Genomic DNA, 115,343 nt, shown 5'->3' with positions numbered 1-115,343 from the left:
GCTCAGCAGGATACGGCCGGCCGAACTCCTGCAGCGCAGCGACATCATGGCCTCGGTGGGCCTGATCGGCATCCTCATGCTGATGATCATCCCCCTGCCGCCGATGATCCTCGACCTCTGCCTGTCGCTGAACATCACGGTCGCCATCCTCATCCTGATCATCAGCCTGTACACCGAAAAGGCGGTGGAGTTTTCGATCTTTCCCGCCATCCTGCTGATGACCACCCTGTTCCGGCTGTCGCTCAACGTCGCCTCCACCCGGCTCATCCTGCTGCACGGCAGCGAGGGCATGGACGCGGCCGGCGCGGTCATCGAGGCCTTCGGCCAGTTCGTGGTCGGCGGCTCCTATGTGGTCGGCATGGTGATCTTCGTCATTCTGGTGATCATCAACTTCATCGTCATCACCAAGGGCGCGGGCCGCATCGCCGAGGTGGCGGCCCGGTTCACCCTGGATGCCATGCCCGGCAAGCAGATGGCCATCGACGCCGACCTCAACGCCGGCCTGATCGACGAGGCCACGGCCCGCAAACGGCGCGAGGAAATCGCCAACGAGGCCACCTTCCACGGCGCCATGGACGGCGCCTCGAAATTTGTCCGCGGCGACGCCATCGCCGGCATCATCATCACCCTGATCAATATCGGCGCCGGCTTCATCATCGGCGTGCTGCAAAAGGGCATGCCGCTGGCCGAAGCGGCCAAGAACTACACCATCCTCACCGTGGGCGACGGCCTGGTTTCCCAGGTTCCGGCCCTGATCATCTCCACCGCCGCCGGCATGCTGGTGACCCGCTCGGCCGGCCGCAACGATTTCGGTTCCGAAATCAAGGCCCAGTTCACCCGCTATTCCAAGGCCCTGTGGGTGGTGGCGGCGATCCTCCTGGGTTTTGCCCTGATTCCCGGCCTGCCCTTCCTGCCCTTTCTCGTCATCGCCGCGCTCCTGGCCGCCGCCGCCTATCATCTCGACAAGGTGGAAGCCGCCCGGCAGCTCGAGGAGGCCGTGGCCGAACGGCCGCTGCCGGCGGTCAAGCCGGACCAGGACTACGAAAAAATGCTCAACGTCGACCTGATCGAATTCGAGGTCGGCTACGGCCTGATCCCCTTTGTCGATGCCGCCCAGGACGGCGAACTGCTCACCCGCATCCAGTCGATCCGCAAGCAGTTCGCCCAGACCAGCGGCTTCATCGTGCCGCCGGTGCACATCAAGGACAACCTCCAGCTCAATCCGAACCAGTACACCATCAACCTGAAAGGGGTGAACATCGCCACCGCCGAGATGATGCCTGGCTATTACATGGCCATGGACCCGGGCCTGGTCACCGAGACCGTCAAGGGCTTGCCCACCAGGGAGCCGGCCTTCGACCTGCCGGCCATCTGGATCACCGAGGACAAGCGGGAACGCGCCCAGATCGCCGGCTACACCGTGGTCGACTGCATCACGGTCATGGCCACCCACATCAGCGAGATGATCAAGAAGCACGCCCATGAGTTGCTCGGCCGCCAGGAAACCCAGACCCTGATCGACAACCTGGCCAGGACCTATCCCAAGCTGGTCGAGGAACTGGTGCCGCATGTGCTCAGCCTGGGCACCGTCATGCGGGTGCTCCAGAACCTGCTCCGCGAGGGCGTCTCCATCCGCGACCTGCGCTCCATCCTGGAGACCCTGGCCGACTATGCCGCCATGACCCAGGATACGGATATTCTCACGGAATACGTCCGCCATGCCCTGTCGCGGTCGATCTCCGCCGCCCATGTCCAGTCCGACGGCACCATGCCGGTGATCACCCTGGACCGCACCGTGGAGGAATCCATCCAGACCGCCATCCAGCACCGCGAGCGGGGCAGCTACCTCGCCCTGGACCCCAAGACGGCCCAGAAGATCCTCGAAAACCTCAACAACCTGATCACGTCCCTGGCCGGCGGCCAGTTGCCGGCGTTGCTGGTGCTGCCCCAGATCCGGCCCCATGTCCGCCGGCTGATCGAGCGGTACTTCCCCAACCTGGCGGTACTGTCCCACAACGAGATCACCTCGCAGGTCCGCATTCAATCCATCGGAACGGTGACCATCGATGCAAGTTAAGGTCTTTGAAGCAAAAGACATGGCCACCGGCCTGAAAATGGTCAAGGAGGCGCTGGGTCCCGACGCCCTCATCCTCTCCACCCGCACCATCCGCAACGGCTCCTTCGGCATGCTCGGCAAGCCGATGATGGAAATCACCGCCGCCGTGGACACCAACTGGCAGGAGCCGGAACCGGCACCCGAACCGCCGGCGCGCCCGGCGGCGCGAACCCGGTTGGTTCCGTCCCGGGATCGGGGTGCCGCCCGGCCCGACCTCACTTACGAGGACCTGTGGCGCGAAAGCGAGAGCGACCGGCACCCCTCTGCCGCCGCGGGCCGGGATCTACCGGCGGCCGGACGGGACATCCAATCGGAGTTGGCCGAGCTGCGCACCCTGGTCAAGGGGCTGGCCAGCCGCATGTCCACTCTGGACGCCCCCCCCGGCCTGCGCAGTCCCTACGTGGAGCCCGAATTCGCCGCCCCGGCCGGACACAACGCCGCCATGGACCCGGTGACCGGATTTCTCACCGGCTACGGCATCAACCAGGAAACCGCCCAGGTGGTGGCCCGCTTCACCCGCGAAACCATCGACAAGGCGCGCCATCTCGACAGCGCCGGCCTGATCGCCATTCTCAGGACGGCCATCGCCCGGCTGTTCAGCACGGTGCGCGTGCTCGACGACCGGCCCGACCGGCAGCGGCGTCTCAGCCTGATCGGCCCGACCGGCGTGGGCAAGACCACCACCCTGGCCAAGATCGCGGCCCATTACCTCGGCCGCCACGGCGGCCGCATCGGGCTGATCACCATCGACACCTACCGGATCGCGGCGGTGGAGCAGTTGAAGGTCTACGGCGAGATCATGCGCCTGCCGGTCGAGGTGGTGCTCGCGCCCCAGGAGTTGGAAGCGGCCCTGGACAAATTCAGCGACGTCGACCTGATCCTGATCGATACCGCCGGCCGCAGCCCGAAAAGCGGCCTCGACATCGAGGAACTGGCGGCCTTTCTCCGGCCGGAACTGGGGATCGACAACCATCTGCTCCTGTCGGCGACCACCCGCGAGCGCGAACTCGAGGAAACGGTCCGGCGCTTCTCGGTCCTGCCGATCAGCAATTTCATCTTCAGCAAGATCGACGAGTGCGACCAATTGGGCGTGCTCCTCAACATCCATTACAAGAATGACACCCCGATTTCGTTTCTCACCAATGGCCAGAGGGTGCCGGAGGACCTGCTCATGCCCACCCCGGCGGACATCGCCGCCCTCATCCTGAACGACCATGGGAGCCCGAAGCATGGCTGACCACGCATCACGAGCCACAGACCAGGCCGGCACCCTGCGGGCCATGAACAGTCCGGAACGGGCCGAGACCGGGTCCGGCCGGCCCGCGACCCGGGTCTTTGCCATCACCAGCGGCAAGGGCGGGGTCGGCAAGACGGCCGTGGTGGCCAATCTGGCCGTCCTGCTCGCCCGCATGGGCAAGCGGGTGCTGATCCTGGATGCCGATCTCGGCCTGGCCAACATCGACGTGGTCTTCGGCCTGGCGCCGAGCCACAACCTCAACCACTTCTTCACCGGCGAACAGGGACTGGAGTCGATCCTCGTCGGCGGCCCGGAAGGCATCAAGATCCTGCCGGCAGGCTCCGGGGTGCAACGGTTCACCCGGCTCGACTCCCAGCAGAAGATGCGGCTGTTGGAAGCGCTCGACTCGATGAACAACGATTTCGATTTCGTCCTCATCGACACCGAGGCCGGGATTTCGGAGAACGTCACCTATTTCAACACCGCAGCCCAGGAAATCCTGGTGGTGACCACGCCGGAGCCCACGGCCATCACCGACGCCTACGCCCTGATGAAGCTGCTCTCCAACCAGTACCACGAGAAGCACTTCAACCTGATCGTCAACTTCATCAAGAACGAGGACGAGGCCCTGGACGTCTACCGCAAGCTGACCATGGTGGCCAACCGCTACCTGGACATCTCCATCGACTACATCGGCTCGATCCCCCGGGACAAGTTGATGGTGGACGCCATCCGCAAACAGCAGACCCTGGTGCAGCTCTTCCCCGACAGTCGGACCAGCCACGCCTTCGAGGCGCTGGCCCGCACCGTGGTGCAGGAACCCCAGACCATCGGCCCCAAGGGTTCGATCCAGTTCTTCTGGAAGCGTCTGCTCGAGTTCGGCGCCAAATGATGCCGCAGTCCATGCATTGACTTCTGCCCCCGAGAATCGCCATGTTTCCGCCGGTACCGCCGCTCGATGACCGTTCCCAGTTGATCCGGGAGCACATGCCCCTGGTTGAACTGGTGGTGCAGCGCATGATCCCCCAGGTGCCGAGTTTCATGACCAAGGAGGACATGACCAGCGCCGCCATGGTCGGTCTGATCGACGCCGCCAACAAATTCGACGCCGCCAAGGGCGTCAAATTCAAGACCTTCGCCGAATACCGCGTGCGCGGCGCCATTTTGGACGAGATGCGCAAGCTCGACTGGTTTTCCCGGTCGATGCGCGACAAGCAGAACCAGCTGACCCAGACCATGCTCCGTCTGGAACGGCAGTTGGGCCGCTCGCCGGAGGAACAGGAGATGGCCGCCGAAATGGCCATGTCCCTGGACGAATACCGCGTCCTGCTCGCCGAGGTCAGTCATCTGGGCTGCGTCAGCCTCCACGAAACCCTCGATCACACCGAGGAGGGCCGGAGCTTTCTCGACAGCCTGGAGGACATCGGCGGTGCCACCCCCTCCGATCTGATCGAGAAGGAGGAAATGACCCGGTTGATGGCCGAGATCCTGGAAGAACTCTCGGAAAAGGAACGGCTGGTCATCGCCCTGTACTATTACGAGGAACTCACCCAGAAGGAGATCGCCGAGGTGCTGAACGTTTCCGAGGGCAGGGTTTCCCAGTTGCACAGCCAGGCCCTGCTGAAGCTGCGGGTCAAACTGATCAACTCAGATTTATACGAACCCTGAACCCACTTCCGAGGCCGTCATGTCGCAACTCATCCCCGCACTCATGGGCGGCACCCTGGCCGCCGCCGCCCTCTGCCTGTCGTTCTTCCTGCTGCTGACCAGACGCCGGCGCTTTGCGTGCCAGCAACAGACCGAGAGAATCCTGGCCCTCCAGCGCAAGATCGACGCCGCCCTGCGGGACGACGGCGGCGCACCGTCGCGGGAGCCGTTCGGCGCCAGCCTGGAGGCGGCGAGCCTGACCACGAGCCTGCAGCGGCCGCGGTTGGACACCATGGCCAAGATCGGCAGGCAGCCGCCGGAGAAATACCGCATTCTCGCCAAACTGGCGGCCCAGGGCATGGACAGCGACCAGGTGGCCTCCATTCTCGGGATTTCCGGCGTCGAGGCCGCCCAGTTGCTCAGCCTCTGCCACGTGGCCAAAATCGGCCGCTGACCGGACGGACGGTCTTTTCCCGTAAAGAAGCGCCGGCCGGTTTCCGAAAAGAAGACAAACCCCCTCGATCGACAGGACATCACGACAGAGCCCCCATGGTTTCGGGAAAATACAGCGCACTCAGCGGAGCATTGACCAGGGAACAGGCGATGAGCAACATCGCCTCCAACCTGGCCAACGTCAACACCACCAGCTTCAAGAAGGACCGCATCGGTTTCGCCGCCCTTTTGCAGGGTGCCAAGCAGACGCGCACGACCAGGGGCATCAACTATGCCCGCACCCGCACCATCGCCACCGATTTCAGCCAGGGCGGCATGCAGACCACCGACCGCTCCCTGGACGTGGCCATCGACGGTCCCGGATTCTTCAAGGTGCGCCGGGGGGGCGAGGTCCTGTACACCCGCGCCGGCCGGCTGCATCTCGACAACAACGGCACCATCATGACCGAGGAAGGCTTCACCGTGCTGGGCGCCGGCGACGAACCCATGCAGGTCGACACCACCCAGGGGAAGAGCATCGTCATCGCCGAATCGGGGGAAATCTCCGTCAACGGCGAACAGACCGGCGGCACCCTGCAGGTCTTCGGCATCGCGGATCAAAACAAGCTGACCAAGGTCGGCCATTCCCTCTACCGACTGACCGAGGGCGGCGACCAGCCCCTGGCCGAATTCCGGGTGGTGCAGGGCAACCTTGAGACCGCCAATGTCAACATGGTGGAGGAAATGACCGCCATGATCGCCAGCCAGCGATCGTTCGAGGCGCATACCAAAGTCATCGAGAGCTACTCGAAGCTCGGCGAGAAACAGGACGAGCTCGGCTCGGTCGGCTAACATCGGAACTTTTTGACGGCGGTACCGCCGCACACGCGAGGCTCATATTCCATGCGCTCACTCTGGACATCAACCACCGGCATGTCGGCCCAAAGTCTCAACATGGACGTCATCGCCAACAACCTGGCCAACGTTTCGACCTCCGGCTTCAAGAAAAGCCGGGCCGACTTCCAGGACCTGCTCTACCAGATCATGAAGGTTCCCGGCTCACCGACCTCCGCGGACACCACGTCGCCCACCGGCATCCAGGTGGGCCTGGGCGTCAAGCCGGGGGCGGTCACCAAGATTTTCACCGAGGGCGATATCGTCCAGACCGGCAATACCTTCGATGTGGCCATCGAGGGCGCCGGATTTTTCCAGGTCGGCCTGCCCGACGGCAATACCGCCTACACCAGGGCGGGCAGCCTCAAGCTGGACGGCACCGGCCGGATCACCACCTCGGACGGGTATCCCATCCAGCCGGAAATCACCATCCCCGAAGATGCGCAGAACGTCACCATCAGCGAGACCGGCGTGGTCAGCGCCATCATCGGTGACAGCACCCTTGCGACGGAACTGGGCAATATCGACCTGGCCGATTTCGTCAACGAGGCCGGCCTGATCTCCATCGGCAAAAACCTGTTCCGGGAAACCGAGGCCTCGGGCGTGGCCCTGATCGGCGTCCCCGGAACCAACGGCATCGGCACCCTGCTCCAGGGATATGTGGAGAATTCCAACGTCAATCTGGTCGAGGAACTGACCCAGATGATCACGGCGCAGCGTGCCTTCGAGATCAACTCCAAGGTGATCACCACCTCGGACGAGATGATGCAGACCGTCACCAACATGACGTGATCAAGTGAACCAGCTTGCCCTTGCCATAGCCGCCTGCTGGCTGCTCCTCGGTCCGGCGCTGGCGGCCGCCCAGGTGTCGGTCCATTTCAGGGCCAACGCCGTGGTGACCGGTCCGAGAATCGTCCTGGCCGATATCGCCGTCATCCACCCCACGGGCGACGCAACCGAGGCCCTGGGGCAACTGCCGGTCGCCTCGGCGCCGGCGCCGGGAAAATCGAAGGAGCTGTCCGTCGTCACCGTGATCAACAGCCTGCGCAACCGGCCCGAGACGGCCGATGTCGACTGGCAGGGCAGCCAGACCATCGTCGTGGAACGCGGGGGCTTGACCTTGACCCCGGAACGGATGCAGGAGATGATCGTCGCCTATCTCAGGGAAAACAGCGCCATGCTGCCCAAGGCGGAAATCAGGCTCACGTCGGTCCGGACCCCCGAGGCGATGACGCTGCCGCCGGGCGCGCTCTCCTGGAAGATCACGCCATCCCGACCAGGCATCGTGGGCAGCACCAGCTTCACCATCGCCCTGTTCGTCGATGGCCGCCCCGCCGGCACCTGCACGGTCCGGGGACGGCTGGAAATGGTCGCCGAGGTGCTGACGGCCGCCACCACCCTGCACAAGGGCGATCTGGTGACCGAGGAGAATGTCGTGCCGCAGCGCCAGGACATCGGGGGCGTCGACGGCCCGCTGCTTGTCCGGGAGGAGATCCTGGGCAAGCAGGTCGCCCGCACGGTCCCGCCGGGCACGATCCTCAGGTCGGAACATATCGTCCTGCCGCCGGTGATCAAGGGAGGGGAGCTGGTCAAAATTTTTGCCCGCAAGGGGCCCCTGGAGCTGTCCACCAGCGGTCTGGCCAAGACCGACGGCCGGATGGGCGAGACCATCCCGGTCAAGAACATCGGCTCGAACAAAATGATTCATTGCCGCGTCAACGGTCCCGGCGTGGTTTCCGTGGAGTTCTGACATCATGCGACGATTGGCATGCCCGCGCCATGCGCCGGATCGACCGGTGGCCGACTGGAGGCACCTGCTGTGGTTCCTGCCGCTCCTCGCCGCCCTGGTGGCCGGTTGCGCCCCGCGGACCCAGGAGGTGACCGCCGCCCACGAGCCCCTGGAGGAGCCGGTGACGGCCAATCCCAGGCCCCAATCGCCCGGCACCCTGTGGAACGGCGACGAGGGCAGTTGGCTGTCGGACGTCAAGGCCCGGCGGGTGGGCGATATCGTCACGGTGATCATCAAGGAGCAGGCCCAGGCCTCCAAGGAGGCCACCACCGACACCTCGCGCGACTCCAGCATCTCCGCCGGAATCTCGAGCTTCTTCGGCCTGGAACAAACCGTGGAGGACAAGACCAAGATCACGCCCTCGTCCATGATCGAGGCCAGTTCCGGCAACGAGTTCAGCGGCACGGGCAGAACCACCCGCTCGGAAAACCTGGTCGCCACCCTCACCACCCAGGTGGTGGAGGTGTATCCCAACGGCAATCTGAAGATACGGGGCGGAAAATCGGTGGCCGTCAACAATGAAAATCAGATCATCTACCTGACCGGTATTGTCCGGCCTTACGATGTCACGCCCGACAACACCATCGATTCCGGCAACATCCTCAACGCGCAGATCACCTATACCGGCAAGGGAGCCCTTTCCGACAAACAGAAGCCCGGCTGGCTGATGCGGATTTTCGACAACACCTGGCCGTTCTGACGGCCTTCGGGGGCTTCGGGAGAGACTGTTCATGCATTATCATCGACTCGTCAGCGCGCTTGTTCTGATCGGTGCGGCCTGGTTGACGGCGATTCCCGCCCAGGCCACCCGTATCAAGGATCTCGCCTCCATCGAGGGAGTGCGTGAAAACCAACTGATGGGCTACGGGCTGGTGATCGGCCTGACCGGCACGGGCGACGACATCACCAAGTCCGTGTTCACCAAGCAGGCCCTCATCAACATGACCAAACGCATGGGGCTGGGACTCACCAGCGATGTGTACCGGCAGATGAAAACCAAGAACATCGCCGCGGTGATGGTCACGGCGCAACTGCCGCCCTTTGTCCGGCCGGGCTCGGCCATCGACATCCAGGTCTCCTCCCTCGGCGACGCCTCCAGCCTTTCCGGCGGCACCCTGCTGATGACCCCGTTGAAGGGACCGGACGGCAACACCTATGCCGTCGCCCAGGGGCCGCTGGCGGTGGGCGGCATCTCCTTCGGCGGCAAGGCGGCCAAGGCGCAAAAGAATTTCACCACGTCGGGCCGGGTGACCGGCGGCGCGATCGTCGAGCGGGCGGTGGATTACGCGCTGCCCCCCTCGGGCGACATCATCTATCAGCTCCACGAAACCGATTTCACCACCGCGGCGCGCATGGCCGACGCCATCAACCATCGCTTCGGCGCGGGAACGGCCAAATCCGTCGATCCCGGCACGGTGAGGGTGATGAAGCCGGCGCGTTTCCGTGGCGACACGGTCACCTTTATCTCCGATCTGGAAGGCATCGACGTGGCCCCTGACGGTCCGGCCAAGATCGTGGTCAACGAGCGCACCGGCACCATCGTCATGGGCCAGGACGTGCGAATCGCCACCGTGGCGGTCTCGCACGGCAATCTCAACCTCGTCATCACGGAATCGGCCGAGGTCAGCCAGCCCAATCCGCTGGCGCCGGGCACGACCACCGTGGTGCCCACGACCACCATCAGGGCGACCGAGGATGCCGGCAATCTGGTGGTCATGCCCATGGGGGTCAATCTCGGCGAGATCGCCCGGGCGTTGAATGCCATCGGCGCCACCCCGCGCGACCTGATCGCCATTTTTCAGGCAATTAAGGCGGCCGGCGCGCTTCAGGGTGAACTGGTCATCCTGTAACCGACCGTTTCCCGCGCCGAATGTTTTTCCTTCACCCGGTCATGATATGAAAACGAACATCGACGACGCCAACCTGCTGCTGCATGCGGCCGCCCGGCCCCCCGAGACGCGACAGGCCGCCAGGAACAAGACCGCCCTGGAAAAATCCTGCCAGGATTTCGAGGCGCTCTTCGTGCAATCCCTGTTCAAGGCCATGCGCAAGACCGTGCCGGAAGGCGGGCTTTTCGCCAAGAGCAACGCCACCGAAATTTTCGAGGAGATGTTCGACCAGAGCATCGCCACCGGCATCGCCCGGGATCAATCCCTCGGCCTGGCCGAGCAGATCTACCGGCAGATGGAAAAAAAACTGCCGGCGGACACATGATTTTTCCGCTCTTTTTTGAAGAACTGTTTTTTTGGGTAAAGTTTTTTGCTGCCGCCACCGATAGAGTGTCAACAGGAAGGATCGTTTCCTGTCGGAATGGACCAGGATGGTCCGAACATACTGCAGGGAGGCAGAACAATGGTAGCAAACATCAATCAGAATCAGATCTCCGGCACGCTGCTCGCGTACAGGAACAGCCGCCTGGATGTGTCCGTCTCGTCCCTTTCCGGCACGAACGATGGGCAGACGGCCGCAGTTGACACCGTCAGCCTGCGCAGCGAATCCACCCTGGCCGTCACCTATTCCGGCACCATGCAGCTTGCCGCCGGCGACGAGGCCAGATTCGACATGCTGCGGTCCCTGGTGCTCAACCTGTTGCAGGAACAGGGCATCAACACCAAGATAGCGGTCGGCGACAGCACGATCGACCTCGCCGCCATCACCCCCGAAAAAGCGCAGGAGCTGGTGAGCGATGACGGCTATTTTGGCGTGGAGCAGACATCCGAGCGGATCTTTCAATTCGCCGTGGGTGTCGCCGGTGGCGATCCCGCCCGCATCGAGGAGATCAAGGCAGGGATCGACAAGGGCTTTGCCGAAGCCAAAAAGGCCTTCGGCGGCTGGTTGCCCGATATTTCGTACGACACCTATGACGCCGTGATGGACAAGCTCGACAAATGGGTGGCGGAAAACACGGCAGCGGCTTGATATCTTACCTCAGGTGAACACGATGACTGTGGAATTCTTTGGAGTGCGAGGCATGGGACAAATCGGCGGTCTCAACAAGGTGGGCCAGGCCGGTGACGCACAGAAGACGGGAAAGGGCGAAAGCAAGGACGGCGTTTCCTTTGCATCGGCCCTGCATGGAGCAGCCATGGCCCAGGAAACCGGCAAGACCGACGATGCCGCCCGCGCCGCCCGCGTGCAGGAGCTCAAGGCACAGGTCGCCAGCGGTCAGTATGAGCCGGACCTGAACAAGGTTGCCTCCAGTCTGCTGCGCTTCCTGGTCGAGGGTTGATCATGGACCGGACCACGGTACACGATCTACTGATGCAGCTTCGCGAAACCATCCGCGACGAGCGCGAGCACGCCAAGGCGCTCGACCTCGCCGCCATGATGGCGGACGTGAAGCGCAAGGAAGCCCTGATCCGGGCGCTCAGCGGCGTGACCACGCTGCATCCCGACGACCAGCAGGTCGCCCGGGAAATCCGCCAGGAAAACAGGAAGAACGCCTACCTGTTCCGGGCGACCCTGAACTGGATCCAGGAGACCATGGAATTCTTCGGCCGCAAGACCGTGCCGGTCACCTACGGCCAGAACGGGCTTTCGCAGAACACCCTCATCAACGGCCGCCTGCTTTCCGGCCGGATCTGATTTCCCCCTTTTTCCCTTTCCCGCCCATTCCACCCGCCATCGCGGCCGTGCCCGACCCCCATGGGCCGGGCCGTGCCGACCGCGGCCGACGACGTGCAAGTTTCTTGCCGTCGAGGCTAAACTCGCCCCCCGCTTCTGCCGATAGTAACATAACGTAACACGCAACAGTGTGTCGGCTGCGGCCCTTCCACACCGTTCACCGCCCGTCGCGGCGCCAACAGATCTCCGGACAACAGGGAGAAGAAACGCCTCCATGAGCTTGCTCAATGCCCTCAATGCCGGCAAGACCAGCCTGCTGACCAACCAGAAATCGATCGAGATCGTCGGCAACAACATCGCCAACGTCAACACGCCGGGCTATTCCCGCCAGCGCGCCGAACTGACGCCGATTCCGTCGATCAACTTCGGCGACTTCTTCATCGGCCAGGGTGTCACCGTCTCCGATGTCAGTCGCGATTACAGCCTGTTCATCAACCGCCAGCTCCAGAGCAAGACCGTCGAGTACGGCGAAGAGGCGGGAAAATCGAACACCCTGACGGAACTGGAACGCATCTTCAATGTATCCGAGGACAATCTCGCCTCGCAGATCAACGATTTCTTCGATGCGTGGCAGGAACTGACCGCCAACCCCAGCGGCCAGGTGGAGCGGGACGTGGTCATCCAGCGCGGACAACTCCTGGGCGAGGCCTTCGGCAGCATCACCAACGAGCTGGACACGGTGACGCAGAACATGAATACCGAAATCATCGCCGGAGTCGCTTCCCTGAACGAACAGCTCGCGGAAATCGCCCGGCTCAACGACCGCATCAGTCTCGTCGAGATTTCGGGGCAGACCGCCAACTCGGCCCGCGACCAGCGCGACCTGATCGTCCAGAACCTCTCGCAGACATTGGGCGTGCAGACCTACACCGACAACCGGGGCATGCTCTGCGTCCATCTGCCGGGGGGCACGCCGCTGGTCCTGGGCAGCACGGCGGCGACCATCAGCACCACCACCGTCGGCACCAACGTCAATCTCCAGGTGAACATCTCCGGCTCCACCCTCGACGTCGGCCTGGACAGCCTGGGCGGGAAATTCAAGGGCATGCTCGAGATGCGCGACGTCTTCATCGAGGGACTCCGCACCAGTCTCAACACCCTGGCCGTCGACCTGACCAGCGCGGTGAACGATGCGCATGTGGCGGGTTACGGCTCCGACGGGGTGACGGGGCGCCTCTTTTTCGAAGACATCACCGCCCTGCCTCCGGGCCAGGTGCCCAGCCTCAACGTCAGGATCGCCCTCACCGACGCCTCCCAGGTGGCCGCCGCCGGCAATCCCACCGCCGCGCCCGGCGACAACGAGAACGCTCTGCTCATCGCCCAGTTGGAAACGAGCCACAAAATGGCGGCCACCAACGACACCTTCGACAGTTTCTTCAGCCAGATGGTGGCCAAGGTCGGCATCGAGGCGGCCCGCAACCAGCTGGCCCTGGCGGGCGCCCAAGACGCAACCACGCAACTGCAGAACCTGCGGGACGGATATTCCGGGGTTTCCCTGGAAGAGGAGATGATCGATCTCATCCAGTACCAGCGCGGGTTCCAATCCTCGGCAAAGTTTCTCTCCACCGTGGACGAGATGATGACCTCCCTCCTTCAACTCAAGAACTAGCCCATGAAAGCGACGCAAGGAACCACCTACCGGATGCTGGGGTCCCGGCTGAACGATCTGACCACCGAGCTGGAAAAACTACGCACGATCGGCGCCACCGGCAAAAAACTCAATTCCCCCTCGGACGACCCGGCCTCGATCCGTCCGGTGCTCAACACCCGCAAGCAGATCTCCAATGTCGACCGGTATCTGGAGACCATGGGCAAGTCGCTCGACACCATGCAGGCGACCGACGGCCATCTCGAGCACGTGGAAAACATCATGCAGCGCGCCAAGGAAATCATGACCAACGCCGTCAACGGCTCGCTCAACAACGAAGACCGGACCGTGCTCGCCGACGAGTTGGCCAACCTCCGCAAGGAACTGCTCGATGCCGCCAACGGCATGGTGGACGGCAAATACCTGTTTGCGGGGTACCAGGAGGATACCGTTCCCTTCGTGGAAAATCCCGCCTACGACCCGCTCCTCTACGATGCCAACGATTCCTCGACCTGGCCCTACCTGTACCAGGGCGACGAAAACGCCACCTCTCTGGAGATCACCCCCGGCGAGTTGGTGGAAGTGAACCTGACGGGCAACAATCTCTTCTTCGGCACCACGACCTGGGACCCGGCCGACCCGACGAACAACAGCACGGCATCGGGCCGGTACGATCTCTTCCTGGAGCTCACCCAGGCGGAAGCGGCCATCCGCACCAACGACCAGGCCGCCATGCAGGACAGCCTGGGCGACCTGGAAGGCGCCGCCGAGCAGAACCGGCGGCTCCGCTCGCAGCTCGGCAACCGGGCCAGCCGGGTGGAAACCGCGATGGATTACCAGGAAGGGGTCCGCGTGGATCTCAAGCAGATCCTCTCCCGCTACGAAGACGCGGACGCCATCGAGGCGTTCAACGCCATCATCCAGCAGGAGACCGCCTTCCAGGCCGCCCTGAGCGTGACCTCCAGGGTCTCGCAGCTCTCCATCCTCGATTATCTCTAGGCGCGTCCAACCAAGTAAAACCGCTTGCCTTTCCCCATCTTTTGCTGAATACTGCCCGACACAGGAAAAATGTTTCCCGGGGGAGCCGTCCTTTCTCCCCTGGGAATCGGCCTGCCTTCTTTTCCCTTTCCTTCGGATGTCCTGATCCGAGTTTTTTACAGGTGCGACTATGCTGGTGCTGACCAGAAAACCCGGTGAAGGTATTATCATCGGCGACAATATCACGATCAAAATCATCGAACTGAAGAGCGGCGGCATCCGGATCGGCATCGACGCCCCCCGGGACACCAAGATCTACCGCCAGGAGGTCTATGATCGTATTCGTCAGGAAAATATCGATGCGGCGGCCGGTTGGGATATGACCGACCTGGATATCCTCAGTGACAAGCTTGCAGACAGGACGTTGAAAAAATGAAAACCATACAGACCCGTTTTGGCGAGGTGACCTACGATCCGTCCCATCTCCTTCATTTTCCGGAGGGCCTGGTCGGGCTCGACCAGTTGAAGAATTTTCTCGTGATGCCGAATAAAAAACAGGGACCGCTCTTCTGGATTCAATGCGTCGACGATCCGGCATTCGCCTTCGTCGTCACCGATCCCACCAATTTTTTCCTCGATTACCTCGTTCTTCCCGACGACAACGAACGCCGGAAACTGGGCATCGACGGCCAGGGCGCCTGCTTCGCGCTGGCCATCGTCTCCATCTCGGAGGAAAAGGAAATCACCCTCAATCTCTCCGGCCCCATTCTGTACGCCCCGGCAACCAACAGGGCCCTGCAGGTCGTTCTCGAAGACCCCCGCTACGACACCAGGACACCGCTGCCGAAGATAGAGCAGTAATTGTTCCATCCCCCTGCCTTCCCTGCCCAAGACCGCTGAATTGCGCCATTCAGCGGTCTTTTCCTTTTTCTGAAAATACTTCTTAAGTCCCGCGCCCAAACCTCCGAAAAGTGTGGCGAGAGACAAGCAGTACCGAGAGAACAGCTACGTTTGTATCGTTGGCCGAAGAGTCCGTCATTGGATGACCGAGGCTAAAAATTCATGGAGGAAACCATGGCTTTAACGATCAATACAAACGTCGCATCCCTGAATGCCCAAAGAAATCTAGGCCGTTCCCAAGGCGATCTCGCCACCTCGATGGAGCGGCTCTCCTCAGGTCTTCGCATCAACTCCGCCAAGGACGATGCCGCCGGTCTCGCCATCTCCGACCGGATGACCTCCCAGATCCGTGGCCTCAACCAGGCCGCACGCAACGCCAACGACGGCATCTCGCTCGCCCAGACCGCGGAAGGCGCGATGCAGGAATCGACCAACATCCTGCAACGCATCCGTGAATTGGCGGTCCAGGCGGCCAATGCCACCAACTCCGCCGCCGACCGGGCCGCCTTGCAGGCCGAGGTCAACCAGTTGAAGGCCGAGATGAACCGCATCGCGCAGTCCACCACCTTCAACGGCCTGAAGATCCTCGACGGCACCTTTGTGTCGCAGCAGTTCCAGGTCGGACCGAATCCCAACGAAGTCATCGGTTTTTCGATCAAGTCGATGGCCGCCGACGACCTGGGCCGCTATTACCACAAGGGCGTCAACACCACGGCCAACCAGGGGACCGGTTCCTCCGCGGCAGCGAACGCCGCCCCCGTGACGACGAACACGATCGCCGGCCAGACTCTGACCATCAACGGCTCGAAAGGTGTCGGCACCGTGACCTTTGCCGCGGGCTCAACGGCCTGGGATATCGCCAATCTGGTCACCAACTCGGCATCCATGACCGGGGTGACCGCCACGGCCCGCACCGAGGCGACGCTCAGCGGCCTGTCCGCCAATGGCATCGTCACCCTCACCCTTGGATCCGGCGGCAACACGGCGACGATCAACGCCGCAGTGAGCACCACCGACCTGAGTGAACTGGCCTCGGTCATCAACGACCAGAGCGGCACGACCGGAGTGACCGCCGTTGCCGAAGGCGATAAGATCACCCTGGTCCAGGCCGAGGGCAAAGATATTGAGATCAGCAACTTCACCCATTCGACCGGTGGCGCCACCATCGATGTCACCGGCGCCGATGGCAACGCGGAAGAATTGACCAGCGGCAGTACCGATTCGACCCGGGTGGCCGGCATCGTGGAATTCTCCTCCCAGGATTCCTATACCATCTCCTCCAGCGTGGCCGCCGGAGCCGGTTCGATCCTGAGTGAAGCGGCGAACACCAATATCATCGCCAGCTTCGAGGCGATCACCGCCATCGATATCAGCAATATCCAGGGAGCGAACGACGCCCTCAAGATCGTCGACTCCGCCCTGGGGAAAATCGATGCCCAGCGGGGCGATCTCGGCGCGATCCAGAACCGGTTCGAATCGACCATTTCCAACCTGCAGAATGTCGCCGAAAACCTGACCGCCGCCCGATCGCGAATCATGGATGCCGACATCGCCCAGGAAACCTCGGAGATGACGAAAAACAACATCCTCCAGCAGGCGGGCGTGGCCATCCTCACCCAGGCCAACCAAACCCCGCAGCTTGCCCTGCAGTTGCTCCAGGGGTAAGCGTTCTTCCATCCGCCAACGCCCTGGGAGCGCCAGCGCTCCCAGGGCATTTTTCCGTCGATCGAGGCATTCCATGAAAATCGTGACCTTTCAGTATAACAGGGCAAAAGCAGCCATTGCCCTGAATGATGGCCTGGCAACCGCCCATCCGGCACAGGCCCGTAGCGAGGTGACCAACACCTTCCTGGCCGGCGGCTACGCCGACCGGTTGCTGTGGGAGGAGGCGGCCGCTCTCAAGCCCGCCACACCCCAGGAATATTGCATCGTGGGCAACTGGCAATAGCCCACTCTTCGTTCGGCAGGACAATCTTCCTTGCCATCCCCCTTTCCATCCTGTAAAAATTCAACATCTTATCAAATAAAATTATCCTTGCGGCAAGCCGTTCACCGTATCGGCGAGCCGTCCCATGCCGACATGACCATCGCCACGTCTGTCTACCGCAACTATTCGCCTGCAGGCCAAGGCATCGGCGTGATGCCGCTGGTCGAGAACGCCAGGGTCCTTGAAATAGGATTCGGTTCGGGCGATTTGTTGCGGGCATTGCTGGCCCGCAACAACGAAGTCTACGGCACGGATGTCAGTGAACGCATCGTCGAGACCGCCCGGGAAAACGGTCTGGGCAATGTCTTTCTCGTCGATGTCAGCGAAACCCCGCTGCCGTTTGCCGACGATCTTTTCGATGCCGTCTATTGTTACGAGGTCTTCGAACACCTGACCAACCCGTACCGGTTGTTTGTTGAAATCCGTCGCGTTTTGCGAGCCGGCTGTCCCCTTTTCTTTTCCGTACCGTCCCAGGAATACAGCATGGGGTACGGTCCCGGCCGGCACACCTTTGTCTATCCGGGTTTGCTGGAACGCCATAATCTCGAACGGTTCTTCACGCAGATGTATTTCAAGATCGAAGCGTACCGCGAGAACGCCGACGGCATCATCCATCATCGGAACTATCGGCTGACCAACATGAAACATCTGGGGCTGCCCGATGTCATGGAGGTCATCATCGGAGACTACCCGGTGCCCACCCTGTATGGAGAAATACTGGACGCGCAATCGTTGGAGCAGGAAATAGACCGGGAGACACAGCCATATTTCGATGTGCTCGAAGGCGTTGTCCAAGCCGAGGATTGGCACTCCTTTGACAGCATCGCCGGGATTATCCTGCGCTATTATCCGGAACACTACATGCTGCACCTCAAAATGGCCGAAATTGCGCTCCGGGCGGAGAATAGGGAAAAAGCACGACATCTTCTGGGAAATATCCTGACCATGGCCGGCCTGCCCGAGTCCGTTGCAGCGGAAATCAGGATAACCCTTACGCATATATAATTGAATGGATACCATCAGCAGAAGTTTTGTCATCCCCATACTGCACCTGGACAGCGACAAGAAGTATAACATCTTTTCGTTGCTCGACGATCTGCGGGATATTCCGGGCGAGGTCATCTGCATCTTCAACAGCGATGCATCCTATCAGGCACTGTCCTCCCACGAACGAATCGATAAGTATATCCACAACAGTGTGAATATTGGCGTCAGCCGTTCCTGGAATGCCGGAATCAATATGAGCGAGGGCGAGGTGGTGTTCATTCTCAACGCTGATCTGCATGTCCGGCAAGAGGCGGTGGACCAGCTCGAACGTCATCTCCTCCATCTCCCCGATGCCGTCCTGGTCGGTCCGGAGGGTACGATCAACGATTATGCGAACCTGGAAATATTGCAGTATTTCAGGAAAGGCAATTTTGACCAACCCTTCCGCACCCATGATATTTCCGGGTTCTTTTTCGCCCTGCACAAACTCCGTTTTCTCGAGCACAAATTGCAGTTCGACGTTCGTTACAGCCCCTGTTTCATGGAAGAATGGGACATGGGCATGCAGATCCTCACCGCCGGTCTGGCCTGTTATGTCGTGCCGGTCCAAGAGTACGATCATGAATGGGGCATCTCCGGCGCCGTGGAGAATGTCCCGATCAATTACATGGGCCGGGTGGTCTACCGGCACGAGGTTCTGCAGGGCAACCAACGAAAATTTCTAGAAAAGTGGTTTCCACACACCAAGTAAAACGGCATCGCCGTCGGAGAACGGTCCCATGGACAGCCTCACCATCTTCCAGCAAGCCGCGACGCTGCATCAATCCGGCCGGATCGACGAAGCGATAGATCGTTACCGGCACGTCCTGGCAATCGACCCGGATTTCCCGGAAGCGCTGCACCTGCTCGGTGTGGGGCTGTATCAACAGGAAAAAACCCAAGAGGCGCTTCAGTTGATCGAGCGGGCCATCCTGCTCGCTCCTGATCAACCCGATTTTTACAACAACCTCGGGGAAATCCACAAAAGTATGGGCGCGCCGGGCCTCGCCTTTTTTGCCTATCGGCAGGCCCTCTTGCTCGACCGGTTCCACCCCCAGGCGCTGGCAGGGATCGAGGATCTGCGGCGCGAGCATCCGGATTTGCCCGTGTTCCGCAACCACAACCAACTGAACCAGGGAATCGCCCGGCACACCTTTCCCACCCTTGCCCTCAGCCAGGACGACGAACAATATCGACCCGACGCCGAATTGATTCAGCTCGTGCTCAAAGCGGCAAAATATGCGCTGCAAACGGACCTCGCAACGATTGCCGGACGATATGACCGCGAAACAGCGACCTATATTGAACTCTGGCCCGGCGAGCATTACAAGCTGCTGGCTGCCCTCGTCAGGCTTCGCAAGCCGCGACTGATCGTTGAGATCGGCACCGCATCGGGTGCCAGCGCCCTTGCCCTGAAAAAATTCCTCCCCAACAACGGCAAGATAATCACCTACGATATCGTCCCCTGGCACGAATATCCCGGTTCGGGACTGCGCGAGAACGATTTCGATCGGCAACTCGAACAGCGGGTGCTCGATCTGAGCAATCCGGTTCTGGCGCAAACCCAGCAAAACGATCTGGCCCAGGCGGACATGGTATTTGTCGACGCCGCCAAGGACGGCCAGATGGAGTATTTCTTCTGCGAATTCTTCGAGCGAATGGCGTTCGTTTCCCGCAATCCGCTGTTCGTTTTCGACGATATCCGCATGCCGGAGATGCTTGCGTTGTGGCGAGCGATCAAACACCCCAAGCTCGACGTCACCTCCTTCGGCCACTGGTCGGGAACAGGACTCGTCCTATGGAAATGACGAGTGCAAGCGGCATCCCGCCCCATCCGCACCCTGCCGGGCGTACAGGGTCACACACCCCGCTTCTGTCATGAACATTCTGTTTCTCACCGATGCCTATCCCAACTATGTGCCGGACCTGCTGCTCCATGGCCTCAGGAAGCTGCTCGGGCCGGCGGTGGTCGATTATCCCAGGAAGGAATGTCTTTATGCGGGGGTCATCGGGCTCGGCATCTGTCCGGAAGATCAGTTGGCCCGGGGCTGGTTTCCACCCGACGACGGCATGGTCGACCGCGAGGACATCGCGGACAAAATCCGGCGCGATTTCTTTGACCTCATCGTTGCCGATGTCCGTTGCCTCAACCGGTTCGGCGATATGGGATTCACCTCCCGTTCCCGGCTGGCCCTCATCGACGGCGAAGATGTTCCGGTGTCGATCCGTCCGGGCAATTACCTGGTTTTTCGCCGGGAAACCGACGGCAGCGACTACAGCATTCCCCTGCCGATGGCCCTGCCCGAGGAAATCAATACCCTGATCACCGGCTTCGACCAGGAGGAAAAACGGTACAGCATCGGCTTCCTGGGCAGCACCCAGGCGGACAACAGAAAGGCTTTCATCGAAAAAATAAGCAGTTGGTATCAGGACACCCTGTTTGCGACCACCAGCATCCCCACCGCGGATGACCAGAAACCGCAGGGCAGGGTCGGCCGCCTGGACTACTATCGCCTGCTCCAATCCTGCTATTTCGTTCTCAGTCTGCCCGGAGCGGGATACGACACCTTCCGGTTCTGGGAAAACGCCGCCATGAACTGCGTGCACGTCGCCCAGGCCATGCCGCTGTATATTCCCCATCCCTTTCGCGATACCGAAGACCTTCTTCTGTTCGACTCCGCCGAAACCCTGCGGAGAAAAATCGATGCACTGCTCGCCAGCGACAGCCATTACTTCGCCGTCCGGCGCAATGGACGCGAACATCTGCACCACCATCATCTGACCGATGCCAGGGCCCGCTACTTTCTCGAGAGATGCCGAGCGGCCTTCGGCAATTGACCATTCCCCCTGGACAGGAGAACACCGGCATGCATGAACCACTGAATCTGGCCCTGGCAAAAGGAAAAAATTTCGGCTGGGCCGTGTGCAGCCACTACATCGAGCAGGAACTGCGCAAGCTCGGCCTGCCCATCCGGATGGTCGACGAAACATCGCCCGCCGAACTGCCGGGAACGGTCTTCCATGCACTTGCCGACCGTGACCTGAATCCGCTGCACAACGTGCGGGGTTCCCGCAACATCGGCTATACCTTCTTCGAAAACGAACTCACCGGACAATCGCGGGACAATGCCGCCCGTTACGACCTGGTCCTCGCCGGCTCCACCTGGTGTTGCCGGAAACTCCTCGACCACGGCATCGCCAACAGCGGCACCCTGATCCAGGGGATTGATCCCACCCGTTTCTCCCCCCTGCCCCCCAAGGAGGACGACAAGCTGTTCATCGTCTTTTCCGGCGGCAAGTTCGAACTCAGGAAAGGGCAGGACATCGTTCTGAGCGCCTTCAGGAAAATACAGAAAAAGTACAACGATATCATACTGATGAATATGTGGTACAATTTCTGGCCGGAAAGCATGGCCATGTTCCAGCACTCGCGCCACATCATGTTCAGTTCGCAGGGCGACGACTGGAATGCGTTCATGCAGCACATCTACCGCATCAACGGGCTCGATCCCAAACGGATCATCACCCTGGGCGCCATCGACAACGAACGGTTGGCGGCCGTGTATGCGAAAACCGATCTGGGTGTTTTCCCCAACCGATGCGAGGGGGGGACCAATCTGGTCCTGATGGAATACATGGCATGCGGCAAACCGGTCATCGCCTCCCAGACCAGCGGCCACAAGGACATCCTTTCCCCGGACAACAGCCTGCTCCTGGACCGCCTGACGCCCTATCCCATTTACGACGGCAACAAAACCCTCTGGGCCGATTGGGAGGAACCCTCGGTCGACCAGCTTGTCGAGCACATTGAATATGCCTATCACCACCGACGTGAGATGGAGTCGCTCGGCGAACAGGCGGGCAAGGACATGCTCCGTTTCACCTGGGCCGATACGGCCGCATCCCTGCTGCACTCCATCGCGGGGGTATCGGCATCTCCCGTCGATCCGTCCGGTTCCGGGGAAGCAACGAAAAAGGAGGCACGATGAGAAGTTCTCTGCGAAAACGTATCCTGGTGACCGGTGGCGCGGGTTTTCTCGGCTCGCACCTGTGCGGGCGACTGCTCGCGCTGGGCCACGATGTCCTCTGCGTCGACAACTTCTTCACCGGCAGCAAGGATAACGTCATGCCGCTTCTCGGCAATCCGCACTTTGAACTGATGCGGCACGACATCACCTTTCCGCTGTATGTCGAGGTCGACGAAATTTACAACCTCGCCTGTCCGGCCTCGCCCATCCACTACCAGCACGACCCGGTGCAAACCACCAAAACCAGCGTGCATGGCGCCATCAACATGCTGGGGCTGGCCAAGCGGGTCAAGGCCAAAATTTTTCAGGCGTCCACCAGCGAGGTCTACGGCGATCCCGAAATACACCCTCAAACAGAGGAGTATTGGGGCCATGTCAATCCCATCGGGCGACGTTCGTGCTACGACGAGGGGAAACGCTGCGCGGAGACGCTCTTTTTCGATTACCACCGTCAGCACAACCTTCGCATCAAGGTCGCGAGAATTTTCAACACCTACGGGCCGAACATGCATCCCGACGACGGCCGGGTGGTCTCGAACTTCATCGTGCAGGCGTTGAAAGGCGAACCCATCACCCTGTATGGCGACGGCCTGCAAACCCGTTCTTTCTGTTATGTCGCCGACCTGATCGAGGGATTCATCAGGCTGATGGACAGTCCCGACGAGTTCACCGGCCCCGTGAATCTGGGGAATCCCGGAGAATTCACCATCCGTCAGCTTGCCGAAAAAATCATCGGCCTCACCAATTCCTCCTCACCGCTCGTCCATCAGCCCCTGCCGGTCGACGATCCCCGCCAGCGGCAACCGGATATCGGACTCGCCCGGCGGGCACTGCACTGGGAACCGGTCGTGCCCCTCGAGGAAGGGCTGCGCGCCACCATTGTCTACTTCGAGGACCTGCTGCGACGGGGCTTGGCCTGAACGCAGTTCGAGGTCAGGTACGGGAACGGAGGAAAAAACTCCAGTAGAGGTCCGGTCCGGCGGGCACGGTGAAGTTGATATCCAGCTCTTCCTCGAGCGCGAACCCCGCCCGTTCGAACAGACTGCACCACATGGATTTGCCCAATACGCTGTAGTGGTTGGGATTGCGTTCATGGTGACAACTGGTTTCCGGCGCAGGCACTTCTACATACAGCATGCCCTCTGGCCGGAGGACTCGTTTGAATCCGGCAAGGGTGAAATAGGGAAAAATCGAATGCTCGAGGGCATGGCGGCACCAAACGATATCGAATGAACCGTCCTCGAAGTCGAGAAACGACTGGTCCATGGCCCGCACGTCCAACCCTTCCTGCCCGCAGATACGCACATCTTCCCCTAAGGCGATCCCCACCGGCCGCAGGCCCGCCGCCAAAAACCTGCGCAAGGCCAATCCCTGGCCGCATCCGACATCGAGCACGCGCTGGCCCGCGGTTACCCCCGGTTTTGCCAGCAGGCGTTCAATCATCTGGGCCGTGATGGTGAGATGCGGCTCGGACGGCAACTCCGGGTAGACGTCCGACCGCAACTGTTCGATAAACTGTTCCAATCCACTCAGATGGTGCATAATGTCCTCTCCTTGAAATGGTTGGGGGCGCACATCCCCGGCAGCCGTCGACACGTCACTCGCGGCCCGACCGGTTCGTTGCCTGCCGTTGCCCGATATATCGTATCAGTTCTTCCACGACCGGTTGCCACTGACGTGGTGCGGATTGACGGATCAGGTGGACGGACGGATACCATGGCGAATCCTGCCGATCGAGGAACCAGCGCCAGTCGGCGGCCGAATGAAGCAAAACCACGGCCGGCCGGGCAAGGGCACCGGCCAGATGAATGGTCGAGGTACAGACGCTGACGATCAGGTCCATGTGGGTCATGAAGGCCGCGGTATCATCGAAACTGGCGATATGGGGCGAAAGATCGATGAGCCCCAGCGGGGGGCCGTACTGCCCGATCTGTTCGGTGGCATAGCCCATCTGCAGGGAATAGAACTGCACCGCATCCCGCAACGCCGTCAGGGGGGCCAATTGGCGCAGGTGCAGGGAACGGTTGTGGTCTTCGGCCTGTGCGGGATTGCCAGCCCAGATAATGCCCACCTTGTATTTCCCGGTTGGCGGCAGCAGCCGGCCCAACCGGACGACCGATTCCGGGTCGGCATGCAAATAGGGGCATGCCGCCGGGATGGTTGCCATGGTGGTCCCGAACACTCCCATCAGGCTCAGCAGGGACACCTGGGCATCCGCCCGTACAATCGCATAATCGACTTCATTCGCAGGATAGAGCCTGTCGATTCCGGGTAGCCGCCGCATCAGCGAAACCAGGGAAGGCTGGCAGGAAAAGAGGACTTTGGCATCGGCTTGATGGAGCAGCGGCAGGTACCGGCAGAATTGAATGGTATCGCCCACGCCCTGTTCATGGTGGACAAACAGGGTTTTCCCTTCCGGATTGGTGCCGTCCCACACCGGCCAGGGACCCGTCAGCCAGGACTGCATGACATCGAAGCGGGATTCGTAGCAGGCCAGTCCTTCCACCAGTTCCCCCTCGGCCAGAATGAGTTCGGCATATCCGAACCGGGCAGTGGAATCGCCGGGATCGATGGCAAGCGCCTTCTTGAAAACAGCCCTGGCTTCCGCCCGCCTGTTGTATCGCCGCAAAAGATAACCATGACAGTACAGGAAATTGATGTTGTTCGGCTGAAGGGCACAGGCCCGCCGGGCATGTGCAACTGCCTTGTCATAGTCGTGCAGGTCGGAATAGAGCCAGGCCAGGGAATTGTGGAGTTCCGGATGATCCGGGGAGCGCGACAGTGCGCGCTGAAAGTATCTCTCCGCCTCCTCGTATCTCCGCATCTGTCGCAGGCAGACTCCCATGTTGATGAGGAATTCAATGGAATCCGGCTCGATGCTCAGTCCGTGCTGAAAGGCGGACAGGGCCTCCTCGAACTGATTTGTCTTGATATAGGCGGTGCCAAGAAAACGAAACACCAGGGGATTGTCCGGCCGCAGCCGTGCCAGACGGACAAGAAACGGAATCGCGTATGACCATTGATTCACCTTGACCAGGAGATCCGTCAGGTTTGCCAAGGCCTCGACATGTTCCGGCTCTCGCTCCAAGACGGCCTCATAACAATCCACCGCGAATTGGGTGTTGCCGGCTTTGGCCTGCACCAGACCGCCAGCCGCCAGCAGGTCCGGGTGATCGGGAAGAGCGGCAAGGGCCCAGGCCACCAGGCTCGCGCCTTTCTCCACCTGATCGTGTTCGGCACAGAGGCGGGCCAGGCGGGCGATATAACCGGCCGTTTGGACCGAAACCGGTATCCGTGCCAGGGTTTCCGCCATCTGCTCCTGGGAAAGCGAGAGAATGACGCCTTCCAGGTGCCGCAGCTCCGCCACTTGGCCATTTTTCCCGACCGAAGGCACTCCCGGCGGGCCGGCCGGGAGGTGTCGAAGGGGCCGGTTCGCTGTTTTTTTCTCCTTGTTTCCTTTCCCTTTTGCTCTGGCCATAAACCCTCTGTCACGAATATACTGACAATTCAAACTGTTACATAAATACGATCCTAACAGAAAAAAAGAATCGATCAAGATTTTTTCCCTAAAGTCGGCAGGGCCCCCGGCCGATAAGCAAAGTAAACGAGGCAACCGTCTTTATCGGACGTTCGCAATACCCTCAAGCCAAGGAGGCCGAACAACACACACAACGAGCAGGAAAACGCAGTAAACGTTTCACTCAGTACCAGGCAAGGATGCCACTTAAGACAAGCCAATTCAATATTCATGGAGGAATATCATGGCACTTTCAATCAACACAAACGTAGCTTCTCTCAACGCTCAACGTAACCTCGGGGCAACCCAGAACAATCTGGCGAAGTCCATGCAGCGTCTCTCAAGTGGTCTTCGGATCAACTCTGCCAAGGACGACGCCGCCGGTCTGGCCATTTCCGACCGGATGACCTCACAAATCCGCGGTCTCACCCAGGCCGCCCGAAACGCCAATGACGGTATCTCGTTGGCGCAAACCGCAGAAGGTGCGATGCAGGAATCGACCACCATTCTGCAGCGCATGCGCGAGTTGGCCGTTCAATCAGCCAACGACTCCAACACCGCCACGGACCGGGCCTCTCTCCAGAAAGAGGTTGCCCAGTTGCAGCAGGAACTGGATCGGATCGCCACCACCACCTCGTTCAACAACAAAAAGGTGTTGGACGGTTCCTTTACCGCCCAAGCCTTCCAGGTCGGCGCCAACGCCGGAGAAACCATCTCCTTCTCCGTTGGCGGTACTTCCTCGACCCAGATCGGCGCCCATCAGTACAAGGCGGGTGGGCTCATTAACAACGCAAATGCCGCTGCCAGCAACACGGTTGTCGCCCAGACCCTGACCGTTTCCGGTTCCTTGGGCACGGATACCGTCAGTGTCGGCGCTGGCGACTCGGCTAAGGCCATTGCCGACAAAATCAACAATGCCAGCAACGGCACCGGAGTCAGCGCATCGGCCGTCACCTATGCCAAACTCACCGTTGGCGCCACCGGAGGGCAAAACTTCAAGCTCTATGGCAAGAACTCCACCGGCGAGGACATTTCCGCCAACATCACCGATACCTCAGATCTCACCGAACTTGCGGACGCCATCAACGCCAAGGCCGCCCAGACCGGCGTTTCGGCCGAGTTGTCCGCGGACAAGGGTTCCATCACCCTGAAGAGTGCCGAAGGCCATGACATTCAGGTTGATTGGGGGGCTGGCAATCTTGTTCTGCAGGGACTTGAGAGCGATGGTACAACAACGGCTGGTTCAACGTCGAGTCTTACCGCCGCTGGCTCCGTCTCTGTCGGTGGAAACATCACCTTCACGTCGGAAAAATCCTTCAGTGTAGGATCAACCTCAGCCACCACTATTCTCGACGCCGCAACCGCAGGCAGCGAGTTGAGTTCGGTGGGTGGGATCGACATCAGCAGCCGCTCCGGGGCCACCGACGCACTCGCGGTCATCGACAGCGCCATTGCCTACGTTGACGGCGCCCGTGCGGATCTCGGTGCCATCCAGAACCGGTTCGAGTCCACCATCGCCAACCTGCAGAACATCGCCGAGAACGTGACGGCAGCCCGGTCACGGATCCTGGATGCGGACATTGCCCAGGAGACCTCGAACATGACCAAGCAGAACATTCTGCAGCAGGCCGGCGTCGCCATCCTGGCCCAGGCCAACCAGAGCCCGCAGTTGGCCCTGAGCCTGCTCCAGTAACATCCTTCTTCCCCGGGGAGACCGGTTCCGGTCTCCCCGGGGCCCTGATATTTTTCTTTGTACATGGAGGTAACAGATGAATATCGACACCATGGGCGCAACCAACCTGAGCCCGCCCAGAATCAACGAACCGGCGCAACAGGTGGAACGCAAGCGGCAGGAGAGCCAGGTGCAACCGCAGGTCACTCCCGAGGAAACCAAGGCGCAGCCTGAAGAACTGCTCAGCCAGATCAAGGCCATCACCGAGGACGGCCTGTACAGCGTCCGCTTCGAGCAGGAGAGCGCTACCGCGGACCTGATCGTCAAGATCGTCGACCAGGATACCGAGAAAGTGATCCGGCAGATTCCCCCGGAAGAACTCGTCAACCTCAGTAAACACCTCAAGGAATTACGCGGCAACCTGATCAATACCGTCAGCTGACCGGCAATACGGAGATTTGAGCCATGACTATTCAATTCGGCGGCCTGGCCTCAGGGCTGGACACCAGCAGCATCATCGACCAACTGATGAGCCTCGAACGGCAGCCGGTTACCCGGCTCCAGACCGACAAGACCTGGCTCAACAACCGGTTGGCCGCATTCACCGAGCTGGATACCAGGCTCAAGACCTTTGCCGATTCGATCAAGAATCTCGGCGACACCGATTCGCTTCTGAAACGGTCCATCAAGCAGAGCACCAACGACTTCCTCACCGCCTCCGTCTCCAGCGAAGCGCTGGCCGGAACCAGTTATCAGGTGGAGGTCCTCTCTCTGGCGCAGGTGCAGAAATCGGTCACCGCCACCGGCTTCGCCTCCAAATCGGAGGCCGCCTTCGGCACGGGCACCCTGCAGGTCACGGTTGGCGACACCAGCCATTCCATTGAGATAACGTCTGAAAACAACTCGCTCGAAGGGATCATGCAGGCCATCAACAAGGCCAATGTCGGCGTGAGGGCAGCGATCATCAACGACGGCAGCGCCACCCCCTACCGCTTGTCCCTGACCGGCGAGGATGTCGGCACAACCTTCTCCTTCGACAGCAGCGGCCTGACCGGCGGGAGCAGCAGTCTCGGGGGAATCAATCTGGACGACGGCGCCGGCGGGGTTATCAACCCGCCCGTGCAGGCGGCAACCCGCGCCCATGTCCGGATCGACACCGTCGACATCTACAGCGACTCGAACACGTTGACCGAGGCCATTCCGGGTGTCACCCTGGACCTGGTTCAGGCAAAGGAAGGTTCCACCACGACGCTCAACATCAACCTCGACCGGAGCAGCATCAAATCGACCGTCCAGTCCTTTGCCAAGGGATATAACGAGGTGGTCAGCTTCATCATGGGGCAATCGGTCATCAACGAGGAAGGCGGCGGCGTTCTGGGCGGAGATTCCGGCATCAACTCCATCAAGCGGCACCTGCAACGCATGCTGACCACTCCTTTCGCCAATGACGGCGTCTTTGTCACCTTGTCCCAGCTGGGTTTCGAAACGCAGAAGGACGGCACCCTGACGGTAAACGACAAGACCCTTTCCGATGCCGTGGAAAACAACCTGGACAGCGTCGTCAGTCTGTTGGCCGGGGACGGCGACGGCAAGGGGATGGCCCAACAGTTCCAGGATTATTTGGGTTCCATGACCAACTCGTCCTCCGGCATGCTGAAGGGAAGAAAGGACAGCATCACCAGCAGCATCAAGCGGGTCGACAAACAGATCGAATCGCTGGAAAGCCGGCTCGAACACCGGCAGAAAACACTGGAAGCCCAGTTCACCGCCATGGAAACCCTGGTCAGCACCCTCAACTCGCAATCCACCTACCTGTCCCAACAGATGGACGCGCTCAGCAACATCATGAATTACAGGAGCAAGTGATGAACGGATACACCAACCAATACCTGGCTACGACGGTCAACTCGGCATCGCCGGAACAGTTGATGCTCATGCTGTACGATGGTGCCATCCGTTTCATCTCCCTGGGCGCGCAGGCCATCGAAAACGGCCTGGTCGACAAACGGGCCTACTATATCAACAAGGCATCGGCCATTGTCTCCGAATTCGCCGCCACCCTGGACCGCAACCAGAACGCCCAACTGGCGGACGATCTCGACGCCCTGTACGGCTACATGCTGCGCCGCATGCTGGACGCCAATCTGAAAAACGACACCGCCCCGTTGCTCGAGGTCAGGCAATTGCTCTCGGATCTCCGGGCGACCTGGGCGCAGGCCATCGACCTCAACAAGAAAGAGATGCGGGAAGCCACTGGAACCGAGGCCCCGGACAAGACCATGGCCACCTACCGGCCGCTGGTGGTGGCGATGTGATTATGGAGACACATGCATTGATCGAACAGGCGGCGGCACAGTACCGGCAGCTTGACCAGGTGGGTGTGGAGGTCGAGCAAGCCGTCCAGAACAACGAACTCGCCGCCCTGCCGGAATTGTGCGCGCGCCTCAATGCCCTCCAGGAACAGGCCAGGGCCCTCGACGCCGACCTGCTCGAATTGGTGCGGCGACAACCGGAGTTGCGGGAACTGGCCGTGACCGGGGAATGGCTGCGACTCATGCACGGTATCGGGGAACGCAACCGGCGGTTGATGCCGCGCCTGAAAAGCATCGTGGCGGTACAGCGCAATGAACTGCACACCTTGCGGAAGGGGAATTCCATGCTGCAAGGATATAAACCCGGGATTGCCCAGACGGGAAGACGCATTTCCTCGTCCGGTTGAACCCCGGCCTCTCCCCGCGCCCACCACGCGGCCGTTTTATTTCGTGTGGTGGGCACCGTTTCCATTCTTTTCCGCCTTCCCAAAAAATTCTTCCTTTTCCTGCGCGCTTATGGCAATCTAAATTAGATATCGTTTTCCAACCTCCAAGAGGGGTAACACCTTGCCATCATTGACGAGTTTCTTCCATTCCATCAAAGAGGGCATGGCGGTGCGCGCCGCTGTTCCCCTGCTCGGCCTGAAAGAAAAGGAGCGATTGCACTGTTTCTACGGGAAAGGAGAACCACCCGCATTCACCCTCACCTTTCCGGACGGCGTCCTCGCGCTCGAACAGGTGGATACCGCCAGGCCGTGCAGGGTGATGTTCGATTGCATCAACCAGACTATTGCTGTGGCCGCCTCCATTCAAGCGATCAGGGATCCATCCACCCTGGAACTCGTTGCCCGGGAAACCGTAACCCACACCCATGCCCGCAACTATTTCCGCGTCGATGCCTCCACCAAGGTTGCCGCTTCGCCGGTTGTGCCGGAAGAAACGCCGCGGGAAACGGGACACTGGCGCCTGCTCGGCGACACCATCGATCTGAGCGGCAGCGGGCTGTTGTGCAGTTTCGGCGAATCTCTGGAAAAAGAACTCAGGGTGAAGATCGAGCTGACGCTACCGACCCGGGACATGGAGGTCATCGTGGCGCTGGGCCATGTGGTTCGCTGCCGGAAAATAGAGGCGCATCTCTATCACATCGCCCTGCACTTTGACGAGATCGACTCCGAAAGCCAGGACAAGATCATGGCCTGCTGTTTCGAATTGCAGCGAAGGTATCTGCGCATGCGGGTTCGGCTGGAAAGCATCGATGCCGCGTGAACGGGGAGCAGGGTTGTCGTTTTTTCAACATGACAATATGGTCGCACCGTGTCAGGAATTCATGATATTCTAGCAAAGCTGAACGACAAGGCCCCCACCATTGTCGATCTTCCCGGCATCCGCGAGGAAACGATCCGCTGCAAGGCCCTGTTCGTCAAAAAAGAGCTTCCCTGCCTGGAATTGGTGTTCCCTCCCCGTTCCTGGGAGGCGGCTGATCTGAAGATCGGCGCCGACTGCAACCTGGCCGTGGAACACAATGGCCTGACCATCAACCTGATCGCCCGGCTCGACGGGGTTGTCCGGGACCGCCGTTTACGCTTCACGGCGCGGGAGCCTGTCGCGCCGGAATCCTTGCGCGATTATTTTCGGGTGTCGATCAACACCCCCATCGAAGCCAGCTATATTGCGGGGCCCAAGGAAATCAAGAACACCACCTGGAAACTGACCGGCACCACGCTCGATTTGAGCGGCAGCGGCGTGTTGGCGCTTTTTACCGAAAAACCGCCCAGCCACCAGCGCATCCAACTGGTGATCACCGTGCCGGAGGAAGACACGCCCATCGTCTGCCTGGCCAGCGTGGTCCGGGCATACAGAATCCGCAAAAACCGGTTTCAGGTCGCCTTCCACTTTGAAAACCTCACCCCCAAAACCAGGGATATGCTCATTGCCTGCTGCATGCAGGAACAACGTCGTCAACTGAGGGAAAACGTCCATATTCTCTGATACGGGCATGTGAACGGGCAGCAACGACGCCCTCACGCGGTTTTGTCCTCGCCGTGTTCCTGTTCGAGACATCGGTGAACGGTGGAATGCCGGCTCTCCTTGCCCTTGGGATGTTTGTTGACCGCGCGTTGCTGACGACGCCAGCAGAGGGGAATTCCCGTGGAACCTGTCACCCTGATCACCGAAGTCAAGCCCCCTTTTTCCACCCGGCTCGCCGGCGAACAGCACCAGCGCCCTCCCTTTACGCAGGGGCAGATGCTCCAGGGCACGGTGAGCGCCAAGGGCGAGGCAAACCTGTTCACCCTCGACATCAACGGCCAGCCGGTGACGGCCGAATCGTCGGCGCCCCTGCGGGTCGGGCAGCAGCTCGACCTCCGGGTCGTTGCGCTGACACCGCGCATGGAATTGCAGGTTGTCGCCCCCAATCCGGCCAATCGCTGGCTGGGCAACGTCCTGCCGCTGTTGGGGAAGGAATCGTTTCTCCTGCCCCAATTGACGGCCCTGGCCGACGATACCCGGCTGATGGCGCAGCTCGGGCCGGAAACCCGGGGAACCGTGCTCTTCTACGCCGGGCGGGGAGAGGCGGTCGGGACGCCCCCCACCCCTCTTCCTGTTCCTACGGTCATCGGCCAGCTTGCCGACTTGCTCGTCGGGAAAACTGCGGCTGCATCCGTTGGCCTGCAGATTCCCTTTCAGGAAATCGCCGAACAGCTCCAGCGCGCCAGTCGCACCGCTTCGCTCAATCCGAAGACAGCGGCGGAAGCCGTTCGACTCGCCGGCCTTTTTTCCCCCCAGGACGAGGGGCCGGACCATGCTGCGCTGGCTCAAGCCGCAGCATCCCATCGTACGGCGGCCGAACCGAAAGAGGCCGGGGCGCTCCTGGAGTTCATGACAACCCTGGCAGGGTTCAAGGCGACGGAGACGACGCTTCTGGCGCAACTGCTCTCGCTCCATCAGGCATACGGCTCCCTGCCGTCCGAACATCCCCTGCGGCAGTTGCTCGCTTTTCTGATCCAGACGACCAGCGAGCACGCCCTGCCCTCCCTCGTGCAGGGAGCGGGCGAACAGGTGCGCGCGCGTCTCGGCAGATTGGGACTGAACATGGAGCACCTGCTCGCGGGAGACAAGGCAGACGAGGCGATGCGCACCCTGAAATTCGCCTTGCTCGAATTGGCGCAGCAGGACGTACTGTCGGCCGACAAAGGCGGTGCTCCCGATCAGTTGGGACAGCTTCTCGAACTCTATCAGTTGGTCCGGCTCCGACTGGCGAACGAATCGCTCGTTTTTCTTCCCCTCCCGTTTTCTTTCCTGCACCAGGGATATGCACTGGTCGGGGACGACCGTTCCGACAGGGAGTTCGAGGCAACGGACGAACAGGACGGACGGACGAATCAAACCGTGGCCCTGCATCTGCAACTCGAAGGACTCGGCAACCTCCAGATCGACATCCGCCGGCAGGAGGGCCGAGTCGCCTTGCGATTCCTGGCGGAAAGCGCGGAAAAGGCAAAATTCATCGCCGGATTCCGCCAGGAACTGGAGCAATGGCTCACCAGCGGCGACCTGGAGTCGGTGCAGTTTCTTGTTGGCGCGCGGGAACCGATCAAGGTATTGCTGGAAAAAATCATGCCCGGCGGGGCCGGCATGATCGACACCAGGGCCTGAAGCGATTACGACCAAGGTGCGATATGGCTGAAGAGCGCGGTAAGGGAAAACGGGCGGTCGCCCTGCTCTATGACCCCAAGAAGGGGGATGCCCCGAAGGTGGTGGCGAGCGGGGCCAACCTGATCGCCGAAAAGATCATCGCGACGGCGGCGGCGGCCGGCGTGCATATCAAGGAGGACCCAGACCTGGTTGAAGTGCTGGCCAAAATCCCGGTCGGCGAAGAGATCCCGGCCGAACTGTATCAGACCATCGCCGAGGTGCTGGCCTTTGTCTACACGGTGAACAACCGGTACAAAACGGCAAAGGGTACGGAGGCGCCGACGGTGCGGTAAAAGCCCTCTTGCAGTGCCAACCTCTTGGTATCAAAACGGATTGAAAAAAAAAACGGTGGGGAAAAAACCCCTTCATATAAGCAATTTTCTGACGTATACTTTTGACAATTGAAAAGAACCAGCAAAGATCCCATTGAAAAAATTCATTTTTTTCATCATGAGCTTTTTCGGTGGTCCTCCTCTTTGCGGGAACACGATTTTTCCCAATCGACTCGACGAATGAGTTCTCCCTGAACAATCTATCAGAACGTGTACGAGGTTACCCCTATGAACTATGGAGTTGTTAGCCAGGAACAACTAGAGAAAATCGACGAAATCCTGACTGAAAAGCTCATTAAGATCGGAGTCGATTGCGTGATCATCATCGACATGGCCGGCAACATCATCACCGCCAAGGACAACGGGACGTCGAAATACGACGTCTATTCGTTTGCCGCCCTGGCAGCCGGCAACTTCGCCACGGTGGACGCCATGGCCAAACTCGTCGGCGAGCAGGAATTTTCGTTGTTGTTCCACAAGGGCTCGGAATGCAACATCCATTTTTCAAAAATCGACGATGAACTCCTGCTGATCACCATGTTCGGCAAAAGCATTTCCCTGGGTTTTCTCCGGCTCAACGTGGTGGAGGCCATCGACCGTATCAAGAAAATATGGGCCCGCGGCTAGCCGATGCCCTTGTTCGACAGTTGTCAATCAAACCTCCGTGTGAAATGATGTGAGATCAGTTTTAGGCCTCGCGGGAGAGAATTGTGAGCTTTATCAACCTCAGGGAAAAAATTGTTCAGGTGAAGATTGTCTATTACGGTCCCGGCCGTGGCGGCAAGACCACCAACCTCGAATACATCAACAGGAAGTTTTCCAAGCAGATCCAATCCGAGATGGTCAGTTTGAAGACCCATGGGGACCGGACGCTGTTTTTCGACTTTCTGCCGTTCAATATGGGACAGATCAAGGGATACGATTTAAAAATTCAATTGTACACCGTTCCCGGACAGGTCAAATACAACGCCACCAGAAAGCTGGTGCTCAAGGGGGTGGACGGCATTGTCTTCGTCGCCGATGCCCAGGAGCAGATGCGGGAGAAAAATATCCGCTCGCTCAATCAACTGCACGAAAACCTCGTGAGCTACAAGGAATCCATCTTCAAGATTCCCTTGGTGCTGCAATACAACAAAGTTGATCTGCGCAATCAGGGCATCCCTATCCTGCCGACCTCAGTGCTCGAGAAAGATCTCAACAGCAAACTCAAGGTCCCCGCCTTTGAGGCAAGCGCTCTCACAGGATATAACGTCCCGGAGACGTTAAAAAAGATTATTTCATCCACGGTTATTTCCATCCAGAAGAAGCTCATGTGATGGCCGCCGATCGTGGAGGTTAACAGCAGAGTCGGTTTATGAAAACATCGCAGCGTACCCACATTTCTTCAATGGATGACTTTGAAGATCTGACACTTTTCGCCAATGAGTCCTTTGATACTGGAAATGTCGATCTTTTTGAATTCACCAGCGAAGAATCATCCCCGTTGACGCGGCTCAAGTCCATCATCCTTTCCCTTGACTGGGAAATCAGCGACGACATCCTTCAGGAACTGGAAGAAGAACTGGACAATCTGCAAACCATGTGGCAGGGCGACAAGGTCGCCGAGGTCTACCTGCAGGGATTGAGCAAGATCGGTCGGTATATTCGCACCAAAGGAGCCTATGCCCACCCCAACTCCATCAAGCTGCTGCTCACCTTTTTCTATAACTTTGAAAAAATCATCTCGTCGGCCCAGATCACTGGCGAACAGATCACCCAACTGCTGAAAGGAGATGTCCGCAAATTCAAGATTCTGCAATACCAGATCAACCAAAGCGAATCAACACCGGCCGAACCAGCCGGGATTTCCGTCGATCCTGAAGAAAGCGCCATCCCGCCGGACCAGGCCGGTGCCGTGACCGAACAGGATGCCTTCAAGCAGTTGAGAGCGGCCATTCTCAGTCTTGACTGGGAGGTCACCGACGACAGCTTGCGGCAATTCAATGAAAAGATCGATGGAGTGCACACCAGGATAGCGGGCAACAAACCGGCGCTCGTCCTCGTTCAGGGGTTGCAGGTCCTGGGTGATTACATTGCCGACGAACGGGCCGAGTCCCATCCGGAATCGTTCATCCTCCTCCATTCGTTCAACGAGGCCCTGGAAGAGGTGACGAAAACCGGCGATCAGCAGTTAGAACAGGAGCACATCCAGGACCTCCTCGTTGACCGGATCAACCGCCTCAACAATCTCAAGATGTTGATTGCCTCGCCAACCGCCGCCGGGATCGACGATCAGAAGCTCGACCAGGTCTTCGAGGAACTGAGCGCCCCTGTCGCGGGAGAAGCGTCCGGCGACGTCCCATCATTGTCGGTTGTTCCGGGCCTTGCGGCAGATGTGCCGGAAGCGGTTCCGCCGCCGGATACTCTCGCCGCCTCGACCGAGGATCTGGCAGCGGAACTCGACACCCTTTTCGCCACAGAGGCGATACCGGCCATGGAATCCGCCGATGTGCACTATCCCGATGAAGTGCTGCCTCCGGAGGCCATTCATCCGGTTGACGATGAATTGGCCGACGATTTCATCGAATCCTCCTTGAGCAGCAAACGCGGGTTGACGCCGGCGTTGGCCGATGCCAACGAAACCTCGGGATTCGATGCAAGTGCCGAACCCCTTGATCTGCCCACGCAGAGCGACCTTGCCGAGCAACTGGATTTCCTCTTCGCCGACACCGGCACCGAAGAGGAATCGCTGGCCGATTTGGCGGGAAATGAGATTGGGGCCGACCCGGTCATTGCCGCCCTCAGCGACGCCGAAATCCCCGGCGAGGACAATGCGTTTGTCCTGGAGCTCCAGGAAACCGAAGAGATCGATGCGGGCTCACTCGACATCCAGAGCAAGCTGGACAGCTTCTTCGCCGGCGACGACGATGAACCGGAAGAATCCGGGGACGCCCTGACGGAGGATGCAACCGGGGACGACCCGGTCATCGCCGCCCTCAGCGACGCCGAAATCCCCGGCGAGGACAATGCGTTTGTCCTGGAGCTCCAGGAGACCGAAGAGATCGATGCGGGCTCACTCGACATCCAGAGCAAGCTGGACAGCTTCTTCGCCGAGGACGGCAATGAACCGCTGAAACCGGGCACCGCCTCTGAAACCAAAGTGAACGAAATCGAGCAGACCCTTTTCTTCAACGAAACGGAAAGTCTCCAGGCCGCCCTTGCCGACAGCGACGAGGAACAGGGGTTTTCCGAGGAAGCCGAAATCGCGGCGTTGAGTTTCACCCCCATGGATGAAATCGAAGAGAAGCTCGGTCTCTTCTTCGGCACCGATGAGGAAATCGAGGAGGAGACGCTCCCCGCCGAATCCGGGCAGGCGACGCCGGCGGAATCCTTGGGACCCGACCCGACCGCAACCGGCGATGTCGAGTTCGAGACCGCTCCGACCACGACGGAACCCGATGCATGGCAACCCGGCGGGGAAACAACCCTCTCCGGAAACCGGGCTGGGAGGGAGCCGGAGCATGTCGAAGCGTTCGACCTCGGTCTGACCGGTACCGAGGAGGAAGAACAAGCCGCACCCGCTCCTCCCGAGGTGGATGCACTGACCATGGCCCTGGAAGCCACCATCGCCGACCAGCCGCCCGCACCACCGGCGACGGTCGAATCGGCGGAGATCCAACTGGCGGCGCTGGGAGCGCTGCTGCCGCTGGTGGTCCGCACGCCGTCCCGCGACAATGTCGCCGAATCGACCGGCATGGTCGCGACTCTCAAACAGGGCGACTTGTCACCGGTGCAGCAATCGCTGGTGCAACTGCTCGAATCGACCCTGACCCTGCTGGTCCGGCTGCCCACCAAGGAACATGCGGCCACGGAACGACTGGTCAATTATCTGTACGAACAACTGATTGCCGAACATGGCCGGGCCGATGTCCTGCCCGAGGCCATCGGCCGTTTTACCGTCTGGCTGCACGAGGCCGGCAGGATCATGCCGATCGTGCCGGCGGCCAGCGGGCAGGAACACGAACCGCACTATGCCTACACGGCCAAGGAACTGTACTTCGAACTTTCCGATCTCCGCGCCTCCATGCGCGAGGAATTCGCCAAGTTACGGCACGAGATGGAACATCACCGCTAGCAGCGGCGCGCCATATCTTTTCCAGGCAAGGGGTCGGGCAGTTCCGGCCCCTTTTTTATTTCCGGGGATCGAACGCCTCCCGGAGGGCCTCGCCGATGAAGATGAGCAGGACCAGGGTGCCGACCAGGACCACGAAGGTGGAAAGCGACAGCCACCAGGCCTCGATGTTGGCCTTGCCCTGGGCCAGCAGTTCGCCGAGGCTCGGGGTCGAGGGCGGCACCCCCAGCCCGAGGAAATCGAGACTGGTCAGGGCCAGGATGGCACCGGACATGCGGAAGGGGAGAAAGGTGATCACCGGGGTCATGCTGTTGGGCAGCAGGTGCCGGTACATGATGGTCAGGTTGCCGACCCCCAAGGCCTTGGCGGCCTTGACATACTCCATGTTCCGCCCCTTGAGGAACTCGGCCCGCACGTAGTCGGACAGGCCCATCCAGCCGAACATCGACAGCAGGATCAGGAGCAGCAGCATGCTCGGCTTGAAGATGGAGGCGAAGATGATCAGGAGGTACAATTCGGGCATGGAGCCCCACAGCTCAATGAACCGTTGGAAGAACAGATCGGTCCGGCCGCCGAAATATCCCTGCACCGCACCGGCGACGATGCCCAGCAGCGTGCCCACCGCGGTCAGGGCCGCGCCGAAGAGGACGCTCAATCGGAACCCGTAGAGCAGCCGGGCCAGGACATCGCGGCCGCGGTCGTCGGTGCCGAGGTAGTTGTCCCGGCTGGGCGGCGCCGGCGTCGGCCGGTCCAGGCCCAGGTTGATCGAATTGAAGCTGTGCGGGTTGAGCGGAAAAAGAACAAAATTATCGCCACTGGCCAGACGCTCGCGGATATAGGGGTCCCGGTAATCGGTCTCGGTCTCGAAATCGCCGCCGAACACCGTTTCCGGATACATCCGCCACAGCGGGAAATAGTAGTGGCCTTCGTACCGGATGAGCAGGGGCTTGTCGTTGCTCAACCCTTCGGCAAACAGGCTCAGCCCGAACAACACCGTGAAAATGACCAGCGAATAGAAACCGCGCCGGTTCCTCCTGAACCGGATCCAGCGCTTGCGGCCAAGACCGGTTGCTCGCTCCGTCGTCGATTCCATGGTCATTGCCTGCCCTCGAAACTGATGCGCGGGTCGACCATCACATAGGAAAGGTCGGACAGCAGCCGGGAGACGAGCCCGATGATGGTGAAAAAATACAGTGTGCCCAGGACCACCGGATAATCGCGGTTCATCACCGACTGATAGGCCAAAAGCCCCATGCCGTCGAGGGAGAAGATGGTTTCGATCAGCAGGCTGCCGGTGAAGAAGGCGGTGATGAAGCTGCCCGGAAAGCCGGTGATGATCGGGATGATGGCGTTGCGGAAGACGTGCTTGTACAGGATCTGCCCCTCCTCCAGCCCCTTGGCCCGCGCCGTGACCACGTACTGCTTGCGGATCTCCTCTAAGAACGAATTCTTGGTGAGCAGGGTCATCACCGCCAGACTGCCGACCGTGGAGGCGGTCACCGGCAGCACCATGTGCCAAAGATAGTCCATGACCTTGCCCAGGCCGCTCAGCTCGTTCCAGTTGTCCGAAACCAGGCCGCGGAGCGGGAAGATGCTCCAGAAACTGCCACCGCCGAAGAGCACGATCAGGGCGATGCCGAGGACGAACCCGGGGATGGCGTAGCCGATCAGGATCACGGCGCTGGTCAGTACGTCGAAGGTGGAGCCGTCGCGCACCGCCTTGGCGATGCCCAGCGGAATGCAGACCGTGTAGACGATGAAAAAACTCCACAAACCGAGCGACATCGATACCGGCAATTTGGAGATCACCAGCTGGGCCACGCTCATGTGGTGGTAGTAGGACTGGCCGAAATCAAACACCAGGTACTGCCGCATCATGGTCGCGAACCGGGCCAGAGGTGGCTGATCGAATCCGTAGAGCTTCTTCAGCTGTTCCAACCGCTCCTGATCCAAGCCCTTGTTGCCCTGATACAAGCCGCCGGTGCCCATGGTCTCTCCGCCGGCGCCATACCCGCTCAACTGGGCCATCAGGCGCTCCACCGGGCCGCCGGGCACGAACTGGGTCACGGCAAAGGTGAGCAGCATGATGCCGAACAGGGTCGGAATCATCAGCAGGAACCGTTTGAGGATATACCGTGCCATCAGTGCCTCGCTGGACCGGTCCGGGCGCGTTCACGATGTCCGTGGCCGGGGCGTATCGGGCGGTATGCGTCCATGGGCATCAGGAGATTCTGATGCCGCCGATGAAATCCGACTCGTCGTTCTGCGCCCCGGTTTTCCGCGGCCGTTCGGCGACGCGAATCGGTTCCCGTTCCGGTTCCGGCTCAAATGCGGGTTCCGGTTGGGGAAACGGCTCCCGGATCGGATCGGGGTCGGGAAGCCTCGGGGCGGTCGCCGCATGGCGCGACCTGATCACCGGCGCCACCGGGGTCGGCACCGGTGACGCGGCAGGGACAGGCACCGGCACCTCGATTTCCCGCTCCTGTCGGACCGGCTTCTTCAGAAAGGCCAGCACGCCGTCCTGGAGAAGCGTCACGTTGATCAGCTCCCAGCCCTGCCCGCCCATCTGATTGAGGGTCTTTTCCATCTCCTCGTCATCGACATACTTGTCGCCCAGCAGGCCATCCTTGGTGAATTCAAAAAGAATGGTGCGGTACTGCCACTGCATTGCGTTCTCCTTTTCTCCGCCGCCAGCCGCCGCCTCCCCCACCGGAGTGGCCGGCTTTCGGCGTTGTTGTGACGTTCGTTTCAACTCGTACCGGGCATTGCGGGCAGCCAGCCCCTTCCCCCGGAATAATCAACCTATGCTCCGAAGTTCCTCGGCAATGATTTCGATACCCCGGCGGACCTCGTCTTCGTCCTGGGCATAAGTGATCCGCACGCACTCGTCGACATGGCGCCAGCCCGGCGGCAGCCCCGGAAAAAAGGAATCGCCGGGCACCACCACCACGCCCCGCCGTTTCAACCGCTCATACAACCCGCGGCCGGTAATCGGCAGACCGGGAAACCACAGCCACAGGAAAAACGCGCCCTCCGGGACATGTACCCTGTAGGCGAGCCCATCAAAACAGTCCCGGATACAGGCCAGGGCCCGTTCCATCCTGCGCCGGTAGAAGGGCTGGACGACCTCCCGGCTCAAGCGGATAATCTCGCCGGAACGGACGATATCGTTGGCCAGCATGGCCCCGAAACTGCCGGGCGCCAGGTTGACCACCGCGTTTGCCCCCGACAGCAGGCGGATCAGGCCCGGATCGGCGACAACGATGCCGGTGCGGACGGCGGGTAGGCCGAACTTGGACAGCGACAGGCACAGCACCATCCCCTCCTGCCAGACCGGGGTGGCGTCGGTATAAACCATCCCCGGAAAGGGCAGGCCGTAGGCGCTGTCGATGATCAGGGGGATGCCGTTTTCCCGGGCCAGGCGGCTCAAGCCGGCGATCTCGTCGTTGGTGAGCACATTGCCGGTGGGGTTGGTCGGCCGGGACACGCAGATGGCCCCGATTTCGTCGGTGATGGCGATCTGCCCGAAGTCGACCCGGTACTTGAACAGGTCGGCAGCCATCGTCTCGATCCGGGGCCGCACCGAGACAAAAAAATCGTCCACCAGGCCGAGGTCGGCATAGCCGATGTATTCCGGCGCCATGGGCAGGAGAATCCTGCGCCGGCCGCCGTCGGCCATGACTCCGGCCAGGATGTTGAACAGCAGGAAAAACGCGCCCTGGCTGCCGTTGGTCAGGCAGATGTTCTCCTCGGTCAGCTCCCAGCCGTATTCCCGGCGCAGCAGGGCCGCCAGGTTCCGCAGAAAGTCGCGTTCTCCCCGGGGCGGATCGTAGATGCCGATCAGGCGCCGCAGCAGGTTCCCATCCTCGCTGAGCGCACGCAGACGAGCGGCCATCACCGCCTGGATCTCGGGGATGTGGCCGGGGTTGCCGCCGCCCATCATAATCTTCCCGCCTTCCGCCAGGGCATTGCCGAGATCGTCCATCAGAGAGAGAATCCCGGCGCCTGCCGAAAATTTTTCACCGAATACCGACAGTTTCACGTGGCGACAACTCCTTATGTGCGCGAGACGGTTTCCTTTGCCCATATGCCGGCGTTCCGCCGCTGCCGGAAAGAACCGGGGATGTGACCGTGACCGGGAATCGGAAATTGTACCAGCTTCGAAAGAAAAAACCAGCAGAGATGTTGATGGGCAACGGCTCCGGGCCATGCCGTCCGTCAGGACGCCGCCCGAGGTGCAAAGAGACGGCAGGGCACGCCGGAAGTCGTCAGGACCACCCGCGACGGCACGTCCCGGCTCTTGAAGCCGTAGGCCCGGCATCCATGGGGCTGCCGGGGCTCATAGGTAATGAAATAATGACGGCAGGCCACGCAATTCGGCATCCTTCCCGTGCCTGGCGACTTCATCTCGCCCCCGTGCCCGGCATGCCGGTTCCGTTCCGTCCGCCCAAACCTTCACTCCTGTTTCTTGGGATAATCGAAGAACAGGAGCGTACCGGCGCCCACCGCCAAGTCTGTCCACGAACGTCCGGAGAACGCCAGGGCCACGATGCCGCCGGTCGGGATGTTGTCGATCCGCAAGCCGCCCAGTTCGTTGGCCAGGTCAGTGCTTTCCGGATTGTGGCCGACCAGCATGAGGGTGGGCACGCCGGGACCGACCGTGCGCACCAACCGAATCAATTCCGGCACCGAAGCCGCATATTGCGCCGGATTGCGCTGCACCTGCTCCGGCGGTATCCCGAGTTGACGGGCGTAATGGAGGGCGGTGGCCAGGGCGCGCGCCGCCGGGCTGGTCATGATCAGGTCTGGCCGGATACCTTGGTGCGCCAGGCGGCGGCCCATTTCCGGGGCATCGCGCTCGCCGCGTTTGTTCAGGGGGCGGTCGAAATCGCTCAGGCTGGCGTCCTGCCAACTCGATTTGGCGTGCCGGCAGATCAGCAACCGGATCGCGTCAGATTGCAAGAAGATCCCTGATTTCATGCCACAAACTCTCATAGGCGGCGGCCGCGGCCGATGCGGGAAGGGCCGCCGCCACCGGCTGCCGGTAGACGCCCATCCGTTCGATGTCCGCCGAGTACGGAATGACGGTCTGCAACACCCGGTTCCGCTCCCGCAGGGACCGCATCATCTCGGCATGCATCTTCTTGCGTTTTTCCACCATGGAAAAAAAGAGCACCACCTTGTCGGGATCCTGGCCGATCTCGTCGAGAAAGGCGAACAGTTGCTCCAGCGACAGCAGGGACAACGTGGTGGGAATCACCGGCGCCAGGATGCAATCGGCGGCGTAGAAAATATTCTCCGACAGCAGGGTCAGGTTCGGCGGACAATCGAGAATGATCCGGTCGTACTCCTCCTGCAGGGGGGCCAGTACCTTGCTCAACCGCTTGTGCGATTTCCTGCACTCGTCCAGGGCCAGGTCGATGTTGCGGTAGGAGAAGTCGGCGGGCAGCATGTCGAGTCCCGGATAATCGGTGCCCTTGATATTCTCCTCGATGTGGCGGCCGCCCTTGAGCAGCTTTTTCGCTCCGAACTTTTTCGGCGGACGGATCCGGAAATAAAAGGAGGCCGACCCCTGCGGGTCCATATCCAGCAGCAGGGTCTTGCCGTGGTGCTGCGCCGAAAAATAGGCCAGATTGACCGAGGTGGCCGTCTTGCCCACTCCGCCCTTGATATTGTAGACCGCGATGACGCTCATGCAGACTCCTGTCGTTTCCCGAAGAGTTCGTGGAACAGTGCCGTGGTCTCCTCGTCGCCGAATTGGGCGAACGCCTCGGTGAAATGGGCGCGCAACTCCTGCTGTTCCTGAAACAGGCTCTGCAGCAGGCCGCCGAGCGCCGCCGCCTGGTCGAGAGTACGCCGCGACCCGGCGGGGAGGGTTTTCAGGGTCAGACGAAGCATCTCCTGCTGCACCGAAAGATCGTTGAAGTTGCCGAGGATGTCCTGCAACTGCTTCAAATGCCGGACCAGGGTCTGCAACTCATGCCTGGGGTAGAGGGAGCCGAAGAATTCCATGGCGTAGCGCAGTTTCTTGCACTGGATGCGCAGGCGGTGCACCTCGGCATCGGGCGTGGCTGCGTCCAGGGCATGACCGTCACGCACAACCCGCTTGAACCGTTTCAGGACGATCCGGCCGGCCAGATCCCGCACCGGCATGCCGGCCAGGGGCGCCGGTTGCCGGTCGCGGCGCTTGAGGGTCTGCTGCCAGGCGTTGAGGGCGGCCCTGGTCTTTTTGGCCCGGAGGGCGCGCACCAGTTTCTTCTGCTCGATCTGCCGCCTGCGGGCCATCCCGGCGAAAAACTCCTGCAACCCCGGCCGCAGGGAAGGAGGCAGGCGTCCAAGACAGGATTCCTGTGCCAGCAGATAGACATCGAGATCGCGGGTGGGGCCGGTGAAGGCGCCCAAACGGCTGAATACCCGGCTGAACCGGTCCGAAACCGGACCGGGCAGGACCTGTTTCACCAGACTCAGGCCGGAGCGGGTGCGGCGGACCGCGACCCGGAGGTCGTGGAGAAATTCGGGATCATAATCGGCGAGCACGCCGGGTATGTTGCGGTTGATCGTGTCCAGCAGGGTCAGGTAGATGCGGGCCATGGCCTCGCGGGCGGTTTCGCCGCCGTCGAGTTCGAGCGCGAATTTCGGGCTGTAATCCAGGGGACTGCGCCCCATGGCCCGGCATCCTTCCGTGAAGCCGATCAGGGGCGAGGCGACCTCGGCCACACCGGCCTCGGCGAGAATACGGCGGACGTTCTCCTGGTCCCGGCCATAGCCGCGAACACCGAACAACCGGACCAGACGATGGGGCCGCTCACTGCCCGCGGGCTGCTGGGATTCGACCACGATCCGGGCCACGGTCTTGTCGTCCTTGTTGAGCAGGCGCACCTGCCGGCCACTCAAGTGGACTGTGGCCAACGGCAGCAGGCAGCGGATGCCCAGCACCGGCTCCAGCAACTCCCGCAATCCCCCCGGCGGAAAATCGCGGGCACGGCAGGAGGCCTGCAACTCCGGTCCCCCCTGTTGCACGGTCACCTCGCCGCTGTCGCCATGGTACAGGGTCCAGCAGGTGCCATGGCTGTGGAGCAGGCACCCCTGCTGATAGAGCCGCCAGTCGAAGGAGTCGGCATAGACCACCGTGGCCCCGTACTCCGGTGCAGACTCCAGCCCGAACTCGGCGGCCAGGGCGGCAAGCAGCCCCTCGACCGACAGGGAATCGGGCAACAGCCAGGTGTCTGCGCCGGGGTGGACCGTCATTGCGCCCCCTTAACTCCGGTAATCGGCGTTGATCTTGACGTAGTCGTAGGAGAAATCGCAGGTGTACACTTCGGCCTCGGCAAGGCCCTCGCCCAACTGCACCGTGACCGTGAACCGGGGCTGCCTGAGGACCTCGGTGGCCGCCGCCTCCTGATCCGCACCCAGGACCATGCCGTTTTCCACCAGGGCAACCGCGTCGAAACTGATGCCGACCCGCTGGGGATCGAAGGTGCATTCCGACCGGCCCAGGGCGGCGATGATCCGGCCCCAGTTGGCGTCCTCGCCGAAAAAGGCGGTCTTGACCAGGGCCGAATTGGCGATGGTCTGGGCCGCGCTCAAGGCTTCGCTCTCGTCGCGGGCACCGGCTACCCTGACGGTGACCAGCTTGGTGGCGCCCTCGCCGTCGGCCACGATCTCAAGGGCCAACTGCTTGAACACGCCCTGGAGGGCCGCGCCGAACAGGGCGGCCGCCTGCGGATTCTCCTCGTCGATCCAGGGATTGCCGGCGGCACCGTTGGCCATGACCAGCACCGTGTCGTTGGTGGAGGTGTCGCCATCCACGGTGATCCGGTTGAAGGTCTGCTCGACGCCGGACTTGACCAGCCGGTTGAGCACCGGGAAAACGATCTGGGCATCGGTGACCACGAAGCAGAGCATGGTGGCCATGTCCGGCATGATCATCCCCGAGCCCTTGGCCACCCCGAGGATCGACACCTCGACCCCGCCGATGTCGACCGTGGCCGTGGCCATCTTGGGGACCAGGTCGGTGGTCATGATCGCCCGGGCGAGCTGGTCGAAGCCGTCGGGCGAGAGGCCGGCCACCAAGCCCGGCATGGCCTGGGCGAACGGATCGAGCCGCAACTGCTGCCCGATCACCCCGGTCGAGGCCACCTGCACCAGCGCCGGATCAATCCCCAGTTCGCCGGCGGCCAGGGCACCGGTGGCCAGGGCCAGGTCCATGCCTTCCCTGCCGGTGCAGGCGTTGGCGTTGCCGCTGTTCACCAGCACCGCCTGGGCCAGGCCCGAGCGCAGGCGCTCCATGTCGAGTTGTACCGGCGCCGCCTTGACCTTGTTGGTGGTGAAGGCCCCGGCGGTCACCGCCGGAGTCTGCGAGAAAATCAATCCCAGATCAAGCCGCCCGGCATACCGGATGCCGGCCTGCACCGCTGCCGCCGAAAAACCTTTCACCTGCATGAAACATCCTGTTTTCAAATGAAGTTATCCGAAAAATCGTTCAAATCACTCTACCAGATAGCCCGGAAAAGGAAAACGTGAACATGGCGGGGCCGCGGTAATTTTCCTTGACCGTTATCGGGATTGATGCCACTTTACCCCCATTCGGGGACCGAATTCCGGTATCCCGCTGTTCCTGGACGTGAGTAGACCGTTGCACTTTCCCCTTCCTTTCCCTGCAGCCGGCCCCTGGCTCTTCAGGCCGGCAGCTGCTGACCGCCCGCGCCCCGTGTCGTCACGATGGAATCCCTGACCTGGGGGCTGACCAGCGTGCTGCTGCACGCCGACCTGGCCATTCGCATCGGTTTCTCCCTGCGGGTGATCATGCGCAAGCGGGCGCCCAGCGTTTCCTTTGCCTGGCTGGCGGTCATCCTCATGATCCCGTTCGGCGGGGCCCTGATCTATCTGCTCCTCGGCGAATACCGCCTGGGCGAGCGGAGGGCCGGCCGGCTGGCCAAGGACCGGCCGGTCCTCAGGGAATGGTCCGGCGCCCTGCGGGACATCCCGGCCATCGACTGGCAGGGGATCAATCCCGCGTGCCAGCCGCTGGATCTGCAGATCCTGACCACCACCGGCATGCCGACCATGCCCGGCAACCGGCTCGAGCTGATCGACACTGCCGACCGCTTCTTCTCCCTCCTGCTCGACGATATCCACCGGGCCCGCTCCAGTTGCTTTCTCGAATTCTACATTCTCGACGAGGACGGCCGCATGGACGAGCTGATCAAGGCCCTGCTGGCGGCGCGGCAGCGGGGGGTCGCCTGCCGGGTCCTGCTCGACGCCATCGGCGCCAAGCGGTTTCTGCGCAGCCACGCGGCCAAACGGTTGCGCAAGGGCGGCGTCGAGGTGGTGGCGGCCCTGCCGGCGGGCCTCATCCGGGCGCTGTTCGTGCGGATCGACCTGCGCAACCACCGCAAAATCGCGGTGATTGACGGCGAAATCGCCTATACCGGCAGCCAGAACCTGGTGGACCCGCGCTTTTTCAAACAGGAGGACGGCCTGGGTGAATGGGTGGATGCCATGGTGCGGATCACCGGCCCGGTGGTGGAGTTGTTGGCGGCGACCTTTCTCTTCGACTGGCTGCTGGAGCACGGGCAAAGCCCGACCAAGTACCGGGGCATCACCGGCATCCGCCCGGTGGCGCCGGCCGGCGAGGCCCTGGTGCAACTGGCTCCCTCCGGCCCCGGCTACGGCGAGGACACCATCCACAACCTTCTGCTCACCGCCATTTACGCCGCCCGGCTGGAACTGATCCTCACCACGCCCTATTTCGTGCCGGACAACGCCATTTTGGCGGCGCTGCGGTCCGCGGCCCAGCGGGGGGTCGCTGTCACCATCATCATCCCGGAGAAAAACGATTCCCGTCTGGTCCACTACGCCAGCCGGGCCCGGTTCGACGCCCTGAGCCAGGCCGGGGTGCGGATCATGGCCTTCCACGGCGGCCTGCTGCATACCAAAAGCATCACCGTGGACAACAATTTCTGCCTGCTGGGATCGGTCAACCTCGACATGCGCAGCTTCTGGCTCAATTTCGAGATGACCCTGGTGATCTACGACCACGACTTCACCGACCGGGTCAGGGGCCTGCAACACCGCTACCTCGCACAGGCCCGCGAGCACGATGCCGCCGCCTTCGCGGCCCGTCCCTACCGGCAAAGATTCCTGGAAAACGTCGCCCTGCTCCTGGGGCCGCTGCTGTAGCCCGCAGCGGGGAAATTCGGAGCCATGGCCCCATGCGCCCCGGCCAGCCACACCATGCGTGACCATCGACCATGAACATCCTCGTCATCAGCGACATCCACGGCAACTATCCGGCGCTTGCCGCCGTCAGCCAGGCGGCGGCCCCGTTCGACTGCGCCCACATCCTCAACTGCGGCGACTCCCTGGTCTACGCGCCCTTTCCCAACGAGACCCTCGACTGGCTGCGCCGCCACCAGGCCTTTTCCATCCGGGGCAACACCGACGACCGGGTGATCAAGCTGCTCAAGGGCAAATCGTTCAAAAAGCCGTCCAAGCCGGAAAAACGCATCATGTACACCAGGACCGCGGCGGCGCTCACGGCTGAGAACCAAAGCTATCTTCTGGAATTGAAAAAAAAGAAAATCCTGCGTCTCGGCCAGGCCTTCATCGGCCTGTTCCACGGCAGTCCGGCCGACCACGAGGAGTTTCTGTCCGCCGACACGCCGGACAAGCGCTTCAAGGAACTGGCCAGGGAGACCTCCTGCGAGGTGGTGCTCACCGGCCACTCCCATTCGCCCTACCACCGGCGGGCGGGCGGCGTCCACTTCATCAATCCCGGCTCGGTGGGGCGGATGATGGACGGCCGGCCCGATGCCTCCTTCGCCATCCTCCGCCTGGACAACGGCCGGATCGAGGTCGACCTGCACCGCTGTCCCTACGACGTCGAGGCCGTGGTCAGGGCGATCTGCGACCATCAACTGCCGCCCATCTACGGCGAGATGTTCCGGACCGGCAGCAAGCGCGTCGAATGAGGTACCGCCCCGGTTACCTGCCGCCGGCCGCGCGGCAGGCCTCCTCCAGTCGCAGCATGACGTAGGCCAGGGCCTCCTCGGTGCAGGCGTCGAGATCGAAGCACACGGCGTCCTCGCCCTGCAAGCCACCGGGGACGAACGCTCCCCGTTCCTCGGGATCGGTGATCATGTCGGCAAAGAAACAGACCGACAGCCAGCGCGGCTGGTCCTCGATCACGTCGACCATGACGAAAAGCGACCGACCGTGTCCCGGCACCGCGGCGCGGAGCGAAGAGGTCACCCCCGGCCGGGGATGAAAGCTGAGAACCACCGCATCTCCCATGCCGGCGAGCACCCCGTGCAGCCGGAGGAACCCCTGTTTGTTGCCGTCCGGGCTCTCCGCCCAGGTATCGACGAACGCCTCGATCGCTGCTGTCACTTCGTTCATTGTTTGTTCTCCCGCTTTGATGTCTGCCGGCCGCGGGCACCGGCAGGGCTTGTATTGTCCGCGGACCGTTCCGGTCAGCCTTGGAGCCCGCTGTTGTTCGATAGTACCGCACCGCTTGGCCGAGGCAACGGCAAAAAAAAAACGACCAGGCCGCCCGCCGCTGTGGGGCCGTGCCGGCGCGAAATGCAAAAGGCCGTCAACCCAACGCGGGGCTGACGGCCGGAAGACCAGGGCAGCAGCGACGCCTCAGACGTTCGCGCCGCAGCATTTCTTGTATTTTTTCCCGGAGCCGCAAGGACAGGGCGCGTTGCGGCCGATCTTGTCCTCGACCCGCTGGATGGGGTGGTGTTTGGCCTCGGCGGCATCCTCGGCACTGGAGCGCTTGGCCTCGGCCAGTTCCCGCTCGCGTTGCTGCCGTCGCTCTTCCTCCAGCCGGGCCAACTCGTCCTCCTGGACCAGCTGGATGCGCATCAGGTTGGCGATGGTGTGCAGCTTGATCGCGCCGATCAGATTGCGGAACAAATTGAAACTCTCCCGCTTGTACTCGTTGAGCGGATTCTTCTGGCCGTAGCCCCGCAGGCCGATGCCCTCCTTGAGATGATCCATGTGGAGGAGATGCTCCTTCCACAGGGTATCGACCATCTGCAGCAGCACCATCCGTTCGAGCTGGCGCATCTGCTCCACGCCGTTGCGGGCTTCCTGGAGGGCATAGGCCTCGTCCACGGCCTGCCGCAGCTTCTCGGCAAAGGCGGCGGAGTCGAGTTCGTTCCGTTCCTCCTCCGGCCAATCGAGCTGCAGGTCGAAGGCCTGGCCCACCCGTTCCCCGATGGCGGACCAATCCCACTCCTCGGCCGACATTTTCGCCGGGGCGCAATCCGCCACCACCTGGTCGACCAGCTCGGCGATCATGTCGGTGATGATCGGCTGGATGTCGTCGCCTTCGAGCACCTCGCGCCGCTGGCTGTAGATGACCTCGCGCTGCTTGTTCATGACGTCGTCGTACTCGAGCAGGTGCTTGCGGATGTCGAAGTTGTGCCCTTCCACCTTGCGCTGGGCGTTCTCGATGGCCCGGCTCACCATCGAGTGCTCGATGGGCTCGTCCTCCTCCATGCCCAGCTTGTCCATGATCGACCGCAGCCGGTCGGAGCCGAAAATGCGCAGGAGGTCGTCCTCGAGCGAAAGATAGAAGCGGGACGTGCCCGGATCGCCCTGGCGGCCGGAACGGCCGCGCAACTGGTTGTCGATGCGGCGGCTCTCGTGGCGGCCGGTGCCGAGGATGTGCAGCCCGCCCAGCTCGCGCACGCCTTCGCCGAGCTTGATGTCGGTACCGCGGCCGGCCATGTTGGTGGCGATGGTCACCCGGCCCTTCTGCCCGGCCTCGGCGACGATCTCGGCCTCGCGCTCGTGCTGCTTGGCGTTGAGGACCTCGTGCGGGATGTTCTCCTTGGCAAGCATCTTGGCGATCTTCTCGGAGACGTCGATGGAGATCGTGCCCACCAGGATCGGCTGGCCCTTCTCGTGCAGTTCCTTGATTTCCCTAACGATGTTGCGGTATTTCGCGGCCTGGTTCTTGTAGATGACGTCGGCGTAATCCTTGCGGATCATCTTCTGGTGGGTGGGAATGACCACCACGTCGAGGTTGTAGATCTTCTTGAATTCGGGTGCCTCGGTGTCGGCGGTGCCGGTCATGCCCGCCAGCTTCTTGTACATGCGGAAATAGTTCTGGAAGGTGATCGAGGCCAGCGTCTGGTTCTCCCGCTCGACCTTCACGCCTTCCTTGGCCTCCAGGGCCTGGTGGAGCCCGTCGGAGTAGCGGCGGCCCTCCATGGTGCGGCCGGTGAACTCGTCGACGATGATCACGGCGCCGTTCTTGACGATGTAGTCGACATCGCGCTTGAACATGAAGTGCGCCTTGAGCGACTGGTTGACATGGTGCAGGTAGTTGATGTTGCGCGGATCGTAGAGGTTGTCGACTTCCAGGAGCTGCTCGGCCAGCACCACGCCCTCGTCGGTGAGCATGATCTGCCGGGATTTTTCCTCCTTGGTGTAGTGCTCGTCGGCCTTGAAATGGCGCATGATCCGGTCGACCTTGAGATAGAGGTCGGTCGACATGTCCGCCGGGCCGGAAATGATCAGCGGGGTCCGGGCCTCGTCGATGAGGATGGAGTCGACCTCGTCGACAATGGCGTAGGCAAAGCCGCGCTGGCAGAAATCCTTCAGCGAGAACTTCATGTTGTCGCGGAGATAATCGAAGCCGAACTCGTTGTTGGTGCCGTAGGTGATGTCGGCTCCATAGGCCTCGCGCCGCTGCTCGTCGTTCAACTCGTGGAGGATGCAGCCGGTGGTCAGGCCGAGGAAGCGGTAGACCTCGCCCATCCACTGGACGTCGCGGCGGGCCAGGTAATCGTTGACCGTGACCACGTGCACGCCCTGGCCGGCCAGGGCGTTGAGGTAGACCGGCGCGGTCGAGGTCAGGGTCTTGCCCTCGCCGGTCTTCATCTCGGCGATCTTGCCTTCATGCAAAACGATGCCGCCGAGCAGCTGGACATCGTAATGGCGCTCGCCGAGCACCCGTTTGGCCGCCTCGCGGACCACGGCAAAGGCTTCGGGCAGCAACTGGTCCAGGGTCTCGCCCTGGGCGATCCGCTCCTTGAACTCGACCGTCTTGGCGGCCAGCTCGGCGTCTGAAAGCGGCTCGACCGAGGGTTCCAGCTCGTTGATCTTCTTGACGATCTTGCGGTATTGCTTGATCATCCTGTCGTTCTTGCTGCCGAATATCTTGGCAAGTACCTGTCCAACCATTACGGTTCCCCCAATAAGGGTTTGATTGTTGAAAAATGACCGGCGGCCGGGCCCCGGTCACGACCGGCCGGCCAGGCCGGTGCGGATCAGGGCATCCTCGTCGCAGTCGGGAAATTTGGCGCAATGGATGCAGTCGCTCCAGATCTTGTGCGGCAGGTCCTGCTTGTCCCGGTCGACAAAGCCGAACTTGCGGAAAAAAGGGGCCTGGTAGGTGAGCACGAACACCCGGTCGATCGAAAGGCTCCTGGCCTCGTCCAGGCAGGATTCGACCAGCAGGGCGCCGATGCCGCGTTTCTGCCGTTCCTCGGCCACCGCCAGCGAGCGGATCTCCGCCAGATCGTCCCAGCAGATGTGCAGGGCGCAGATCCCGTACACGGTCCCGTCTTCCTCGTAGACGATGAAATCGCGCAGATGGTCGTAGAGGGAGCTGATCGAACGGGGCAGCATCAGGCCCTTGTTGGCAAAGGTGGTGAGCAGGGCATGGATGGCCCGGACATCGCCCATGCGGGCGGGACGGATCCTGCCCGCTTTCGTGTCACGCCGCTGTACAGACGCCATACGTCCTCCCTCTTCTCGGGTATGCCGGACGACCGGTTACAGGCCGGCTCGAGGCGGTTGAGCCGTTTGTGGGGGTGCGACCGTCAGGGCGCGGTACAGCCACCAGTTGCCCAGACCGGTCGCCATGCCGATGAGCAGCAGGAAGAACACCCGGAGCGTCGAGCCGGGTGCGAGCAGCAGCAGCAGGACCAGGGCAACGGCCGCGCCGTAGGCGGCGCCGGATACCACGGTCAGCCCGGCCGGCGGCCATTCGGGATACCTCCGCGTCAGCAGCCCGGTCACCGGCCGGGCCACGGCAAAAAAACAGCCGTAGGAGCAGAGCAGCAGGGGCAGGAATCCGTACACCCCCCAGGTCACCAGGGTTTTATGCAGTCCCAGGCCCTGCGGCAGCACCCCGGACCTGATCAAAACCAGGGTCGCCACGGTGATGCCATGGGCCAGCAGCACAAAAATCAACGGCGCCGCAGCCGGTACATAGATCACCAGATGCTTTCTGAGATGCCGACCGATGGCCCCGCGCAGCGCCGACACCGGAGAAATCCGCGCCCGTCGCGGGCTGCGGCGGTTTCTTCTGTTGTTCATTGCTGACGACGACATGACGGCATGGGGCGGCTAGGGCGCCGGGGTTCGTTGCTGCCGTTTCCGGAAACCGTCCTCTTCCACGGGTCCGGACGGCAGCGGTTGGGGCGATTCGGCCCCCGGCACCGCTTGCACGGGCCGGGGTGGCAGGAGAATGGTTTGTCCCGCCCAGACACCGAGCAGGAACATCCACAAAAAAAGACAAAAACAGACCACCACCAGGCCGAACATGCCGCGCCAGCCGAGCTCGATGCGAAAGGGCTTGGGCCTGGCCTCGGCCGGCGGCCGGACGTTTTGCCTAAACAGTCCCACGGCTTCCCGGGATGGACCCGGCGAACTCGGACCGTGCTCCGCTGCCGACCGCCACGCACGGGCGCACGGGGTAATGTGTAAGGAATTCGCCGGGAAAAGCAAGTGCGGCACGCAAAAAAAACATGCCCGCAGCCATCATGGTCACATGCTCTCCGGCGCCGTCAACCCGACCAGATGCAGACCGTTGCGGAAGACCCGCCGCAGGCCGCCGCACAGGGCCAAGCGGGCCGCCGTCAGTTCGCGGTCGCCGGTCAGCACCTTGTGCTTGTTGTAGAATCCGTGGAAATGCGCGGCCAGGTCCATCAGGTAAAAAATCACCCGATGGGGGGCCAGATCGGCCGCGGCCCCGGCCACCATGGCCGGATAATCGGCCAGGGCCTTGAGCAGGGCATGCTCCTCGGGTTCGACCAGGCGCGCCAGCGTCTGCGCCGCCAGATCGGCCGCGCCGCCCTGTTCCGCCGCCATTTTCTCGATGCTGCACAGGCGGGCGTGGGCATACTGGACGTAATAGACCGGGTTTTCCTGGCTCTGCTTTTTGGCGAGATCGAGGTCGAACTCGATCAAGCTGTCCGGCTTGCGCATGAGGAAGAAAAAGCGCAGGGCGTCGGGCCCGACCTCGTCCACCAGTTCGTCCACGGTGACAAAGGTGGCCTTGCGGGTCGACATCTTCACCTGCCTGCCGTCGCGCAGCAGGGTGACGAACTGGTAGAGCACCACGGTGATGCGGGAATCGTCGTAACCGAGCGCCCGGACTCCGGCGAGCACGTCGGGCACGGTGGCGATGTGGTCGGAGCCGAACACGTTGACCATCCAGTCGTAGCCGCGCTTGAACTTGTCGCAGTGGTAGGCGATGTCCGGCAGTCGGTAGGTGGGTTCGCCGCTGCTCTTGATGATCACCCGGTCCTGCTCCTGCCCCATCTCGGTGGTCTTGAACCAGGTGGCGCCTTCCTTTTCGTACACCAGCCCCTTGGCGCGCAGGGCATCGACCACTTCATAGATCCGGCCGTCCTCGTAGAGGGTGTGCTCGTTGAAATAGGTGTCGAAGCCGATGCCGATCCGCTTGAGGGTGGCATCGATGTCGGCGAAGATGGCCTTCTGGGCGCGATCCTTGAACACCGCCACCTCGGCCTCTTTGAAGCCGTCGCCGGCATCGGCGATCATCGACCGGGCGATGTCGTAGATGTAGTCGCCCTGGTAGCCGTCCTCGGGAAAGGTGTTGGGCAGGCCGAGCAGCTCCAGGTAGCGGGCCCTGGTCGACTCGCCGAGCACGCGCATCTGCCGGCCGGCGTCGTTGAAGTAGTATTCCCGCTGGACCGCGTAGCCGCCCGCTTCCAGCACCCGGGCAATGGCGTCGCCGAGCACGGCGTTGCGGCCGTGGCCGACGCTCAGCGGGCCGGTGGGATTGGCGCTGACGAACTCCACCAGCACCCGGCGGCCGGCGCCGGCATCGGAGCGGCCGAATTGTTCGTCCCCGGCGTAGATCGGCGCCAGCACCGTGGCCCAGATCGCCTTGTCGAGCAAGAGGTTGATGAAGCCGGGTCCGGCGATCTCCACCTGGGCGATCATCGGCTCGCGGCCGAGCAGTTCCGCCATGGGCGCGGCCAGATCGCGGGGTTTGCGCTTGTCGATGCCGGCGGCCACCATGGCGAAGTTGGTGGAAAAATCCCCCTGTCCCTCGCGCTTGGGCACCTCGATGCTGTACCGGCCCTCGGCGGCGCCGCTCCACAGGCCCTGCCGCACGCCTTCGGCGAAGCAGCGCTCGACCATGGCTTTTATCTGTGACTTGATCATGACTGTTGTCTCTTCTCCCAGAGGCGGTTGCCGCCCTAATCGACCATGACCCGCGGGTTCAGTTGCCCGAACAGGCACAGCACCTCGTAGCTGATGGTGTCCATCCAGCCGGCGATCTCGTCGGCGCCGATCTCCTCCTGCCCCTGCCGGCCCAGGAGCACGACCTCATCGCCCACCTTGGGTTCGGGCAGATCGGTGACGTCGACCAAGGTCAGGTTCATCGAAATCCGGCCGACCACCGGCGCGCGGCGGCCGCCGACCAGCACCTCGGCCCTGTTGGTGAGGGTGCGCAGATAGCCGTTGGCATAGCCCACCGGCAGCACGGCAATCGTCGAGGGCCGGACGGTGGTGAACAGATGCGCATAGCCCAGGCCGCTGCCCGCCGGCACATGCCGCACCTGGATAATATGGGTGAGGTAGCGCATGGCCGGCCGCAGGCGCGGGGACGACGCGGCGGCGGCACCGGCAGCGCCGTCCGGATAGTAGCCGTACAGGGCGATGCCCGGCCGCACCATGTCGAGCCGGGCGCCGGCAACATAAAATAATCCGCCGGAGTTGGCAAGATGGAGGCAGCATGTGCCGTGGCCGCAATCGGCCAGCGCGGCGGTCGTCTTCAGAAAGGTGCGCAGCACTTCATCAGAATTGGCCGATTGGCGGTCATCGGCCAGGGGCAGGTGCGCCATGACCCCGTCGAGGCGCAGATGGGCCGACCCGTGCACCGCCTGCACCAGATCGACAAAACCGGCCGGCAGGACGCCCTGGCGGCCCATGCCCGCATCCAGCTTGAGATGCACGCCGATCTCGATGCCCTTTGCGCCCGCCAGGCGGGACAGTTCGGGCAGGATCGAGGCATCGGTCACCACCGGCGTCAGGCGGGCGGCAACGATGTCCGGCAGGGTCTGCGGCACCACCCCGACCAGGACCAGCACCGGCTGGGTGATGCCGGCCTCGCGCAGGCGCACGCCCTCGACGGCCTCGGCCACGCCGAAGGCCGCCGCCCCCTGCTCGGCAAAGATGCGGGCGCATTCGATCATGCCATGCCCGTAGCCGTCGGCCTTGACCAGCGGCATGAGGACCGCCCCGTCGGCCCGCTGCCGACAGATCTCAAAATTATGGATCAGCGCGGAACGGCTGATCTCGACTCGATTAAGCGATTTCATGGTGATGTACCCGATGGTACCATTCGCGCCAGCCCAACCGGCTGGACAGACACAAGGACCAACCGACGGCGCCGTAGAGGATGCCGATGCACGGCCCCGGTTGCGTGACGCTGCGCAGGACGATGCCAGCCAGCATCATCAAGAACACCAGCAACCAGGTCCGCCACGAATAGACGGCCCCCAGGCAGGTGTTATCCTGAAAACGGACGATGCGCTCCAGGGAACGCCGGGCGATCCGGTCAAGAACGAACAGCGATTTCAGGGTACCGAGCAGACCGGCGGCAAGAAACAGCAACCGGCCCCGCCCCGGATCGAGCCAACTCCAGCCGCGCGCCATGAGCAGGCCGCCGACAGCGGTCCATAACAAGGGCGCGGTAAACAGGTGAACCGCGCGCGAGACGCCGGGTTTCGCCAGGGGTGCCATTGCTCCTCTCCAGAATTGCCCTGCCCCAGAAACAAGATAAGCCCATCCCCGGCAAGGGATGGGCTTGTTGATCGGCCCAATGGACCGGTACGATCAGATCTCGGTGACGGTGATGGCGCTTTCCGGGCACACCTCAACGCAGGTCTCGCATCCGAGGCACTCGTCGGAGTGCACGGGCTCGGCCTTGCCACCCTGCATCTCGAAAACCTGAGCGGGGCAAGCGTTTACGCACTCTTCATCACCGGAACATTTGTCTTTATCTACAACGATTTCCCACATGGCACAACCTCCACAAAAAAGAATTAAGGGCCTGGTAACGATGCTAATTGCGACCTCGACTCCAAGGAAATACAAGACGCAAAATCAATTTTCTTTAAAAGACGGGCTATGGTTTGTCAAGCGAAAAGACATTGGCGAACCGGAGCATTCCCCCCACTTCCGGGCAGCGGCCACCCGGTCGCCAGCCGAAGGCGCGACGGCGATGAACGGTATCGCCGCCGGTCCGTTTTTTTTGGTTTGCAGGAGCGGGAAACAAAGGTACAAAGAATGCGGTCCATCCCATTCAACCCGAGGTTTCCTTGTCATGGCCCAGAAACAGCACACACGCCGGAGCAGCGCCGCCCCATCCTCCGAGAGGGGGGAACAGGCGATGATCGAAGGCATTCTTGAAGGCAGCCCGGACGCCGTGGGGGTGGCGGTGGTCCGCCTCGACTGCGGCTGCCGGAAAATGGCGGCCATCAGCCCGTCCGGCGACCCGGCCAGCAAGATCATCATGTACCGGGACAACGCCCAGTCCATCTGCGACCAATGCAAGGACGACCACGGCGATTTCCGGCGGGTGGTCAAGCAGTTCATCAGCTGGAAGAAGCCGGAACCGGATCAGGCCACCATGGCGTTGATCAGCGCCAAAGTTCTGGGGTGCTGACCCGTTCGGCAAGCAGGCCACGCACACGCTGTTTCGGCCGCCTACGGCCGCCGCGCCGAACCGTTTTGACCGTACGCGCCACCCGCCCCCTTTTCGTTGCCCAGTGTCCCGTCAGCCATGCTTCCTGATTATCCCCGCTCCTCCCCCCTGACCTTAGAGCTCCGCCCCCTGCTGCATCCCCTGTTCCGGGAGCTGCGCGAGGGCATTTCCGAATTCACCTTCGCCGATCTGTACCTGTTCCGCGCCGCCCATCAGTATACGGTGACCAGGCTGGACGACGGCACCATCGCCTTCCTCGGCCGGGATGGCGCCACCCCCTTCTTCATGCTCCCCTTCACCCTGCCGGCTACGTCCCTGCTCGACACCCTTCTCCGGGACCACGGCATGCTCAAGTGCGCCTCCGCGCCCCAGGCGCGGCTCCTTGCCGAGCAAGGCTACCGGGTCGAGGAAGACCGCAACAATTTCGACTACCTGTACCGCCGCCGCGACCTGGCCCTCCTGGGCGGCCGCAACTATCACAAAAAACGTAATCTCATCAAGGCCTTCACCCGCTCGCACAGCTTTGCCGCCAAGCCGTTGCGCACGGAGCTGCGGGACGATGCCCTGCGCGTACTCGAAGACTGGCGGCTGGGTACGGATGCCCCCGGCGACTACGAAGCGGCGCGGGAAGCCATCGAACTGATGGAGCCGCTGCAACTCTGCGGCGGCATCTACTATGTCGAATCGCGGCCGGTGGCCTTCGTCCTCGGCGAGGAACTGGCCGGGGGCACCAGTTACGCCATCCATTTCGAAAAAGCGGTTCCCGGCTACAAGGGACTGTATCAATTCATCAATCAATCCTTTGCCGCTGTTCTCCCCGAAGAATACGTCACCATCAACCGGGAGCAGGACCTGGGCGATCCGGGACTGCGCCAGGCCAAAATGAGCTACATGCCTGCCGGTTTTGTCGAGAAGTTCAGGGTGCAGGCCAACGGCTCCTTGTCTCGCTGATCGCGAACCGCAACCAGCCTGCCGTAGCCGCCACCGAACGCTGCCGGCAGGACCGGCTGTCGGAACCGGGCGCACCCGAACCATGCACGGAAAAAAACTCGGAAAAAACAGGTGATCGTTGTCTGACCACAGACACCGACCGAGAGGAGGGAGGCCTCCTTCCCGTAAAGACGGCCGTGCGGCCTTCTTCGCGGGAAGGAGGGATGCTTCAGGTAAGGCAGTGCACCCTGCCGGAGGGTATCAGTACACGCCCAGCAGATTCAGGGCCAACAGCACCAAGCCCACGCAGGCAACCCGCTTGACCACCAGGGGGCTGACCCGCTTGGCGATCTGCGGCGCGATATAGCCGCCGAGAATGGCCGCCGGGAACATGGCCAGGAAGAAATAGAGGTCGAAGTTGCCGAACTGATAATGGCGCATGGTGCTGATCGATGTATTGAAGAAGATGGCCAACAGTGAGCTGCCGACCACCAGATACATGGGCAGACGCAGGGCCACGGTCATCAGCGGCACCATGAACGGACCGCCGCCGAAGCCGAACATCGACGACATGACGGCGATCAGAAAACCACCGATGCAGCCGATCACCATGTTTACCTTAAATTCCTGTCCCCAGAATTCTATTTTCATGATCGATTCTCCTCGAAAGATCCTTAATTTTTGCCCTTGGCCGCTTCTTCAGCCCGCTTCTTGAACTCCTTGAGAATGGCCTGTTCCTTCTTGTTCTTCGCCAGGTAGGCGGGCATTGTCTGCCAGAGCATCAGCGCGGCCAGGACAAGCAGAATCCAGCCGAAGGCGAATTTGAACTGGTCCAGGGTGATCATCTCGGTCAGTTTCGGGCCAATGAACCCGCCCAGGAGCATGGCAACGCCGATGCTGCATCCCAGCTTCCAGTTGATGAATTTGATCTTCGAGTAATTGAAAATGCCGCTGCCCTGCGAGAAGAGCACCGTCGGGGTGACCGTACCGGCGACGATGGTGTGGGGCAAGGCCGGGAACAGGGTCAGCAGCAGCGGGTTCATGATGAAGCCGCCGCCCGCGCCCATGAGCACGCCGAATATGGCCACAACCAGGGTCAGCAGAAAGGGATAGAAGATGTTGAGGCTGGTGCCGGCGTTATCCAGGTACACCAGGGGAAAGGCGATCTTGTTTTCAAAGGTCGCGGCCTCGCTCTTGGTCGCCTTGTCCACTGCGGCGACGATCTTGTACTTGCCGGGGGACAGACCCTCGCGGATCTTGATGTCGGCGGTGTAGGAACCGTCGGGCTTGACGTCGACATCGGCGGCAAACACCTTGTCAACGCTCCGGAAACGGGCCTTGACCAGTTGCATGGAGCGTTTGCGGTTCTCCTTGTCGTCCATGGCCGGCAGCAGGTCGCCGCGGCTGCCGACGATGCTGGCCATCAGGGTGGACTGGAAGTGATCGATCTTGGTCTTGGCCGGAACGGTGTAGGCACCTTCCGCGCCCAGATCCTTCAGCACTGCGGAATAGCTCCATTTCCTTCCCTGCTTCTTGGCCGCGTCGATCTTGGCCTGCATATCCTTCGGCGCGAAGATCTTGTAGTAGGCCGGCATCTCTTCGGTGATGTAGAAGATATAGGGGCGCTTGCCGGTCTCCTTGTCGACCTCGCTGTCAAACCGGTTGGCACGCACGCTGTGGTCCGCCGCCCAGACTTCGAGAAAAACCGGCTTTCCGGCCGGGGCCTGGCCGCTGACCTTGATCGTGCCGCCGTTGTTGAGTTCGGTTTTGTCGATGGTGATCGTCACGCCCGCCGGGGCGGGAGCCTGCTGGACCGCCGGTTGGCCCTCCCCTTCCACAGCGGCCACATTGCTTCCCACCAGCATCACCATTGCCGCAAATAGCCATGGGACGACGCCTTTTCTCATGTTCATACTCAATCTCCCTTGTTTGTTGTTCATGCGATCCGTCCGAACGCCTCGACCGGCGCCGGCGGTTTATACTCCCATACAACCCACTGTCCGTCCTCCCGGCCGCAGCGCCGCCGCCCCCTCCGGCAACGGCATGATCACCACCGGGGCGGTAGCGCGGCCCGAGGGCATCAGTCCCCCGATCCCGCCGCCAGCACCTTTTCCACCTTCTCTTCCAGTTCGATCCGATCGATCGGCTTGACGCAGTATTCGTCCGCTCCCAGGCTGATGGCCTCGCGGGCGGTTTCCACGGTCGGATACCCGGTGAGGATGATGGTCCTCATTGTAGGATGCTCCTCTTTCAAAATGGCCAACACCTCGATACCGCTCATTTTTTTCAACTTGATATCAAGAATGGCCAAATCGATGGGATGGTGGCGGGCAAACGCGATCGCCTCGTCCTCTTCGGTGAAGGTATGGACCACATGTCCTTTTTTCTTAAGGATCTTGCCCACGAGCACGGTGGCATCGAGGACATCGTCCAGGGCGAGAATTTCTGCCATGTTGTTCTCCTTGCACCACATTGCGGCTTGATCGATCTCACCGCCCCTCGTCCGTGCCCTCCCGTGGCCGCGGCGGGCGCAGAGGTCACGGGGCGGCGGTCCGTCGTGCCCCGGCATCCGTGCACCTGCGGTTTCGGTTGCCGAAGAAGGACGGCGATGGCGTACGCACTCCGTATCAGCTTCTAGCACATCGGATGCCAGCAGGAGGCCGATACCGGCACAATTCACAATAATTTAAAATTAATATATATTTTTTCGAACAGAACCTGAATGAACCGGAAATATATTCGTTCCCGGTCGCGCAGAGACGCAACATATATGTTGCAGGGGAACAAAAAAGATGCACCCGAGGGGACGCAAAACACGGCTGACAGCCGTTCGTGTAAAGGAAGAAACGCAGGCTCAGCGGTGGTCGTCGCTTTTCCCGGCGAGGCTGCGTTCGACCCGCGGCTGGATGAGTTCCAGCAGGCCGGGGTTTTCCAGGTAGGGGCAGGGTTTGTCGTAGGGGAATTCGCGGCACTGTCGGGGCCGGGCCTCGTGCACGGTGCAGCGCTTGCACATGCGGTCCGTGGCCAGGAGGGGGCAGGAGCCGTCCGCCCTGGTCCGGAACGTGTTCTTGTTTTCCAGATAGCGGCGGCGGAAGGTGCCGTCGCTGATGCCGAAGTGGCGGGCGAGGCGGTTGATGTCCAGCGCGTCGAGGTACAGGGTGGCGCCGGGCAGCCGGTAGCAGCAGTAGCCGGGGCAGAAGTTGCAGTAGGATTTGTTGCGCGCCAGGGTGTAGGGAGCCGGTTGCGGTTCCATCAGCGGAAGGTCCTCGAGTCGATGTCGTGCCGGCGAAGCAGACGCTGGAAGGCCTGCCGCTCCATGCCGCAGGCGCGGGCCGCCGCCGTGACGTTGCCGCCGGACGATCGGAGGGCCTGGGCGAGGTAGGCGGCGTTGAACCGGTGCAGCAACGCGTTTTTCGCCTGCTGATAGGGAAGCTGATCGAAGGAGGCGGCATCCATGGTTTCCAGGAGACGCGTGCCATCCGGCGGTTGCGGACATTGTTCCGCCTCGTCCCAGAGATCGGCCGCCTCGATCACCGTGCAGCCGCACAGGAGCACGGCCCGGTTGATGGTGTTCTGCAGCTCGCGGACGTTGCCGGGCCAGGGATGCTGCATCAGCGCCTGGAGCGCCTCGGCAGAGAATTCCAGTTGCTCGCGGCCGTGCTCGCGGCTGTAGCGGTCGAGGAAATGCTGGGCCAGGAGGGGGATGTCGCCGGCCATGTCCGCCAGGCCGGGCATGGTCACGGTCATCACCTTGAGGCGGTAGAAGAGATCCTCCCGGAACTCGCCCCGCCGGATCTTGGCCTCCAGGTCCTGGTTGGTGGAGGCGATCACCCGGACATCGACGCTGAAGGTCCGGTTCTGCCCCAGGGGCTGCACCTCCTTCTCCTGCAAAACCCGCAGCAGCTTGGTCTGCACGCTCACCGGGATGTCGGCGATCTCGTCGAGCAGGATGGTGGAGCCGTCGGCCTCGACGAACAGCCCTGTTTTATCGCGATCCGCGCCGGTGAAGGCCCCCTTGCGGTAGCCGAACAGCTCGCTCTCCAGGATGTGCTCGGGCAGGGCCGGACAGTTGACGGTGATCATCGGCCGGCCGACCCGGGGCGAGAGGGCGTGCAGCGCCCTGGCCGCCAGTTCCTTGCCGGTACCCGATTCGCCGCGGATGAGCACGGTGACGTTGCTCCGGGCCACCCGGCGCAGCAATTCAAGGGTCTGCTGCAATCGCCGCGAACGACCGACAAAGCCGTGGTCGTGCTCCTGACCGGCGAGCCGGTCCTGCAACTGGGCATTCTCCCGCATCAGCCGGGTCCGCTCCACGGCCCGGCCGACGGTGCGGAGGATACGGTCGTTGTCGAAGGGCTTTTCGACAAAGTCATAGGCCCCGTCCTTGAGCGCCTGCACCGCCATCTCGATGGTGCCGTGACCGGTCATGAGCACGGTGGTCACCGCCGGATCGAGCGTGCGGATCCGCTGAAGAAAGGCCAGGCCGCCCATGCCCGGCATCCTGATGTCGGTGAGGACGGCTGCAGGCGGTTCGGCCTCCATCTTCTCCAGGGCTTCCTCGGCGGAAAGGGCCGGAACCACCTCGTAGCCGCCTTTCCTGGTCAGCATCTTGGTCAGAAACGTGAGCATGTCGCGCTCGTCGTCGACAACCAGGATGCGGGGATGCTCGTTCGTGCTCATTGGTGCACTCTACTCGGTTTTGCCGCTCGCCGCCTGAAAATAAAGCTGAACGAATTTGCCGGAAATGGTGTCGGCCGATGAGAAGGTCAGTTCCATGGCGGGCGGCGTCCGGCCGGTCAGCGTTTGATAGGCCTGGCGCGACAGCTCGGCCATTACCGCGGCAATGGCGGCGGCCTGATCGTCGTCCGCACCGTGGCCGTAGCGGCACCGCGGCGGCCGGTCAGCGAACACCAGGCATTGACCGTCCGCCAGCAGCGGACAGGCAAGGGGCGCTTGCGGAAAATGCGCGGCCAGGGCGTCCGTGGTCAGGCCGGGTTGCTGATGATGCAGTTCCTTCATGGTGCGGGCCAGGGCCAGGGCCCGCTCGATCACCTCCTGGCGCTGCCCCTGGGTCAGACCCCGGTTGATGGCCTGGCTGAGGTGCATGCTTTCGATGAGACGAAGATCGAAGGGGCTGTGGCAGCAGGGATGGTCGTTGAGGCCGCAGCCGGCGTGCCGCTCGCCGATGCGGGCATCGGCCCAGGCGATGGCCTGGGCGTAGGCGGCCAGCAGCGGCGCGACGTCCGGCCGGGGTCGGTTGTCGATCCGGGGCGGCACGGTCCTGAGCGGGCCGGCCTGTCGGCCGTACTCTTTCAGGAAACGGCGCTGGGCAAAGGTGGCCGGGTTGGCGTGTTTGCCCTTCATGGTCTGCTCCGCCTCCCTGAAAGCAAAGCCCCGACGCAGCAGGTAGGCGGCGATGAAGGTGCCGGTGCGGCCATGGCCCATCCGGCAGTGCACCAGCACTTTCTTGTCGAGGTAGATGCTTTCGTCCAGCCAGTCGAGGGCCTTTTCCATGGCCGCCAGATCCGGGGCGCATTCGTCCGCCACCGGTAGGTAATAGACCTCGAAGCCGCTGCTCTCCTCGATCTGATGGAGGTCGCAGAACTCGCCGCAGAGGTTGACGATGGCGCGGATGCCCTGGGCGCGGATGGCGGCCAGGTCCTCGTAGGACATGGGGGCATGCCCGGTGGCCAGGTGGTCGGTGATCCAGTGCAGTTGATACATGGCCTAGCGTGCTCCGATTCCCCGGAAAAAATCCTCGACCTTCTGTTCGATCTCGTCGTCCCGCAACACCAGGTCGAGGAGCTTGACCTGGCCGAGCAGGCGGCCGAGGTGGACCAGCAGGGCCTGCAGTTCCCCGGCCGGGTACCCGATCAGCCGGGCGTCGAGCAGCGTGGCCCTTGCTTCGACCTCGAAACCCAGCCGCGCGAGAATCCGCCTGAGCAGTTCGATCCGCGCCAGGCGGCCCCGCTCTTCGCCGCCGCCGCCGGCAAAGCGCAGCCGGCAGTAGTTCATCCGGCTGTCGCCGCCGCAGAGGCAGTCGACCTGGGTGAAATGGAAACCAAAGCGCATGTTGAGATTGACATAGTCGGCCCCGACCACGGCATAGGAAGCAAAATGTTTGGCCGTTCCCGTCGCGATACCGCCGGCCAGCGCCATGTCGCCGAAATCCTTCCAGTCGAAATGCGGCTGGCCGCGCCAATCGACCTCCGGATGGCTGAGCCCCTGCCAGAGGGCGAGGAAAGGGACGGAACGCAACGCCGCAAGGTCGATTTCCTTGCCGCCGGCATCGGCAAAGGCGCCGCCGACATCGAGCAGGAAAACGTCGAGCGGCACCTCGCTCGCCAGCTTGCGGCAGCGGCCTGAGACGCCGCTGGCCATGTCGCCCAGGCCGAACATGGTCTGCACGGCCGTCTCGTGGGCAAAACGGATGATGTCGTGCAGCGAGCGGCAGGCCTGCGGCCGGAATTCGGCATCGGTGGGGTCGAGCAGGTGCAGGGGGGTGATGGAGTCGAGCAGGGTGCGCAGCTTGCGCTGGAAGGCGGAAACCGCAGCCGGCCGCCGCTGTTTCCCCAGGGCGAGCAGGCCGTCGACCCGGCCGGGATACACGACGCCATCCCAGCCGTCGACGGTCACCTCCGCGCCCTCGGGCAAAACGGCAAGGGCGCCGGTGGCCTCCACCAGCAGCGCCACGCCGAATTCCCGGCAGACTGTGGCGAAATGGCCGGTGATTGCGCCCTGTTCGCAGACCACGGCGGCCAGTCTGGGCAGGTGCCGGGTCAGGGCGGGCGGGATGTGCCGGGTGACCAGCACCGCTCCCGCTGCCGGGAGTTCGCTGTTTTCCGGGCCGAAATGGCACACGGTGCCGTGGGCGATACCGCCGGCGGCCCGCCGGGCGCCGGTCAGCAGGGGTTTGAGATTCTCGGGTGGCCGGCAGGATACGCGCCGGAGGGGAAAACCACTTTCCAGCCACAGGGGCCGGGATTGCAGGATGAACAGCCGCCCGGCCGCGGTCAGGGCCCATTCGATATCCTGCGGGCCGCCAAACACTCGTTCCAGGTTCCGGGCCAGGCGGACGAGTTCGGCGGCCTGCTTTCGGCCCAGCGGCGGGGACGCGGCTTGGTCAGCAGTCAGCGACTCCTCGCAAAGCTGCCCGTCCCGCACAACCAGTTGCCGCCGCTGCCGGCCGGCGGAACGCTCGACCGGGACGTCGCTGCCGGGCGAAAAGACAGAGACGAACGGCACCGTCTCCCCTCCCACCAGAGGCAGGCCCAGGCCGTGGACGGCGTGCACCAGCAGGGCATCATCGCCGACGGCCGGATCGCGGGTGTAGACCACGCCGCCGGCCGTCCCGTCAACCATCGTCGTCACCAGCACGGCCATCGCCGCCTCCTCGTCGCCGATTCCGGCGCGGATGCGGTACAGCAGGGCCTCGGGCGTGTATTTCGAGGCGACCACCTCCCGGTAGGCGGCAAGCAGGCCGTCTCGGCGCACGCCGAGCACCGAGCGATACTGGCCGGCAAAGCTGCGGTCGCCGTCTTCCAGCAGGGCCGAGGAACGCACCGCCACCAGCGGCGCCCTGCCGGGCGTCAGGGCCGCCAGCCGGTCGTACTCGCCGAGGATCTCTTCCTCGATCCGATCCGGAATCTCGCTGTGCCGCACCAGGGTCATCAGGGCCTGGGAGACCGCCTCCAGACTGGCGACATCGTCGGGATCGATCCCGGCCAGGAGGAGGTCGATGGCCGGACGCAACTGGTTGTGGGCCACCACCAGGGCAAAGGTGGTGGCGGTGATGGTGAAGCCCTCGGGAACCGGCGCCTTCGCCTCCTGTTTGATCCGGACCAGGTGCGCGCTCTTGTTGCCCGCCAGCCGGGGTTCGACAGGGGCGTCATGGCCAAGAACAAAGGGAGGGATGAGGAATGCCTCGGGCGGGGCGAGGAGCAGGCGGGCATAAAAATCGTATTTGTTGCAATAGGCGCGCAGCGGGCCCGCCTGGCCGGGATGCATCCGCTCCAGGGCGGTCACCATCCCGGCCACCGCCTCGCTGAACCGGCGGTAGCGGCTGCGGGTGCGGGCCAGGTCCTCGAACCGCCCCTCGTGGTAGACGGCCTCGAACTCGGCCATCAGTTCGTGGCAGCGGCCATCGAAGCCGAGCAGGTCTTTGAAGGCCTCATAGGTGTGCTGCGCCACCCGGTCCGGGGCCCACAGCCGCAGCGACCAGTGTCTGAACAGGGCGCCGACCGGCATCCTACTCCCCTGCCCTGTCGCGGAAATGGTCGTACCCCTGATAGGCGATGCCGACCTCCTCGCCTGTGCCGTCGGGCCGCTCTTTGACCAGCACCACGCCCTCGCCTGCGACGATGGTACCGATCGGCGTAAGCGGCAGCCCGCAGGCACGGCCGAGGGCGAGCAGCCGGTCGCGGGCGTCGGCAGCGGCGGTGAACAGCAGTTCGTAGTCCTCGCCGCCGCCGATGGCCCATCGCTCCGGGTCGGCGCCGGCGAGACGGGCCGCCTCGGCGAGAGCGGCCGGGCCGGGCAGATCCCGGGCCGCAATCCGCGCCCCCACCCCGGACTGCGTGCAAAGGTGGGCCAGATCGGTAGCCAGACCGTCGGAGAGATCCATCATCGCGTGCGCCAGACCGCTTTCGCCCAGCCGCTGTCCCAGATCGACCCTGGCCGTGGGGTTGAGGTGCTGCTCCACAAGCGGGGCAAAGGCAGCGGAGGCGGCGCCGAGTCCCTGCCGCAGCAGTTCCAGCCCGGCGGCGGCACATCCCAGCAGGCCGCTGACCCAGACGGTATCACCCGGCCGGGCGCCACTGCGGTAGACGACCCGGTCCGCCTCCGCCTCGCCAATGGCGGTCAGGGAACAATTGAAACCCTGGGGGCTGGCAACCGTGTCGCCGCCGATGAGCAGGCAGCCGTAGTCCCGGCACCCCTCGGCCAACCCTTTGGCAAAGGCCCGGAACCAGGAGGGCTCGAAGGACGGGGGCATGCCGATGGAGAGAAGCACGAAGACCGGCCGGCCGCCCATGGCCCCGATATCGCTGACATTGACCGACACCGCCTTGCGGCCCAGTTTTTCCGGGGGATGGAAGGCCGTGTCGAAGTGGATGCCCTCGATCAGGGTATCCATGGTGAGCAGCCAGACCAGGCGGCCGTCCTTGGCCACCACGGCGCAGTCGTCGCCGATGCCTTTGATCAGCCGTTTGTCCGGACGGCCGGCCAGGGCGGCGATGTGGTCGATAATCTGGCGCTCGTTCATCCCTGATAAAACTCCCTGGGATAGAGATGGGGCAATTCCCTGGCGAGCAGATCGCGGACCTGCTCGCTGTCGCCGCATTGCAACGTCTGCTGGGCGATCCGCCGCAACTCCTCGCTGCGACAGTGGCGAAGCAGCCGCTTGACCCGGGGCACCACCGCCGGCCGCATCGACAATTCGTCTAGCCCCATGCCCATCAGCACCGGGGCGCACAGGGGATCGCCGGCCATTTCGCCGCAGAGGGAAACCGGAATGTTGCGGGCATGGCCGGCCTCCACGGTCTGCTGGATCATGCGCAGCACCGCTGGGTGAAACGGCTCGTACAGATGGGCGACGTACTGGTTGCCCCGGTCGATGGCCAGCGAATACTGGATCAGATCGTTGGTGCCGATGGCGAAGAAATCGACCTCCGCGGCAAAGACATCGGCCATGACCACGGCGCTGGGCACCTCCACCATCATGCCGATTTCGACATCCTCGGCCACGGGCAGCCCTTCTCCGGCCAGTTCCGCCAGCACCTCGGCGACGATCGCCTTGACCTGGCGCAATTCCACCGGCGCCGAAATGAGCGGGAGGAGAATCCGCAGCCGGCCATGGACCGAAGCCCGCAACAGGGCCCGCAACTGGCTGCGGAACAGGTCCCGCTCATACAAGGAGAAGCGGATGGAGCGGAGGCCGAGGGCGGGGTTGCGTTCCCGGTCCAGCCAGGCCTTGTTGCCCGGAAAGCGGTTGAGGAACTTGTCGCCGCCCACGTCGAGGGTGCGCACGGTCACCGGATAAGGCGCCATGGTGGCCAGCAGTTGCTGGTAGGTGGACAGCAGTTGTTCTTCGCTGGGCGGCCGGCGACCGTTGAAATAGTCGAACTCGCTGCGGAACAGGCCAATGCCCTCGGAACCGAAACGGAGCACGGCGGGCAGCTCGCCCAGCGTTTCGATGTTGGCGCTCAGACGGACCGTGAACCCGTCCATGGTTTCCGACGCCAGATGGACGTAGTGGTCCAGTTCCTCGGCCAGGAGACGGTCCTGCCGGTTGCCCTCCTGCACCCGCTGGAGTTCCGCGGGCTCGGGATGGAGAGTGATCCGGCCGCTGCCGCCGTCGAGGATGATGAGGTCGCCCGTGGTCAGCAGCGAGGTGGCGTGTTCGATGCCGACCACCGCCGGCAGGCCGAGGGAACGGGCGACGATGGCGGTATGGGAGGTGATGCCGCCCTTCTCGGTCAGAAAGCCATGGACGCTGCTGGCCTGCATGCGCAGCGTGTCTTCGGGGGAAAAATCGTTGGCCACCAGAATGACCGGCTGGTCCTCGCCCGAAAGCGGCCCGTGTTCCCGCCCGGAGAGCAGGTCGAAAACCCGGTCGGCGACATGCTTGATGTCGGCGAACCGCTCCCTGATGTAGGGGTCGTCGATCCGATCGAACCGTTCCTTGATCTCGCTCAGGGCCTGCGCCAGCGCCCATTCGGCATTGACGTTGTTGTTCCGGATGAGGGCCATGGTCCGCTCGACCATCATCCGGTCCTTGAGCATCAACAGGTGGGAATCGATGATCGACAGGGCGTCGGCTAGGTCGTCGGCCAGCTTCTCGCGCAGATGCAGCAGTTCGTCGCCGGCGGCCTTGATCGCGCCGGCAAAGCGGTCCACCTCCTTTTCAATGTGGTCGGCCGGCAGATGGTACCACCCGGTCCGCAAGGTCTGCCGCTTGAGGACCACCACGGTGGCGGCCACGATGCCGGGGGAAACGCCGATTCCCTGCAGGCTGCGCCCTGAAGGTATCTGGTTGTCTTCCTTATCCGGGTGGGTCATGGTCCGAATCATCCTGGGCATTGATAATCTCGATGGCGGCGGCCAGCGCGCTTTCGGCCTGCGCCCCCTCGGCCACCAGGCCGACGGCGGTGCCCCGCGCCAGGGCCAGGGCCAGGACATCGAGGATCGAGCTGCATTCCACCGTCTCCTCGCCGTGGCGGAGGAAAAGATGCACGCCATGGCTCGCCGCCATCCCGGCGAGCCGGGTCGCGACCCGGCCATGTATCCCCCGTTCGTTGCCGATGACGACGACCTGTTCAGCCCGCATCACTTGACAATCCGCAATCCCGGCCGCTGATCGCGCTTATTTCCCTGTCCTTGGTCAACCGGGCCGGGCGGCCTACCCTCGAGCCGAACCGCCTGGACGAACCGGCCCTCGCCGCCCATGGTGAAGATTTCCCGGCCGGTGAACTGGGGGGTGCGCAGCGTCCAGACCACCGTCTGCATCGGGATGGAGAGCAGATGCAGGGTCACGTGCCACCACTCGGCCTTGCGGGTCTCGTCGCGGACGATTTCGCCCACCACCGCGTAGAGCAGCATCTGTGGCTGTTTGGCGGCGATCAACACGATGTCGCCCGGCGCGGTCGTTTCCTTGAACGGCAGCATTTTCTTCAGTTCGGCAACCAATTGTTCCATAACGGCTCGTTCCTGCACGGAGCCACGCCACAAGAACGGGCGGCTCAATCCCGTTGCGGCGTATACTCCAGTTCCATAAAGAGGGTATCGTCGGCGACGTACCCCTGGAGCCGGCCCGTGGACACGGTTCGGAGCGCCGTCAGCAGCGGCAGGCCGATCTCCCGGACAAACCGCCGGCCTTCGTGCGACAACACCCGGTTCCGCTCACCCGTCTCCTTGGCCAGCAGGGTCAACAGCGGCGCCAGGCGTTCGGCCATCTCTCCCACCCGGACGAAAACCGCCACATTGCCCTGCCCGCCTTCGTCACCCCGCCGCCCGGACCGGCCGCCGCCAGGACCGTCGTGCAGCAGCTGCCGCCGGGCCAGCTCGACCAGTTCCACGCTGTCGGCCAGGATGAGGTGATGGTCCAGCAGGGCATAGGCCGGTTGCAGCAGGCCGCCGGCCAGCATCACCGAAGCGATCTCCAGGTTGCCGGACTCGACCGTGATCACCTGCAGACCTGCCACCAGTCGTTCGATCATCGCCGCCACGGCGGGCCGGTCCCGCACGGCGACGAGCAGGCAGCCCAGGGATCGGGGTGATTGATGTTCGATCGGTTGCTCGATCATCATTACCCCGAACTCACCGCCAAAGACATCAAAAAAATCGTCCAGCGAGGTGCCTGCGGCCTCGGACAGCTGCTGACCGACCGCAGCCATCAGGGACGCCACCTCATCGCCGGCCTGTTGCCGGACGAAATCCCACAGGTATTTCGGTTTGAACCAGTTGGTCCACAGGGCGAGTTCGGTCTCCCGCACCATCGGCCCCGGAAGCGGTTGCCGGACCGGCGGCGCCAGTTGATGCCGGGCGGCAAAGGCCCTGGTCGACTCCCTGCCGACCAGGGCGCCGATTCCCCACTGGCTTGCACCCGCGACGGCACGGTGGCAGAACGCGAGTTGCCGGGGCAGCCGGCCGCCGCTGGCGGATTCGATTGCCCGTACCAGCGGCAGCCGCTGGCGAAGCCGCTCGAGGTCGATGTAGCAAAAGATATCTGCCCGGCTCTTGTTCAACCGGCGCAAACGCTGATACGCTGTGTTCAGGAACAGTCCGGTGCGCGTCCGGACCATGCGCCGGAGATTCTGGTCGATGCATCGCCGAATCAGCGACTGCTCGCCGGCCAGCAGGACGACATTCCGGTGCTGCCAGCAGAACACCTCCTGGCCGTCATCGGCAACGAGGTGCAGGAGGCGTTCCCCCTGGTAGCCGATGGTCCGGCGTGACCGGATCCGGCCGAACCATTCCTCGAATCGGTGCTCGGACGCGTCGGCATCGACCCGCACAGCCACAACCCACTGCCGGGACGGAAAAAAATCGGCCTGCCCGGCGGGTTCCGGCAGCAGGGCGAATGCCGCGCTGCTGCCCAGCAGGGAGGCCACGGCGGGGTGGTTGACGCATGTCTCCCAGGCAAGGACCGCCCGGCGCGCCTCGCCGATCAGGGCATCGCTTCCTCCCGCCTGCTCCAGGAATTGGAACCATGTCGACGGCGGCACCGTTTTCCCGACCTGATCGAGTCGCCAACGCTCCCCCAGTCCGGCCGCCTGCTCCCACTCTATGAAAACAAGCGTATCTTCGGGGAAATAGTCCACCAGTTCGACGTCGTCGGTGGGACGGACGGCCAGCAGAGAGGCACTTATCCCCACCGCCAGGCACAGCAGCAGCAGGGCCAACAGGCGGGTCATGACGCCTTGTCCTCGCGGGCGACGGACTGCTGGATACCGGCGGTGGGCAGGAATTGCCGCAACAACCGCAGGACCAGCGTACCGTCGATCGGTTTGGCAATGTATTCGTCCATGCCCGCCAACAGGCATTTGTGCCGGTCGCCGCTCATGGCGTAGGCGGTCATGGCGATGATCGGAACATGCTCGCCGGTCACCACCTCCGCCTCCCGGATACGGGCCACCGCTTCATAACCGTCCATTTCCGGCATCTGGATGTCCATGAGAATGCAGTCGAACACCCCGCCACGCCAAGCCTCCACCGCTTCCCGCCCGCTCCGCACCGTGGTCACACGATAGCCGGCCTGTGTGAGCAAAGCGCCGATCAGGACCGTGTTGATGTATTCGTCCTCAGCCACCAGAATGCGCCCTCCCTGCCCCTGCGGCAGGTCCTGCCAATAGCAGGTCGCGGCCGTATCCTGCTGCAGCGGCAGGTTCTCCGCAGACACGGCCAGGGGCAACGTGAAGAAAAAACAGGTTCCCTTGCCGGGTTCGCTCTCAAACCAGATCCGCCCGCCCATGAGTTCGACCAGTCCCTTGGAAATGGAAAGCCCCAGGCCGGTTCCCCCGAATTTGCGGCTGTGGGAAGAATCGGCCTGGGAAAACGATTCAAAAACCTTGTCCCAATAGGCTGGAAGAATGCCGATGCCGGAATCGGCCACCCTGAACAGCAGCAGCGGCGACTGGTCCCGGTTTCCCATCTCCCGCCGGACCTCGAGGTGCACGAATCCTTTTCTGGTGAATTTCAAGCTGTTGTCGACGAGATTCGTCAGGATTTGCATGACCTTGGTCTGGTCCCCCAGAACTTGCCCGGGAACGGCCGACTCCACGTCCATCTTCAATTGCAGGCCTTTCCGCCGCGCCGTGGGCGCCATCGGTTCCATGACCTCCCGCAGCATTCCCCGCACGTCAAAGGGCCGCTGTTCCAGCTCGAACCGTCCCGCCTCCAGCTTGGAAAAATCAAGGATGTCGTTGATGATGGTCATCAACCGGATGGCGGAACGCCGGATCAGTTCCAGATGGCCCTTCCGGATCTTTTCCGGCATGCCGGTGTGGAGCAGGAGGTTGGCCAGGCCGATGATGCCGTTCATGGGCGTGCGGATCTCGTGGCTCATATTGGCGAGAAACTGCCCCTTGGCGACACTGGCGGCCTCGGCCGCGCTCCTGGCCTGTTCGAGTTCCCGCTCGGCCGCCTTCCTGCGGGATATATCCTCGACGACCCATACCGTGCCGCGGGCCAGATTGGCGCGATCGATCGCCTTGCCGCTGAGAGTGCACGGGATAAGTGTGCCGTCCTTTTTTCTGAGGTCGTATTCGACCTGCTCGATGTTACTGTCCATCAGTTGATGCAAATGGCGGCGGACGAATCGCCTGAAGGCGCGCCGGCCGGAAAAGAGCTGGCGGACCTCGGTGTCGATCAATTCGTCCCGGTCATAACCGAACATCTCGCCCATGCGTTTGTTGGTGTTGGCAATTTGGCCGTCGCGGACCAGGACGATGCCGACGAGGCTGGTGCTGAAAATGGTCTCCAGTTCCAGAACCGAGTCCCTGTGGGCGGCGTGCGCCCGGTTGCTCGCATCCTGGCCGGCTCGCACCTGTCCGGTCAATTGCTGTTCGCGGTGGGCATTGAGGACGATGACGGTGACCAACGACCCGAGGGCAAGAATCACCCCCCAGAGAAAGACCACCGCCAGCCAGGGAAACGGCAGGGGCGTCAAGGTGGCGATCCGCCAGCCGCCGATCTCGAGCGACCGCACGGCAACGGTTGCGCGTATGCCGTTGTACGAAACGGTCGACCGCAACAAAGAAAAAGGTAATCGGGCAAGGGATTGCCCGCTGAACTGTCTGCTGCCTTTGATCTCGTCCAGTCTGTCCGGTGCGATCGGCAGGGCGGCCCGAAAAAGCCAGTGTTGTTTTGTGGAAGAAAAAACGATGCCGTCGGGTGACAGCAACAGGGCTTCCATCCCACCCGGCAGCGTGGCGAAATATTCGTCAAAAACCGTGGCCTTGGTCTTGATTACCGCCGTGCCGATGGGTTTGTTCTTGTCGAGGCCATAAACCGGTGCGCTGAAATAGACGCCCTTGACATGGGTGGTCACCCCGATTGCGGGGAAAATCCAGGGAGTACCCGCCATGGCACGCGTAAAATAGGGCCGAAAGTCGTACGTGTTTCCGGTGAGACTCACTTCTCCCGGTGCCGTGGAACAGCCCACCACGGTTCCGCCTGCGTCCATGACATACACCAGCGCCACATCGAGCACCCCCCGGGCCGTATTGAGGACCCGCAACAGCTCCGGGTTGTCCCGGGGAGCGGCGCCGGCACAGACAATGGCCGTTTCCTCCCTGGTCGCCAGGTTTCTGACCGAATCGGTGTAGTACCGCACAATAAAGGTGTTCAGTTCGCGGGCGAAATTCTCCGTCAAGGGTTGCTGCTGCCGCCGCTGGAACAGCAAAGCGACGTAATCGCAGGTAAAATAAACGAACAGTGCGGCCAGCACCGTGGCGGTGGCGATGGCAAACAGGCGGGAGCGCAGGAGCTTGCGGTCCGGCAGGGAATGAATGGTTCCTTGAGTGGTCTCAACTGTCCCGGGTTGCATACGCGAACCGACCGATGAAACCCCGCACCGGACGTTCAGGAGAGAGGACAGGAATCACGGTGCAAGGGCGCGCAACAGGCTTGGCTTTTCATACACGTTCAATGAAAAGAAAAAAAGGGAAGAAGAGGCGGGCAGCCTCTTCTTCCCCGGACAGACGAGAAGAAATGAACTCAATGCACCGTCAGACCGCGATCGGATACAGGCTGATGGCAAACACGCAGAGGACAAGGATGAAGGTGCAGACCGGCGCCAGGGAAGAGGGGGCCGGTTCGTCGAACTGCTCGCTTGCCTCATGAAAGTACATGGCAATGATCAGCCGCAGGTAATACCACATGGAAATGATACTGCTGACGATACCGAGGACCGCCAAGGTGATCTGGCCGGCATCGATGGCGCTGGTGATAATATAGAATTTCCCCATGAAGCCCGCGGTCGGCGGGATACCGGCCATGGACAGCAGAAAAATGGAGATGGCCGCAGCCGAGTACGGCCGTGCCTTGGCAAGCCCCTTGAAATCGTCGAACGTCTTGCGCGCCTCGCCTGTTCCGCCGAGATAGGAGAGCGCCGTGAAAATGCCCAGAGTGCTGGCGGCATAGGCAGCCAGATAGAAGGCAATCACGCTGCCGGTGAAATCCTTGGTGCCTACGGCGACCAAAGCGATGAGCAGGTAGCCGGAATGGACGATACCGGAGGCCGCCAGCATCCGTTTCAGGGACTGCTGGCCGATGGCGATCAGGTTGCCGACAAACATCGTCAGCACGGAGATGTAGAACAGGAAGGTGATCCATTTGTGCTGCAGGGCCCCGTCAATGACGAGAAAATTGGCGAACACCGCGAAAATGGCTGTTTTGAGTGCGGTGGCCATATATCCGGTCACGGGAACGGAGGCGCCATCATACACGTCGACCACCCAGGCATGGAAGGGAAAGGCGGCGGCTTTGAAAAGAAAGGCGACCATGATGAAAAAGGCGCCACCAATCATGACCGGCGAATGCAGCATGCCATTCGCCGCCAGATATTGGCCGATCTTGACGAATTTGGTGCTCCCGGCCGCCCCGTAGACAAGGGCGCTGCCCATGACGAAAAAGGCACCGGCGAAAGCGCCCAGCATGAGGTATTTGAGGACGGCCTCGGTGCTGATCACGTTTTTCCGGTCATAGCCAACCAGAATATAGATGGCCAGCGACATGATCTCAAGGGCGATGAACACGCTGATCAGTTCTTGCGCCATGGTGAGCAGCAGCATGCCGGCAGCGGCAAACGCGGTCAGGCTGTAGTATTCCGGGCTGCAAAAATTGTTGCGCCTGAAATAGGTTTGGGAACTCAGGGCAGTGAAGCAGCCGCAGGCGAGAATGATCAGACCGGCCGCCTTGGAAAAATTGCTCACCACCAGAATGCCGTTAAAGACTTCGGAGAACGGTGCGACATTGCCAGCAATGCAGGAGGAAAGCTGAACAAGAAACGCCACGGCAAAGACACCCGCGCTGCCATAAGCCGCAAGTTCATGCGTGAATTTGTCATAGGTCGAGGCGATCATCAACAGAATCGCCCCTGCACCAACAATGATCAGTGGCATCAATAGCATTAAATCGTTCGTCATGATTCCAATCCGGCCTTATTTCTGTTCAATGGTGAGCCCAAGATTCTGAGCGTTGGATGCAGGCGCCTGCGCAACGACGGACGCCGGTTGCGCAAACTGCAACGCCGTCGACGGAGTGATCTTGCTGAGGAAGGGATGGGGATAGATGCCCATCACGATGATCAGGAGAATGACCGGCAAAAACGCCAATCCTTCCACCAGGCTCAACTCCTTGAAATTCTCGGAACGGCTGGCGGTCTTTTCAAAAAAGACCCGCTGGAACATCCACAGCATGTAGCAAACACCGATGATCAAGGTCGTACCGGCAAGGACGCCGACCGCGGTGTTGAATTTGATTGCGCCCAGCACGATCATGAATTCGCCGATAAATCCGCTGGTCCCCGGCAACCCGACCGAAGCAAGCATGGCAATGGCGAAATAGAGGGCAAAGACCGGCGCCTTGGCGGCTATGCCGCCCAAGTCGTCGATGGTCCGGGTGTTGGTCCGCTCTTCCAGGATGCCCGCGAACAGAAACAGGACGCCCGTGCTGGTGGCATGAGCGACAATCTGGTAGATGCTCCCGGTCAGGGCCTGGATGTTCATACAGAAAACGCCCAAGGCGATCACACCCATGTGGGAGGCGGAGGAAAAGGCGAGCATGCGCTTGAAATCCTTCTGGGCAATCGCGGCAAGCCCGCAGTACATCATGCCGATGACGCCGGCATAGGCCAAAAGGATGGCAAACCGGGCAAATTCCAGATCAAAGACCGGCACGACGAAGCGGATGACACCGTAGACACCGATCTTGGCCATGATCGCGGAGAGGACGAAGGTCGTTGCCGTCGGTGCCTCGGTATAGGCGTCCGGCAGCCAGGTGTGGAACGGAAAGAGCGGGATCTTGATGGCAAAGGCGATCATGAAGCCAAAGAAGGCGACTGCGGCCACCCGGCCCGTGAGGTTGAGTGCCGCCATTTTATCCATGGCAAAGCTCCACTCGCCGAACTGGGCGTGATAGCTGACCCCGAGGTAGACGATCGCCGCCAGCATGAGCAGGGAGCCGGCAATGGTGTACAGCGTTATCTTCAGGGTCGCCGGCAACCGCTGCGGGCCGCCGTAGAGGCCGAGCATGAAGAAAACCGGCAGCAGCATGACTTCCCAGAAGATATAGAACAGAATCATGTCCGCGGCGCACACCGCACCGGCCATGGCTCCCTGAACGAGCAGCAGGTTGGCGTAGTAGCCCTTTTCCCTGGTCCCGAAGACGAAGTAGACCAGGGGCAGCAAGACCGAGCCGGCCATGAGGATGAACAGGCTGATGCCGTCGACGCCAAGGGCATAGGAAATGCCCAGCGACTCGATCCACGGAATGTTTTCCACGAATTCGAGATGACCGGTTGCCTGAAATCCCGCATAGAGGTCGAGACTCAGCACAAGCGTGGCCAAGGAGACGGCCAGTCCCGTGAATCGGGCGACGCTCCTGCTCGCCGGGGTCGCCAACAGGATCAACCCGGCAAGAATGGGCAGAAAGATTATGACGGAAAGGACATGTTCGAACATTCTTTCACCTTCTTATCAGTTCAACGATTGAGAGAGAAGCAGGCTCATGAGACTCAGCCCCAGGACCATGTAGAGAGCATAGACCCTGACGTAGCCCACCTGGAAGACCTTGAAGGCTGTGCCAAGGACCATATACAATCTGGCGACGCCCTTGACCGGGGCATCGGTGACATTCGGTTCGATCACCTTCCAGATGCTGGAGCCAATAGCCTTATACGGTTGAACGATAACCTTGTCGTACAGTTCATCGACATAGAATTTGTGATAGGCGAAATCGGCGAACCCTGTAAACGACGGTTCGGGCGCACCTTTGCCAAACTTCGCATAGGCAATCTTGATGCCGATGGCGAAGGCGACCACACTGGCACCGATGGCCAGAATTTCGATGAAAACACCCGCATGGGGATGGTGTTCGGTCACGCTGGGCGCCAGCCAGTGAGAGACAATCTGATCGCCGCCGAAGATGGCGGGCAGGTTGAGCAGTCCGGCGAAGAGCGCGCCCACCGCCAGGATGATCAGGGGAACGGTCATGACCGCAGGGGATTCTTGAGCATGCTCATAGGCATGATGGTCCCGCGGCTCGCCGTGGAAGACGACGAAAATCATCCGGAAGGTATAGTAGGCGGTCATGCCCGCCACCAGTACGCCGACGGCCCATATCCCGAAGTGGCCGGTGGCCAGGGCGCTGTAGAGGATCTCGTCCTTGCTGAAAAAGCCGGAAAACGGCGGGCAGCCGGCCAGTGCCAGGGCGCCGATGACCATGGTGACATAGGTTTTGGGCATCTTGTTCTTCAGGCCGCCCATTTTCCAGATGTTCTGCTCATGATGCAGGGCATAGATCACCGAACCGGCCCCGAGGAAGAGAAGCGCCTTGAAAAAGGCGTGGGTAAAGACATGGAAGATACCGGCCGAGTACGCGGCGACGCCGACACCGGCGAACATGTATCCCAACTGGCTGACGGTCGAATAGGCGAGCACTTTTTTGATATCTTCCTGGAACATGCCGAAGATCGCGGCCAGCAGGGCGGTGAGAATGCCGACCCAGGCGACGATGCTGCCGGCGAGCGCGACTTCGGCATACAGAAAGCTGAAGCGGGCCACCATATACACACCGGCGGTGACCATGGTCGCGGCATGGATGAGCGCCGAAACCGGGGTGGGCCCGGCCATGGCGTCGGGCAGCCACACATAGAGGGGAATCTGGGCCGATTTACCGGTGGCGCCGACAAAGAGCAGCAGGCAGACGGTCAGAAGAACACCTTGCGTCATCGCTGGATCGTTAACGTGAGCCTTGAGCGAGAGATAATCGAAACCCTGCGCCCCAATGGCCCAGAACAGGAAGGACATGCCGAGAACGAAGCCGAGATCGCCGACGCGGTTGACGATGAAGGCCTTGTTGCCGGCCAGGACATTGGAGCGGTCCTCGCTGTAGAAGCTGATCAGCAGGTAGGAGCAGAGACCGACGCCCTCCCAGCCGACGAACATGACCACCGGACCGTCGCCGAGCACCAGCACCAGCATGCTGCCCAAAAACAGGTTCATGTAGGCGAAAAACTTGCCGTAGTTCTTATCGCCGCCCATGTAGCCGATCGAATAGATATGAATGAGCGAGCCGATGAAGGTGACGAACAGGAGCATCAGGCAGCTCAGTGGATCGGCCAGAAATCCCATGTTGATATGGAGATCGCCGACGCTGAACCAGGTGAAGGCCTTGTGAACGAGAAAACGCGATTCAGGCGGCAATCCCTTCAGGGCGACAAACACCTTGAGCGCCATGACAAAGGAGAGGACCGGGCCGACGCAGGCCAGAATGCCATACACCTTTTCCGGCAACTTCGTCCGATTGCAGGTAAAGACATGCAGCAGTCCGATGAGAACCGCCCCCAACAGGGGAAAGAGCGGGATCAGTCCCAGATAGTTGACACTTTGTTCCATGGAATCACCCTTTCAGCAAACTGAACACGTTGGTATCGAGCTTGCTCTTATGTTTGTGCAGTAAAATCACAACGGCAAGCGCCAGGGCAGCCTCGGCGGCGGCAACCGCCATCACCATCATCGCCAGCACGTGGCCATCCATGCTTTCATGCACCCGCGAAAAGGTGATGAAGGCCAGATTGGCGGCATTCAGCATCAACTCGACGGACATGAACACGGTGAAGACATTCCGCCTGGCGATAACGCCGACAATGCCGAGGCAAAACAGGATAATGCTCAGATAGAGATAGCAGTGCATCATTTCGTGGTCCCCCTTTTACCTGCGAGGATGACAGCGCCGACCAGGGAAACCAGCAGAAGGATCGAGACGATCTCGAACGGGATCAACCAGTCACGGAACAGCAGCAGTCCGACTTCCTTCACCCCGCCGAAGTTATTGCCCAAAATTTCGGTCGAATGCTCAGGCAGGCTCTTGACGATCTTGGCCAGGAACAGTCCGATGGGCAGCACCACTATTCCGCCGCCCAGGACGTAGAACAGTTTCGTCTCTTCCTGGGGAAGGTCGCCCGGTTGGATGTTCAGGAACATGATGATAAAGACAATCAGCGACATGATCGCCCCCGCGTACACAATCAACTGCAGGGCGAAAATCAGCTTGGCTGAAAGCAGGGCGTACAATCCGGCCAAAGAGATCAGAGTGACGACAAAGCTCATCGCTCCGTTCATCGGGTGCCGGAACAATACCAGCCCAACCGCGCCCAGCACGGCAAGTACGGCAAATCCTATAAATAGCCCGTCGGCAAACATGGTATCAAGCGCCCCCTTTCTTGTACTCTTCTTCGGTAAAAGCACCCGGCGTGGCCAGCAGTGCATCGAGCCCCATCACAAACGACTGCCTGTCGCTGCCGGTCACGGCGAATATGCCGGTATCCATGCGAATGGCGTCCATGGGGCAGGCCTCGACACAATAGCCGCAGTAGATGCATTCCAGCAGGTCGATATCGAAACGGACCGGCATTTTCTCGGTCCGGCCGTCAACGCGTTCGCCGGCCTCGATCATGATGCATTTGGCGGGGCAGTTGGTCTGGCACATGAAGCAGGCAACGCACTTCATGGTGCCGTCTTCGTGCTTGGTCAGGCGATGCCGGCCGCGCCACCGGGCAGTGATCTCGGGTTTCTGCTCGGGGTAATGCCGAACGTAGAGTTTCGAGTTATCAAGGAAGTTGGAGATAAAGTGACCAAAGGTCACCGCCATCCCCTTGAAGACCTCAACCAGGTACAGTCGCTCGTAAAGGTCTTTGCCTTTACGCTCCATTATCTTTACTTTTCCACTCATGCCAGCTCCTTTCTTAACTCAATGCAACCACGATTGCACTTGTGACAAAGATATTCAGCAGTGAAAGCGGCAGGAGAGTTTGCCAACCCAGTTTCTGCAGCTGATCATAGCGAAAGCGCGGCAGAGTCCACCGCACCCAGACATAGACAAAGCACATGAGTGTCGTCTTCACCAGGAAGGTGACAATCTGCAGCAATGTGACCAGAATGCGATCCGCGACCCCGCCCGAAACCGTAATGAGGTAGATGAAGAGCACGATTTCGAGAGCAGCGACCACGCCCCAGAGGATCTTGGTATAGATCTGGGCTTCCCGCACCCTGGGATCGTTGGGGCGGTCATAGTGGCTCTTGTTGTTCTTGGCCATCCACAGGGCGAACACCCAGGCAAAGGCCGGGGTCAGCAGCATAAGGAGAACGGTGATGGCGCGAGCATTGTTGACCAGGGTTTCGGTGGAAAACCAGGGAATCTGATAGCCGCCGAAATAGAGGGTGACGATGATGGCGCTGGACGTGAACATGGCCACGTACTCGCCCATGAAGAACATGCCGAATTTCATCGAACTGTATTCGACGTGAAAACCGGCGACCAGCTCGCTCTCGCCTTCCGCCAGATCGAAGGGGGTACGGTTGGCTTCGGCAAAGGCGGCAACGATGAAAATGATGGCTCCCAAAGGCTGGAGCACCACGCCCCACATGGGAATGAAACCGAAGAGCAGCTGTCCCTGATACTGGGCGATCTCCGTGAGGTTGACCGTGCCGTAGACGACGAGCGCGCTGATAATGGCGAGCCCCATCGGTATTTCATAGCTGATGACCTGGGCCGCGGCGCGCAGCCCGCCCAGGACGCCGTACTTGTTGTGCGAGGACCAGCCGGCCAGGATGATGCCGTAGACCGCGAACCCCGCCAGGGCCAGGAACCAGAGGATGCCGAGATCGGTCGGGATGGCCTGCATGAGGTATTCCTTGCCGTTGATGATCAGCGCATCGGCGAACGGAACCGCGGCAAAGGACACCAGAGCGATACAAAAAACGATCACCGGCGCCAGAACAAAATAGAATTTATGCTTGATGTGGTCCGGAATGATGTCTTCCTTGGTGATCAGCTTGACCGCATCGGCAAGGTTCTGCACCAGACCGCCGGCCCTGAAGCCGCAGATGTTGGCACGGTTGGGCCCGGACCGGTCCTGAAAGAAGGCGGCGCCGCGGCGCTCCATCCAGACGAGGACCGCTATGAAGCAAAGCGGCACAAACGCTCCAAAGGCAACTCTGAGAACTAGGAGAAGAATATCAAGCTGCGACATGTGCGACCTCGCTTTCAGTTAGTGCGATCCCTTCGGCCGGGATCTGTTCCAAATCGATATCCTTCAGGACAGCGACCGCAGCCTGCAGACCGGCACGGGCCTCCTGATTGCTCTTGATCTCGCCGCCGCAGAGGTGCAGGACCTCGATCAGGCTTTTTGCCGGCTGGTTCTTCACCACGGCGACCTCGTAGCTCTGGAGACGCCCGTCACAGTTGACGAGGCTCCCCGCATCTTCGCTGTAGGAAGCCACCGGCACCGCCACCGCGGCCTTGGCCACGCAGTCGGTCTGGGAACTCGCGACCATGATCAACTTGGTGTCGGCCAGCAGTTGGGTCAACGCATCGCCGCTCAACGAGCGGCTGAGATCGTTGTCAAAGCTGAGCAGCAGGTCGGCACCGTTGAGCGCAGCCTCGAAGGCGGTCTTGGAATCGTCGATCCCCAGCAGGGCGAAGGAAGCGCGGTTGGCCGATTTATCGTCTTTGATGAGGAAATCGTCGCCATCGCCGGCTTTGACGTAGCCGTCACTGTAGCCGCTCACCGGCGCATTGATGGCGGCGGCGAACTGCTGCGCGGCGAACATCTGCTCAAGGGAGGCGTTCGGTGAGATCAGGACCACGGCTTTCTTCGCCTCGCTGACAGCCCGGCGTACCGATTCGATCGCCTCGTCAAAACCGGCCTCGCGGCCATTGACCCTGGGCGTGCCCAGGCGATTGTCGTTTTCGAGCTTGTAGGTCATGCGGCCTTCATCACACATGAAATAACCGTTGACCTTCTCGTTGAGCCGCGGCCGATAGCGGTAGATGACGTCGTCTTTGTATTTTTCCCGGTTGTGGTCGATGAAGATGTTGCAGCCCTTGCTGCAGCCGTGGCAGATGGACGGGCTCTTGGTAAGGAACCACGCCCGCTGCTTGAAGCGGAAATCGCGGCTGGTCATGGCGCCGACCGGGCAGAGGTCGACCACGTTCAAGGCATAGCGGTTGTTCAGAGGCCGTCCGGGGAAGATGTTGACCCGGGCGGCATCGGTCCGGTTGACGATGCCCAGCTCGCCGGTCTTGGTGATCAGGCGGGTGAAGCGGACGCAACGGGCGCAGAGCACGCACCGCTCCTGGTCATGGACCACGCCGCAGCCGAAATCCATCTTCTTGGCCTTCAGCACCGGTTTGACGGTCATCCGGCTCGGTTGCCCGTCGTATTTCATGTAATAATCCTGCAGCTTGCACTCACCGGCCTGATCGCAGATCGGGCAGTCGATCGGGTGGTTGATCAGTTCAAGCTCCATGATGTCGCGCTGGATTTTCTTGATTTTCTCCGCATCCAGCTGCACTTTCATTCCCTCGGCAACCTTGGTCTTGCAGGCGGGCACCAGCGGCGGCCGGCCATCCTCAATGCCGACCAGGCACATGCGGCAGTTGCCGTCGGCGCCCAAGGCGGGATGGTAGCAGAGATGCGGGATTTCGATTCCGATCGCGCCAAAGGCGTCGATCAGGTTCTTCCCTGCTTCGACTTCTACTTCTTGACCGTTAACAAACAGTTTTACCTTCTCAGCCATGGTAAACCCTTATCCCCGTTACATCGCAGCCTGAGCCGGAGCGCCGCCTGCGACGTACGCTTCGAATTCATGCCGGAATTTGTTCAAGTAACTGCGTGTCGACATGGTGCATGCTGCCGAGAGGACGCAGACGGTCTTCATCTCAATGTTGTCGCACAGTTCGGTCAGCAGGTCGATGTCGGCCGTGGTTCCCTCGCCCCGGATGATCTTGCGGACGATCTTCAGCATCCAGCCGAGACCTTCGCGGCACGGCGTGCATTGACCGCAGGACTCATGGTGGTAGAAATAGATCAGGTTTTCCACCAGCTTCACCATGTCGACCGTGTCGTCGAGCACCACGATACCGCCGGAGCCGAACATGGTTTTGTGGGCCGCCATGGATTCGTAGTCGAGCGTTACGGTCTGGGCCTCTTCAGGGGTCAGGACCGGGGTTGAACTGCCGCCGGGGATAACCCCCTTCAGGGTGCGGCCGTCGCGCACACCGCCCGCCACCTTGTCGATCACCTCCAGCAGAGGCAAGCCCAGAGGCAATTCATACATGCCGGGCTTCTTGACCAGGCCGGAGATGCCGAACAGATGGGTGCCCGGGCTCTTCTCGGTGCCGTAGGCCTTGTAGGCGTCGGCGCCGTTGGTCAGGATGAAGGGCAGCGAGGCGATACTCTGGACGTTGTTGATGATGGTGGGGCAGCCGTACAGGCCCTCGACCGCCGGAAACGGCGGCTTGCTCCGGGGCTGGCCCTTCCGGCCCTCGATGGATTCGAGCAGGGCGGTTTCCTCGCCGCAGACGTAGGCGCCGGCGCCGCGATGGACGGTCACGTCGAGCTTGTAATCGTGGCCGGCGACGCTGTCGCCCAGATAGCCGGCGGCATAGGCCTCGTCGATGGCGGCCTGGAGAACCTTCACCTGGGTGGTGTATTCACCGCGGATGTAGATGTAGGCGGCATGGCTCTTGATCGCATAGCAGCAGATGATGATCCCCTCGATCAGCATGTGGGGATCGCGGACCAGGATGAAGCGATCCTTGAAGGTGGCCGGTTCCGATTCGTCCGAGTTGACCGCCAGATAGACCGGTTTGTCGATGTTCTTCGGCAGAAAGCTCCATTTCAGACCGGTGGGAAAGCCGGCGCCGCCGCGGCCCCGCAACCCGCTCGCCTTGACCACCTCGATGATCTCCTCGGGCTGCATCGCAAAGACCTTGTCCAGGGTGGCATAGGCCCCATGCTCCTTGGCGATCTCGATCTTGTTGGCGTCCGGGATGTCAAACCTGGCACTGAGTACTTGTACTTGCATCTGTTCGCTCTCCTTATTTCAGCGTGGCCAAGAGTTCTTTGAGTTTGGCGACGTTCATGTCCTCGTAGAACTCTCCGTTCACCTGGACCACGGGAGCGGAACCGCAGTGTCCGAGGCATTCCACCTCTTCCAGGCTGAATTGTCCGTCCGCGCTGACCTCCCCGGGTTTGATGCCCAACTCCTGCTTCAGATAGTCGACGATCTCCTGCTTGCCGAGCAGGTAGCAGGAAAGCGTCCGGCACACGCAGATATGGTATTTCCCCTTGGGCTGGAGGTTGTACATGGTATAGAAGGTGGCTGCCTCGTACACCATGCTGGGGAAGGTGCCGATGCGGTCGGCGATGTAGGCCATGGCCTCGGCGCTGATCCACCCCTCCTGCTCCTGCACCAGCCAGAGAGAGGGGAGAATCATCGATTCCCTGGTGGGATACCGCTTGACCAGCCGCTCGAACTCGGCATCCCGCTGCGCATCAAAAATGAACGGTTTTCCCGTTTCTATTAGCTGTGATCGATCACTCATCTGTCCAACTCTCCGCCAATAATATTGATGCTGCCGAGATTGATCACGGCATCGGCAATCATTTCACCTTCAATCATTTCGTGGAATCCGCTCATCATGTAGAAGCACGGTGGCCGGACCTTGCACTTGTAGGGCCGCCCGGAGCCGTCGGAGACGAAATGAAAACCCAGCTCGCCGTTGGCAGCCTCGAAGGAGTCGTACCATTCGCCGGCAGGCACCTGAACGCCCTCGAACACCAGCTTGAAGTGGCCGGCCAGCGCTTCGATGTTTTTGTACACCTCCGTCTTGGGCGGCAGGGTGACGTTGTTGTTGCTGACGGTCACCGGTCCCTTGGGAATCCGCTTCATCGCCTGCCGGATGATGCTGATGCTCTGGAAGATCTCCTCGTAGCGAATCGTGATCCGGTCGTAGATGTCGCCCTTGGAACCGAGCGGGATGGTGAAATCAAAGGTGTCGTAGTAGTAGTAGGGGTTGTCCTTGCGCAGGTCGAAGGGAACGCCGCTGGCGCGCAGGCAGGGGCCAGTGTATCCGTAGGACAGGGCCAGGTCGGCCGGCATGACGCAGACGTTCTGGGTCCGATCGTGAACGATCCGGTTTTTCAGCACCAGCTTGAGGGAATCGTTGACGCCCTTCTCGATATCCCGGAGCTGGTTCTCCATATCGGTTTCCCAGCCCTCGTAAAAATCGCGGTACATACCACCGATCCGAGTGAAGGAATTGGTGAGGCGGGCACCGGTCAGCCGGCTGATGAAATCGTAGGAGGCCTCCTTTTCGTTGTACAGGTACCAGTAGTTGGTCAGACCGCCCATGTCGACTAGGTTGGCGGCGATGCACACCAGATGATCCTGCACCCGGAAGAACTCCGACAAAATGACCCGCATGAACTTGGCCCGCTCGGTGATCTCGATGCCGAGCCAAGACTCGACCGCCTTGGCGTAGGCGATGTTGTTCATCAGCGCCGAGCAGTAGTTGAGCCGGTCGGTGAGGGGGATTACCTGGTTGTAGGTCCTGTTCTCGGCGGTCTTTTCGAACCCGCGGTGGAGATAGCCGATCTCGTTGACGTTGGCCAGAACGGTTTCGCCGTCAAGGGCGGTGAGGATGCGGATGGCGCCATGGGTGGCTGGATGTGAGGGCCCGAGGTTGAGATACATGATCTCGGTGTTGATGTCCTCCATCAGGGACTGATCGACACCGTTTTTCGCCAGCCGGGCCTTGATTTCCTTTTCCAGACTATCGCTCTCGTAGCAGATCTGCCCCTCGCCGATGGGATAATCCTTGCGCAGGGGATGCCCCTGGAACTGCCAGTGGTTGAGAATGCGGCGCAGGTCCGGATGTCCCTGGAAATTGATGCCGTACTGGTCGTAGGTCTCGCGCTCGCCCCAGTTGGCCGAATCCCACAGCGCCGTGGCCGAAGGGATGCCCACTTCCGGGTCGGCAACCGGGACCCGGACCTGGACCAGCATGTTCTTTTCCCAGTTGCGGAGCGTATACACCACAACAAAACGCGTCTCCTGCTGCACCGGGTATTCGAGATAGTCGACCGCGGTCACATCGAGAAGCAATCCGAAGTTGAGCGCCGGATCGTTTTTCAGGCGGGCAAGCGTTGATTCGAGTTGCGCAGGCTGCACCGTCAGCACCGCCGCATCGACCGAAGCCGTGCAGGATGCATCCGGAAACGCGGCCTTGAGTACTTCTAGTGCCGTCGTATTCATATCAGTCGAGAATCCCTTTAAAGTCTTTGTGGCGATCGTTCAGCACGCTCTCTCCCTTGATCTGATCCTGGATCTTCATCAGGGCATCCAGAACCGCCTCGGGCCGGGGAGGACAACCGGAAATATACACGTCCACCGGGATGATGGTGTCGATTCCCTGGACGGTGCAGTAGTTGTCGTAGATGCCGCCGGAGGTGGCGCACGCACCCATGGCCACGACCCACTTGGGTTCGGGCATCTGCTCGTAGATCTGTTTGAGAATCGGGGCCTGCTTGTAGCTGATGGTACCGCAGACGAGCAGCAGGTCAGCCTGCCGGGGCGAAAAACGCACGACCTCGGCCCCCCAGCGGGAGATATCGAGCTGACTTGCAGCGGCACTCATGAATTCGATTGCGCAGCAGGCGGTTCCGTATACAAACGGCCACAGAGAGTACTGACGTCCCCAGTTGATGACTGCATCGACTTTGGTGGTCAGTACCGAATCACCCAGACTTGCTTCTAATCCTAACGCCAATTGAGCACCCCTTTCCGAAGAATATAAATAAGTCCGGTCAACAGTAGCACCATGAAGACGACCATTTCCGCGAACCCGAACCAGCCCAGTTCGCGTACACCGACCGCCCATGGGTACATGAACACCGCCTCAATATCGAACAGCAGGAACAGAATGGCCAGCAGGTAAAACTTGACGCTGAACTTCTGCTCCGCCAAGCCAATCATCCGCTTGACACCGCTCTCGTAGGGTTGATTCTTTATTTCCCCACCGGCACGTGGACCGAACACCGTTGTCACCAGCATGAACAGCGGGATGACGATGGCAATTCCGATCAAGGCCATTGCTGATAGCACCAGTTCCGTCACCATGAATCCAACCTCTCCCTCAGACGTGAAATAGAAACGTAAACCTTCTATGAACAGCAGGTTATTGCATTAAACGAAAATGAACGGCTATTCATTACCGGTAGCGGTATCATCTGTCAAGAAAAATAGTTTTACGAAAAGACGCCCACACGCCCATCTCGCCGGCGTCACGATCGCAGCGCGGCAGGACATCCGGCCCTGCGGCCGTGCGGGACGTAGCACACTTTTTTGCGGGGCAGGAAAGGCAAAAACACACCGCCGGGCGGCGCCCGCAGATGCCGGTATGTCCACCGGTCTTCCTCGAACCCCGATGCGGAAACCGGCACGGCCGACGGCATCTCCGTGCCCTCCGCCCGCTAATTTCCGCTCACCCAGCCCGCGCCTTCCCGGCTGCACAAAACACTGCAACCCGGACAGCACGAGTCTGTCCGGGTTGCGGGAACGAACACACGAGGACGCGGTTCAGAACGGCACGTCGTCGCCCATGGGCGGCGGCTCGGGAAACGATTCCGTGCCGTACCCCTGATTGGCGCCGCCGTACTCGCTTCCGCCCGTGGTCCGCGGCGAGAGCATTTTCATCTCGCGGGCGATGATCTCGGTGGTATAGCGGTCGTTGCCATTCTGGTCCTGCCATTTCCGGGTTTGCAGCTTGCCCTCGATGTACACCCGGGAACCTTTCGAGAGATACTCGCCGCAGATCTCGGCCAGCCGCCGCCAGGCAACGATACTGTGCCATTCGGTCTGTTCCTGCATCTGCCCGTCCTGCCCCTTCCAGCGTTCGGTGGTCGCCACGCGGAAAGTGGCCACCGGCGTCCCGCTCTGGGTATAGCGAATTTCCGGATCGGCTCCCAGATTGCCGATTAACATTACCTTGTTGACCATTGCTCACCTGCACGGAGAAAATTGCGGGAAGATCGGCACGCCTGTGTCATGCCGTCATGTGACCGGCATCATAAACCACTTGCCGGGCGATTGCAAAACTTGTCGCATGGAGCGGGCACCTTCACGCCATGCCCTTTCTGCCGCAGCCGCAAAAAAGAGGGCCGCATCATCCGGCGAGCATCGTCAAGCACAGGCAGGCGATACGGGACGAACGGGAAGACCGCATCATGGCAATCACCCTGGCATCGGCTCAAAAAAAAAGCCCGGAACGGTGTGCTCTCCGTTCCGGGCTGGGGTTGATGACGCCGCCGGTGCAGGCGTGCTCGTTTTTCTTGCTGCCTAGTCGGCGTAACCTTCTTCGCCGTGTTCGTTGATGTCGAGTCCCTGACGCTCAACGTCGGCGGTCGGACGAAGCCCTATCGTGACTTTGATGGCGTACGCGAGGATGGCCGTGGCGACCACGCTCCATACCAGCACGATGGCGACGCTTCCCAGTTGTTTCATGAACAGCGCGCCACCGCCCGCCTGACCGTTGACGGCTTCCACCGCGAGCAGACCGGTCAGGAGGGTGCCGACCGTGCCGCCCACGGCATGGACGCCGAAGGTGTCGAGCGCGTCGTCGTAGCCGAGTTTCCTCTTGAGCGTCACGACCGCGAAGTAGGGGACGACGCCGGCGGCAATGCCGCAGATGACAGCACCGGTGGCGTCAACGAAGCCCGCTGCCGGGGTGATGACGACGAGACCGGCGACGATGCCCGAGCAGAAACCCAGCACGGAGGGCTGCTTTTTGGTGATGAACTCAAGAAACGCCCAGACAAAACCACCGATGGCGGCAGCCAGCGTCGTGGTCAGGAAAGCGCTGCCGGCCAGTCCGTTGGCAGCGCCGGCGGAACCGGCGTTGAAGCCGTACCAGCCGACCCACAGGATCGAGGTGCCGATCATGCAGAGCACCATGCTGTGCGGGGTCATCGGCTCTTTGCCGTAGCCGAGGCGCGGACCGAGAATAAGCGCCAGCACCAGGGCCGAATAACCGGACGACATGTGGACGACCAGGCCACCCGCGAAGTCGATGGCACCCAGGGTACCGCCGATATAGCCGCCGCCCCAGACCATGTGGGCGAACGGGAAATAGACGAGAATCAACCAGCCGGCGATGAAGGCCAGGACGGCCGTGTACTTCATGCGCTCGGCAATGGCGCCGACAATCAGCGCCGGAGTGATGATGGCGAAGGTCAACTGGAACATGGCAAAGACCGATTCGGGCACGCCCGCCAGATGGCTCGAATAGGAGATGTCCTTGCCTTCCGGCCCGTAAATCCCCTTGAAGAAGGCAGCGCCGAAATCGCCGATGAATTTACCATCGCCGGAAAACGACAGACTGTAACCGAAGGCCCACCACATCAGGGTCGCGAGACCGGCAATGCCAAGACACTGGGCAAGGACGGACAAAACGTTTTTCTTCCGCACGAGACCGCCATAAAAAAGGGCGAGACCGGGCAAGGTCATGAACAGGACCAGGGCGGTACTGGTCAGCATCCAGGCGGTATCGCCGCTGTTGATGGCCGGGGCTTCCTCGGCAAAGGCGCAAACGACCGTCCCCAGCAAGGCGGCAAGCGCGGACGTGGTGGCAAAAGCAAGTTTTTTCATGGATGGTTTCCTCCTGATTACAGGGCTTCGCTACCGGTTTCGCCGGTGCGGATGCGCATTACATGTTCCAGATCGAAGACGAAGATTTTCCCATCGCCGATTTTGTCGGTGCAGGCCGCCTTCTTGATACCCTCGACGACCTGCTCGAGCTGATTGTCGTCGATGGCGACTTCCACCTTCAACTTCGGGAGGAATTCAATGACATACTCCGCACCCCGGTACATCTCGGTGTGCCCCTTCTGCCGGCCGAAGCCTTTGACCTCCGTCACGGTCACGCCCTTGACGCCGAGCGCCGTCAGACTTTCCCGCACCTCATTCAATTTGAAAGGTTTGATTATCGCACTGACAAACTTCATGGATCACTCCTTTTCCGGCAGCCGCTCATCATGCCCGCCCTGCCCTGTTGATTTGATTCCCTGAACAAACCGATAGATTTGCTGCTCATTCCCCTTTCCGGCCGGACAGGCATCGGCTCGCCCGCAACCGGTGATCATCCCCGAATCGTTTTTTCTGCTCATCTCCCCCTCCTTTTTTCAGTGTTATTCCTCGTTTTCCTTCACCATGTCATCCGGGGATGCGGATACACATGCCCATCACAAACAAATTATATGCCATTTTTGGAACATATATAAATGACACATAAAATCAATAAAATATTATTAATATTCGCTTAAATATATCCAAACAAATCAAAAAATAATTCATTTTTGTATTTATTTTTATCGACAAATGACAAATATGAAGACGCGCGGTCCAAACGGGAATGAAAACCGGCGACGGCAAGGCGATTCGGCAAAAAGAAGGATTGCATTCATCGGAAAAATAAGAATACATACATCCATCGTCCTTCCTCCTTTCCCGTGATCGAGGAGAAAATGCCCATGCCAGTCAATGAATCCACCGCACCACCCGCGGACGACACGCGCTGGCAGCTCATCGACCGGGTCATGCAGCGGCTCGATCGCCGACCCGACGCCCTCATCGAAACCCTGCACGCCGCCCAGGACGCCTTCGGCTACCTGGACAGCACCACCCTGGCCCATATCGCCTCCCGGTTGCGGCTGCCGCCGGCCAAGGTGTTCGGGGTCGTCACCTTCTACAACCATTTCCGTCTCAAGCCCAAAGGCGAGCACACTCTCGCCGTCTGCACCGGCACGGCCTGCCACCTCAAGGGCAACGACAAGATGCTCGCCTGGCTGCGAGACCGGTATCACCTGGCCCCCGGCGACACCTCCCCGGACAACCGTCTCTCCTTGGTCGAGGTCCGCTGTGTCGGCGCCTGCGCCCTGGCGCCGGTGTTCCTGCCCGACGGCGCGCTCGTCGGAAAAAAGAGCTTCGGGGAAGCGACCGCCATCATCGAGGAGTGGCTGGGCGATGCACCGTGAAGAACTGGCCGCGCGGGCGGCCGAACACCAGAGGCGTCTCGACGGTTTCGCCCACCACATCCTGGTCTGTGCCGGGCTGGGCTGCCCGGACAACGAGGCGATCATCGCCGCCCTGCGCCGCGCGGTCGCCGAGCGGCAGATGGAAAATCGCGTGCTGGTGCGCAAGGCCGGCTGCATGGGCCTCTGCGCTCTTGGCCCGATCGTCCTGATCCAGCCGGGCGAAATCGCCTATCAGACCGTGCGGCCGGACGACGCGGCCGCCATCGTCGCCTCGCTGGGCCAGGAGCCGGTCCAGCGCTTGCTGCTGCCGCCGGACCTGCCCTTTTTCGCCCGGCAGCACAAAAATGTATTGGCCCTGTCCGGCCGCATTGATCCGGAAAGCATCGACGACTACCTCGCCGCGGGCGGCTACGGCGCGCTGCTCACCGTGCTCACCGGGATGCGGCCCGTTGACGTGGTCCGCTCCATCCAGGAAAGCGGCTTACGCGGCCGCGGCGGCGCCGGCTATCCCACCGGTCTGAAATGGGCCACCGTGGCCAAGGCCACCGGCGACAGGAAATACCTAATCTGCAACGGTGACGAGGGCGATCCCGGCGCCTTCATGGACCGCTCTATCCTCGAAAGCACGCCCCACGCCGTGCTGGAGGGGATGATCATCGCCGCCTATGCCGTGGGCGCCAGCCAGGGGTATATCTATGTGCGGGCCGAATATCCCCTGGCGGTCAAGCGACTCCGGCTGGCCATCCGCGAGGCGGAGCGCAGCAACCTGCTCGGTCGCGCCATCTGCGGCTCCGGCTTCGACCTCACCTTGCAGATCCGGCTCGGTGCCGGCGCCTTTGTCTGCGGCGAGGAGACCGCCCTGATCGAATCGGTCGAGGGCCGTCGAGGCATCCCCCGCCCCCGGCCGCCCTATCCGGCGGAAAAAGGCCTCTGGGGCTGCCCCACCCTGATCAACAACGTCGAAACCTATGCCAACATCCCGCCGATCGTCCGGAACGGCGCCGCCTGGTTCGCCGCCCTGGGCACGGACCGTAGCAAGGGCACCAAGGTGTTTGCCCTCACCGGCAAAATCCGCCACACCGGCCTAGTCGAAGTGCCCATGGGCATAAGCCTGCGCGAGATCATCTTCGATATCGGCGGCGGCATTCCCGACGGTCACGCCCTCAAGGCCGTGCAGACCGGCGGCCCTTCGGGCGGCTGCATCCCGGCTGATTTTCTCGACACGCCGGTCAGTTACGAAAGCTTGCACGAGTTGGGCTCAATCATGGGATCGGGCGGCATGATCGTCATTGACGAGACCTCCAGCATGATCGACGTGGTCAGGTATTTCATGGAGTTCTGCATGGAGGAGTCCTGCGGCAAATGCGTGCCTTGTCGGGCAGGCACCGCCCAGATCCACCGTCTGCTCACCCGGTTCCAGGAGCGCCGCGCTACCGCCGCCGACCTCGCCATGCTGGAGTCGCTCTGCGACTTGGTCAAGCACGCCAGTCTCTGCGGGCTGGGCCAGTCGGCCCCCAATCCGGTCCTGAGCACACTGCGCTATTTCCGCCAGGAATATCTCGACCGAATGGTCCCGGCCGAGCCGGACGGGGAGGTGCAGCCATGACCACGCCGATCCTCACCCTGACCATCGACGGCCGGCCGGTGAGCGGCCTGGCAACGGAAACCGTCCTGCAGGTGGCCGGAGAAAACGGCATTGCCATTCCGACCCTCTGCTTCCTGGACGGGCTCTCCGCCACCGGTGCCTGCCGGCTGTGCATGGTCGAGATCGAAGGCAGCGCCAAGCTGCATCCCGCCTGCGTCACCCCGATCCAAGAGGGGATGGTGGTCACCACGCAATCGGAGCGGCTCCGCAGTTATCGCCGGGCCATCGTCCAGTTGCTGTTCGCCGAGCGCAACCATGTCTGCGCGGTCTGCGTCTCCAACGGCCACTGTGAATTGCAGGATCTGGCCCGTGAACTCGGCATCGACCACATCGACTTTCCCGGCCGCTATCCGGCCCTGGCCGTGGATGCCTCCCACAGCCGGTTCGTCCTCGACCACAACCGCTGCGTGCTCTGCACCCGTTGCGTCCGGGTCTGCGCCGAGATCGAGGGCGCCCACACCTGGGACGTGAAAAACCGGGGCATCCGCAGCCAGATCGTCGCCGACCTCGACACCCCCTGGGGCACATCCACCACCTGCACCGGCTGCGGCAAGTGCGTGCACGTCTGCCCCACCGGCGCCCTGTCCGAAAAGGGAAGATCCGTGGCGGAAATGCAGAAGAAGCGGCCCGCCCTCCCCTATCTCGTGGCCAACCGGGCCGAGGAGCGACGATGAACAGACTGCGCCTGGCCACCCTCTGGCTCGACGGCTGCTCCGGCTGCCACATGTCGCTGTTGGATACGGACGAACGGCTGCTGGACCTGGCCGCACAGGTGGATATCGTTTACAGCCCGTTGGTCGATGCCAAGGACTTCCCCGAACAGGTGGATGTGGTCTGCATCGAGGGCGCGGTCGCCACCGATGCGGACGAGGCCCGCCTGCGACTCGCCCGCCGGCGGAGCAGGCTGCTGATCGCCATGGGCGATTGCGCGGTCACCGGCAATGTCCCGGCCATGCGCAATATTATGGGCGCCGAGGCCATGCTCCGCGCCGTTTACCTGGAAAGCCGGCCCCTCAAGCCGCAGATTCCGGCGGACGGATTGCCGCATCTCAACGAACAGGCCCTGCCGCTGCACCATTTCGTGCCGATCGACCTGTTCATCCCCGGCTGCCCGCCCGCGGCCGACACGCTGTTCGCCGCCCTCGGCGGCCTGCTGGCGGGCATTGCCGACCTGCGGCTCGACACCCGCTTCGGTGCCTAGGAGTTCGCCATGAAGCAGATCGTCATCGAACCGGTCAGCCGCATCGAGGGCCATGCCGCCATCCGTCTGTTCCTCGACGAGGCGGGCCAGGTGCAGGATGCCCGTTTCCAGGTCAATCAGGTGCGCGGCTTCGAGCAGTTCGTGGTCGGTCGGCCCTTTTTCGAGATGCCCTCGCTCACCGCCCGCACCTGTGGCATCTGCCCGGTCAGCCACGAACTGGCCTCGGCCAAGGCCTGCGACCAGTTGCTGGCGGTCGCCATCCCGGCAGCCGCCGGCAAGCTGCGCCGCCTCCTCAACCTTGGCCAACTGATCCAGTCGCACGCGCTCAGCTTTTTCTATCTCTCCGCACCGGACCTCCTGCTGGGCATGGACCATCCGCCGGAAAGCCGCAACTTTTTCGGGCTGGCCGCAGTCGATCCCCAGTTCGCCCGCGACGGCATCCGGCTGCGCCAGTTCGGCCAGCAGGTGATCGAGCGCCTGGCCGGGCGGCGCATCCATCCGTCCTGGGTGGTGCCCGGCGGCGTCAACTCGCCGCTGGCCGCGATCGCCCGCGACGCCATCCTCGCCGAACTGCCGGCGATTATCGCCCTGATCCGGACCCATCTCGACCGGTTCAAGCAGACCCTCGATTGCCACCAGGAGCATATCGGCGTCTTCGCCCGCTTCCCCAGCCTGTTCCTCGGCCTGGTCAACGATAGCGGCACCCTGGAACATTATGACGGTCGCCTGCGGATCATCGACGCCGCCGGCGCTCCGGCGGGCGACGATCTCGACCCAGGCGAATACCAGCAGGCCGTCGCCGAGGCGGTCGAGCCCTGGACCTATCTCAAGTTCCCCTATTACCGGCCGCACGGCTATCCGGACGGCATGTACCGGGTGGGGCCGCTGGCCCGCCTCAACCTCGCCGCCCGCTGCGGCACCGAACTGGCCGACCGAGAGCTGGCCCAGTTCCGCGCGCTGGTATCCGGGCCGGTGCTCAGCACCTTCCATTCGCACTATGCCAGGCTGATCGAAACCCTGTATGCGGCGGAGCGGATCGAGCAACTGCTGGCCGAGCCGGACATCCTCGATGCGCGGGTCCGGGCCACGGCCGGGGTCAACAACCTGGAAGGCGTCGGCATCGCCGAGGCCCCGCGCGGCACCCTGATCCACCACTACCGGGTCAACGGGGACGGCCTGATCGAATGGGCCAACCTGATCATCGCCACCGGCCACAACAACCTGGCCATGCAGCGCGGCATTCTCCAGGCGGCGCACCATTTCCTCGACGGCACTGCGATCCGCGAGGGGCTGCTCAACCGCATCGAGGCGGTGATCCGCGCCTTCGACCCCTGCCTGGCCTGCTCCACCCACGCGGTCGGCGCCATGCCTCTTGTCATCGAACTCGTCGGCCCGGACGGCACCATCCTCGACCGCCTCCGGCGCTGACGGCCGACCACGCGGCGCCCGCACCCTTCCCGCCTGCCAATCTTTTTGCCGCCTGCATTGGCCATTGCTCGGGCCTCTTCTTGCATTTCTTTCCTGTATGGCGTAAGCAAAATACATACGCCTGCATTCTTTGCTTTCGGCTCGCCCGATTCGGGAGACGCATGATCGAATCCTGGGGACGAAGCGGGGATGACGCTGGCATCCCGCGTGTCTCTGGGCCACAACGATTTCAAGGAAGGGGGTTGCATGGTTTCGGCATACAGGAAGAGCGTCTCGCCAGACCGTCCGCCTCTCTTCCTGTTTCGGATGCAGCCGCCGCCCACCTCCGTGCCCTGCGGCCTCCATCTCCCTGACCGGAACGGAGGCGCCCCATGAAACCCCGCCCCCTCTCCGTCTTTCTCGCCCGGTTGATCTGGCTGAGCGTGCTGCCGCCGGTCGCGGTGGCCGCCTGGCTGGCCGTCGTCAACATTCTCAACCAGCAGGAGCAGATCCGGCGACAGGCCGCCGATCTCGCGCACAATTTCGCCACCGCCATCGACCATCACCTCAATGCCCGCATCCGGGCGCTGAACATCCTGGCGATGTCGCCTCTGGTTGACGATCCCGACCGCTGGCCGGAGCTGTATGCCGAGGCCCGGGGCTACCACGAAAGCTTCGGCGGCCACGTCATCCTCGCCGACACCGGCAATCCGATGCGGATGCTGTTCAATACCCGCTCGCCCCTGGGCACCGTCCTGCCGCCCCTGCCGCGTCCCGCCGGGCATGCCGCCGCCCCCGCCGCCCTGGCCAGCGGCCGGCCCGCGGTCGGCGACACCTTTGTCGGTCCGGTCGCCGAGGACACCCTGATCGCCATCGCGGTCCCGAGGCTACGGGCCGGCACAACCACCCATCTGCTCCTCACGATCCTGGAAACGAAACAATTCCAGGCGCGGCTGGACCAGGAAGCCCTGCCCGGCAGTTGGGCCATAACCATGCGGGACGGCCGCGGCGATGTCATTGCCCGGCGCGCCCCGCCGGGATTCGACGGCCGGCGCGACGTGGACGACGAAGAGCGCTTTGTGGCCCGCTCCACGGTTTCCCCGTGGTCGGTGGCGGTGGAAATCCCCCGCGCGGCGGTCCACATGCCGTTGTTGTCTTCGGCCATCGCCCTGGCCCTGGCCATTCTGGCCGCCACGGCCGCCAGCGTGTTCGGCAGTTACCAGGCGGGCCGGCGGCTGGGGAGCCAGGTTGCCGCGCTGGTTGCCCCCGCCTCGTCCGACAAACCGCCCCGCATCGCGGAAATCGCCGCTGTCCGGCAAAAGCTCGCCGATGCCGCCGCCCAATTGCAGCGCAGCGAGGCACTGTTCGCCACGACCATCGAACAGGCCACCGTCGGTATCGCCGTGATCGCCCTCGGCGGCCGCTGCCTGGTGGCGAACCGCGCCTTGAGCGCCCTGTTCGGTTTCAGCCGGGAGGCAATGCGGACCAAGACCTGGCAGCAACTGACCCACCCGGACGAAGTGGCGGTCGACGAACAGCATATCGCGCGCCTGATGGCCGGGGAAACGTCATCCTACACCAGGGAAAAACGGTTCGTCGCCTGCGACGACACCGTGTTCTGGGCGCACCTCGGCGTCACCCTGATCAGGAAACCGACCGGCGAGCCGGATTACTTCATTGCCGTGGTCGAAAACATTCAGGCCCGCAAGGAAATCGAAGCGGCGTTGCTCGAAAGCAGCCAGTTGCTCACCGACATGGCCGCGATGGCCCATGTCGGCGGCTGGACCTTCGAACCGGCGACCGGTAAGGGCACGTGGACGCCTGAGGCGTTACGCATTCACGATCTGCCCGAAGACGCCCCCTTCAGCGCCGCCGCCGGGCTTGAGTATTACATCGGCGAACACCGCCGCGCCATCGAGGCCGCGATCCGCACCGCGGTGGAGAAGGCCGTCCCCTATGATCTCGAACTGGAGATGCAAACGCGGACCGGCCGGCGCAAATGGGTCCGGACCATCGGCCATCCGGTGGTCGTGGACGGCAAGGTTGTCCGGATGCATGGCGCCATCCAGGACATCACCGACCGCAAACTGGCGGGAATGGCCCTGGTCAAGAGCGAGCAGTACTACCGCGAAGTGGTGGAAGGCGCCAGCAGCGCCATCATGCGTTGGTCCGGGGACGGTACCATCACCTTCTTCAATGCATACACCCAGCACCTTTTCGGCTGGGACAGGGCCAGCCTGCTCGGCCAGCACATCGGCGTCCTGATTCCCGAACACGCCACCACCGGCGACGACCTTTCCGGTCTGGTCGCCGACATTGCCGCGCATCCGGAACGCCACCGGTACGTCATCAACGAAAACGTCCGGCGGGACGGCAGCCGCATCTGGATGGCCTGGACGAACCGGGCGATTCGAGACCTTCAGGGAAACGTCGTCGAAATTCTCGCGCTCGGCAACGACATCACCGAACACAAGCTCCTTCTGGAAGAACTCAAAAGCCGAAACGAGGAGCTGGAACGGTTCAATCGCGCCGCGGTGGGCCGGGAGTTGCGCATGGTCGAACTCAAACGCACGATCAACGAACTGTCGCGACAACTCGGCCAGCCACCCCCCTTCGACCTTTCCTTTACCGAGGAACCATGAGACAGACCGCCCGGAGCCGATTCATTGTCCAAGCCACCCTGGCATATCTGCTGCTGGCGCTCGGCTGGATCTTTTTGTCCGACCGTTTGCTCATGGTCTTCATGGATGTCCGCTCCCTGGTGTGGCTGTCCACGGCCAAGGGGATCTTCTTCGTGCTGGTGAGCTGCGGCTGTTTCACGCTGGCCCTCCACAATGTCCCCGAGACCCGCGCGCCGGCGCAGCCTGGCGAGGAGGCGGCCCTCGACGCCTTCGTCGCCCGTCCCTGGCCACGCCTGACCGCCTATGCCTTCGCCATCGTCCTGACCGTGGTCATGTTCGTCGTCCGCAGGCACATGCCCGTCGTCTTCGGCGACCGGCCGCTGCTGGTCCTCTACATGCTGCCCATCTCCCTTGCCGCCCTGCTGGGCGGCCTGGGTCCGGGGCTGACCGCCACCTCGATCGCCAGCCTGCTCAGTCTGTATTTCTTTATTTCCCCGGTGCACAGTTTCGCCATCGCCTCCCAGCACGATCTCTTCCAGTGGAGCATGCTGGCCCTCAACGGCCTGATCATCAGCCTCATCAGCGAGGCCCTCTACCGGTCGCGCCAACGCGAACGGGCGCGCCGGCAGCAGATCGAGACCGCCAACACGGCCCTGCGGGCCAGCGAGGAACGGTTTCGCCGCCTGTTCGAAAACGCGCCGGTGGCCATGGGGCTCGCCGACGACCGCGCCGCCATTCTGGCGCAAAACAACCGCATGGACCAGATGTTCGGTTATACCCTCGACGAGGTGCCCACCGTCACCGAATGGTGGCTGCGGGCCTACCCCGATCCCGCCTGCCGGGAGCGGGCCCAGGCCCAATGGCACGCGGCCATCGCGCGGGCGCCGCATCCGGACAGCACCATCGATGCCGGTGAATACCGCATCGTCTGCAAGGATGGTTCCGGGAAGGTGATCCATATCTTCACCTGCCGGGTTGCCGATGGCCTGCTCCTCACCACCTTCATCGACATCACCGAGCGCGTGCAGGCCCAGGAAACCATCCGTGACCGCGAACGCAAGCTCAGCGCCATCGTCGACAACTCCCCTTCCCTCCTCTCCCTGAAGACCGCCGCGGGACGGTACAACCTGGCCAATCCCAATGTGCAGCTCCTCCTCGGCATGGACGAGGCCGCAATCGTCGGCAAGACGGATCTCGACCTCTTTCCCGCCGACACGGCCGCAACCATCCGGGCAAACGATCACAACGTGCTCGCCACGAAATCGCCCCATGTCACGGAGGAATGTCTTTCGGTCAGGGGCGAGCCCCAGGTGTTCGCCACGAACATTTTCCCCATCTTCGACCAGGACGGGGCCATCGCTTTCCTCTGCAGGATTTCCTATGACATCACCGAACGGAAACGGGCCGAGGCGGAGTTGAAGAACATCCTGGAACGGCAGAAAGAGGCGCGCATCGCCGCCCTGAACCAGATGCAGGACGCGAACGCCGCCCGGACGCGGACCGAGGCGGCCCTCAAGACCTTGCAGGAAAGCGAGGAACGGCTGACCCTGTTCATCGAGCACGCACCGGCGGCACTGGCCATGTTCGACCGGCAGATGCGCTATCTCGCGGTCAGCCTCCGGTGGCGGGACGACTATTTCCTGGGCGAGCGGGAAATCATCGGCCGGTCGCACTACGACATCTTCCCGGAAATCGGGGAGGCATGGAAGGACGTGCATCGCCGGGGCATGACCGGCGAGATCGTCCGCGCCGACGAGGACAGGTTCGTGCGGCTGGACGGCAGGGTGCAATGGCTGCGCTGGGAGGTCCGCCCCTGGATGAACGCCGAGGACGAGGTCGGCGGCATTGTCATCTTCACCGAGGATATCACCCGGTTCAAGGAGGCCGAGGAAGAAATCCGCCTGCTCAACGCCGATCTCGAACGGCGGGTGGTCGAGCGCACGGCGGAACTCACCGCCGCCAACCGCGAGCTGGACAGCTTCGCCTATGCCGTCTCTCACGACCTCCGCGCGCCCCTGCGGGCGATGAACGGGTTTTCCCAGGCCCTGATCGAGGACTACGGCGACCTGTTCCAGGACGAGGCCAGGATGTTCCTGGACCAGATCATCATCGGCAGCCGCAAGATGGGCGACCTGATCGACGGCCTGCTGACCCTGTCCCGCTCGACCCGCGGGCAGGTGCGGCGGGAACGGATCGACCTCGCCGAGATGTCGCTCCGGCTGCTGGCGGATATGGCGCGCACCGAGCCGGAACGGCAGGTCCGCTGGGAGGTCGAGCCGGGATTGGTCGTCCGGGGAGACGCGGCCATGATCGAGGTGGTCATGCGCAACCTGCTGGCCAATGCCTGGAAATACACCGCCCGACGCCAGGAGGCGTTTATCCGGGTCGCCGCCGGGCATGACGGTGAAACGACGGGCATCTGCGTGAGCGACAACGGCGCCGGTTTCGAACCAGCCCACGCCGACAAGCTGTTCCAGCCGTTCCAGCGGCTCCATCGCCAGGAGGAGTTTCCGGGCATCGGCATCGGCCTGGCCACGGTCCAGCGGATCATCCACCGCCACGGCGGCAGCATCACAGCCAGGGGCGGCAAGGACGCGGGCGCGGCCTTCTGTTTCCATCTCCCCTGAACCCTTCAATCCAAAGCAAACGAGGCACCATGCACAACAAGGTCATTCTCTTGGTCGAGGACAACCCCCAGGATGAACTGCTGATCCGGCGGGCGCTCAGCAAGGCCAACATCGCCAACCGGATCGATGTGGTCCGCGACGGCCAGCAGGCCGTCGACTACCTGCTCAACCAGGGCGAATTCCGGCAGCCGGAGGCGCTCGAGCTGCCGGTGGTCGTGCTCCTGGACATCGGGCTGCCGAAGCTGTCCGGCCTGGAGGTGCTGAAAATCATCCGCGAGAACCGGCGCACCAGATTCCAGCCGGTGGTGATCCTCACCTCCTCGGACGAGGAACGGGACCGGTTCCGGAGCTACGAGATCGGCGCCAACAGCTTTGTCCGCAAACCGCTGGATTTCACCGAACTCGCCGACACCGTGGCGCGGCTGGGCGTCTACTGGCTGGCCATCAACGAACCGCCCCGGAACTGCACATGACCCCCCTGCGCATTCTGCTCATCGAGGACGAGGAGGCCGACTACCTGCTCATCGCCCGCCATCTCCGCACCAACGGGCTGACGGCCACCCTGCGCTGGGCAAAGGATGGCCCGGAACTGGCGGCGGCCCTGGAAACCGGCGGCTGGGACCTGGTGCTTTCCGACTACAAGGTGATCGGCCTCGATTTCAAGGACACCCTGCGCCTGCTCAACAGCCGGTTTTCCCATGTTCCCGTCCTTCTGGTCTCCGGCAGCATCGGCGAGGAGACGGCGGTGGAACTGCTGAAATCCGGCGTGACCGATTTCATCCTCAAGGACCGCCTGGCCCGCCTGATTCCGGCCATCGAGCGCAGCCTGAACGAGGCGGCCGAGAAGAGAAAACGCAAGGAGGCGGAAGAGCAGCTCAGTGCGCGGGAAGAGGCGTACCGGCACCTGTCGCAGGCCTACCGGGTCCTGCTCGACAGCGTGCCCGACGGCATCGTCCACCTTTCCCCGGACCTCAAGGTCCGCTGGGCCAACATCGCCGCCCAGCGCATGTTCGCCCTGGGAGCCGATTCGCTCGCCCCGGATTCCCGCTGCCATGTCGTCTTCTGGAAGGACAACGAGCCCTGCCCGTCCTGTCCGGTGGTGCGCAGCCTCGCCTCGCACCGGAACGAAATCGGCTACTTCGCCTCCCGCGACGACAGCCGGGAGTTCGAGATCCGGGCAATACCGGTCGCCGACCAACGGGGCGACATCGAAGGCATCATCGAGATCGTGCGGGATATCAGCGCCCATCGCAAACTGGAAGAACAATTCCGCCAGGCGCAGAAGATGGAATCCATCGGCACCTTCGCCGGCGGCATCGCGCACGATTTCAACAACATCCTCTCGGCCATCCTCGGCTATGCCGAGATCGCCCTGGAACACCTGAAGGAGGATCATCCGGCGCGCAAGAGCGTGCACACCATCCTCGAAGCCGGCCTGCGGGCCTCGCATCTCACCAAGGACCTGCTCATGTTCAGCCGCAAGCAGGTCTGCCGCAAGGAACCGGTCGACGTCAACCTGCTCATCACCCGCATCGAGAAATTCATCCGGCGGGTGATCGGCGAGGACATCCAGTTCGAGACCCGGCTGGCCAAGGAACCGCTGTGCGTCTTCGCCGACAGCCACCAGCTCGACCAGGTGCTGATGAACTTCGCCACCAATGCCCGCGACGCCATGCCCGGCGGCGGTTACCTGACCATCTCCACGGAGCGGTTGGAAATCGACCGGCGGTTCGTCGATGCCCACGGCTTCGGCCGGCTGGGGCCGCATGTCCGCATCGCCATCGCCGATACCGGCAAGGGCATGGACCAGCAGACCGCGGCCAAGATCTTCGACCCCTTCTTCACCACCAAGGAAATGGGCAAGGGGACCGGCCTGGGCCTGTCCGTGGTCTACGGCATCGTCATGGAGCATCAGGGCCATGTTCTCGTGGAGACCGAGCCGGGCAAGGGCACGGTGTTCACCGTCACCCTGCCGCTCATCGAGGAATCGAAACGGGAGGAGCCGCGCGGGGAAGACCGGGAACGTGTCCGGGGCGGCAGCGAAACCATCCTCCTGGCCGAGGACGACGGCGCCGTGCGCGAACTCTACGTCCGGGTGCTGGAACAATTCGGTTATACGGTGCTGACCGCGGTCAACGGGGAGGAGGCGGTGCGCGTCTTCGCCGGGCACCCGGACACCGTCGACCTGCTGATTCTCGACCTGGTCATGCCCAGAATGAACGGCAAACAGGCCCTGGAGGCCATCCACCGGATACGCCCCGGAATGAAGGGGGTTTTCATCAGCGGCTATGCCCCGGAAAACATTCAGCAGAAGGACCTGTTGGAGGTGCACATGGAGATCCTGTACAAGCCCGTGTCCCCCAAGGAGTTGCTGCGCGTGGTGCGGACGCTTCTGGATGCGCCGTGACCGCCGCCAAAATCGGGAGCAATTCCTGAGCGATAAAAAAGGCAGGGCCGCTTGCCCCTGCCTTTTTTTTATTGCCGTCCCGCGCCCGCAAGGCGCCGGTGGGGCGATGTTCCCGTCCGGCGCGCCTGCACGCCCGCCAGGCATTGTGCGGTCAGAACGCGAGGTCGACCCGCACATCTTCAAGGTTCGTGAAGGTCGGTGGCTGAGCTGTCCTGAATCGCATTGAAGAGGCGCTGGCCCCTCTGCACAAGCTGAAAGACCTCGGTACCCCGTTCAAGTCGCACACCTATGTCATGTATAAGAAACTCGACGTCAGCAGTGCCGCTGACGCCATCCTGAAAGCGCGGGACATGGGCCTCATAGAATATGAGCATTTACCATAGTGGCTCTAAACAAAACGCAGCATAATGCTTAATTTTGCATGTAATATCAATCAGATATTCCAAAAGAAGTCTTGCCATGCAGATGCCCCAAGTCAGCTTGATAGAATGGCAGAAACGATTCGGTACGGAGCGCAAATGCACCCAAACACTGGCCAAGGTTCGTTGGCCAAAAGGATTCCAATGCCCGACATGTGGCGGTATGAACGCGTACCCTATTGCCTCGCGCCATTTACGTATCAATGTGCCCACTGTCGTCATCAGGTCTCGATAACCGCCGACACCTTGTTTCACGCCACCAAAATTCCCCTGGTCAAATGGTTCTGGGCCACCTACCTCATGGCTTCTGATAAAGGTGGCCTCTCTGCACTGCGAGCATCCAAGCACTTAGGTGTTTCCTGGATCACAGCCCGCACCATGCTGCGCAAGATCCGACAAGCCATGGCCTACCGGGACAGCATCTATCGGCTTGCCAACCTGATTGAGTTGGACGACACTGTTGTCGGCGGCAAACGATCCGGCAAAAGAGGCCGTGGCGCCGAAGGGAAACGACCAGTGCTTGTTGCGGTGGAAACCCGGAAAAAGGGCGCCGGGTTTCTTGCCCTGCAAGCGGTCGACAGCGTGTGCACAGACACGGTCGGCAGGTTTCTCACGCGGCACCTACGCACCGGCCAGAAGGTGTAAACCGATGCGCTCCCTGCATTGAATGTTGCGGCCAAGCAGCACCAACACCAGAAAAAGGTCACTTCACCCGAAGAAGCTCATGTCTGGTTGCCCTTGGTGCATATCATGATCGGTAACATGAAAAAGTTCATCAATGGAACCTTTCATGGCGTGTCATCTCGGTACCTGCAAGAGTATCTCGATGAATTCTGCTACCGATTCAACCGGAGATTTTGGGAACCAGAACTCCCACTCCGCTTGCTCAACGCTTGTCTGGCGCATACTCCAATCAAGATTGCTGCGTTTCATTCATAGCCACTTTTACCATTGAAATATTGTACAATTTGCGGAAATGATCTTTGCAGTCAAATGTCCCGTGCGGCCCTTATCGCTTTTTCCGTGTCGCTTCAGGGAAGATGCGCAAAAGGGATTTTTTCTCAGATCCGTGGGGCGGAGCGGGGAAAAGATTCGCCCCTGCCAGGGGCGCGAAAGGCTGCGGTCTTTTCGTGTATCATGATGCAGCGCCGGCCCCTTTCCCGGCCGCGCGCGCGTGCACGCGATCCATTCAACCACCGAAGCGGTGCGGCATGACCAAGAAATCCATTCTGTTCGTCGACGACGAACCCAACATCCTGGCCGGCCTGAAGCGGACCTTCCGTTCCATGCGCAATGACAAGGACCTCCATTTCGTCGAGAGCGGCCAGGAAGCGCTCGATTTCATGGCGGACCATCCCGTGGACGTCATTGTCTCCGACATGCGCATGCCCGGCATGGACGGGGCCACGCTGCTGACCACCATCCAGCGGCAATACCCGCATGTCATCCGCATCATGCTCACCGGCCAGGCCGACGAGGAATCCATCCTGCGGACCGTGGATGTCGTCCACCAGTTCATCACCAAACCCTCGGACCCGGAAACGCTGAAGCAGGTGCTGGAGCGCGCCTGTGCCCTGCAGAATCTCATGCAGAACGAACATCTGCAGGCCCTGGCCGCCAGCATCGGCAGCCTGCCCAGCCTGCCGCCGCTGTACGCCCGCCTGTGCCGGAAGCTCAAGGAGCCGGACAGCCCGCTCTCCGAGATAGGGAAGATCATCGAACAGGACCTGGGCATGAGCGCCAAGATCCTCCAATTGGTGAATTCCTCGTTTTTCGGGTTCTTCAAAAACATAGACAGCCCATCCCGGGCCGTGAACCTGCTGGGCCTCGACACCGTCAAGGCGCTGGTGCTCAGCGTGGGGGTTTTCTCGGAACTCAACCCCATGGCGGCCAAGTCGTTTTCCGCTGCTGCCCTGTGGCGGCACAGTGTCGCCGTGGCCGCCTACGCCAAGCGCATCGCCGTGGAGGAAACCGGCTGCAAGGAACTGATCGAACAGGCCTTCATCGCCGGGTTCATGCACGATGTCGGCAAGCTGCTCCTGTTCTCGACCGTCCGCGACAAATACATCGAGGCCACCGAGCTGGCCCAGATCGAACAGGTCGCCCACTGTCAGGCGGAATATCAGATCTTCTCCGCCACCCACGGCGATGTCGGCGGTTATCTGCTCGGGTTGTGGGGCCTGACCGGCCCGATCGTGGACGCGGCCGCCTTTCACCATCGGCTGGCCCACTACCCCAAGCCCTCGCTGTGCACGCCGCTCATCGTCCACGCCGCCGACATCATCTACCACCTGCTCAATCCGCAGCAGCAGTACATCCCGCCGGCCCTCGACACCACCTTTCTCGAACAGGCGGGGAAGGCCGGCCGCTTCGAACACTGGCTGGAAGTGTGCCGGCAACTGGACCCCATCGAACTGCCATGAACGAAAAGATTCTCTTCGTCGACGACGAACCGAACGTCCTGCAATCGATCCAGCGGCAACTGCACAAGCGGTTCACCCTGGACGTCGCCGGAGGCGGCGAGGAAGCCCTGGACGTCCTCAGGGAACGGGGGCCCTTCGCGGTCATCGTCTCCGACATGCGCATGCCGGGGATGAACGGCGTGGAACTCCTGGCCAGGGTCAAGGATCTCTACCCGGATACCATCCGCCTCATGCTCACCGGCAACGCCGATCAGGAAACCGCCATCGACGCCGTCAACAGCGGCCAGATCTTCCGCTTTCTGACCAAGCCCTGCCCGCCGGCGGTCTTCGTCACCGCCCTGGCCCTGGCCCTGCGCCAGCACCGTCTGCTCACCGCCGAAAAGGAACTGCTGCAAAAAACGCTCAAAGGGTGCGTCAACGTGCTGTCCGAACTGCTCGGCGTGGCCAATCCCCTGGCGTTCAGCGCCGGTTCCCGGATCAGGCCCTCTGTCGTGGCCATGGCCACCGCCATGCGGCTGCCGCGCCTCTGGCAGTATGAACTCGCCGCCCTGCTGTCGCAGATCGGCTGTTTTTCCCTTCCCGGCGACGTGCTGAACAAGGTCTATGCCGACGAACCGCTGACCGACGAGGAGGAGGAGATGTATATCCGCCACCCCGAGGTGGGCGCGGCCCTGCTCGAACAGATTCCCAGGCTGGAAAACATCACCCGGATGATCGCCCTGCAGATGCGGTCCTTCGAGGAGTACGACGAGGCCGTCACCTCGGACCACGTCGAGGAGGTCCTCCTGGGCGCCCAGATCCTCAGGGCGGCCATCGACTACGACCGGCAACGCTTCAGGGGCGCGGACCACGAACAGGCCGTCGCCTGGATGCGCCGGCAGAAACAGCACTACAATCCGCGGGTCATGGAGGTGCTCGCCGCCGTGCAGTTCGAGTTCCAGGGGCAGTCGCTCAGCCTGAAGGTCGATCAGGTCACCGAGGGGATGGTCACCCTCGAGGATATCCTCACCAAGAGCGGGGGGCTGATCGTTCCCAAGGGCCAGACGATCACGAGGCCCATCCTCCAGGGGCTGAAAAATTTCGCCACCCAGGTCGGGGTCGTCGAACCGGTGCTGGTGCGGATCGGGCAGCCGTCGGAGGACTCGTCCGGCTGACGGGCACGCGCGGGGGAACGCCGGCGCGGGCCGGCATGCCCCGGCCGGAACCGGTGCCCTATTCCGTCGCGCCGGTCGGCAGGCGGACGATGAACACCGTGCCTTCGCCGGCTTTGGAGGTGAAGGTCAACGAGCCGCCGTGCTTGTTGGCGACCACGTCACGGCTGATGGCCAGGCCCTGTCCCGTGCCCTTGCCCACCCCCTTGGTGGTGAAGAAGGGATCGAAGATCCGGTCCTGGATGGCTTCCGGAATGCCGCTGCCGGTGTCGGCGATGTGCACCTCGACCCACGGGCCGTCGCGCCTGGTCGTGAAGACGATGGTCCCCTTGCCGGGCCGCGCTCCGCTGTTCGCGGCGCTTTCGATGGCATGGACGGCATTGACGAGGATATTGAGAAAGACCTGCCCGAGTTCGTCGGCCAGACAGCGCACCGGCGGCAGGTCGGCGGCCAGGTCGGTTTGCACCTCGGCGCTGTACTTCCATTCGTTGCGCGCGACGATGATGGTGGTTTCGATGAGCTTGTTCAGATCGTACTCCACCTTCTCCTTGCCGCTGGGATGGGAGAATTCCTTCATCGCCTGGACAATGGTGGTGATGCGGTTGATGCCTTCCCGCGATTGGCCGATGGCCGCGGGAATTTCCTCGTTGAGGTAGGGCCAGTCCACTTCCGCGAGCGTCGCCGCGAGCGTGTCGAGCGACGCGCGGAGATCGGCGCCCTGCGCCAGGGCGTCGATGCGGTCGGCCACGGTGTCCACCAGCCTTTTGACATCATGGAAGGCATCGTCCAGGAAACCGATGTTGGAGCCGATGAATTGCGCCGGCGTGTTGATCTCGTGGGCGATGCCGGCGGCGAGCTGGCCGATGGATTCCAGCTTCTGCGCCTGGTTGAGATCCCGCTCCATGACCAGCCTGTCGGTGATGTCCTCCAGCAGCCCGACCGCCTCGGTGATCGAGCCGGACTTGTTCAGGATCGGGGACAAGACGGTTCTGAAAATGCGTTCGACCCCGACCGTCTCCAGGGTGACCGTCATCTCCCGAACCTTGCCGACCCGGAACAGGTCGTCGGGGACCAACTGCTCGCCGCCGTGCGGCTGGCCCGAACGCCGGAGAAACTCCCTGAGATTGACTGGCCCGGCCGTCTCCCGCAGCAGGGGGAACCAGGTGTGCATCTGCCGGTTGATCTGCACGAGTTCCCATTGCTCGTTGAAGGTCATCACGCCGATGTGCAGGCTGTCCATGAGCGAGCGCAGCTTTTCCTCGGAAAACCGCAACGATTCCTCGGCCCGCTTCAGCCCGGTGACATCCAGGGCCGCGCCGACGATCCCGGCCGGTCTGCCGGCACTGTCGGCGAAGATCGCCTTGTGGATGATCCCCCATTGCCGGGAGCCGTTGACATGCCGCCGTTCCCGTTCGTAGATCTGCACCTCGCCCGAATCGAGGATCTCCAGGTCCCGCCGGTGCAACTCCTCCGCCACGTCCGGCGGGTAGATGTCGAAGACGGTTTTGCCGACGATCTCCTCGCGCCGCAGGGAGACGGACCGCTCGAACGACCGGTTGCACCCGAGATAGACGCAGCGCAGGTTCTTGTAATAGATGGGCACCGGAATGGCGTCGATCAGGGTTTGCAGGAAATGGAGCTGCTCGTCGAGCGAGCGGGTCCGGGCGGCCACCTCCCGCTCCAGCAGACGGGTGTGCAGCCGATCCTTCAACTCCAGGCGGTGCCGCTGCAGGGCGTTCTCGATGGTGATCAGGACCAGGTTCTTGGTGAACGGCTTGACGATGTAGCCGTAAATGCCTAGCTCCAGAATGTCCCGAACCTGGCGGGGATCGTCGAGGACGCTGGCGATGACCACGGCGGTGTCCGGATAGCGCCCCTTCACGGAATGGATCAGGTCGATCCCCGATTCCCCCGGCATGTCCAGATCGGTCAACAGCAGATCAAAGGGCTGTTCCGCCAGCAGTTCCTGGGCCTGCGCGACATTCCCGGCCCCCCGGCAGCGATGCCCGGCCTGGCTGAGGATGGTGATCAGCACCTGCAGGACATGGTGGTCGTCGTCGACGATGAGCAATGAATACATGAATCCTCCTCCGTTGGTCCGATGGCGGCCGTGGCGGCATTTCCGCCGTGGCGCGGCGCGGGGACGGCCTTGCCGCGGGCAGCCGCTGGTCGCTGGTCACCCATTCCCGCCTAACCTCTGTGCAGGATAGCCGTTCCGCGCCAAAAAGCATAGGACCTGCTCGCGGAAATGCACCCGTTTGCCGTGATCGCCGCCGTCCGGGACGCCGTACCGGCATCAAGGCAGCGGAGGCGGACAGCAACGGGCTCGTCGGCGATGGGGAATGGCATGCAACAATGCAGCGGCGGTCCGAGAAAATGGACGCCGACAGGGAGGGCAATCTTTTCCGGGACGAGATGGAACTGCCCCGGAAGACGATGAGGAAGGCGCTGGGCGGGCTGCGCAGCACGAATGCGAGGAATGCGAATCCGCTTGGGAAGTGACCGCCCCGCTCGGCGGCCACGGTTTCCCCGCGCGCCTTTCCCGGACCGGTTTCCGGGGAAGCCCGATGTCGAGTTAATGCCGCCCGATCCGGACGAAAACCGGCCCGACAGGCGGCTTCTGGCCAACTTCCCTATGCTTTTTTGATGAACGTGCCGTTGTTGAACTCCTCGAAGGCCGTTCTCAATTCCTCTTGGGTATTCATGACGATCGGCCCATACCAGGCCACCGGCTCCTTGAGCGGCATGCCCGACACCAACAGAAAACGAACCGGGGCGGCAAGGGTGGTCACCTGAATGCCGTCCCCATCGTGCTCGAACAACACGACCGTCTCCGCCTGACAGAGACAGCGCCGTTCGACGTCGCTCCATCCCTGGCCGACCATTTCATAGGCAAAGGCATCCCGCCGCTCATCGAAATACCCTTCCCCCGACAAAACATAGGCGAATGCCGTGTGCCCCGGCGGCAGGGCATGGGTGAACACCGTGCCGGCCGGCACGGCGATATCGAGCATTTCCGGTTCGATGACGATATCCCGCACCGGCCCCTCCACCCCGGCCACCCGGCCGGCCACCACCTTGACGCTCACCCCGCCGTCGAGCGCCACCTCCGGGATTTCGGCAGCCTTGATGTCCCGGTAGCGCGGCGCCATCATCTTGTGGCGGGCAGGCAGGTTGGCCCAGAACTGGAAGCCCCACATGATGCCGGTGGGGCTCAGCTTCGGCATTTCCTGATGGATGACCCCGCTGCCGGCGGTCATCCATTGCACATCGCCGACGCCGATGGCGCCGCTGTTGCCCATGCTGTCGCCATGCTCGACCAGTCCCTCCAGCACGTAGGTGATCGTTTCGATGCCCCGGTGCGGGTGCCAGGGAAAGCCGGCCAGGTATTCGTCGGGGTTGCCGGTGTGGAAGTCGTCCAGCATGAGAAAAGGGTCGAACTCGGGCACCTGGGAGTAGCCGAAGGCCCGCTTCAGGTGGACGCCCGCTCCCTCGATGGTGGGCCGGCTTTTGAGGATTTTCTTTATTTTTCGTGGCATCATGGCGCTCCTCTCCTGTTTGTGAGCAGACGATAAAATCAGTGCCGGCACACTCTGGTCGGCCTTCAGAACGCGAAGCAGGTGCAGCCGATCCCCCACAGGCCCTGGGGCCCCAGCACGGTATGGGTGTGCTGATGCAGGGGATTGCCGCAGGCGGCGGCGTGGCCCGGCATCCTGGGCGCGGCGCCCATGGCGGCATGGTGATGATGGCCGTGGCGGCAACAGCCGCCGTACACGCCGGTCGGCGCCCAGTCGGGTGATGCCGGCGGCAGGGGCGGCGCCAGTCTGGCGAACTCGTCGCTGCCGTGCACCACCTTGCCGTCCATGATGGTCAGCACCGCTTCGATCCCCTTGATCTCCTCCTCGGGGATCTGGAAATAATCGGCCGAGAGCACCGCCAGATCGGCCAGTTGCCCCTCGGCAACCCACCCCTTTTTGCCCTCGTCACCGGAGAACCAGGCGCTGCCCTCGGTATAGAGGCGCAGGGCGGCGGTCCGGTCGAGTCGGTTGTGCTCGTCGTAAAGGGAGAGACCGCCCACGGTCCGGCCGCTCACCAGCCAGTAGAGCGATACCCAGGGGTTGTAGCTGGAAACCCGAGTGGCGTCGGTGCCGGCCCCGACCGGGATGCCCATCTGCAGCATGCGCGCGATCGGCGGGGTCCGCTTGGCCGCCTCGGCGCCATAGCGGTCGACGAAATATTCCCCCTGGAAGGCCATCCGGTCCTGGATGGCGATGCCGCCGCCCAGCGCCCGGACCCGTTCCATGTTCCGTTCCGTGATGGTCTCGGCATGGTCGAAGAACCAGCGCAGCCCGGCAAAGGGAATGTCCCGGTCGATCTCCTCGAACACGTTGAGGAAGCGGGAGATGGACTCGTTGTAGGTGGCATGCAGGCGGAACGGCCAGCGGTTGGCCACCAGCAGATGGATGACCTTCTTCAGCTCCGCTTCCATCACCGGCTGCAAATCGGGCCGGGGCTCCAGGAAATCCTCGAAATCCGCCGCCGAGAACACCAGCATCTCACCGGCGCCGTTCATCTTGTAAAGGTCGTTGCCGTGGCCGGGAGAGACGATCTTGGCCCAGCCGGCGAAGTCTTCGTACTCCTCCTTCGGCCGCTGGGTGAACAGGTTGTAGGCGATGCGCAGGGTCAGCTCGCCGCGCTCGGCCAACTCCTCGACGACCCGGTAATCCTCCGGATAATTCTGGAAGCCGCCGCCGGCGTCGATGGTGCTGGTGACCCCCAGGCGGTTCAACTCCCGTATGAAGTGGCGGGTGGAGTTCACCTGGTCGTCAAAGCCGAGTTTCGGTCCCTTAGCCAGACTGGAGTAGAGGATCATGGCATTGGGCTTGGCGATCAGCAGGCCGGTGGGATTGCCGTGCCGGTCACGCTCGATCAGGCCGCCGGGCGGATCGGGCGTGTCCTTGGTGTAGCCCATGGCCCGCAACCCGGCCCGGTTGACCAGGACCCGGTCATAGAGGTGGAGCACGAAGACCGGCGTTTCGGGAGCAACGGCGTTGATCTCCTCCAGGGTCGGCATGCGCCGTTCGACGAACTGAAACTCCGACCAGCCGCCCACCACCCGCACCCACTGGGGAGCCGGGGTGCGCGCCGCCTGCTCGTGCAGCATCCGCAGGGCGATGGCCAGCGAGGGCACGCCGTCCCAGCGCAGCTCCATGTTGTAGTTGAGGCCGCCCCGGATGACATGGATGTGGGAATCGATCAGGCCGGGGATCGCGGTCCGGCCCTTGAGGTCGATGACCGTGGTCGCCGGTCCCTTGAAGGCCTGAACGGCGCGCTCGTCGCCCACCGCGACGAACCGTCCGTCCCGGATAGCCGCCGCGCCGGCCTCGGGTCGGGTCGGGTCGAGGGTGGCGATGCGACCGTTGATGAGCAGGGTATCCGCATAACTCGGTTTCATGGCGTGGCCTCCTGTGTTGTCTCGAACAACCACCGGGAAAAGAGCCTAGTCATGGCGGGCATGACCAGATAGGTCATGAGGATGATGGTGAGGGGCAGGGCCACCAGGCCGCCGGTCCAGATGGACCAGCCCCCGATCAGCGGGTTGAGGGCGATGGTGAGCAGATTGACCACCGGATAGAGCGCAAGCGTCGTGACCGCCGCCATTTTCCAGCGGGGCGGCGGCGCATGGGCATCGGGCGAGGCGAACCAGAACTCCAGGCCGTAGCCCGACTGATACCGGGTGGCATCGGCTTTCAGTCCAGCAGCCATTCGCGGCGTTCCGCCGAATTCTGCCAGGCCGCGAGATGCTCATAGGTGTCGAACTTGAAGATGACCACATACTCGCCGGTGGCATGCGACGGACGCATGACGCTCACCCCCAGATGGCCCGGAAAGCGAGTCGCCGCCGCCGAGAGGCCGCGGTGCCACTCCTCGAAGGCAGCTTCCTTTCCGGGCTGCACCTTCCATGTCGCCACGACGGTGAGCGGCCCGGAATCGCCGCTCACCTCGGGTTGCACGGTATCCGCGGTCAAGATTTGGCCCGGCTGGCCGGGGCGCCATGGACCATGGTGTAGGCGTACTCGACCCCCTGGCCGTAGGCGCCGCAATGCTCCTTCACCGTGGCGATGACGGCATCGTAGGTCTCCTTGTGGGCCCAGTCGCGCTGGTATTCGAGCAAGACCTGCAAAGAGGTGACCGGCACGCCGCCGGCCTGCTCGATCCGCCGCATCGCCGCCTCATGGGCCATGAGGCTGGTACCGCCGGAAGCGTCCTCCACGGCGTAGACTTCGTAGCCGGCCTGCATCGCCTCCAGCGCCGGAAAGGTCAGGCAGACCTCGGTCCAGAGCGCGGCAATGACCAGCTTCTTCCTGCCGGTGGCGGCGACCGCCTCGACGAACTTGGCATCTCCCCAGGAATTCATGGAGGTGCGTTCGATCGGCTCCTGGCCGGGGAAGATGTCGAGCAGCTGCGGCCACATGTTGCCGGAGAAGCTCTTGGTTTCCACAGTGGTCAGGATGGCGGGCACATTGAAAATCTTCGCCGCCTTGGCCAGGAGGATGACGTTGTTGAACAGGGTCTGCCGGTCGATGTTGGCGACGCCGAAGGTCATCTGAGGCTGGTGATCGATGAAAATGACGACACTGTTGTGCGGATTCAAAAGCTCGGTTTTCATGTGCAGGCCTCCTGAGCAAAGGTAAAATGATTTTTATTGCCAACGACCAAAAGCTAAGTGCTTATCCACAAATAATTTGCTCGCAATTTTCCTGCCACCAGCTAATATCCGTTGAAACCAAGCAACGGGGGGAGAAATGGCACGCATCAAAACCTGGGAAATTTCGGATGCATTCTGGGCGATCGTTGAACCGTTGATCCCCACAGATCTGCGAGAAGCCGGAAAAGAATATACTCGTAAGCCGGGCGGCGGCCGAAAGCCGAAGTATTCGAACCGACTCTTTTTCTCCGCAATAGTGTACGTCCTGAGGACAGGAATCATCTGGAACGCCTTGCCGCGTGAGAAATTTGAAGGCGTCAGTTCTGCTATGGTTC

108 protein-coding genes and 2 pseudogenes (1 of these 110 running past the window's edge) are annotated in these 115,343 nt (G+C 62.1%); 55 read left to right on the top strand and 55 right to left on the bottom strand.

Translation table 11 applies throughout. The features are described 5' to 3' along the window. The 26 genes from flhA to Q362_RS0102385 form a co-directional block, all read left to right on the top strand. A protein-coding gene (gene flhA / locus Q362_RS0102510; protein WP_051553534.1) for a flagellar biosynthesis protein FlhA crosses the window boundary here: on the top strand, positions 1–2,077 show its 3' portion. Its footprint begins 26 nt before the window's first position; 2,077 of the gene's 2,103 nt are visible here — the last part of the coding sequence; the start codon falls outside the window, past its left edge; it ends in the stop codon at positions 2,075–2,077. Next, positions 2,067–3,353 (top strand): flagellar biosynthesis GTPase FlhF, encoded by a 1,287-nt coding sequence (gene flhF / locus Q362_RS0102505; RefSeq protein WP_084312207.1) that lies wholly within the window; start codon positions 2,067–2,069, stop codon positions 3,351–3,353. Before flhA ends, flhF begins: the two co-directional genes overlap by 11 nt. Beyond that, positions 3,346–4,245 carry a MinD/ParA family protein gene (locus tag Q362_RS0102500; RefSeq protein ID WP_028317389.1) on the top strand — a complete coding sequence of 300 codons (900 nt, stop codon included), beginning with the start codon at positions 3,346–3,348 and terminating at the stop codon, positions 4,243–4,245. The genes flhF and Q362_RS0102500 overlap by 8 nt, the downstream gene beginning before the upstream one ends. Positions 4,246–4,286: 41 nt before the next feature. Continuing rightward, on the top strand, positions 4,287–5,021 hold the full coding sequence (locus tag Q362_RS0102495) for a FliA/WhiG family RNA polymerase sigma factor (protein WP_028317388.1): 735 nt from the start codon (positions 4,287–4,289) through the stop codon (positions 5,019–5,021). Positions 5,022–5,040: 19 nt separating this feature from the next. Next, positions 5,041–5,454 carry a hypothetical protein gene (locus Q362_RS0102490; protein WP_028317387.1) on the top strand — a complete coding sequence of 138 codons (414 nt, stop codon included), beginning with the start codon at positions 5,041–5,043 and terminating at the stop codon, positions 5,452–5,454. 95 nt (positions 5,455–5,549) lie between these two features. Beyond that, on the top strand, positions 5,550–6,284 hold the full coding sequence (gene flgF / locus Q362_RS0102485; RefSeq protein ID WP_084312205.1) for a flagellar basal-body rod protein FlgF: 735 nt from the start codon (positions 5,550–5,552) through the stop codon (positions 6,282–6,284). Positions 6,285–6,335: 51 nt separating this feature from the next. Beyond that, the gene (flgG, locus tag Q362_RS0102480) at positions 6,336–7,118 is read left to right on the top strand and encodes a flagellar basal-body rod protein FlgG (RefSeq protein WP_028317385.1); all 783 of its coding nucleotides are present in this window, start codon (positions 6,336–6,338) and stop codon (positions 7,116–7,118) included. A gap of 4 nt (positions 7,119–7,122) precedes the next feature. Continuing rightward, entirely contained in the window at positions 7,123–8,076 is a 954-nt protein-coding gene (flgA, locus tag Q362_RS0102475; protein ID WP_028317384.1) for a flagellar basal body P-ring formation chaperone FlgA, read from the top strand. A gap of 4 nt (positions 8,077–8,080) precedes the next feature. Next, positions 8,081–8,815: a flagellar basal body L-ring protein FlgH gene (locus tag Q362_RS0102470; protein ID WP_084312203.1), complete on the top strand. Its 735-nt coding sequence runs from the start codon at positions 8,081–8,083 to the stop codon at positions 8,813–8,815. Positions 8,816–8,846: 31 nt separating this feature from the next. Further along, positions 8,847–9,965, top strand: a complete 1,119-nt coding sequence (locus tag Q362_RS0102465; protein ID WP_051553527.1) for a flagellar basal body P-ring protein FlgI — start codon at positions 8,847–8,849, stop codon at positions 9,963–9,965. A gap of 46 nt (positions 9,966–10,011) precedes the next feature. Further along, entirely contained in the window at positions 10,012–10,329 is a 318-nt protein-coding gene (locus tag Q362_RS0102460; RefSeq protein WP_028317381.1) for a rod-binding protein, read from the top strand. Between the two features lie 138 nt (positions 10,330–10,467). Next, the gene (locus Q362_RS0102455) at positions 10,468–11,034 is read left to right on the top strand and encodes a hypothetical protein (protein WP_028317380.1); all 567 of its coding nucleotides are present in this window, start codon (positions 10,468–10,470) and stop codon (positions 11,032–11,034) included. A 52-nt stretch (positions 11,035–11,086) separates the two neighbouring features. Then, positions 11,087–11,344 (top strand): flagellar biosynthesis anti-sigma factor FlgM, encoded by a 258-nt coding sequence (gene flgM / locus Q362_RS21915; protein ID WP_051553524.1) that lies wholly within the window; start codon positions 11,087–11,089, stop codon positions 11,342–11,344. Positions 11,345–11,346: 2 nt separating this feature from the next. Continuing rightward, positions 11,347–11,700, top strand: coding sequence for a hypothetical protein (locus Q362_RS0102445; RefSeq protein ID WP_028317379.1), 354 nt, complete (start codon positions 11,347–11,349; stop codon positions 11,698–11,700). 253 nt (positions 11,701–11,953) lie between these two features. Continuing rightward, positions 11,954–13,348 (top strand): flagellar hook-associated protein FlgK, encoded by a 1,395-nt coding sequence (gene flgK, locus Q362_RS0102440; RefSeq protein WP_028317378.1) that lies wholly within the window; start codon positions 11,954–11,956, stop codon positions 13,346–13,348. Positions 13,349–13,351: 3 nt separating this feature from the next. Next, positions 13,352–14,326, top strand: a complete 975-nt coding sequence (flgL, locus tag Q362_RS0102435; protein ID WP_028317377.1) for a flagellar hook-associated protein FlgL — start codon at positions 13,352–13,354, stop codon at positions 14,324–14,326. Between the two features lie 169 nt (positions 14,327–14,495). Beyond that, positions 14,496–14,741 (top strand): carbon storage regulator CsrA, encoded by a 246-nt coding sequence (gene csrA / locus Q362_RS0102430; protein ID WP_028317376.1) that lies wholly within the window; start codon positions 14,496–14,498, stop codon positions 14,739–14,741. Further along, on the top strand, positions 14,738–15,166 hold the full coding sequence (locus Q362_RS0102425; RefSeq protein ID WP_028317375.1) for a flagellar assembly protein FliW: 429 nt from the start codon (positions 14,738–14,740) through the stop codon (positions 15,164–15,166). The genes csrA and Q362_RS0102425 overlap by 4 nt, the downstream gene beginning before the upstream one ends. A 213-nt stretch (positions 15,167–15,379) precedes the next feature. Then, on the top strand, positions 15,380–16,870 hold the full coding sequence (locus Q362_RS24700) for a flagellin N-terminal helical domain-containing protein (protein WP_028317374.1): 1,491 nt from the start codon (positions 15,380–15,382) through the stop codon (positions 16,868–16,870). A gap of 73 nt (positions 16,871–16,943) precedes the next feature. Beyond that, positions 16,944–17,153: a hypothetical protein gene (locus tag Q362_RS0102415; RefSeq protein ID WP_028317373.1), complete on the top strand. Its 210-nt coding sequence runs from the start codon at positions 16,944–16,946 to the stop codon at positions 17,151–17,153. 87 nt (positions 17,154–17,240) lie between these two features. After that, positions 17,241–18,197, top strand: a complete 957-nt coding sequence (locus Q362_RS21910) for a class I SAM-dependent methyltransferase (protein WP_051553522.1) — start codon at positions 17,241–17,243, stop codon at positions 18,195–18,197. Positions 18,198–18,201: 4 nt separating this feature from the next. Continuing rightward, positions 18,202–18,930, top strand: coding sequence for a glycosyltransferase family 2 protein (locus Q362_RS0102405; protein WP_028317372.1), 729 nt, complete (start codon positions 18,202–18,204; stop codon positions 18,928–18,930). Positions 18,931–18,958: 28 nt separating this feature from the next. Further along, positions 18,959–20,026, top strand: coding sequence for an O-methyltransferase (locus Q362_RS22670; RefSeq protein WP_084312199.1), 1,068 nt, complete (start codon positions 18,959–18,961; stop codon positions 20,024–20,026). A 70-nt stretch (positions 20,027–20,096) separates the two neighbouring features. Next, complete coding sequence (locus Q362_RS0102395; RefSeq protein WP_028317370.1) at positions 20,097–21,056, top strand: glycosyltransferase; 960 nt, start codon at positions 20,097–20,099, stop codon at positions 21,054–21,056. A 29-nt stretch (positions 21,057–21,085) separates the two neighbouring features. Continuing rightward, positions 21,086–22,207 (top strand): glycosyltransferase family 4 protein, encoded by a 1,122-nt coding sequence (locus Q362_RS18770; protein ID WP_051553520.1) that lies wholly within the window; start codon positions 21,086–21,088, stop codon positions 22,205–22,207. Then, complete coding sequence (locus tag Q362_RS0102385) at positions 22,204–23,166, top strand: UDP-glucuronic acid decarboxylase family protein (RefSeq protein WP_028317369.1); 963 nt, start codon at positions 22,204–22,206, stop codon at positions 23,164–23,166. Before Q362_RS18770 ends, Q362_RS0102385 begins: the two co-directional genes overlap by 4 nt. 13 nt (positions 23,167–23,179) lie before the next feature. Here Q362_RS0102385 and Q362_RS0102380 read toward each other — a convergent pair whose 3' ends face one another. Both Q362_RS0102380 and Q362_RS0102375 read right to left on the bottom strand, forming a co-directional pair. Continuing rightward, the gene (locus Q362_RS0102380) at positions 23,180–23,788 is read right to left on the bottom strand and encodes a class I SAM-dependent methyltransferase (RefSeq protein ID WP_028317368.1); all 609 of its coding nucleotides are present in this window, start codon (positions 23,786–23,788) and stop codon (positions 23,180–23,182) included. 55 nt (positions 23,789–23,843) lie between these two features. Continuing rightward, positions 23,844–25,613: a tetratricopeptide repeat protein gene (locus Q362_RS0102375; protein ID WP_028317367.1), complete on the bottom strand. Its 1,770-nt coding sequence runs from the start codon at positions 25,611–25,613 to the stop codon at positions 23,844–23,846. 394 nt (positions 25,614–26,007) lie between these two features. Between Q362_RS0102375 and Q362_RS24695 the strand changes: the two genes are divergently transcribed. The 12 genes from Q362_RS24695 to Q362_RS0102315 all read left to right on the top strand — a co-directional run bounded on the left by Q362_RS24695 (position 26,008) and on the right by Q362_RS0102315 (position 37,883). Then, the gene (locus tag Q362_RS24695) at positions 26,008–27,456 is read left to right on the top strand and encodes a flagellin N-terminal helical domain-containing protein (RefSeq protein WP_028317366.1); all 1,449 of its coding nucleotides are present in this window, start codon (positions 26,008–26,010) and stop codon (positions 27,454–27,456) included. A 76-nt stretch (positions 27,457–27,532) separates the two neighbouring features. Next, positions 27,533–27,877: a flagellar protein FlaG gene (locus Q362_RS0102365; RefSeq protein WP_028317365.1), complete on the top strand. Its 345-nt coding sequence runs from the start codon at positions 27,533–27,535 to the stop codon at positions 27,875–27,877. Between the two features lie 23 nt (positions 27,878–27,900). Continuing rightward, positions 27,901–29,301, top strand: coding sequence for a flagellar filament capping protein FliD (fliD, locus tag Q362_RS0102360; protein ID WP_028317364.1), 1,401 nt, complete (start codon positions 27,901–27,903; stop codon positions 29,299–29,301). Further along, positions 29,301–29,750: a flagellar export chaperone FliS gene (gene fliS / locus Q362_RS0102355; RefSeq protein ID WP_028317363.1), complete on the top strand. Its 450-nt coding sequence runs from the start codon at positions 29,301–29,303 to the stop codon at positions 29,748–29,750. The genes fliD and fliS overlap by 1 nt, the downstream gene beginning before the upstream one ends. A gap of 2 nt (positions 29,751–29,752) precedes the next feature. Then, the gene (locus tag Q362_RS0102350) at positions 29,753–30,154 is read left to right on the top strand and encodes a hypothetical protein (RefSeq protein ID WP_157469827.1); all 402 of its coding nucleotides are present in this window, start codon (positions 29,753–29,755) and stop codon (positions 30,152–30,154) included. Between the two features lie 160 nt (positions 30,155–30,314). Further along, a complete protein-coding gene (locus Q362_RS0102345; protein ID WP_157469825.1) occupies positions 30,315–31,013 on the top strand; it encodes a PilZ domain-containing protein in 699 nt (232 codons plus the stop codon). 48 nt (positions 31,014–31,061) lie between these two features. Beyond that, on the top strand, positions 31,062–31,736 hold the full coding sequence (locus Q362_RS0102340) for a flagellar brake protein (RefSeq protein WP_028317360.1): 675 nt from the start codon (positions 31,062–31,064) through the stop codon (positions 31,734–31,736). A 159-nt stretch (positions 31,737–31,895) separates the two neighbouring features. Next, positions 31,896–33,398: a flagellar hook-length control protein FliK gene (locus Q362_RS0102335; protein WP_028317359.1), complete on the top strand. Its 1,503-nt coding sequence runs from the start codon at positions 31,896–31,898 to the stop codon at positions 33,396–33,398. 23 nt (positions 33,399–33,421) lie between these two features. After that, entirely contained in the window at positions 33,422–33,730 is a 309-nt protein-coding gene (locus Q362_RS18765) for an EscU/YscU/HrcU family type III secretion system export apparatus switch protein (RefSeq protein ID WP_051553519.1), read from the top strand. A gap of 267 nt (positions 33,731–33,997) precedes the next feature. Then, entirely contained in the window at positions 33,998–34,396 is a 399-nt protein-coding gene (locus Q362_RS0102325; protein ID WP_028317358.1) for a roadblock/LC7 domain-containing protein, read from the top strand. 83 nt (positions 34,397–34,479) lie between these two features. Further along, complete coding sequence (locus tag Q362_RS0102320) at positions 34,480–35,085, top strand: GTP-binding protein (RefSeq protein WP_028317357.1); 606 nt, start codon at positions 34,480–34,482, stop codon at positions 35,083–35,085. 71 nt (positions 35,086–35,156) lie between these two features. Continuing rightward, the gene (locus Q362_RS0102315; RefSeq protein WP_028317356.1) at positions 35,157–37,883 is read left to right on the top strand and encodes a hypothetical protein; all 2,727 of its coding nucleotides are present in this window, start codon (positions 35,157–35,159) and stop codon (positions 37,881–37,883) included. A gap of 55 nt (positions 37,884–37,938) precedes the next feature. On the opposite strand, the gene Q362_RS0102310 is transcribed toward Q362_RS0102315, so the two are convergent. The 8 genes from Q362_RS0102310 to argJ all read right to left on the bottom strand — a co-directional run bounded on the left by Q362_RS0102310 (position 37,939) and on the right by argJ (position 46,322). Further along, complete coding sequence (locus tag Q362_RS0102310) at positions 37,939–38,973, bottom strand: ABC transporter permease (protein WP_028317355.1); 1,035 nt, start codon at positions 38,971–38,973, stop codon at positions 37,939–37,941. A gap of 2 nt (positions 38,974–38,975) precedes the next feature. Then, entirely contained in the window at positions 38,976–40,022 is a 1,047-nt protein-coding gene (locus tag Q362_RS0102305; protein WP_028317354.1) for a microcin C ABC transporter permease YejB, read from the bottom strand. A 79-nt stretch (positions 40,023–40,101) separates the two neighbouring features. After that, positions 40,102–40,548: a DUF4177 domain-containing protein gene (locus Q362_RS24175; protein WP_028317353.1), complete on the bottom strand. Its 447-nt coding sequence runs from the start codon at positions 40,546–40,548 to the stop codon at positions 40,102–40,104. A gap of 129 nt (positions 40,549–40,677) precedes the next feature. Beyond that, the gene (locus Q362_RS0102295) at positions 40,678–41,922 is read right to left on the bottom strand and encodes a valine--pyruvate transaminase (protein WP_028317352.1); all 1,245 of its coding nucleotides are present in this window, start codon (positions 41,920–41,922) and stop codon (positions 40,678–40,680) included. Between the two features lie 413 nt (positions 41,923–42,335). Then, the gene (locus Q362_RS0102290) at positions 42,336–42,842 is read right to left on the bottom strand and encodes a SixA phosphatase family protein (protein WP_245590133.1); all 507 of its coding nucleotides are present in this window, start codon (positions 42,840–42,842) and stop codon (positions 42,336–42,338) included. Next, positions 42,832–43,575, bottom strand: coding sequence for a ParA family protein (locus tag Q362_RS0102285; RefSeq protein WP_028317350.1), 744 nt, complete (start codon positions 43,573–43,575; stop codon positions 42,832–42,834). Before Q362_RS0102285 ends, Q362_RS0102290 begins: the two co-directional genes overlap by 11 nt. Beyond that, positions 43,572–45,128 (bottom strand): CYTH and CHAD domain-containing protein, encoded by a 1,557-nt coding sequence (locus Q362_RS21905; protein ID WP_051553514.1) that lies wholly within the window; start codon positions 45,126–45,128, stop codon positions 43,572–43,574. The genes Q362_RS0102285 and Q362_RS21905 overlap by 4 nt, the downstream gene beginning before the upstream one ends. Positions 45,129–45,137: 9 nt before the next feature. Next, positions 45,138–46,322: a bifunctional glutamate N-acetyltransferase/amino-acid acetyltransferase ArgJ gene (gene argJ / locus Q362_RS0102275; protein ID WP_028317349.1), complete on the bottom strand. Its 1,185-nt coding sequence runs from the start codon at positions 46,320–46,322 to the stop codon at positions 45,138–45,140. Between the two features lie 279 nt (positions 46,323–46,601). On the opposite strand from argJ, the gene cls reads away from it, so the two are divergent. Both cls and Q362_RS0102265 read left to right on the top strand, forming a co-directional pair. Further along, entirely contained in the window at positions 46,602–48,062 is a 1,461-nt protein-coding gene (cls, locus tag Q362_RS0102270) for a cardiolipin synthase (protein WP_028317348.1), read from the top strand. Between the two features lie 71 nt (positions 48,063–48,133). Continuing rightward, the gene (locus Q362_RS0102265; protein WP_028317347.1) at positions 48,134–48,853 is read left to right on the top strand and encodes a metallophosphoesterase family protein; all 720 of its coding nucleotides are present in this window, start codon (positions 48,134–48,136) and stop codon (positions 48,851–48,853) included. A gap of 13 nt (positions 48,854–48,866) precedes the next feature. On the opposite strand, the gene Q362_RS0102260 is transcribed toward Q362_RS0102265, so the two are convergent. From Q362_RS0102260 to Q362_RS0102220, 9 genes are all read right to left on the bottom strand, one after another. Continuing rightward, positions 48,867–49,280, bottom strand: a complete 414-nt coding sequence (locus Q362_RS0102260) for a hypothetical protein (RefSeq protein WP_028317346.1) — start codon at positions 49,278–49,280, stop codon at positions 48,867–48,869. A gap of 246 nt (positions 49,281–49,526) precedes the next feature. Continuing rightward, positions 49,527–52,082 carry a preprotein translocase subunit SecA gene (secA, locus tag Q362_RS0102255; protein ID WP_028317345.1) on the bottom strand — a complete coding sequence of 852 codons (2,556 nt, stop codon included), beginning with the start codon at positions 52,080–52,082 and terminating at the stop codon, positions 49,527–49,529. A 57-nt stretch (positions 52,083–52,139) separates the two neighbouring features. Next, positions 52,140–52,640 carry an N-acetyltransferase gene (locus Q362_RS0102250; RefSeq protein ID WP_051553511.1) on the bottom strand — a complete coding sequence of 167 codons (501 nt, stop codon included), beginning with the start codon at positions 52,638–52,640 and terminating at the stop codon, positions 52,140–52,142. 36 nt (positions 52,641–52,676) lie between these two features. Continuing rightward, entirely contained in the window at positions 52,677–53,171 is a 495-nt protein-coding gene (locus tag Q362_RS0102245; RefSeq protein WP_028317343.1) for a hypothetical protein, read from the bottom strand. Between the two features lie 81 nt (positions 53,172–53,252). Continuing rightward, a complete protein-coding gene (locus tag Q362_RS0102240) occupies positions 53,253–53,531 on the bottom strand; it encodes a hypothetical protein (protein ID WP_028317342.1) in 279 nt (92 codons plus the stop codon). Positions 53,532–53,672: 141 nt separating this feature from the next. Then, positions 53,673–55,322 (bottom strand): arginine--tRNA ligase, encoded by a 1,650-nt coding sequence (argS, locus tag Q362_RS0102235; RefSeq protein WP_028317341.1) that lies wholly within the window; start codon positions 55,320–55,322, stop codon positions 53,673–53,675. A 35-nt stretch (positions 55,323–55,357) separates the two neighbouring features. Continuing rightward, the gene (gene alr, locus Q362_RS0102230) at positions 55,358–56,482 is read right to left on the bottom strand and encodes an alanine racemase (protein ID WP_028317340.1); all 1,125 of its coding nucleotides are present in this window, start codon (positions 56,480–56,482) and stop codon (positions 55,358–55,360) included. Further along, positions 56,469–56,906, bottom strand: coding sequence for a hypothetical protein (locus tag Q362_RS0102225; protein ID WP_028317339.1), 438 nt, complete (start codon positions 56,904–56,906; stop codon positions 56,469–56,471). Before Q362_RS0102225 ends, alr begins: the two co-directional genes overlap by 14 nt. Before the next feature lie 93 nt (positions 56,907–56,999). After that, the gene (locus tag Q362_RS0102220) at positions 57,000–57,185 is read right to left on the bottom strand and encodes a ferredoxin family protein (RefSeq protein WP_028317338.1); all 186 of its coding nucleotides are present in this window, start codon (positions 57,183–57,185) and stop codon (positions 57,000–57,002) included. A 304-nt stretch (positions 57,186–57,489) separates the two neighbouring features. On the opposite strand from Q362_RS0102220, the gene Q362_RS0102215 reads away from it, so the two are divergent. Together Q362_RS0102215 and Q362_RS0102210 are read left to right on the top strand one after the other, a co-directional pair. After that, complete coding sequence (locus Q362_RS0102215; protein ID WP_028317337.1) at positions 57,490–57,831, top strand: hypothetical protein; 342 nt, start codon at positions 57,490–57,492, stop codon at positions 57,829–57,831. A 117-nt stretch (positions 57,832–57,948) separates the two neighbouring features. Continuing rightward, positions 57,949–58,821 (top strand): DUF2156 domain-containing protein, encoded by an 873-nt coding sequence (locus Q362_RS0102210; RefSeq protein WP_035215313.1) that lies wholly within the window; start codon positions 57,949–57,951, stop codon positions 58,819–58,821. A gap of 240 nt (positions 58,822–59,061) precedes the next feature. On the opposite strand, the gene Q362_RS24690 is transcribed toward Q362_RS0102210, so the two are convergent. The 30 genes from Q362_RS24690 to Q362_RS23385 form a co-directional block, all read right to left on the bottom strand. Then, on the bottom strand, positions 59,062–59,451 hold the full coding sequence (locus Q362_RS24690; RefSeq protein WP_028317335.1) for a sulfite exporter TauE/SafE family protein: 390 nt from the start codon (positions 59,449–59,451) through the stop codon (positions 59,062–59,064). A gap of 23 nt (positions 59,452–59,474) precedes the next feature. After that, positions 59,475–60,713: a sulfite exporter TauE/SafE family protein gene (locus Q362_RS24685; RefSeq protein ID WP_028317334.1), complete on the bottom strand. Its 1,239-nt coding sequence runs from the start codon at positions 60,711–60,713 to the stop codon at positions 59,475–59,477. Positions 60,714–60,880: 167 nt separating this feature from the next. Next, positions 60,881–61,252 (bottom strand): response regulator, encoded by a 372-nt coding sequence (locus Q362_RS0102195; protein ID WP_028317333.1) that lies wholly within the window; start codon positions 61,250–61,252, stop codon positions 60,881–60,883. 402 nt (positions 61,253–61,654) lie between these two features. After that, positions 61,655–62,053, bottom strand: a complete 399-nt coding sequence (locus Q362_RS0102190; RefSeq protein WP_028317332.1) for a YkgJ family cysteine cluster protein — start codon at positions 62,051–62,053, stop codon at positions 61,655–61,657. Further along, positions 62,053–63,480, bottom strand: a complete 1,428-nt coding sequence (locus Q362_RS0102185; RefSeq protein WP_028317331.1) for a sigma-54-dependent transcriptional regulator — start codon at positions 63,478–63,480, stop codon at positions 62,053–62,055. The genes Q362_RS0102190 and Q362_RS0102185 overlap by 1 nt, the downstream gene beginning before the upstream one ends. Positions 63,481–63,489: 9 nt before the next feature. Then, entirely contained in the window at positions 63,490–64,524 is a 1,035-nt protein-coding gene (locus Q362_RS18755; protein ID WP_035215309.1) for a protein-tyrosine phosphatase family protein, read from the bottom strand. Between the two features lie 3 nt (positions 64,525–64,527). Further along, positions 64,528–67,047, bottom strand: coding sequence for a PEP/pyruvate-binding domain-containing protein (locus Q362_RS18750; RefSeq protein WP_051553509.1), 2,520 nt, complete (start codon positions 67,045–67,047; stop codon positions 64,528–64,530). A 1-nt stretch (position 67,048) separates the two neighbouring features. Further along, complete coding sequence (thiL, locus tag Q362_RS0102170; RefSeq protein ID WP_028317330.1) at positions 67,049–68,062, bottom strand: thiamine-phosphate kinase; 1,014 nt, start codon at positions 68,060–68,062, stop codon at positions 67,049–67,051. Continuing rightward, a complete protein-coding gene (gene ptsP, locus Q362_RS18745) occupies positions 68,059–69,858 on the bottom strand; it encodes a phosphoenolpyruvate--protein phosphotransferase (RefSeq protein WP_051553507.1) in 1,800 nt (599 codons plus the stop codon). Before ptsP ends, thiL begins: the two co-directional genes overlap by 4 nt. Beyond that, on the bottom strand, positions 69,842–70,126 hold the full coding sequence (locus Q362_RS18740) for an HPr family phosphocarrier protein (protein ID WP_051553505.1): 285 nt from the start codon (positions 70,124–70,126) through the stop codon (positions 69,842–69,844). Before Q362_RS18740 ends, ptsP begins: the two co-directional genes overlap by 17 nt. Further along, complete coding sequence (locus Q362_RS0102155) at positions 70,126–70,494, bottom strand: hypothetical protein (protein WP_028317329.1); 369 nt, start codon at positions 70,492–70,494, stop codon at positions 70,126–70,128. Before Q362_RS0102155 ends, Q362_RS18740 begins: the two co-directional genes overlap by 1 nt. A gap of 44 nt (positions 70,495–70,538) precedes the next feature. Further along, a complete protein-coding gene (locus Q362_RS0102150) occupies positions 70,539–72,212 on the bottom strand; it encodes a hypothetical protein (RefSeq protein WP_028317328.1) in 1,674 nt (557 codons plus the stop codon). After that, on the bottom strand, positions 72,209–74,845 hold the full coding sequence (locus tag Q362_RS21900) for an ATP-binding protein (protein WP_051553503.1): 2,637 nt from the start codon (positions 74,843–74,845) through the stop codon (positions 72,209–72,211). The genes Q362_RS0102150 and Q362_RS21900 overlap by 4 nt, the downstream gene beginning before the upstream one ends. A gap of 181 nt (positions 74,846–75,026) precedes the next feature. After that, a complete protein-coding gene (locus Q362_RS18730; protein WP_084312191.1) occupies positions 75,027–76,445 on the bottom strand; it encodes an NADH-quinone oxidoreductase subunit N in 1,419 nt (472 codons plus the stop codon). 15 nt (positions 76,446–76,460) lie between these two features. Beyond that, the gene (locus Q362_RS0102135) at positions 76,461–77,981 is read right to left on the bottom strand and encodes a complex I subunit 4 family protein (RefSeq protein WP_028317327.1); all 1,521 of its coding nucleotides are present in this window, start codon (positions 77,979–77,981) and stop codon (positions 76,461–76,463) included. Positions 77,982–77,996: 15 nt separating this feature from the next. Then, positions 77,997–79,916 (bottom strand): NADH-quinone oxidoreductase subunit L, encoded by a 1,920-nt coding sequence (gene nuoL, locus Q362_RS0102130; RefSeq protein WP_028317326.1) that lies wholly within the window; start codon positions 79,914–79,916, stop codon positions 77,997–77,999. Positions 79,917–79,920: 4 nt separating this feature from the next. Further along, complete coding sequence (gene nuoK, locus Q362_RS0102125; protein WP_028317325.1) at positions 79,921–80,217, bottom strand: NADH-quinone oxidoreductase subunit NuoK; 297 nt, start codon at positions 80,215–80,217, stop codon at positions 79,921–79,923. Continuing rightward, complete coding sequence (locus Q362_RS0102120; RefSeq protein ID WP_028317324.1) at positions 80,214–80,723, bottom strand: NADH-quinone oxidoreductase subunit J family protein; 510 nt, start codon at positions 80,721–80,723, stop codon at positions 80,214–80,216. The genes nuoK and Q362_RS0102120 overlap by 4 nt, the downstream gene beginning before the upstream one ends. A 4-nt stretch (positions 80,724–80,727) precedes the next feature. After that, on the bottom strand, positions 80,728–81,252 hold the full coding sequence (locus tag Q362_RS0102115) for a NuoI/complex I 23 kDa subunit family protein (protein WP_028317323.1): 525 nt from the start codon (positions 81,250–81,252) through the stop codon (positions 80,728–80,730). A gap of 13 nt (positions 81,253–81,265) precedes the next feature. Then, positions 81,266–82,498, bottom strand: coding sequence for a complex I subunit 1/NuoH family protein (locus Q362_RS0102110; protein WP_245590132.1), 1,233 nt, complete (start codon positions 82,496–82,498; stop codon positions 81,266–81,268). Between the two features lie 40 nt (positions 82,499–82,538). Next, positions 82,539–84,101 carry an NADH-quinone oxidoreductase subunit G gene (locus tag Q362_RS18725; RefSeq protein ID WP_084312189.1) on the bottom strand — a complete coding sequence of 521 codons (1,563 nt, stop codon included), beginning with the start codon at positions 84,099–84,101 and terminating at the stop codon, positions 82,539–82,541. Positions 84,102–84,119: 18 nt separating this feature from the next. Continuing rightward, entirely contained in the window at positions 84,120–85,391 is a 1,272-nt protein-coding gene (gene nuoF / locus Q362_RS0102100) for an NADH-quinone oxidoreductase subunit NuoF (RefSeq protein ID WP_028317321.1), read from the bottom strand. A gap of 13 nt (positions 85,392–85,404) precedes the next feature. Continuing rightward, complete coding sequence (locus tag Q362_RS0102095) at positions 85,405–85,911, bottom strand: NADH-quinone oxidoreductase subunit NuoE family protein (RefSeq protein ID WP_028317320.1); 507 nt, start codon at positions 85,909–85,911, stop codon at positions 85,405–85,407. Beyond that, positions 85,908–87,623: an NADH-quinone oxidoreductase subunit D gene (locus Q362_RS0102090; RefSeq protein WP_084312187.1), complete on the bottom strand. Its 1,716-nt coding sequence runs from the start codon at positions 87,621–87,623 to the stop codon at positions 85,908–85,910. The genes Q362_RS0102095 and Q362_RS0102090 overlap by 4 nt, the downstream gene beginning before the upstream one ends. A gap of 1 nt (position 87,624) precedes the next feature. After that, on the bottom strand, positions 87,625–88,137 hold the full coding sequence (locus Q362_RS0102085) for an NADH-quinone oxidoreductase subunit B (protein ID WP_028317318.1): 513 nt from the start codon (positions 88,135–88,137) through the stop codon (positions 87,625–87,627). Further along, the gene (locus tag Q362_RS0102080; protein WP_028317317.1) at positions 88,128–88,487 is read right to left on the bottom strand and encodes an NADH-quinone oxidoreductase subunit A; all 360 of its coding nucleotides are present in this window, start codon (positions 88,485–88,487) and stop codon (positions 88,128–88,130) included. Before Q362_RS0102080 ends, Q362_RS0102085 begins: the two co-directional genes overlap by 10 nt. Positions 88,488–88,946: 459 nt before the next feature. After that, positions 88,947–89,366: a single-stranded DNA-binding protein gene (locus Q362_RS0102075; RefSeq protein WP_028317316.1), complete on the bottom strand. Its 420-nt coding sequence runs from the start codon at positions 89,364–89,366 to the stop codon at positions 88,947–88,949. Between the two features lie 339 nt (positions 89,367–89,705). Then, on the bottom strand, positions 89,706–91,013 hold the full coding sequence (locus tag Q362_RS0102070) for an ammonium transporter (RefSeq protein WP_028317315.1): 1,308 nt from the start codon (positions 91,011–91,013) through the stop codon (positions 89,706–89,708). A 17-nt stretch (positions 91,014–91,030) separates the two neighbouring features. Further along, positions 91,031–91,369: a P-II family nitrogen regulator gene (locus Q362_RS0102065; RefSeq protein WP_028317314.1), complete on the bottom strand. Its 339-nt coding sequence runs from the start codon at positions 91,367–91,369 to the stop codon at positions 91,031–91,033. Between the two features lie 3 nt (positions 91,370–91,372). Next, positions 91,373–91,531, bottom strand: coding sequence for a hypothetical protein (locus Q362_RS23385; RefSeq protein WP_157469819.1), 159 nt, complete (start codon positions 91,529–91,531; stop codon positions 91,373–91,375). Between the two features lie 363 nt (positions 91,532–91,894). Here Q362_RS23385 and Q362_RS0102055 point away from each other — a divergent pair, with 363 nt between their 5' ends. The 12 genes and pseudogenes from Q362_RS0102055 to Q362_RS0101995 all read left to right on the top strand — a co-directional run bounded on the left by Q362_RS0102055 (position 91,895) and on the right by Q362_RS0101995 (position 108,302). Continuing rightward, positions 91,895–92,398 carry an NAD(P)H-dependent oxidoreductase subunit E gene (locus Q362_RS0102055; protein WP_028317313.1) on the top strand — a complete coding sequence of 168 codons (504 nt, stop codon included), beginning with the start codon at positions 91,895–91,897 and terminating at the stop codon, positions 92,396–92,398. After that, on the top strand, positions 92,388–94,004 hold the full coding sequence (gene nuoF, locus Q362_RS0102050; protein ID WP_028317312.1) for an NADH-quinone oxidoreductase subunit NuoF: 1,617 nt from the start codon (positions 92,388–92,390) through the stop codon (positions 94,002–94,004). The genes Q362_RS0102055 and nuoF (Q362_RS0102050) overlap by 11 nt, the downstream gene beginning before the upstream one ends. Next, positions 94,001–94,717: a bidirectional hydrogenase complex protein HoxU gene (hoxU, locus tag Q362_RS0102045; protein ID WP_028317311.1), complete on the top strand. Its 717-nt coding sequence runs from the start codon at positions 94,001–94,003 to the stop codon at positions 94,715–94,717. Before nuoF (Q362_RS0102050) ends, hoxU begins: the two co-directional genes overlap by 4 nt. After that, entirely contained in the window at positions 94,714–95,244 is a 531-nt protein-coding gene (locus Q362_RS0102040) for an NADH-quinone oxidoreductase subunit B family protein (RefSeq protein ID WP_028317310.1), read from the top strand. Before hoxU ends, Q362_RS0102040 begins: the two co-directional genes overlap by 4 nt. Before the next feature lie 9 nt (positions 95,245–95,253). Beyond that, a complete protein-coding gene (locus Q362_RS0102035) occupies positions 95,254–96,672 on the top strand; it encodes a Ni/Fe hydrogenase subunit alpha (RefSeq protein WP_028317309.1) in 1,419 nt (472 codons plus the stop codon). 371 nt (positions 96,673–97,043) lie between these two features. Beyond that, complete coding sequence (locus Q362_RS0102030) at positions 97,044–99,293, top strand: PAS domain S-box protein (protein ID WP_028317308.1); 2,250 nt, start codon at positions 97,044–97,046, stop codon at positions 99,291–99,293. Then, entirely contained in the window at positions 99,290–101,899 is a 2,610-nt protein-coding gene (locus Q362_RS21895; protein WP_051553499.1) for a PAS domain S-box protein, read from the top strand. Before Q362_RS0102030 ends, Q362_RS21895 begins: the two co-directional genes overlap by 4 nt. A 29-nt stretch (positions 101,900–101,928) precedes the next feature. After that, positions 101,929–102,372, top strand: coding sequence for a response regulator (locus Q362_RS0102020; protein ID WP_028317307.1), 444 nt, complete (start codon positions 101,929–101,931; stop codon positions 102,370–102,372). Continuing rightward, positions 102,369–104,306 (top strand): response regulator, encoded by a 1,938-nt coding sequence (locus Q362_RS21890; RefSeq protein ID WP_051553497.1) that lies wholly within the window; start codon positions 102,369–102,371, stop codon positions 104,304–104,306. Before Q362_RS0102020 ends, Q362_RS21890 begins: the two co-directional genes overlap by 4 nt. A 459-nt stretch (positions 104,307–104,765) precedes the next feature. Further along, positions 104,766–105,664, top strand: a pseudogene (locus tag Q362_RS18710) (IS1595 family transposase). Between the two features lie 272 nt (positions 105,665–105,936). Then, on the top strand, positions 105,937–107,148 hold the full coding sequence (locus Q362_RS0102000) for a response regulator (protein ID WP_028317305.1): 1,212 nt from the start codon (positions 105,937–105,939) through the stop codon (positions 107,146–107,148). Further along, positions 107,145–108,302 (top strand): HD domain-containing phosphohydrolase, encoded by a 1,158-nt coding sequence (locus Q362_RS0101995; RefSeq protein ID WP_028317304.1) that lies wholly within the window; start codon positions 107,145–107,147, stop codon positions 108,300–108,302. The genes Q362_RS0102000 and Q362_RS0101995 overlap by 4 nt, the downstream gene beginning before the upstream one ends. A 58-nt stretch (positions 108,303–108,360) precedes the next feature. Here the strand turns inward: Q362_RS0101995 and Q362_RS21885 are convergent, their stop codons facing one another. The 6 genes and pseudogenes from Q362_RS21885 to Q362_RS0101960 all read right to left on the bottom strand — a co-directional run bounded on the left by Q362_RS21885 (position 108,361) and on the right by Q362_RS0101960 (position 114,969). Beyond that, a complete protein-coding gene (locus Q362_RS21885) occupies positions 108,361–110,379 on the bottom strand; it encodes an ATP-binding protein (protein WP_051553494.1) in 2,019 nt (672 codons plus the stop codon). Between the two features lie 553 nt (positions 110,380–110,932). Continuing rightward, positions 110,933–111,841, bottom strand: a complete 909-nt coding sequence (locus Q362_RS0101975) for a pirin family protein (protein WP_028317303.1) — start codon at positions 111,839–111,841, stop codon at positions 110,933–110,935. 224 nt (positions 111,842–112,065) lie between these two features. After that, positions 112,066–113,754 (bottom strand): annotated as a pseudogene (locus tag Q362_RS0101970) (amidohydrolase); the annotation flags it as partial. Beyond that, positions 113,751–114,065 carry a putative antibiotic biosynthesis monooxygenase gene (locus Q362_RS21880; protein WP_051553492.1) on the bottom strand — a complete coding sequence of 105 codons (315 nt, stop codon included), beginning with the start codon at positions 114,063–114,065 and terminating at the stop codon, positions 113,751–113,753. The gene Q362_RS21880 and the pseudogene Q362_RS0101970, both read right to left, overlap by 4 nt. After that, the gene (locus tag Q362_RS21875; protein ID WP_051553490.1) at positions 114,050–114,328 is read right to left on the bottom strand and encodes an antibiotic biosynthesis monooxygenase; all 279 of its coding nucleotides are present in this window, start codon (positions 114,326–114,328) and stop codon (positions 114,050–114,052) included. Before Q362_RS21875 ends, Q362_RS21880 begins: the two co-directional genes overlap by 16 nt. Continuing rightward, entirely contained in the window at positions 114,325–114,969 is a 645-nt protein-coding gene (locus tag Q362_RS0101960; RefSeq protein ID WP_028317301.1) for a hydrolase, read from the bottom strand. Before Q362_RS0101960 ends, Q362_RS21875 begins: the two co-directional genes overlap by 4 nt. A 136-nt stretch (positions 114,970–115,105) precedes the next feature. Here Q362_RS0101960 and Q362_RS0101955 point away from each other — a divergent pair. Beyond that, positions 115,106–115,343: transposase (locus Q362_RS0101955; RefSeq protein ID WP_028317300.1), on the top strand; the 238-nt coding region annotated here is incomplete at its 3' end.

This window comes from Desulfobulbus elongatus DSM 2908, from assembly GCF_000621145.1.
GTDB lineage: Bacteria > Desulfobacterota > Desulfobulbia > Desulfobulbales > Desulfobulbaceae > Desulfobulbus > Desulfobulbus elongatus.
The sequence above is the reverse complement of the archived record's forward strand: the minus strand, read 5'-3'. Positions and strand labels throughout refer to the sequence as shown.

Excerpts from the sequence above, each read along its gene's own strand:
- Q362_RS0102120 (WP_028317324.1), bottom strand. The coding sequence starts at position 80,723 with ATGTTTGCCGACGGGCTATTTATAGGATTTGCCGTACTTGCCGTGCTG.
- Q362_RS0102305 (WP_028317354.1), bottom strand. The coding sequence starts at position 40,022 with ATGGCACGGTATATCCTCAAACGGTTCCTGCTGATGATTCCGACCCTG.
- cls (WP_028317348.1), top strand. The coding sequence starts at position 46,602 with ATGGAATCCCTGACCTGGGGGCTGACCAGCGTGCTGCTGCACGCCGAC.
- Q362_RS21880 (WP_051553492.1), bottom strand. The coding sequence starts at position 114,065 with ATGGCTGCTGGACTGAAAGCCGATGCCACCCGGTATCAGTCGGGCTAC.
- Q362_RS22670 (WP_084312199.1), top strand. The coding sequence starts at position 18,959 with ATGGACAGCCTCACCATCTTCCAGCAAGCCGCGACGCTGCATCAATCC.
- ptsP (WP_051553507.1), bottom strand. The coding sequence starts at position 69,858 with ATGACCCACCCGGATAAGGAAGACAACCAGATACCTTCAGGGCGCAGC.
- flgF (WP_084312205.1), top strand. The coding sequence starts at position 5,550 with ATGGTTTCGGGAAAATACAGCGCACTCAGCGGAGCATTGACCAGGGAA.
- Q362_RS0102215 (WP_028317337.1), top strand. The coding sequence starts at position 57,490 with ATGGCCCAGAAACAGCACACACGCCGGAGCAGCGCCGCCCCATCCTCC.
- Q362_RS0102225 (WP_028317339.1), bottom strand. The coding sequence starts at position 56,906 with ATGGCACCCCTGGCGAAACCCGGCGTCTCGCGCGCGGTTCACCTGTTT.
- fliD (WP_028317364.1), top strand. The coding sequence starts at position 27,901 with ATGACTATTCAATTCGGCGGCCTGGCCTCAGGGCTGGACACCAGCAGC.
- Q362_RS0102425 (WP_028317375.1), top strand. The coding sequence starts at position 14,738 with ATGAAAACCATACAGACCCGTTTTGGCGAGGTGACCTACGATCCGTCC.
- Q362_RS0102250 (WP_051553511.1), bottom strand. The coding sequence starts at position 52,640 with ATGGCGTCTGTACAGCGGCGTGACACGAAAGCGGGCAGGATCCGTCCC.
- Q362_RS0102020 (WP_028317307.1), top strand. The coding sequence starts at position 101,929 with ATGCACAACAAGGTCATTCTCTTGGTCGAGGACAACCCCCAGGATGAA.
- Q362_RS0102190 (WP_028317332.1), bottom strand. The coding sequence starts at position 62,053 with ATGGAACCGCAACCGGCTCCCTACACCCTGGCGCGCAACAAATCCTAC.
- Q362_RS0102265 (WP_028317347.1), top strand. The coding sequence starts at position 48,134 with ATGAACATCCTCGTCATCAGCGACATCCACGGCAACTATCCGGCGCTT.
- Q362_RS0102315 (WP_028317356.1), top strand. The coding sequence starts at position 35,157 with ATGGATGACTTTGAAGATCTGACACTTTTCGCCAATGAGTCCTTTGAT.
- nuoF (WP_028317321.1), bottom strand. The coding sequence starts at position 85,391 with ATGCAAGTACAAGTACTCAGTGCCAGGTTTGACATCCCGGACGCCAAC.
- Q362_RS0102070 (WP_028317315.1), bottom strand. The coding sequence starts at position 91,013 with ATGAAAAAACTTGCTTTTGCCACCACGTCCGCGCTTGCCGCCTTGCTG.
- Q362_RS0102065 (WP_028317314.1), bottom strand. The coding sequence starts at position 91,369 with ATGAAGTTTGTCAGTGCGATAATCAAACCTTTCAAATTGAATGAGGTG.
- nuoL (WP_028317326.1), bottom strand. The coding sequence starts at position 79,916 with ATGGAACAAAGTGTCAACTATCTGGGACTGATCCCGCTCTTTCCCCTG.
- Q362_RS0102115 (WP_028317323.1), bottom strand. The coding sequence starts at position 81,252 with ATGAGTGGAAAAGTAAAGATAATGGAGCGTAAAGGCAAAGACCTTTAC.
- Q362_RS18750 (WP_051553509.1), bottom strand. The coding sequence starts at position 67,047 with ATGCCGGTCGGCGCCCTGTTCAGACACTGGTCGCTGCGGCTGTGGGCC.
- thiL (WP_028317330.1), bottom strand. The coding sequence starts at position 68,062 with ATGAACGAGCGCCAGATTATCGACCACATCGCCGCCCTGGCCGGCCGT.
- Q362_RS0102090 (WP_084312187.1), bottom strand. The coding sequence starts at position 87,623 with ATGAATACGACGGCACTAGAAGTACTCAAGGCCGCGTTTCCGGATGCA.
- Q362_RS18730 (WP_084312191.1), bottom strand. The coding sequence starts at position 76,445 with ATGACGAACGATTTAATGCTATTGATGCCACTGATCATTGTTGGTGCA.
- Q362_RS0102325 (WP_028317358.1), top strand. The coding sequence starts at position 33,998 with ATGAACTATGGAGTTGTTAGCCAGGAACAACTAGAGAAAATCGACGAA.
- Q362_RS0102470 (WP_084312203.1), top strand. The coding sequence starts at position 8,081 with ATGCGACGATTGGCATGCCCGCGCCATGCGCCGGATCGACCGGTGGCC.
- secA (WP_028317345.1), bottom strand. The coding sequence starts at position 52,082 with ATGGTTGGACAGGTACTTGCCAAGATATTCGGCAGCAAGAACGACAGG.
- Q362_RS0102490 (WP_028317387.1), top strand. The coding sequence starts at position 5,041 with ATGTCGCAACTCATCCCCGCACTCATGGGCGGCACCCTGGCCGCCGCC.
- flgK (WP_028317378.1), top strand. The coding sequence starts at position 11,954 with ATGAGCTTGCTCAATGCCCTCAATGCCGGCAAGACCAGCCTGCTGACC.
- Q362_RS21895 (WP_051553499.1), top strand. The coding sequence starts at position 99,290 with ATGAGACAGACCGCCCGGAGCCGATTCATTGTCCAAGCCACCCTGGCA.
- Q362_RS0102195 (WP_028317333.1), bottom strand. The coding sequence starts at position 61,252 with ATGGCAGAAATTCTCGCCCTGGACGATGTCCTCGATGCCACCGTGCTC.
- argJ (WP_028317349.1), bottom strand. The coding sequence starts at position 46,322 with ATGCAGGTGAAAGGTTTTTCGGCGGCAGCGGTGCAGGCCGGCATCCGG.
- Q362_RS0102075 (WP_028317316.1), bottom strand. The coding sequence starts at position 89,366 with ATGGTCAACAAGGTAATGTTAATCGGCAATCTGGGAGCCGATCCGGAA.
- Q362_RS21885 (WP_051553494.1), bottom strand. The coding sequence starts at position 110,379 with ATGTATTCATTGCTCATCGTCGACGACGACCACCATGTCCTGCAGGTG.
- Q362_RS0102080 (WP_028317317.1), bottom strand. The coding sequence starts at position 88,487 with ATGGTGACGGAACTGGTGCTATCAGCAATGGCCTTGATCGGAATTGCC.
- Q362_RS0101960 (WP_028317301.1), bottom strand. The coding sequence starts at position 114,969 with ATGAAAACCGAGCTTTTGAATCCGCACAACAGTGTCGTCATTTTCATC.
- Q362_RS0102415 (WP_028317373.1), top strand. The coding sequence starts at position 16,944 with ATGAAAATCGTGACCTTTCAGTATAACAGGGCAAAAGCAGCCATTGCC.
- Q362_RS24685 (WP_028317334.1), bottom strand. The coding sequence starts at position 60,713 with ATGAACATGAGAAAAGGCGTCGTCCCATGGCTATTTGCGGCAATGGTG.
- Q362_RS0102405 (WP_028317372.1), top strand. The coding sequence starts at position 18,202 with ATGGATACCATCAGCAGAAGTTTTGTCATCCCCATACTGCACCTGGAC.
- Q362_RS0102495 (WP_028317388.1), top strand. The coding sequence starts at position 4,287 with ATGTTTCCGCCGGTACCGCCGCTCGATGACCGTTCCCAGTTGATCCGG.
- Q362_RS0102385 (WP_028317369.1), top strand. The coding sequence starts at position 22,204 with ATGAGAAGTTCTCTGCGAAAACGTATCCTGGTGACCGGTGGCGCGGGT.
- Q362_RS0102445 (WP_028317379.1), top strand. The coding sequence starts at position 11,347 with ATGGACCGGACCACGGTACACGATCTACTGATGCAGCTTCGCGAAACC.
- Q362_RS24695 (WP_028317366.1), top strand. The coding sequence starts at position 26,008 with ATGGCACTTTCAATCAACACAAACGTAGCTTCTCTCAACGCTCAACGT.
- Q362_RS0101975 (WP_028317303.1), bottom strand. The coding sequence starts at position 111,841 with ATGATGCCACGAAAAATAAAGAAAATCCTCAAAAGCCGGCCCACCATC.
- Q362_RS0102135 (WP_028317327.1), bottom strand. The coding sequence starts at position 77,981 with ATGTTCGAACATGTCCTTTCCGTCATAATCTTTCTGCCCATTCTTGCC.
- Q362_RS0102455 (WP_028317380.1), top strand. The coding sequence starts at position 10,468 with ATGGTAGCAAACATCAATCAGAATCAGATCTCCGGCACGCTGCTCGCG.
- Q362_RS0102310 (WP_028317355.1), bottom strand. The coding sequence starts at position 38,973 with ATGGAATCGACGACGGAGCGAGCAACCGGTCTTGGCCGCAAGCGCTGG.
- flgM (WP_051553524.1), top strand. The coding sequence starts at position 11,087 with ATGGGACAAATCGGCGGTCTCAACAAGGTGGGCCAGGCCGGTGACGCA.
- Q362_RS18765 (WP_051553519.1), top strand. The coding sequence starts at position 33,422 with ATGGCTGAAGAGCGCGGTAAGGGAAAACGGGCGGTCGCCCTGCTCTAT.
- Q362_RS0102185 (WP_028317331.1), bottom strand. The coding sequence starts at position 63,480 with ATGAGCACGAACGAGCATCCCCGCATCCTGGTTGTCGACGACGAGCGC.
- Q362_RS0102155 (WP_028317329.1), bottom strand. The coding sequence starts at position 70,494 with ATGGAACAATTGGTTGCCGAACTGAAGAAAATGCTGCCGTTCAAGGAA.
- Q362_RS0102285 (WP_028317350.1), bottom strand. The coding sequence starts at position 43,575 with ATGAGCGTCATCGCGGTCTACAATATCAAGGGCGGAGTGGGCAAGACG.
- Q362_RS0102055 (WP_028317313.1), top strand. The coding sequence starts at position 91,895 with ATGCCAGTCAATGAATCCACCGCACCACCCGCGGACGACACGCGCTGG.
- Q362_RS21900 (WP_051553503.1), bottom strand. The coding sequence starts at position 74,845 with ATGCAACCCGGGACAGTTGAGACCACTCAAGGAACCATTCATTCCCTG.
- hoxU (WP_028317311.1), top strand. The coding sequence starts at position 94,001 with ATGACCACGCCGATCCTCACCCTGACCATCGACGGCCGGCCGGTGAGC.
- flgL (WP_028317377.1), top strand. The coding sequence starts at position 13,352 with ATGAAAGCGACGCAAGGAACCACCTACCGGATGCTGGGGTCCCGGCTG.
- Q362_RS18740 (WP_051553505.1), bottom strand. The coding sequence starts at position 70,126 with ATGCGGGCTGAACAGGTCGTCGTCATCGGCAACGAACGGGGGATACAT.
- nuoF (WP_028317312.1), top strand. The coding sequence starts at position 92,388 with ATGCACCGTGAAGAACTGGCCGCGCGGGCGGCCGAACACCAGAGGCGT.
- Q362_RS21905 (WP_051553514.1), bottom strand. The coding sequence starts at position 45,128 with ATGACGGTCCACCCCGGCGCAGACACCTGGCTGTTGCCCGATTCCCTG.
- argS (WP_028317341.1), bottom strand. The coding sequence starts at position 55,322 with ATGATCAAGTCACAGATAAAAGCCATGGTCGAGCGCTGCTTCGCCGAA.
- fliS (WP_028317363.1), top strand. The coding sequence starts at position 29,301 with ATGAACGGATACACCAACCAATACCTGGCTACGACGGTCAACTCGGCA.
- Q362_RS0102040 (WP_028317310.1), top strand. The coding sequence starts at position 94,714 with ATGAACAGACTGCGCCTGGCCACCCTCTGGCTCGACGGCTGCTCCGGC.
- Q362_RS24175 (WP_028317353.1), bottom strand. The coding sequence starts at position 40,548 with ATGCAGTGGCAGTACCGCACCATTCTTTTTGAATTCACCAAGGATGGC.
- Q362_RS0102380 (WP_028317368.1), bottom strand. The coding sequence starts at position 23,788 with ATGCACCATCTGAGTGGATTGGAACAGTTTATCGAACAGTTGCGGTCG.
- Q362_RS0102350 (WP_157469827.1), top strand. The coding sequence starts at position 29,753 with ATGGAGACACATGCATTGATCGAACAGGCGGCGGCACAGTACCGGCAG.
- flgG (WP_028317385.1), top strand. The coding sequence starts at position 6,336 with ATGCGCTCACTCTGGACATCAACCACCGGCATGTCGGCCCAAAGTCTC.
- csrA (WP_028317376.1), top strand. The coding sequence starts at position 14,496 with ATGCTGGTGCTGACCAGAAAACCCGGTGAAGGTATTATCATCGGCGAC.
- Q362_RS24690 (WP_028317335.1), bottom strand. The coding sequence starts at position 59,451 with ATGAAAATAGAATTCTGGGGACAGGAATTTAAGGTAAACATGGTGATC.
- Q362_RS18770 (WP_051553520.1), top strand. The coding sequence starts at position 21,086 with ATGCATGAACCACTGAATCTGGCCCTGGCAAAAGGAAAAAATTTCGGC.
- nuoK (WP_028317325.1), bottom strand. The coding sequence starts at position 80,217 with ATGATGCACTGCTATCTCTATCTGAGCATTATCCTGTTTTGCCTCGGC.
- Q362_RS0102095 (WP_028317320.1), bottom strand. The coding sequence starts at position 85,911 with ATGAGTGATCGATCACAGCTAATAGAAACGGGAAAACCGTTCATTTTT.
- alr (WP_028317340.1), bottom strand. The coding sequence starts at position 56,482 with ATGAAATCGCTTAATCGAGTCGAGATCAGCCGTTCCGCGCTGATCCAT.
- Q362_RS0102210 (WP_035215313.1), top strand. The coding sequence starts at position 57,949 with ATGCTTCCTGATTATCCCCGCTCCTCCCCCCTGACCTTAGAGCTCCGC.
- Q362_RS0102395 (WP_028317370.1), top strand. The coding sequence starts at position 20,097 with ATGAACATTCTGTTTCTCACCGATGCCTATCCCAACTATGTGCCGGAC.
- Q362_RS0101995 (WP_028317304.1), top strand. The coding sequence starts at position 107,145 with ATGAACGAAAAGATTCTCTTCGTCGACGACGAACCGAACGTCCTGCAA.
- Q362_RS23385 (WP_157469819.1), bottom strand. The coding sequence starts at position 91,531 with ATGAGCAGAAAAAACGATTCGGGGATGATCACCGGTTGCGGGCGAGCC.
- Q362_RS24700 (WP_028317374.1), top strand. The coding sequence starts at position 15,380 with ATGGCTTTAACGATCAATACAAACGTCGCATCCCTGAATGCCCAAAGA.
- Q362_RS0102030 (WP_028317308.1), top strand. The coding sequence starts at position 97,044 with ATGAAACCCCGCCCCCTCTCCGTCTTTCTCGCCCGGTTGATCTGGCTG.
- Q362_RS0102365 (WP_028317365.1), top strand. The coding sequence starts at position 27,533 with ATGAATATCGACACCATGGGCGCAACCAACCTGAGCCCGCCCAGAATC.
- Q362_RS0102460 (WP_028317381.1), top strand. The coding sequence starts at position 10,012 with ATGAAAACGAACATCGACGACGCCAACCTGCTGCTGCATGCGGCCGCC.
- Q362_RS0102465 (WP_051553527.1), top strand. The coding sequence starts at position 8,847 with ATGCATTATCATCGACTCGTCAGCGCGCTTGTTCTGATCGGTGCGGCC.
- flhF (WP_084312207.1), top strand. The coding sequence starts at position 2,067 with ATGCAAGTTAAGGTCTTTGAAGCAAAAGACATGGCCACCGGCCTGAAA.
- Q362_RS0102035 (WP_028317309.1), top strand. The coding sequence starts at position 95,254 with ATGAAGCAGATCGTCATCGAACCGGTCAGCCGCATCGAGGGCCATGCC.
- Q362_RS18725 (WP_084312189.1), bottom strand. The coding sequence starts at position 84,101 with ATGGCTGAGAAGGTAAAACTGTTTGTTAACGGTCAAGAAGTAGAAGTC.
- Q362_RS0102000 (WP_028317305.1), top strand. The coding sequence starts at position 105,937 with ATGACCAAGAAATCCATTCTGTTCGTCGACGACGAACCCAACATCCTG.
- Q362_RS0102500 (WP_028317389.1), top strand. The coding sequence starts at position 3,346 with ATGGCTGACCACGCATCACGAGCCACAGACCAGGCCGGCACCCTGCGG.
- Q362_RS21890 (WP_051553497.1), top strand. The coding sequence starts at position 102,369 with ATGACCCCCCTGCGCATTCTGCTCATCGAGGACGAGGAGGCCGACTAC.
- Q362_RS0102220 (WP_028317338.1), bottom strand. The coding sequence starts at position 57,185 with ATGTGGGAAATCGTTGTAGATAAAGACAAATGTTCCGGTGATGAAGAG.
- Q362_RS0102260 (WP_028317346.1), bottom strand. The coding sequence starts at position 49,280 with ATGAACGAAGTGACAGCAGCGATCGAGGCGTTCGTCGATACCTGGGCG.
- Q362_RS0102150 (WP_028317328.1), bottom strand. The coding sequence starts at position 72,212 with ATGACCCGCCTGTTGGCCCTGCTGCTGCTGTGCCTGGCGGTGGGGATA.
- Q362_RS18755 (WP_035215309.1), bottom strand. The coding sequence starts at position 64,524 with ATGTATCAACTGCACTGGATCACCGACCACCTGGCCACCGGGCATGCC.